Consider the following 113777-nt stretch of genomic DNA (forward strand, 5'->3'; position numbering starts at 1 on the left):
CTTCAACCGGCTCAAGCAGTGGCGCGGCATCGCGACCAGGTACGACAAGACCGCCCAGTCCTACCAAGCAGCCGTCACCCTCGCGTCGCTCCTGATGTGGGCGTGACACTTTGACGACAACTCCTAGGCTGGCCGGCGTAGGGATTCGGCCTGGGACGAATGTCGGGCGGAGCGTTCGGCGCGAGCGAGAGGGTGCGGTATGGGTTTGCACCATCGTTTCGGGCACGCCGACCTGCTGCGGTGCCGGTTCGCGCTGTCGCCGGCCTGGGAGACGCAGGAGGCGATCCGCACCCTGAGCCGCCCGGACCGGCAGGGCTACCACCTGCCGTGGCTCCGGCGGATCCGGGCCGCCGCCGACGGGCTGGACCTGCGGCCGCTGTGGCTCCTGATGCCGCGCCGGGGGCACAGCACCGACTTCATCAGCCCGCCGCCGAGCGGGCCGGGCGTCTCCTTCGAGGAGGAGCTCGCGCTGATCCGCGCGGCCGATCCGGCCGCGGCGCGCGAGGACATGCGCAGGTCGCTGGCCTGCACGCCGGGCGCGCTCGACAGCGACCTCGGCCGGACCCTCCTCGCGGATCCGGCGCGGTCGGTGCGGGAGCTGGCCGATCTGCTGGAGCGCGCCTGGGGCGTGCTCGTCGAGCCGCACTGGCCTCGGCTGCGGGCGCTGCTGGAGGCGGACATCCTCTTCCACACGCGCCGTCTGGCCGCCGGCGGGCTGGAGTCGCTCTTCGACGGTCTGCACCCCGATCTCTCCTGGGACGCGGCGTCGCTCACCCTCACCATCGAGCGGCCCAGCCATCACGACCGCGTCCTGGGCGGCCAGGGGCTGCTGCTCATGCCGAGCGCCTTCGTCTGGCCGCAGATCGCGGGGGGCTTCGACCCGCCCTGGCAGCCGACCGTCGTCTACCCGGCCCGCGGCATCGGCGCCCTGTGGACCCCGGCGGGCGAGGACACCCCGACCGCGCTGGCCCGACTGCTGGGCCGGGCCCGGGCGGACGTGCTGTGCGCGCTGGACGAACCGGCGTCCACCACGGCCCTGGCCCACCGCCTGGGCCTGGCCCCCTCCACCGTCTCGGCGCACCTGGGGGTCCTGCACGCGGCGGGGCTGCTCATCTCCGCGCGCCGGGGCCACCAGGTGCTCTACGAACGCACCCCCCTGGCCATCGCCCTCACCACGGGGGACGCCGCCGGCTGACCGGCACGGCCGGTGTCGCACGGCCGGGCCGACGGTCCGTCATGTCACCATATTCCGGTCGTACATCCTTACCGCCTCACCGCCTCACGGTCTGCCGCCCGACCCTTCGTCGCGAGGAATCCGGATGCCACCCGTCGCTCCCAGGCCGCGCCGCCCCAGGACCGCCGCCGTCCTCGGCCTCCTCCTGCTGATCGCGGCGGCCCCCGCCTGCTCCACCGCACCGGAGTCGGGGTCGCGCGGTCCCGCCGCCGGCCCCGGGCCTGCCGCCCCTGCCGCCACCGAGGGCGCCGCCGAGGGCGAGTCCGCGTTCTGGGTGGACCCGAACAGCGAGGCCGCCCGCCAGGTCGCGGCCTGGGAGGCGACGGGCCGCTACGCCGACGCCCAGGCGCTGCGCCGGATCGCGGACCGGCCGGTCGCACTGTGGGGCCGGCCCGGCGATCCCCGCCCCGGTATCCGCCGGGCCCGCGCGGCCGCGGAGGCCTCCGGGCGGACCCTGGTGCTGGCCGCGCACAACATCCCGCACCGCGACTGCGGGCAGCTGCCCGCCGGGGGCGCCGCGGACGCCCGCGCCTACCGCGGCTGGATCGGCGCCTTCGCCGATGCCATCGGCGACGCAAGGGCCCTCGTCGTGCTGGAGCCGCACGCCGTCGCGCACACCGTCGACGGCTGCGTGCGCGCCGAGCACCGCGCCGACCGCCTGCGGATGCTCGCCGAGGCCGTCGACCGGCTCAAGAAGAACCGGAACACGAAGGTCTATCTGGACGCCGGCGATCCGGGGTGGATCCGCGACCCGGCCGATCTCGCCGGCCCCCTCCGCGAGGCCGGCCTCGACCGCGCCGACGGCTTCGCCCTCAACGTCTCCGGGTTCCAGCCGGATTCCGCCGTCCGGGCCTACGGCGCGGAGCTCTCCCGGGCGGTGGGCGGCCGGCACTTCGTCGTCGACACCGGCCGCAACGGTGCGGGGCCCCTGCCGGGCGAACGCGAGCGGGCCTCCTGCAACCCTCCGGGCCGCGCCCTCGGCGCTCCGCCGACCGACCGGACCGGCGACCCGCTCGTCGACGCGTACCTCTGGGTGAAGCGGCCGGGCGAGTCCGACGGGACCTGCCGCGGCGGCCCGGCGGCCGGCACCTGGTGGCCCGAACAGGCCCTCGGCCTGGCCCGCCGCGCGCGGGACGTTCCGTAGGGAGCGTCAGCTCCGGGTGCCGCGGCGCAGGCCGTGGCGCACCGCGCGCTGGCTCAGGGGGCCCAGGCCCTCCAGCACCGCGGCGAGTCCGGCGAGCTGCTCCAGGGCGTCGAACGCCCGGCCGGCGCCCTGCGGGTCCACCGCCTCGTACAGCTCGATGCCGACGAAGGAGGCGGCGGTGGCCCGGGCGAGCCCCGCGGGGTCGGCGAACCCGTCCAGCGGGGTGGCCGCGAGCAGCCGGGTGAGCACCGCCTCCAGCTCCTCGATCCACAGGCCGAGTCCGGCGGCGGTGGCGGCCGCGAGGGCGGGCGAGTTCTGACCGGCGGCCAGCAGCTGCCCGAGTACGGCGACGTGCCCGGCCTCCCGCTCCTCGGCGTGCATCGCACGGGCGAACTCCAGCAGTTCCGTGAGGCTGCCCAGGGCCGCGAGCCGGTCGCGGTAGCGGGCCACCCGCTGCTCGGCCCCGTACCGGCAGGCGGCGGCGAGCAGTTCGTCGACGGAGCCGAAGTGGTAGAAGATCAGCCCCTGGCCGACCCCGGCGGTGGCCGCGATGGTCCGGGCCGAGGCCTTGGCGATGCCCTGTTCGACGAGCGTGCGCAGGGCCCCTTCGAGGAGCTTCTCCTTGGTGGCCGCGCTCACGCCCGGACCTCCTCGCGGACCGGCCGCAGGTCGCCGCAGAGCCCGGTCGCCCAGCGTTCGCGGGCGTCGACGTAACGCGCGGTGAAGGAGCCCTCGTACCCGAAGAGCGGCCCGAAGCGGCGGTTGACGACGCGCACCCGGATCCGGAACCGGCCGGTGGCGTCGTCGAAGGACTCGCGCACCTCGGCGTCGGCGCCGATGAAGTCGGGGACGCGGACGTCGACGGGCCCCTCGCGGAAGCGGTGCTCACCGGAGCGGATGAGCAGCGAACCGTCGGGCTCGGCGCTCATGTGCAGGTCGCTCGCGAGGTGCTGGTGGGTGCCCAGGTAGTCGAGGACGCAGTCGCGTTCGGGGCTGTGCACCATCGTGGCGTCGAACCGGTGCGGCCCGTCGGGCAGGTGGAAGGTCCGCACGAAGGTGACGGTCTCCCGGCCGAAGGAGTCGAGGTAGGGGAGGTTCTCGATGACGAAGGGGACGTCGCGGCCCTCGCGCGGCACCAGGATGTTGCGCGTCCCGCCGAGCCGGAGGAAGGGCTTCACGAAGCTGCCGCCGTGCCATATCCGCTCCATGGTGCCGCGGCCGACGCAGCCCTCCCCGCTCTCCAGCCCGACCGAGAACCGGCGTTGGATCTGCGGGTGCAGACGGTCGAAGTCGGCGCCCATGTGGGCCCGGAAGATGGAGGTCATGATGGCTCCAGGGTGCTGAGCAGACGGGGTGCGGCGACGGGGGTGCGGCCCGGCGGGGTGCGCAGGCAGCGGCGGGCGGCCGGGGTGCCGGGCAGCGGCGGCAGTACAACTGCGGCGGCCACGACGAGCAGGGCCGGGGCCACGGGGGCGTACAGCAGGGCGGCCGCGCACAGCAGGACGCGCAGGACGCTCTCGCCGGCGGCCCGGGCGAGGGCGAGGCCCGGCGGGGTTCCGCGTTCGCACCACAGCCGCAGCCTGTCGAAGGACCAGGCGGTGGCCCAGCCCATGAGCGGCCGGAAGACGAACCGGTCGGCCAGGGCCCCGAAGCGGCCCCAGCGGGGCCGGTAGTCGTAGCCGGTGAGGAAGCGGATGCCGTCGCCGTCGGGGACGTAGCGCCAGTACCCGCTGCCCTGCGCGAGCAGGGACAGCGGATGGTCCGAGGCGAACCGCAGGGCCGACACCCTGGTCCCGTCGGGCCGGCGGCGCTCCCCCGCGGAGACGCCGGTCCCGTGGACGGAGACGAAGGGCAGTACGCGGGTCGCGTACCGGAACCGCTGGGGCTCGTCCTCGGACCGCGGGAGGTAGTGGATGGAGGTGAACCTCAGGTCCCACCGCTGGTGCTGGGCCGGATCCTGGCTGCGTTCCCACAGCTCGTCCATCCCGACCCGGACGAACGTCTCGACGTACAGGCTCACGCCCACCCCCCGTTCCCGCGTTTTGAGCGATCGCTCAACCCGGACAGTAGGCCAGTTTGAGCGATCGCTCAACAGTGAGCCCGGTCACACGGATTGGGGTCGGGCATGCGAAAGCGCCCCCGGCCGGCTGGGCCAGGGGCGCTTCGGGCGTACGGGGGGGGCGGGCTGTTCAGCCCTGCGCGAGGTGGCGTTCCACCGTCTCGACCTTCGAGGTGATGCCGTCGGTGACGCCGGGGCGGATGTCGGCCTTGAGGATGAAGGAGACGCGGGGCGCGCGCTCCTCGACGGCGGCGACCGCGCGCCGGATCACGTCCATGACCTCCGACCACTCGCCCTCGATGGTGGTGAACATCGCGTCGGTGCGGTTCGGCAGCCCGGACTCGCGGACCACCCGGACCGCGTCGGCGACGTATTCGCCGACCTCGTCACCGACCCCGAGAGGGGTCACCGAGAACGCGACGATCACGCCTGGGCCGCCTCACGCGCACGGGCCGCGACCACACTGTCGGCCTCTTCGCGCTTGAGCCGCTTGTCGCCGTAGAGGCCTCCGAAGGGCAGGACCGCGAGGACGAAGAACAACGCGACCTTCTTGACGGGCCACTTCGCCTTGAGCCACACGTCCAGCAGCAGGACCGCGTAGACGGTGAACAGGATCCCGTGCAGGATTCCCAGCGGCATCATCAGGTAGTCGATGTCCGAGACCCGGCTCAGCAGGGAACCGAAGATCAGCAGGGCCGGGAACGACAGCGCCTCCGGGACGGAGACGAGGCGCAGGCGGTGCAGGGCGGAGGCGGTCTTGATGTCCACGTGGAACCTTCGGGTGTGGAGGCCAGGGTCGCCTCCAGTGTCTCAGCCGCTTTACGGGATCTTGACCCGGCCCCTCCCGGCCGGGCCGGGCCGGACCGTACCGGGATCGCTCCCAAACGCCCGGGTGTGTCATATATCCGGCCGCGGGACCCTGTTCGGGTCCGCCCGCTGCCGATAACGTCTTCCCGTGGCTCAGTTCCGACTCCAAGGCAGCAAGGTGCTGGCCGTCGACCTGACCGGGGACGCCGTGAAAGCGAAGAACGGCTCCATGGTCGCGTACGACGGGCAGATGGCCTTCAAGAAGATGTCCGGCGGTGGCGAAGGCCTCCGCGGGATGGTGACCCGCCGGCTGACCGGCGAACAGATGACGGTGATGGAGGTGCAGGGGCACGGCACCTGCTTCTTCGCCGACCGTGCAAGTGAGATCAATCTGGTCAATCTGCACGGCGAGAAGCTCTACGTCGAGTCCAGCAACCTGCTGTGCACCGACGCCGGCCTGCGCACCGGCACCACCTTCACCGGCCTGCGCGGCGCCTCGACGGGCAACGGTCTGTTCACCACGACGGTCGAGGGCTCGGGCCAGGCGGCGATCGTCTCCGACGGTCCGGCCGTGGTGCTGCGCGTGAGCGCCCAGTACCCGCTGTCCGTCGACCCGGGGGCGTACATCGCGCACACCGGCAACCTCCAGCAGTCCTTCCAGTCCGGTGTGACCTTCCGCACTCTGATCGGCGAGGGCTCCGGCGAGGCGTTCCAGATCCGCTTCGAGGGCGAGGGCCTGGTCTACGTGCAGCCGAGCGAGCGCAACACCGTCGGGGGCGACATCTGATGCCGTTCCGCGAGATCAATTCGAAGATGGTCGAGGCCCAGGTCGTCCCGGGCCAGAGGATGTTCAGCCAGCGCGGCGCGATGCTCGCGTACCGCGGCGACGTCTCCTTCACCCCGAGCCTGACGGGCGGTCAGGGCGGCGTCATGGGCATGATCGGGCGCCGCGTGGCGAACGAGCAGACCCCGCTGATGGCGGTCGAGGGCAGCGGCACCGTGATGTTCGGCCACGGCGGCCACCACATCCAGGTGATCAACCTGACCGGCGAGACCCTCTACGTGGAGGCCGACCGGCTGCTCGCCTTCGACGGCACCCTCCAGCAGGGCACGATGTTCATGGGCTCGCAGGGCGGGGTCATGGGCATGGTCCGCGGCCAGGTGAGCGGCCAGGGCCTGTTCACCACCACCCTCAAGGGCCACGGCTCGGTCGCCGTGATGGCCCATGGCGGAGTGATCGAGCTCCCCATCACCCCGAACCGTCCGGTCCACGTGGACCCGCAGGCCTACGTGGCCCACCACGGGGACGTCCGGAACAAGCTCTCCACCGCCCTCGGCTGGCGGGACATGGTGGGGCGCGGCTCGGGCGAGGCGTTCCAGCTGGAACTGTCCGGCCAGGGCGCGGTGTACGTACAGGCCTCCGAGGAGAAGCTGTGAACTTTGGCCCCGTGATGGGCGGGCCCGGCGGCCCGACGGTCTTCGACCCGTACACGCTGCCCTCCGACGACAACGTGAACGCGTACACCTTCTGCGTGGAGCTCAAGGGGAGCCAGTGGTTCCTGCAGAAGGGCAAGATGATCTCGTACTACGGGCGCATCGAGTTCAACGGCATCGGCAACGGGCGCTTCGACCGCCTGCTGCGCACGAGCTTCCACTCCCCGCTGCACGCCAGCGACTGGGTGGTCGCCGAGGGCCAGGGCAAGATGCTGCTGGCCGACCGGGCCTTCGACGTGAACTCGTACGACCTGGACAACGGCAACCTGACGATCCGCTCGGGCAACCTGCTCGCCTACCAGCCCTCGCTCGCCCTGAAGCAGTCGATCGTCCCGGGCTTCCTGACGCTGATCGGGACCGGGAAGTTCGTGGCGGCCTCGAACGGGCCGGTGGTGTTCATGGAGCCGCCGCTGCGCGTGGACCCCCAGGCGCTCGTCGGCTGGGCGGACTGCCCGTCTCCCTGTCACCATTACGATCACGGCTACATGTCCGGCGTGATGGGCGGACTGCGCTCGCTGACCGGCATCGGCGGCACGTCGGGCGAGGAGCACCAGTTCGAGTTCGTCGGAGCGGGGACGGTGCTGCTGCAGTCCTCGGAGATGCTGATGGCCGAGCAGTCGATCGGCGCGGTGGGCGCCGGGGCGGCCACGGGCAACGCGCAGGGCGTGCCGGGTGCCGGCCAGGGACCCATGGGGCAGATGGGCGTGCCGCGGATGCCGGGACAGCTGGGTGATCTGCAGCGCCGCCTGGGACTGTGACGACCGGGACCTTCGACCTTTGTACGCAATTCAACTTTTTAGGTAGAGTTCATTCATGGAGACCATGGAGACCGAGACGGCCACGCGCTGGCTCACCGACGCGGAACAGTGCGCCTGGCGCACCCATCTGGACGTCAGCAGGCTGCTCATGCACCAGCTGGAAAAGGATCTCCAGCCCTTCGGACTCACCAACAACGACTACGAGATCCTCGTGAACCTCTCGGAGTCGCAGGACCACCGGATGCGCATGAGCGATCTCGCGACGGCCACCCTGCAGTCCAAGAGCCGGCTGTCGCACCAGATCACGCGCATGGAGGCGGCGGGCCTGGTCCGCCGGGTCAACTGCGAGTCCGACCGCCGCGGCCTGTACGCGGTGCTCACGGACGAGGGCATGGAGACGATGCGGAAGGTCGCCCCGCACCACGTGGCGTCCGTCCGCCAGCACTTCATCGACCTGCTGCCGCCGGAGGCCCTGGCGGCGCTGCGCGCCTCGCTGACCCCGGTCGCGGAGCACCTGCGCGGCACCCGCGGCAAGGTCTGAGCGGGGCGCCTCGGCGCGCCCCGCGGGGCGGCCGGCCGGACAATGGGCGGTGTCCGCCCGCTGCCGGCCGCCGCGGGGCAACCGTGAGCGCCATGGCCGGCCTGAGGAGGTACAGCCATGAAGCGCACCAGGTACGTCTCCGCGGCCACGGCCGTCGTCCTGATGACCGGAGGTCCGGTGGCGGCCGCGACTGCGGCCGCCGCCGACCCTGCGAGAACCGTCACCGCCGCCCCCGCGGCCGTGCCCGCCGCCACGACGGCGGAGAGCGCCGCCGCGGCCGCGCTGAAGCACTATCCGGGCGTGATCGAGTCCCTCGACGAGGACGGCTCCGTCTGGCACGTCGACGTGATCAGCAAGGACGGCAAGGGCCACGCCGAACTCGAAGTGTCCGCGAGCGGCTCGGTCACCGAGCAGAACCGGGACACCGACGGGAACGCCGCCGAGAACAAGGCCCTGGTATCCGCCAAGGTGACCGCCCAGCAGGCGATGAAGGCGGCCCTGGCCGCCCACCCCGGCCAGGTCACGACCGTCGAATGGGACGACGACGACGGCACCGCCTCCTGGCACGTCGAGGTCAGGGGCAAGGACGGGAAGACCTGGGACGCCCAGGTGAACCCCACCACGGGCAAGGTCACCCAGTCCGGCTCCGACTCGGACGACGACGGGGACGACAACAACTGACGCAGCACGCCCGCTGAGGCAGCACGCCCCGCCCCACTTCCGCCACACCTGCGGGCCACGGGCCGGGAGCGGAGCCCCGCTCACGCCGCCTCACCGCGTTCCGGGCGGCCCGACGCACCGATCGCCCGGGGCCCGGCCGGCAGCGGCCCGCGGCGCGGGTCCCGTCGGCCGGGTCCGCCCGCCGCCCCGGACCCCGCGCCGCACGGCGGAAGGGCGCCCGGCCGCGCCGGGCGGCCTCCGGGGCTGCGCGGAGGGTGCCCGGAGCAGCCGGCACACCGTGCCCCTCGGGCCCGAGGGGCACGTCGCGCACCCCCGGCACCCCGGCCGACCTCGCCGGAGGCGGCAGGTCAGGCCTCCGTGAGGGTCGCCAGGAGGGCGTCGGCCGCCGCGTACGGGTCCAGCTCGCCCTCGGCGACCCTGGCGGCCAGGGCGCCCAGGTGCGCGTCCCCGTGGACGTCCGCCATCCGCGCCCGCAGCGCGGTGACGGCGATCGTCTCGACCTCCCGGGCGGCCCGTGCCGCCCGCCGCTCGGCGAGCACCCCGCGCTCGTCCATCCACGCCCGGTGCTTCTCCAGCGCCTCGACGACCTCGTCGATGCCCTGGCCGCGGGCCGCGACCGTCTTCACGATCGGCGGCCGCCAGTCGTCCCGGCCGCGCGCCTCCCCCAGCCCCAGCATGTGGTTCAGCTCCCGGGCGGTCGCGTCCGCGCCGTCCCGGTCCGCCTTGTTGACCACGTACACGTCGCCGATCTCCAGGATCCCCGCCTTCGCGGCCTGGATCCCGTCGCCCATGCCGGGAGCCAGCAGCACCACCGAGGTGTCCGCCTGCGAGGCGATCTCCACCTCCGACTGCCCGACCCCGACCGTCTCGACCAGGATCACGTCGCAGCCGGCCGCGTCCAGCACCCGGATCGCCTGCGGGGCGGCCCAGGCGAGCCCGCCCAGGTGGCCGCGCGTGGCCATGGAGCGGATGTAGACCCCCGGGTCCGAGGCGTGGTCCGACATCCGCACCCGGTCACCGAGCAGCGCCCCGCCCGAGAAGGGCGAGGACGGGTCGACGGCGAGGACGCCCACGCGCTTGCCGGCCCGGCGGTACGCGGACACGAGCGCCGAGGTCGAGGTCGACTTGCCCACGCCCGGCGACCCCGTCAGACCCACCACGTACGCCCCGCCCGTCAGCGGGGCCAGCGCGGCCATCACCTCGCGCAGCTGCGGGGACGCCCCCTCGACCAGCGAGATCAGCCGGGCCACCGCTCTCGGCCGGCCCTCCCGCGCCTGGGCCACCAGCTGGGGGACGTCCACCGCCGTCATACGTGCTGCGCTCCTCGGTTCTCGTACGGGATACGTGCGGGCCGCCGGGCCGGTGCGGGCCCGGCGGCCGGGCCGCCTACTTGGCGACGCGGACGATCAGCGCGTCGCCCTGGCCGCCGCCACCGCACAGCGCGGCCGCGCCGACCCCGCCGCCGCGGCGCTTCAGCTCCAGCGCCAGGTGCAGCACGACGCGGGCGCCGGACATGCCGATCGGGTGGCCCAGGGCGATGGCGCCACCGTTGACGTTCACCTTTTCCGGGGTCACGCCCAGGTCCTTCATTGACTGCACGGCGACCGCGGCGAAGGCCTCGTTGATCTCGATGAGGTCCAGGTCGGAGACCTCCAGGCCCTCCTTCTTCAGGGCGTGCAGGATCGCGTTCGACGGCTGCGACTGGAGCGAGTTGTCCGGGCCGGCCACGTTGCCGTGGGCGCCGATCTCCGCGATCCACTCCAGGCCGAGCTCCTCGGCCTTCGCCCTGCTCATCACGACCACGGCGGCCGCGCCGTCACTGATCTGCGAGGAGGTGCCGGCGGTGATCGTGCCGTCCTTGGCGAAGGCGGGACGCAGCTTGCCGAGCGACTCCGCCGTGGTCTCGGGGCGGATGCCCTCGTCCGTGGAGAAGATCACCGGGTCGCCCTTGCGCTGCGGGATCTCGACCGGGGTGATCTCGGCCTCGAAGACGCCGTTCTTCTGGGCGGCGGCGGCACGCTGGTGCGAGGCCGCGGCGAACTCGTCCTGCGGGCCGCGCTCGATGCCCAGGCGGGTGTTGTGCTTCTCGGTGGACTCGCCCATCGCGATGTTCTCGAAGGCGTCGGTGAGGCCGTCGTAGGCCATCGCGTCCAGCATCTCGACCGCGCCGTACTTGTAGCCGTCGCGGGACTTCGGCAGCAGGTGCGGGGCGTTCGTCATCGACTCCTGGCCGCCCGCGACCACGATGTCGAACTCGCCGGCGCGGATCAGCTGGTCGGCCAGCGCGATCGCGTCCAGACCCGAGAGGCACACCTTGTTGATGGTCAGGGCCGGCACGTTCATCGGGATGCCGGCCTTGACCGCCGCCTGGCGGGCGGGGATCTGGCCCGCGCCGGCCTGGAGCACCTGGCCCATGATCACGTACTGGACCTGGTCGCCGGAGATCCCGGCCCGCTCCAGCGCGGACTTGATGGCGAAGCCGCCGAGGTCGGCACCCGAGAAGGACTTCAGCGAGCCGAGCAGCCGCCCCATGGGCGTGCGGGCCCCGGCGACGATCACGGAAGTGGTGTTGTTCGATCCGGACATGAGGCACAGCCCCTTGGATGAGGAGTGAACGAGGGTTTACGTGAATGTACTGGGCGGTACCGCGGCGGTCACCGGGCTGCCGGTGTGATCGCGCGCACGTTGCGTGACGACCCCCTTCGGCGGTGCACTGTCCCCATGCTGACAAGAATCGACCACATCGGGATCGCCTGCTTCGACCTGGACAAGACTGTCGAGTTCTACCGTGCCACGTACGGCTTCGAGGTGTTCCACACCGAGGTCAACGAGGAGCAGGGCGTCCGCGAGGCCATGTTGAAGATCAACGAAACCTCCGACGGCGGCGCCTCCTACATCCAGCTCCTGGAGCCCACCCGCGAGGACTCCGCCGTGGGCAAGTGGCTGGCCAAGAACGGCGAGGGCGTGCACCACATCGCCTTCGGCACCGAGGACGTCCACGGCGACTCGGAGGCCATCCGCGGCAAGGGCGTCCGCGTCCTCTACGACCAGCCCCGCACCGGTTCCATGGGCTCCTCGATCACCTTCCTGCACCCCAAGGACTGCCACGGAGTCCTCACCGAACTGGTCACCTCGAACCCCGACCATTGATGGACCACTGATGGCCCGATTCCCCGGCCGGTAGAGTGGCCATGGCTCGGCCGGGGTTCGGTGCGGAGAGGGTCGGGGCCTGTGACCCCTGCCCCGGTATCTGACACCATTCCCCCGGGGGCGTCGTTCAGCGGGCGAGCGATGCTCATTGGGAGTGAGCTTGCGACCAGGGGACGGATGGGACCGCGCTGTGCGGGGCTACGAAAGCCAGGAGAGCCATCAGGCCGAGGCCGACCATCTCTCGCGCTTCGAGGCCGAGATGGAGCGGCTGAAGAAGGAGCGCGGGAAGGCCGTCCAGCACGCTGAGGACCTGGGATACCAGGTCGAGGTGCTGCGTGCCAAGCTCCACGAGGTACGCCGGGCCCTCGCGTCCCGTCCTGCCTACGACGGTGCGGACATGGGGTACCAGGCGGAGCAGCTGCTCCGCAATGCCCAGATCCAGGCCGACCAGATGCGCTCCGACGCCGAGCGCGAGCTGCGCGACGCCCGGGCGCAGACCCAGCGCATCCTCCAGGAGCACGCCGAGCACCAGGCGCGCCTGCAGGCCGAGCTGCACAGCGAGGCCGTCAACCGCCGCCAGCGGCTGGACCAAGAGCTCAATGAGCGCCGCCAGACCGTCGAGGCGCACGTCAACGAGAACGTGGCCTGGGCGGAGCAGCTGCGCGCCCGTACCGAGGCCCAGGCGCGCCGCCTCATGGAGGAGTCCCGCGCCGAGGCCGAGCAGTCCCTGAACGCGGCCCGCGCCGAGGCCGCCCGGGTCGCCGAGGAGACCCGGCGCCGGCTCGCCGAAGCCTCCGAGGCCGGCCGCGCCGAGGCGGAGTCCACGCTGCTGCGCGCCCGCAAGGAGGCCGAGCGGCTGCTGACGGCCGCCTCCTCGCAGGCGCAGGAGGCCACCCAGCATGCCGAGCGGCTGCGTTCCAGCAGCTCCGCCGAGGCCGAGCAGACCCGGCAGCAGACCCTGGACCTCGGCCGGATCGCCGAATCCCGTGTGCAGGAGGCCGACTCCGCGCTGCGCGAGGCCCGCGCCGAGGCCGAGAAGGTCCTCGCGGAGGCCAAGGAGAGTGCCGCGCGCCAGCTCGCGTCGGCGGAGTCCGTCAACGAGCAGCGCACCCGCACGGCCAAGGAGCAGGTCGCCCGGCTGGTCGGCGAGGCCACCAAGGAGGCCGAACTCCTCAAGGCCGAGGCCGAGCAGGCCCTGGCCGACGCCCGCGCGGACGCCGAGCGGCAGCGCACCGAGGCCGGCGAGCAGGCCCGTACGGCCGCGGCCGAGGACATGGCCGCGCAGCTGGCGAAGGCCGCCCGCACGGCGGAAGACGTCCTGAACAAGGCCTCGGAGGACGCCCGGGCCACCACCCGCGCCGCGTCCGAGGAGGCCGAGCGGATCCGCCGCGAGGCCGAGGCCGAGGCCGACCGGCTGCGCCTGCAGGCCGCGACGACGGCGGACGAGCTCAAGGGCGCCGCGAAGGACGACACCGAGGAGTACCGGGCCCGCACGGTCGAGCTCCAGGAGGAGGCCCGCCGCCTGCGCGGCGAGGCCGAGCAGCTGCGCGCGGAGGCCGTCGCCGAGGGCGAGCGGATCCGCGGCGAGGCCCGCCGCGAGGCGGTCCAGCAGATCGAGGAGGCGGCCAAGACCGCCGAGGAACTGCTCGGCAAGGCCAAGTCGGACGCGGACGAGCTGCGCGCCGGGGCGACCACCGAGAGCGAGCGGGTCCGCGCCGAGGCCGTCGAGCGGGCCGGCACCCTGCGCAAGCAGGCCGAGGAGACCCTGGAGCGCACCCGCGCCGAGGCCGAGCGGCTGCGCGGCGAGGCCGAGGAGCAGGCCGAGGCCGTCCGCGCCGAGGCGGCCGCGGCGGCCCTCGCGCGGCGTGAGGAGACCGAGCAGGCCCTGGCCGCGAAGCGGGCGGAGGCCGACGAGGAGCTCGTACGGCTGCACACGGAGGCCGAGAGCCGGCTGACCACGGCCGAGCAGACGCTGCGCGACGCCCGTACGGCGGCGGAGAACATCCGCCGCGAGACGACCGAGGAGAACGACCGGCTGCGCGCCGAGTCGGCGGAACGCATCCGCACGCTCCAGACGCAGTCCGAGGCGGAGGCCGACCAGCTGCGCACGGACGCGGCGCAGGACGCCGGCCGGGTGCGGGCGGAGGCCGAGCAGGTCGCCGTACGGCTGCGCGGCGAGGCCGAGGCCGAGGCCGAGCGCGTGCGCTCCGAGGCCCAGGAGACCGCGGACCGGCTGCGCGCGGAGGCGAAGGCGGCGGCCGAGCGGGTCGCCGCCGAGGCCGCCGAGGCGCTGGCCGCCGCACAGGAGGAGGCCGCCCGGCGCCGCCGGGAGTCCGAGGAGACCCTGGCCTCGGCCCGCACCGACGCCGACCAGGAGCGGGCGCAGGCCCGCGAACAGAGCGAGGAGCTGCTGGCCGCGGCCCGCCGCCGCTCGGAGGAGGCGCAGGCCGAGGCCGCCCGCCTGACCGAGGAGGCCGAGCGCCGCGCGTCCGAGCTGGTGTCGGCGGCCGAGGCCACCGCCCAGCAGGTGCGCGACTCCGTCGCCGGACTGCACGAGCAGGCCGAGGAGGAGATCTCCGGGCTGCGCAGCGCCGCCGAGCACGTGGCGGAGCGCACGAAGACGGAGGCCGAGGAAGAGGCCGCCCGGGTCCGCGCCGACGCCCACGAGGAGCGGGAGCGGGCCGCCCAGGACGCGGGCCGCATCCGGACCGAGGCGCGCGCGGAGACGGACGCGGCGAAGGCCCTGGCGGAGCGGACCGTCGGCGAGGCGATCGCCGAGGCGGAGCAGCTGCGCGCCGACACCGCCGAGTACGCGCAGCGGGTCCGTACCGAGGCCACGGACGCGCTGGCCGCGTCCGAGCGGGACGCCGCCCGTACCCGGGCCGACGCCCGTGACGACGCCAACCGCATCCGCGGCGAGGCGGCGGAGTCCCTGGAGGCCTCGCGCACCGAGGGCGCGCTGATCACGGCCGAGGCCGCGGCCGAGGCCGCCCGGATCACCGAGGAGACCCGCGCGGCGAACGCGGCCACGGTCGCCGACGCCGAGGCGGAGGCCGCCCGGGTCACCACCGAGGCGGCGGAGGCCGCCGAGGCCGTCCGCACCGAGGCCGCGGCGGCGCTGGACGAGGCCCGGGCCGAGGGCAACCGGCTGCGTACCGAGGCCGCCGAGCAGGTCGACCGGCTCATCACCGAGGCCTCGGCGGAGGCGGACCGCCTCATCGAGGAGACCCGCACCGCGAACGCGGCCACCGTGGGCGAGGCGGCGGAGGAGGCCGAGCGCCTCATCACCCAGGCGGCACGGCTGAAGTCGCAGGCGGCCGAGACGCTGGCGAGCGCCGAGCGGGACGCTGCGAAGATCATGGTCGACTCGCGTGCCGAGGGCGACCGGCTCATCGACGAGACCCGGGTGGCCAACGAGGCCACGGTCGGCGAGGCCGCGGCGGAGGCCGAGCGGCTGCGTGCCGACGCGGCCCGGGTCCTGGAGGACGCCCGCGCGGAGGGCGGCCGGATCATCGGCGAGGCCACCGCGGAGGCGGACCGCGTCACGGTCGCGGCCAACGAGACCCTGGCCGGCGCCGAACGCGACGCCGAGCAGACGCTGGACGAGGCGCGCGCCGAGGCGAACCGGCTGCGCAGCGAGGCGGCCGAGCAGGCGGACCGGCTCATCACCGAGGCGGCGTCCGAGGCGGACAAGCTCACCGAGCAGACCCGCAAGGACAACGAGCGCACGGTCGGCGAGGCGGCGTCCGAGGCGGAGCGGCTGCGCGCCGACGCGTCGGAGGCGCTGTCCTCGGCCCAGGAGCACGCCACCCGCACCCGGTCGGAGGCCGAGCGGGTCAAGGCGGAGGCCGCCGCCGCTGCGGAGCGCACCCGCGCGGAGGCCCGTACGGAGTCCGAGCGGCTGCTGGACGAGGCCCGCGAGGAGGCGAACAAGCGCCGCAGCGAGGCCGCGGAGCAGGTCGACCGCCTCATCACCGAGGCGGCCACCGAAGCCGACAACCTCACCGTCGACGCGCAGAAGCAGGCCCTGGCCGCCACGACGGCGGCCGAGGAGCAGGCCGACGCCATGGTCGACGCGGCCCGCAAGGAGGCGGCGCGGATCACCTCGGAGGCGACCGTCGAGGGCAACTCCCTGGTGGAGAAGGCCCGTACGGACGCGAACGAGCTGCTGGTCGGCGCGCGCACGGACGCCGCTGCCATAAGGGAGCGGGCGGAGGAGCTGCGGGGCCGCGTCGAGGGCGAGGTCGAGGAGCTCCACGAGCGGGCCCGCCGGGAGTCGGCCGAGCAGATGAAGTCGGCCGGAGAGCGTGTGGACAAGCTGGTGCGTGCGGCGACCGAGCAGAGCGTCGAGGCCGAGGCGAAGGCCAAGGAGCTGCTGTCGGACGCGAGCAGCGAGGCGAGCAAGGTGCGCATCGCGGCGGTCCGCAAGGCGGAGGCGCTGCTCAAGGAGGCCGAGCAGAAGAAGGCCGAGCTGGCCCGGGAGGCCGAGAAGGCCCTGGCGGAGGCCAAGGCGGAGGCCGAACGACTCGTCGAGGAGGGCCGCCGTGAGCTGGAGGTCCTGGTCCGTCGGCGGCAGGACATTCAGGGGGAGATCTCCCGTGTCCAGGACGTTCTTGAGGCGTTGGAATCATTCGAGGCGCCTTCGGGTGGCGGGAAGCCCACGGTCGGCGGCCAGGGCTCGGGGGGTGCCAAAGCCGGAGTGTCCGCGGGTTCCACTCGTTCGGGTGGCAAGTCGTCGGAGGGGTAGCCAAGCGGTCCGGGATGTGCGCACCTGATGAAGGTTCAGGCGAACGGGTGACAAGCATTCCGCCGCCTTGCCACTCAAAAGGGGTGTCATTGTCCAGATCAAACGCGGATTGACTCGATGACACGCCGTCTGGGCGCCTAGGATTCCCCTTAACACCTCACGTAGCACCTCATCGGTCTCATTCGACAGGAACCCCATGAGCGACACTTCCTCCCCCTTCGGCTTCGAGCTCGTGCGGCGTGGTTATGACCGCGGTCAGGTGGACGACCGCATTACCAAGCTGGTCTCCGACCGCGACAGCGCCCTTGGACGTATCAACTCTCTGGAAAAGCGGATCGAGGAGCTGCACCTCGAGACGCAGAACGCCCAGGCCCAGGTGAACGACGCCGAGCCGTCGTACGCGGGTCTCGGCGCCCGGGTCGAGAAGATCCTCCGGCTGGCCGAGGAGGAGGCGAAGGACCTGCGCGAGGAGGCCCGTCGCGCGGCCGAGCAGCACCGCGAGCTCGCCGAGTCGGCTGCCCAGCAGGTGCGCAACGACGCCGAGTCGTTCGCGGCCGACCGCAAGTCGAAGGCGGAGGACGAGGGCGTCCGCATCGTCGAGAAGGCCAAGGGCGACGCCTCCACCCTGCGCGCCGAGGCCCAGAAGGACGCGGCCTCCAAGCGCGAGGAGGCCGACGCCCTGTTCGAGGAGACCCGCGCCAAGGCCGCCCAGGCCGCCGCGGACTTCGAGACCAACCTGGCCAAGCGCCGCGAGCAGTCGGAGCGCGACCTGGCCTCCCGCCAGGCCAAGGCCGAGAAGCGCCTCGCGGAGATCGAGCACCGCGCCGAGCAGCTGCGCCTGGAGGCCGAGAAGCTGCGTACGGACGCCGAGCGCCGCGCCCGCCAGACCGTGGAGACCGCACAGCGCCAGGCCGAGGACATCGTGGCCGACGCGAACGCCAAGGCCGACCGGATCCGCAGCGAGTCCGAGCGCGAGCTGGCGGCGCTCACCAACCGTCGCGACTCGATCAACGCGCAGCTGACCAACGTCCGCGAGATGCTGGCGACGCTCACGGGCGCGGCCGTCGCCGCGGCCAACCCGATCGTGGACGACGAGCCGGTCACCCGCGGCGTGCCGGCGCAGCAGAGCCGCTGACCACGGGACATGACCCGCAGGTAGCCATTGAGCCTGATCGAGGGCCCTATGTCACCCATTTGAGGTGGCGTAGGGCCCTCGGGCGTTCTAGCGTGGCGGCATGATCGAGCTCGATGGCCTCACAAAACGATTCGGTGCGAAGACAGCGGTCGACAACCTCAGCTTCCAGGTCAAACCGGGGGTGGTGACCGGCTTCCTCGGCCCCAACGGGGCCGGCAAGTCCACGACGATGCGCATGATGCTCGACCTCGACAACCCGACCAGCGGTGCGGTCCGTATCTACGGCAAGCGCTATCGGGAGCTCCGGGAACCGCTGAAGCACGTCGGGGCGCTGCTGGACGCGAAGGCCATGCACGGTGGCCGCAGCGCGTACAACAACCTTCTCTGCCTGGCCCAGTCGAACGGCATCCCGCAGGGCCGGGTCTCCGAGGTGCTGGACCTGGTCGGGCTGACGGCTGTGGCGAAGAAGAAGTCCAAAGGGTTTTCGCTGGGCATGGGCCAACGGCTCGGAATCGCCTCCGCATTGCTCGGTGATCCGCAGATCCTCATGTTCGACGAGCCTGTCAATGGTCTGGATCCCGAAGGAATTCTCTGGATCCGCAATCTGATGAAGGGCCTGGCGGGAGAGGGGCGCACGATCTTCGTGTCCTCCCACCTGATGAGCGAAATGGCCCTCACCGCAGACCATTTGATCGTCATCGGACAGGGACGCCTGCTGGCCGATACCTCTATGGCTGATTTCATTCACCAGAACTCCCGCAGTTACGTCCGGATGCGCTCGCCGCAGCAGGAGCGGCTCAAGGACGTCCTGCACGAGGCCGGGATCGACGCCGTGAGCGTCCCCGCCACCGGCACGCTGGAGATCGACGGCGTGGGCGCGGAACAGCTCGGCGAGCTGGCCGCCCGGCACCAGATCGTGCTGCACGAACTCAGCCCGCAACGGGCTTCACTGGAGGAAGCGTTCATGCGCATGACGGCGGACTCCGTCGAGTACCACGCCCACGCACCGGGCGAGCCCGGTGCGGCCACCGACAACCCGGCCCGGCCGGCGGACGTCCCCGCCTGGGGCGCCGGCTTCGGCGCCGCCGACTCCACGCGCAAGGGCGGTCAGTGACCATGGCCTTCTCCGCCGTCCTCACGTCCGAGTGGACCAAGATCCGCACCGTCGCCTCCACCAGCTGGACGCTCGCCCTGGCCCTGATCGTCACCGCCGGCTTCGGCGCCCTGATCTCCACCGCGGTCGCGGCGAGCTTCGACGACATGAGCCAGCTCGAACAGGCAACCTTCGACCCCACCCTGGTGAGCTTCGCCGGGATGCAGTTCGGCCAGCTGGCGCTGATCGTCTTCGGCGTCCTGGTGGTCAGCACCGAATACAGCACCGGCATGATCCGTACCTCGCTGGCCGCCGTGCCGGCCCGCGGGAGCTTCCTGTTCGGCAAGCTCACCGTGGCCACGGTGCTGGCCCTGCTGGTCGGGCTGCTGACCAGCTTCGTGTCGTTCTTCCTCAGCCAGGCGATCCTGGGTGACCACGGCACCGGCCTCGACGGGGACAACGTCCTGCGCGCGGTCGTCGGCGCGGGCGTGTACATGGCACTCCTCGCCCTGTTCTCCATGGGCGTCGCCACCATGATGCGCAGCTCGGTCGCCTCGATCAGCATCCTGATCCCGTTCTTCCTGATCGTCACGAACCTCCTCAACGCCTTCGAGGCGACCCGTGACTACGCCCAGTACCTGCCGACCGCGGCCGGGTCGAAGATCATGCAGGTCGTGCCGAACGCCATGGGCAGCGCGGAGTCCCCCTACGGGCCGTGGGGCGGGCTCGGGATCATGCTCCTGTGGGTGGCCGCCGCGGTACTGGGGGGCTACGTCGTCCTCAGGAAGAGGGACGCCTGACGGCCGGCCCCCTCCGGAAGGACTACGGGGGATGCCAGGGTCGGCCTCGGGGACGGGTCAGGGATCCGGCCCGGGGCGGAACCGTAGGATCCTCGCTATCCTCTTAACCCTTACACGGGCGAGAGTCGTCCCGGCCTGGTAAGGGGCAGCAAGATGATCGAGGCAGTCGGCCTGACGAAGCGCTATGGCGCCAAGACCGCCGTCGACCAGTTGTCCTTCCAGGTCAAGCCGGGTCACGTGACGGGTTTCCTGGGGCCGAACGGCTCCGGGAAGTCCACGACCATGCGCATGATCCTCGGCCTGGACCGGCCCACCTCCGGTCATGTCACGATCAACGGCTTCCCCTTCCGGGAGCTGCCGAACGCCCAGCGGCACGTCGGGGCCCTCCTCGACGCCAAGGCCGTGCACGGCGGCCGCCGGGCCCGCACCCACCTGCTGTCCATCGCCCAGCTCTCCGGGATCCCGGAGAAGCGGGTGGACGAGGTGCTGGCCGTCGTCGGGCTCCAGGACGCCGCCCGGCAGCGTACGAAGGGCTTCTCGCTCGGCATGGGCCAGCGCCTCGGGATCGCCACGGCGCTGCTCGGCGACCCGCAGGTGCTCCTGTTCGACGAGCCGGTCAACGGGCTCGACCCCGAGGGCATCCTCTGGGTCCGCAACCTCATGCGCCGGCTGGCCGCCGAGGGCCGCACCGTCTTCGTCTCCTCGCACCTGATGAGCGAGATGGCACTGACCGCCGACCATCTGATCGTCATCGGCCGCGGACGACTGCTGGCCGACATGGGCACGCAGGAGTTCATCGCGCACAACTCGGCCGGATTCGCTCGGGTGCGTGCGGCCGACACCGATCCCGATGGCCGGGACGCGTTGGGTAGGGCCCTCACGAAAGCGGGCGGCCGGGTCCTCCAGGAGCCCGACGGAGCACTGCGCGTGACCGGGCTGGAGCTGCCCCGCATCTGCGACCTCGCGCACGCGGCCGGCGTCCGGCTGTGGGAGCTGTCCCCGCACCATGCCTCGCTGGAGGAGGCGTACATGCGGATGACGCAGTCCGCCGTCGAGTACACCTCCACCGACGACCCGCGGGCCGAGCTGTGGGAACAGGACCCACTGGCCCTCCCGGCCTGGGAGGACGAGCAGGCGGCCCCCGAAGTCCCGCAGGCGGGCTTCTTCGCCCCGCCGCCCCCCGGCGCGGGCGGGAGGCCCTTCCTGATGCCCAGCAATCCCGGCGAGCTCGCGAGCGCCGCCAAGGAAGCCCCAGAGGACACCCGATGACCCGGACGACCACGACGCCGGACCGGCCGCAGAGCTACAGCTCTCCACTGCCTTCGCCGCGGCCGCACCTGGGGCACGCCCTCGCCTCGGAGTGGACCAAGCTGATCTCGATCCGCTCCACCCTGTGGACGCTGGGCGCGCTCGTGCTGACCGTCGTCGGCATCGGGCTGCTCTTCGTCGCGCAGACCTCGGACCGGGACTACGAGTCGATCTCCTTCACCACGCCCGCCCTCTTCGGCCTGATGGTCGGCCAGGTCGCTGTGATGGTCCTCGGCGTGCTGACCATCTCCTCGGAGCACGCCACCGGACTGGTGCGCACGACGTTCACCGCCGCCCCGGACCGCTTCCGGGTGCTCACCGCGAAGTATCTCGTCTTCAGCATCACGGCCTTCGTCGCCACGACGCTGTCCGTCTTCGTGGTCGGGATCGCCGCCTCGCTCACCCACGGCGGGGCCGCCGCCGGCCCGCACACGACCGACGAGTGGCTGGGCGCCGCGGCCGGCTGCCTCTACGTCACCCTGCTCGGCGTGCTCGCCCTCGCGATCGGCGCGCTGGTGCGGCACTCGGCGGGGGCCATCGCCGTCATGCTCGGCGTGGTCACGCTTCCGCCGGTGCTGGGCGCCATGCTCATCGTCTGGGAGGCCGTGGCCCCCATCGGGCGGGAGATCCTCCAGCGCAACGTGCCGGTGGCGCTGAGCCAGCTGTTCGGCATGGAGGAGGGCGGCGACATGGGCGTGGCGCCCAGCAACCTCTCCAACGTGCTGATCATCGTGCTGATCACGGGCGCGACGGTGGCCGCCTCGTACGTGATGGTCGGCCGCCGGGACGTCTAGGGCGTGTCTTGCGGAGCTCCGGCCGGGGTCAGTACTTCGGCGCGTTGCGGGACCGCTGCACCTTCGTGGTGCGGCGGTCCTTCGCGTTCCAGCAGGCCTTGTGCCAGTGCCGCCGGTCGTCCACGCCGCCGTACTCGGGCCAGGCCACCAGGTGCGGGGTGCCGGAGGGGATCTCCTGGTCGCAGCCGGGGCAGCGGTAGCGCTTGCCCGCCGCGCTCGCGCCCGCGACGTGTCTGACCTTCCAGTCCTCGCCCTGGTACTCCTCGGTGCGCTCCAGCCCGAAGCGGTCCAGGCCGATACCGGGGCGGTCGTCCGGGTTCTCGCCGCCCCTCGGGCGGTTGTTGCGCGGTGACACGTATACCTCACGGATGAGCCGACGGCAGTGACTTTCTTCCAGACTACGCGCAGCGAGGCCGGGTACCCGCAGGGTGTCCACGGGGGGACGGGCCGATGGCCGGTACTGGCCCGACAATCCCAATAACTTTCCTGTCAGCCCGTGCCTTTGGCACGTGTCAGACGTTGTTGCCATAGGAAGAACCGGTCCACCTGGGGGAGGCCGCGTCAGCCGCGAGGAGGATAAAGGCGATGCGCGTAGGAGCGTTTGTACTGGCGGCCCAGTTCCCGGGCCAGGGACAGGGCGAGGCACTGCACCGGGCGGTGCGCACCGCGGAGGTGGCGGAGGAGGCCGGGCTCGACTCGGTCTGGCTCGCCGAGCACCACTTCGTCCCGTACGGGGTCTGCCCGTCGGCGGTGACCCTGGCGGGCCTGCTGCTGGGCCGGACCCGCCGGCTGCGGGTGGGCACGGCGGTCAGCGTGCTGCCGAGCACGCACCCGGTCGCCCTCGGGGAGCAGGCGGCGCTGCTGCACGTGGCGTCGGGCGGCCGTTTCACCCTGGGGGTGGGGCGCGGCGGGCCGTGGGTGGACCTGGAGGTCTTCGGAGGCGGCCTGGACGCCTACGAGAACGGCTTCCCGGAGTCCCTGGACCTGCTGCGCCGGTGGCTCACCGGGGCGCGGGTGGGCGCCGCCGGGAAGCGGTACGCCTTCCGCGAGGTGGCCGTCGTACCGCGGACGTCGGAGGCCCTGGACGGGGACGGATCGGGCCCTGAGGTCATCGTGGCCTGCACCTCGCCGTCATCGGTGCGGATGGCCGCGCAGCGGGGGCTGCCGATGCTGCTGGGCATGCACTGCGGTGACGAGAACAAGGCCGAGATGGTCGCCCTGTGGCGCAGCACGGCACTGGCGGCGGGCCACTCCCCCGAGCACGTCGCCGGGGCCGGGCACGTCTCCGCCGGGGTGTGCCAGATCGCGGACAGCACCGCCGACGCGCGCGAGACCCTGCTGAAGTCCATGCCGGGCTGGCTCAGGCTGGGCCTGGACGCGCACGTGACCGTGGACGGCCGCGTGCGCGCGATGCGGGATCCCGTCGCCTACACGGAACTGCTGTGCGACCTGCACCCGGTGGGCACCCCGGAGCTGGCGGCCGATCGTCTGGCGGCCACCTCCGCGCGCACGGGCATCACGCGTTTCGCCCTCCTGACGGAGGGCTCCGGAGATCTCGCCGCGACGGAGGAGAACGTACGACGACTCGGCGCCGAAGTCCTGCCCCGTCTCGGCTGAGATCTACCGGCTCGGGCCCTGGCTCAGCAGTCCCGCATTTCCGGCGACTGGTTGAGCAGCTGACCGCGTATCGAAGTGAACTTGGCCAGCCGGTCGTCCACCGAGGGATCCAGCGGGAAGACCGCCACCCGGTGACAGTTCTGGAATGCCAGGCGCACTCCGAAGTGCCGCTGCAGCGCACCGCGTATCGCGTCACTCGCGAGTGCGCGCAACAGCTGCCCACGCGCCTGCTCGTCGGGCGGCGGCGTCTGGTTGTCGGCGAACTGTCCGCCGTCCACCTTCAGCTGGGCCACCAGCGAGCTGATCATCTCCCATGCATAGGGCAGGGAGGTCCGGACGCAGTCGACGAAAGCGGCTTCATCGACCTCGCCTCGCTCGGCCTGTTCGAGTAGGGCCGGTGAGACGTCGAGCGACATGGGTTCTCCTCTCGCGACCCCGGCTGACTGGTTGCCGGAGTCTTACGGGCAGGGAAGGAGATCGCGACGCAGAGTGCACGCTCGACAACCTCCCGCTCACCACGGTAGGCGCCCACTGGGTGACGCACCAGGAGAATGCGCATACAACGCGCCATCGGCGAACGGGGCTTTCAGGGGCGAATCGCGTGGAGGGCCGTAGGTCGAGTAGCGTTGCCGACCATGCGTCTCGTGATTGCCCGCTGCTCCGTCGACTATGCGGGCCGGCTCACCGCCCACCTGCCCTCGGCACCCCGTCTGATCCTCGTGAAGGCCGACGGCAGTGTCTCGATCCACGCGGACGACCGGGCGTACAAACCGCTCAACTGGATGTCGCCGCCGTGCACCCTCAAAGAGGGGAGCGGGGACGACGCCGGTGTGTGGACGGTCGTCAACAAGGCGGGCGAGAAGCTCATCATCACCATGGAAGAAGTCCTCCACGACTCCTCCCACGAGCTCGGCACCGACCCCGGGCTCATCAAGGACGGCGTCGAGGCGCACCTCCAGGAGCTGCTCGCCGACCGCATCGAGACCCTCGGCGAGGGGTACACGCTGATCCGGCGCGAATACATGACGGCGATCGGCCCGGTCGACATCCTGTGCCGGGACGCCTCGGGCGCGACGGTGGCCGTGGAGATCAAGCGCCGCGGCGAGATCGACGGCGTGGAGCAGCTGACCCGCTACCTGGAGCTGCTCAACCGCGATCCGCACCTGGCCCCGGTCCGCGGCGTCTTCGCCGCGCAGGAGATCAAGCCGCAGGCGAAGGTGCTGGCGACGGACCGCGGGATGGACTGCGTGGTCCTGGACTACAACGCCCTGCGCGGTATCGAGGACGACAAGCTCCGCCTGTTCTGACCCCTGTTGAAACGAAACGGCTCCGTCCTCACGGACGGAGCCGTCGGTGTTTCAGGGGGTGGTGACCGGTGAGGTGGCGGTGGCCGTACCCGTTACCGTGCCGGTTTCCGTGGGAGTCGGCGCGGCGGTCTCCGTCGGCTCCTGGGTCGGCGTCTGGGAGGTCGTCGGGGTCGAAGTGGACGTTGGCGCCTGGGAGTTCCGGGGTGTCGCGGACGGGCGCTTGGACGGGGTACGGCCGGGTGTGCGGCCGGGGGCCGGGGCGCCGCTCGTACCCGCGGCCGGGACCGTGGCGTCCTCCGAGGGGGCCGTGGCGGGCGCCTCCGGCGCAGGAACGTTCCCTCCGGTCTCCTGGGCCGTAGAGGGCGTCCTGGAGGCCTCCGGGGTCGAGGAGACGGCGGGCCCCTGCGCGGGCGGCTCGCTGTCCGAGGAGCCCATCGCGAAGCTCACGACGGTTCCCAGCGCGACCGCCGTCAGCGCTCCCGCCGCGGCCAGCAGCACGAGCTTGCGGCGGCCTGCGTCCCGGCCGGCCGGCGCGGCCGGAACCGGTGCCGCGGGGGCGGGCGAGTCCTGCTTCGGCGACAGCGGGAAGGCGTCCTCGAACACCGCCGACAGCGTCGTGGGCGGCTCGGAGCTCCGGCTCACGGGCACCACCGGGGTCATCCGCGTGACGGCCTCGGAGGAGACCGGGACCGGAGCAACGGCCGGGGCCGCGGGGGCCCCGGCGGTCAGCGGCGAGGCGGGGAGGGCCGGTGCCGGGCGGGCGGCCGGTGCCGGGCGGGCGGCCGGCGAGTTCCGGGGGGCCGCTGCCGGGCGGGCGGCCGCAGCGGGCCGGACGGCCGGGGTCCTCCGGGTGTCGGGGATCTTGGCGGCGGCGGGGGTCGCCGCCTCGGTGGCCGGGGTCGCCACCGTCACGGCCTCCGAGGCCTCCGAGGCCGCCGAGGCCGCCGAGGCCGCCGAGGCCGCCGCGGGCGCTTCCAGGCGCAGCGGCGGCGATGCCGCCGCCCCCGCGGTCTCACGGTCCACGACCAGCGCCAGCGCCCGCCGGCCCGCGACGGTGCCCCGCTTGTCGGCGAGCGCGCCCCGCAGCCCGATCGAGGTCTCCAGCTCGGCGCGGGCCCGGTCGAGCCGCCCCTCGCACAGCGCGAGCACCCCGAGCTCGTGGTGGAAGTACGCCTGCTCGGCGACCTCTCCCGCCTTGCGCGCGGCCTCGGCCCCCGAGCGCAGCACCCGCTCCCAGGCCTCCCAGTGCAGCGAGGCCGCGAAGGCGGGGGCGGCCGTGCGCGCCAGCACCGCCGCTGCCACCACGTCCGCGCCGGCCAGCGCCGCGAGCACCGCGTCCGCCTCCGCCGCCACCCGCTCCGGGACCACCGAGGCGTGGCCGGTCCACCAGGCGTAGTGCCGGGCGGCCGTACGGGCCTCCTCCGACGCGGTGTCCCCGTAGCCGACGTCCTCCAGCTGGCGGGCGACGCCGGCGGCCAGCCGGTAGCGCGTCCCGACGGGCGTCAGCAGCCCGCAGGCCAGCAGCTCGGCCACCGCGGTGTCGGCGTGGGTGTCCCCCACGAGCGCCGGCAGGTGGGCGTGGTGCGGCAGTTCGCCGCCCAGCGCGCAGGCGATCCGCAGGGCCGCCCGAGCGGACTCGCTGACGCGCGACGCCAGCAGCTCCGCCGGGGCCGCGCCCTCGGCGAGCGTCGGCAGCGGGACCAGTCCGCTGTCGCGCGGGCGCTCCTCGAAGACGCCCGGCTCCTCCTCGTCGTCGTCCTCATCGCTGTGGTTGAGCTCGTCGCGCTGGCGCAGCATCGCGGCGGCCTGCACGAAGCGCAGCGGCAGCCCCTCGGAGGCGAACCCGAGGTCGCCCGCCCAGGCGGCCTCCTCGTCCGTCAGCGGGCGTCCCAGGCCCGCCTCCAGCAGGGCCGCGCAGTCGGCCTTGGCGAGGCCGGTGAGGAAGACCTCTTCGATGTGGGAGTCGTCGGAGGGGGCCTTGGTGTCGGGGGTGGCCGCCAGCAGGTAGGCGCATTCGGGGGTGGCGCGCAGCAGCTCGTCGAGAGCGCTCCCGCCCATCTCCAGGTCGTCGAGGAGGACGACGGCCCCGATGTCGCGCACGCGGGCCAGGAGCTCGTCGCGTTCGGGGCGGTCCCGCGGGGCGTCGTACACGGTCGCGTAGAGCGCGTGGAGCAGTTCCCCGGGCTGCTGGTGCCCGTGGCCGCTGAGCCGTACGACACCGTCGGGGGCGACGCCCGCGCACTGGGCGGCGACCGCGTCGAGCAGCGCGCTGCGGCCGGACCCGGACGGCCCGGTCAGGCGGACGGAGCGGCCGCGGCCCAGCAGCCGGACGAGCCGTTCCAGCTCCTCGCCCCGGGCGAGCAGGGGCCGGGCGGATATCGGGGGTCCCGGGAGTACGGGCGGTCTGGCGGCGGCGTCCCGGGCCGCACGGGCGGCGGCGTCGCGCTTGGCGGGGCGGGCGCGCTCGGTACCCGGTCGCAGCGGTTCGATCTCGCTGCCGTCCACGGGGTTGACGGTGAGGGTGAAGTCGCCGGCGGTCAGGGTGACGACCCGCCCGGGCCCGGCGGCCCCGGGAGACGCCGGCCCGGGGGACGCGGGCGCGGAGGCGGGGGGCGCGGTGCCGCCTGCGGCCTGTTCGTCCCGCTCGCTCTGCCCTTGTGTACGGTCCATGACCCAGTCCCCCGATCGCGGGCCGCGCGCCTCGCCGTCGTACCGCCCGGCCGTCGCGCACCCGCTGTCGCCACTTGGTCCGGTTTCCGCCCGAACCCTAGACCGTGGCCGGGTGTGCGGGAAACCGCAGGGGCTCGATCACCACCGGACCGTTACTTTCCGCAGGAAATGCAAAGGTCAGCGGCTTGCGGTTCAGACCCTGGGCAGGGACTCGGCTTCCAGGCCGCCCTCGATCGCGAGGATCCGGTGCAGCCGGGTCGCCACGAGCAGCCGCTGCATCTGCGGCGGCACCCCGCGCAGGACGAGCCGGCGTCCGGTCCGGCCGGCCCTGCGGTGCGCGCCCATGATCACGCCGAGGCCGGTGGCGTCCCAGGAGTCGAGCCCGGTGAGGTCGAGCACGAGGTCGCCCTGGCCGTCGTCGAGGGCGGTGTGGAGGGCCGTACGGGCGTCCGCCGCGCTGCGCACGTCGAGGCGGCCCCCGACAGCGAGTTCGGCGTGGTCGCCCCTGATGTGCATGTGTACTCCCGGCAGTACTGCGTACGTATGGCAACTGGTCCGTGGTCGGCAACTCTCACTGCAACTGACTGCCGCGCGGGCAGGGAAGTTGCCGACCGTGAGCGAACCGATACCTAATTCACCCTGACGGGTGAAGGCATTCGAACGATGGCGCTCAGTGGCTGGACCGTTCTCAGTGCTTGTAGAAACCCTGGCCGCTCTTGCGGCCGATGTCCCCGGCGTCCACCATGCGGCGCATGAGCTCCGGCGGCGCGAACTTCTCGTCCTGGGACTCGGTGTAGATGTTGCTGGTGGCGTGCAGCAGGATGTCGACGCCCGTGAGGTCGGCGGTGGCCAGCGGGCCCATCGCGTGGCCGAAGCCCAGCTTGCAGGCGATGTCGATGTCCTCGGCGGAGGCGACGCCCGATTCGTACAGCTTGGCGGCCTCGACGACCAGCGCGGAGATCAGACGGGTCGTCACGAAGCCGGCGACGTCGCGGTTGACGACGATGCAGGTCTTGCCGACGGACTCGGCGAACGCCCTGGTGGTGGCGAGGGTTTCGTCGCTCGTCTTGTAGCCGCGGACCAGCTCGCACAGCTGCATCATCGGGACGGGCGAGAAGAAGTGCGCGCCGACGACCCGCTCCGGACGCTCCGTCACGGCCGCGATCTTGGTGATCGGGATGGCGGAGGTGTTGGAGGCGAGGATGGCGTCCTCGCGCACGATCTTGTCGAGGGCGCGGAAGATCTCGTGCTTGATCTCGATCTTCTCGAAGGCCGCTTCCACCACGATGTCGACGTCGGCGACCGCGTCCAGGTCGGTGGTCGTCGTGATGCGGGCGAGCGCAGCCTCGGCGTCCTCGGCGGTCAGCTTGCCCTTGGAGACGAACTTGTCGTACGAGGCCTTGATCCCGTCCGTGCCCCGGGTCAGCGCGGCGTCGGTGACATCGCGCAGCACGACGTCCCATCCCGCCTGAGCGGAGACCTGAGCGATCCCGGAACCCATGAGTCCCGCACCGATGACGGCGAGCTTCCCAGCCACTGCACACCCCTCGTTGTTCTCAAATACGGCACGGCTTCACAGCCACTCCGGCGGAGACTAGCGCCCGGGGGGTGCGGTGTGACCGCGAAGTAACACGCGTCACGTCTCAGATGACGGACATCACACCGGTACAGCCCAGCAGCCGTGCTCCGTCGTCCAGTTCATGTGACGTGGGTCCCGGCGCACCGCTCGGCCAGTACGCGCAGCCGTCGCAGCTCCCTGCGCGCGACGCCCGGGCGGCCGAGTTCGACGGCCGCGCCGCGGCCCGCGAGGTAGTGCGCGTCCGCCCTGGCCTGCGCGTCCGCCTCCGGCAGCGCACAGATCTCCCGTTGCAGGAAGCGGAGCTGCTGGAGGAGGTCGCGGGCCGTGGGCATGTGCGCCGCCGTGGGCCCGTACTCCGCCCGCAGTGCGTCCTTCGCGTAGTCCCAGACCCGCGCGTCGTGCTCGGCGGCACCCGGCTCGCCCGGGTGGTGCGGGTGCCCGGCCCACCGGGCGGCGTGCTCGCGCAGGTCGTCGACATGCCGGAGGGCCTCCCCCAGTCGCCCGGCGGCCACGGCGGCCCGACCGGCCGCGGCGCACTCGGCCGGTTCGGCGAGGTGGTCCGGACCCGGCGCGTGGCGGGTGCCGAGGAAGCCCGCCAGGAGGTCGATCTGCTGGGCGGCCTCGGCCAGCCGCCACAGGTAGTACGTCTCGGTCACGCGGCTCCTCCCCCGGCTCCCGGGACTCCGGCGGCCCCACCGGACCGTACGGGAGCGGCGGCGACCGCGCCCGGAATTTCCCCGGCAGGCCCGTCTACCCTGGCCGCATGGTGAACCTCACGCGCATCTACACCCGTACCGGCGACAAGGGCACGACCGCCCTGGGCGACATGAGCCGCACGGCCAAGACCGACCTGCGGATCTCCGCGTACGCCGACGCCAACGAGGCCAACGCGGCCATCGGGACGGCCATCGCGCTGGGCGCCCTGCCCGCCGAGGTCGTGAAGGTCCTGGTGCGGGTGCAGAACGACCTGTTCGACGTGGGCGCGGACCTGTGCACCCCGGTCGTCGAGAACCCGGAGTACCCGCCGCTGCGCGTGGAGCAGTTCTACGTCGACAAGCTGGAGGCCGACTGCGACCTCTTCCTGGAGCAGGTGGAGAAGCTGCGCAGCTTCATCCTGCCCGGCGGCACCCCCGGCGCGGCCCTGCTGCACCAGGCCTGCACGGTGGTCCGGCGCGCCGAGCGGTCGACGTGGTCGGCGCTGGAGGTGCACGGGGAGTCGATGAACCCGCTCACCGCCACCTACCTCAACCGCCTCTCCGACCTCCTGTTCATCCTGGCTCGGGTGGCCAACAAGGAGGTCGGGGACGTGCTGTGGGTGCCGGGCGGCGAGCGGTAGTCCGCGGGGCGCCCTACCGGGTCTTCGCGAGCGGGGGCCGGTCCTCCGCGTCGGCGCCCGCGGGCGCCTTCGGCGGCCACACCGTGTAGCCGACCGCGACGAGCGCGTGGATGGCGACCGCCCGCAGGGCGCCGGACTGCCACGCCCGCAGCGAGCTGATGTCGCCCGCGTCGCCCACGTACCAGATCGCCGCCTGGAGCAGGCCGACACCGACGGCGGCGGCGAGGACGGTCCGGGTCCACAGCTTCCACTCGTGCACGGCCCGGGCCTTCCCGTAGCCGGCACCGGCCGGCTTGGGCCCTCCGGCCAGCCGGTGGGCGGCGTGCCCGTCGAGCCACTTGATCGTGTAGTGGCCGTAGGCGACGGTGTAGCCGATGTAGAGGGCGGCCACGCCGTGCTTCCAGTCCGGCTCGGCGCCGTTCTTCAGGTCGATCGTGGTGACGACGAGCAGCACCAGCTCCATCAGGGGCTCACACAGCAGGACCGCGGCCCCCAGCCGCGGCATCTTCGCGAGGTACCGCAGGGCGAGCCCTGCCGCCAGCAGGACCCAGAAGCCGATCTCACAGGCGATGATCAGCGCGACGATCACGGGGCTCTCCGTCCCTCGGGTTGGTCGTTCCCCTCAAGCCTCCCGTCCGCCACCGCCCGATTCGTCGTCGCGAATGACCATGTGCGCCTGCACCCTTCGATGTACCCGCACCTCGCCCGCTCCGCCGAGGTGCGGGGCACGTACACCCTGTTGGATGGAACCGTGACCGAGAAGAGCCTGCGCCCCCACCGTGACGACGTCCTCCTCGCGGTGGTCAGCGTCGCCGCGGGCCTCGTGTTCTGGTCGCTCGGTGTCTACAGCAGCCCCGGGCGCGGCTCCCTGCCGGCCTGGGCCGCCCTGGTGCCCCTCGTGGTGCTCGGCGCGATGGAGCTGCTGCGCCGCACCGCACCGCAGGTGACCCTGACCGTCGGCACCGTGGGGGTGATCGCCGACCAGTTCACCGTCGGCAGCCTCGCCACCGTCGTGATCTTCACCGACCTGATGTACGCCGCCGTCGTGTACGGAAAACCGGCCATGGCCCGCCGGCTCCCGGTGACGACCGGCCTGATCACCGTCGTCATCACCATCGCCTCGCTGGCCTGGCTGCGCACCCCGCAGGCCCTGCTGATCGGTGCGGTCACCGGCATCGTGAGCTTCGCCCCGGCGCTGACCGGAGCCACCCTGCGCAACCACCGCGAGGCCGCCGAGGCCGCCCGGCTGCGCGCCGAGCAGACGGCGCTGCTGGCCGAAATGGACCGCAGTCAGGCCGTGGCCGCCGAGCGCGCCCGGATGGCCCGGGAGCTGCACGACATGGTGGCCAACCACCTCTCGGCGATCGCCATCCACTCCACCGCCGCGCTCTCCATCGACACGGCGGCGACCAGCCGGGACGCGCTCGGCGTGATCCGCGAGAACAGCGTGCAGGGGCTGGCCGAGATGCGCCGTCTGATCGGGCTGCTGCGGGACGCCGGGGGCGAGCAGGAGGCGGTCGCGGTGCCCACGCTGGACGGCCTCGACGCGCTGATCGGGCAGGCCGGGACGAACGGCGCGGCGAGCGGGCTCACCTTCGTCCTGCACGACGACCGGCCGTCCGGGGAGCCCGCGGCGGCCCCCGTGGAGCTGGCCGCGTACCGGATCGTCCAGGAGTCCCTGACCAACGCCCTCAAGCACGCGGCCCCCGGCAGGGTGACGGTCCGCGTGGCGCACGAGGACGGGCTGTTGAGCGTGGTGGTGGATTCGCCCTACGGGGACCGCCCCGGACCCCGCGCGCCGGGTTCCGGCGCGGGGCTGATCGGCATGAGGGAGCGGACGGAACTGCTGGGTGGGAAGTTCACTGCGGGCCGGGCCGGCAGCGTGTGGCACGTGCGGGCGATCCTGCCCGCCGAGGAGAAGGCGGTGGAGATGTGACCATCCGGGTGGTGGTGGCCGAGGACCAGGCCGCGGTGCGGGCCGGGCTGGTGCTCATCCTGCGCAGCGCGGGCGACATCGAGGTGGCGGGCGAGGCGGCCGACGGGGAGGAGGCGGTGCGCCTGGCCCGGGAGCTGCGGCCGGATCTCGTCCTCATGGACGTGCAGATGCCCCGGCTGGACGGGGTGTCGGCGACCCGCCAGGTGGTCGAGGAGGGGCTGGCGGACGTGCTGGTGCTGACCACCTTCGACCTCGACGAGTACGTCTTCGGGGCGCTGCGGGCGGGCGCCTCCGGCTTCCTGCTGAAGAACGCGGACGCGGCGGAGCTGATGGCGGCCGTACGGACCGTCGCGCGCGGGGAGGGGCTGATCGCCCCGGCGGTCACCAGGCGGCTGATCGCCGAGTTCGCGGCGCCGCGTCCGGCGCGCAGCGGTCCGTCACCGGAGCGGGCGGCGGCGGTCGCCTCCCTCACTCCGCGCGAGCGGGAGGTGCTGGCAGCGCTGGGCGAGGGACTGTCGAACGCCGAGATCGCCGAACGCCTGGGCATGGCGGAGGCGACGGCGAAGACGCACGTCAGCCGCCTGCTCGGCAAGCTGGAGCTGCGCAGCCGACTCCAAGCGGCGGTCCTGGCACAGGAGTTGGGCATCTAGCGGACGGCGGTCGGCACCGGTCTGGACCTCTTGACGGTTGGTCCAGACCTTTCTACTCTCACGGCAACACTGTGGTGAGCGTGCCATGACAAAGCGTGCTCACGGGCGGCGCAGGTCCCACCCCCATGTCGAAGTCGGCCCCACGACCGCGACGGACCTACGGAGGATCACCCTTGAGCACAGCATCCCCACCCCCCACCAGGCGCACCCGGTTCTTCACCAGAGTCGCGGCGGTCGTCGCCGTGCTCGCCCTGCCCGTCACCGGGCTCGTGGCCCTGGCCGGACCGGCCCAGGCCGCCGCGTCCGCGACCGCGACGTACACCAAGGCCTCCGACTGGGGTTCCGGCTTCGAGGGCAAGTGGGTGGTGAAGAACACCGGCACCACCACGCTCAGCAGCTGGACCGTGGAGTGGGACTACCCGGCGGGCACCTCGGTCACCTCGGCCTGGGACGCCACCGTGACGGGCTCGGGTACCCACTGGACGGCCAAGAACGTCGGCTGGAACGGCACCCTCGCCCCCGGGGCGACCGCCAGCTTCGGCTTCAACGGCGCCGGCTCGGGCGCGCCCAGCGGCTGCAAGATCAACGGAGCCTCCTGCGACGGCGGCACCCAGCCCGGCGACAGTCCCCCCACCGCTCCCGGCGCCCCCGCCGCGAGCAACGTCGCCGACACCTCGCTGAGCCTGACCTGGACCCCGGCCACCGACGACAAGGGCGTCAAGAACTACGACGTCTACCGGGGCTCCGCCAAGATCGCCACCGTCACCGGGACCAGCTACGCGGACTCCGGCCTGACCAAGGGCACGACGTACACCTACAGCGTCACCGCCCGCGACACCATCGACCAGACCGGCCCCTCCTCCGGCTCCACCACGGTCACCACGACCGGCGGGGTCATTCCCCCGGACCCGGGCGACAAGGTCAAGCTCGGCTACTTCACCAACTGGGGCGTCTACGGACGCAACTACCACGTGAAGAACCTGGTCAGCTCGGGCACGGCGGGCAAGATCACGCACATCAACTACGCCTTCGGCAACGTCCAGAACGGCCAGTGCACGATCGGTGACGCCTACGCCGACTACGACAAGGCCTACACCGCCGACCAGAGCGTCGACGGCGTCGCCGACACCTGGGACCAGCCGCTGCGCGGCAACTTCAACCAGCTGCGCAAGCTGAAGAAGCAGTACCCGAACATCAAGGTGCTGTGGTCCTTCGGCGGCTGGACCTGGTCCGGCGGCTTCCCGCAGGCCGCCGCCAACCCGACCGCCTTCGCCCAGTCCTGCTACAACCTGGTCGAGGACCCGCGCTGGGCCGACGTCTTCGACGGCATCGACCTGGACTGGGAGTACCCGAACGCCTGCGGCCTGTCCTGCGACACCAGCGGCCCGGCCGCCTTCAAGAACCTGATGCAGGCCGTGAAGGCCCGGTTCGGCGCGAACAACCTGGTCACCGCGGCCATCACGGCCGACGCCTCGGACGGCGGCAAGATCGACAAGGCCGACTACGCGGGCGCCGCGCAGTACACCGACTTCTACAACGTCATGACGTACGACTTCTTCGGCGCCTGGGCGGCCCAGGGCCCGACCGCCCCGCACTCCCCGCTGACCTCGTACGCGGGCATCCCGCAGGCCGGGTTCAACTCGGCCGACGCCATCGCCAAGCTCAAGGCCAAGGGCGTGCCCGGCTCCAAGCTCAACCTCGGCATCGGCTTCTACGGCCGCGGCTGGACCGGCGTCACCCAGGCCGCACCCGGCGGCACCGCCACCGGACCGGCCCCGGGCACGTACGAGCAGGGCATCGAGGACTACAAGGTGCTCAAGAACAGCTGCCCGGCCACCGGCACCGTCGCCGGCACGGCCTACGCCAAGTGCGGCAGCAACTGGTGGAGCTACGACACCCCCGCCACCATCGCCGGCAAGATGACCTGGGCCAAGCAGCAGGGCCTCAGAGGAGCCTTCTACTGGGAGTTCAGCGGCGACACCGCGGGCGGTGAGCTAGCGAACGCGGTCCACACCGGGCTCCAGTAGGAAGACGGAAGCCGGGGAGACGGGTCCGCCCCCGTCTCCCCGGCTTCTCCATGCCGTCCCGCCGTCTTCAGGCCCTACCCCGCCGGGGTGGCGCCCGTTCTAGGCGACGTTGACCCGCTGGCCGGGCGGAGCCGCCTCCAGCCACGCCAGGAAGCCCGTCAGTGCGTCCTCGCTCATCGCCAGCTCCAGGCGGGTCCCCCGGTGGAGACAGCCGAGCACGACGGCGTCGGACAGCAGGGCCAGCTCCTCCTCGCCCTCCGGGGCGCGGCGGGCCAGGACCTCGATGGAGGACCGCTCCAGCAGCCGGCGCGGGCGCGGGGAGTACGAGAACACCCGGAACCACTCGATCCGGTCACCGCTGTAGCGGGCGACCCCGTAGACCCAGCCCTTGCCGGAGATGTCGGGTTCTTCGGACACGCCCCAGCGCATGCTGCAGTCGAAGGTGCCGCCGGACCGCTGGATCAGTCTGCGGCGCAGTCCGAAGACGAACAGCCCGATCACCACCAGGGCTACGACCAGGCCGCTCACAAGCAGAGCGAGGAGCATCTTCACCGACCTCCTCGCTCATCGAATACGCATGAGAAACGGGGGCCCCTCCCAGACGGAGTCCGGGGGAGGACCTGCATCGCCTCAGCCGCGACCCGGTCTGGAAAATTCCAGAACGGACCGCGGCTGAGGTCTGCCGAGTCCCGAAGGTCTCCCCACGGGACCCGGCGGGTGAAACTCCGACGGGCGGTCAGCCCGTTACGGCGCGCAGCCGGACATCCGCGCGACGCTCGGCGGCCGCGTCGGCCTCCGACTTCGCGCGCTCCAGTGCCCGCTCCGCACGCTGGACATCGATCTCGTCCGCGAGCTCGGCGATCTCGGCCAGCAGGGACAGCTTGTTGTCCGCGAACGAGATGAATCCGCCGTGCACCGCGGCGATGACAGTGTTGCCCTCGCTGGTGCGGATGGTCACCGGGCCCGATTCCAGCACACCGAGAAGCGGCTGGTGACCGGGCATGACGCCGATGTCGCCGGACGTGGTGCGGGCGACAACAAGGGTGGCCTCGCCGGACCAGACATTGCGGTCCGCCGCGACCAGCTCGACGTGCAGCTCAGCAGCCAAGGTGGCTCCTCGGGTCACCACCCGGCGGGTCGGCCGGGTGTTGGGTCAAATTCTAATGGGCGTGGGGAGAGGGACGGGACACACCCGCCCCTCTCCTGCGAAACCTGCGAACCGAATGCGCTCCTCGCGGAGCGCGCCGGATCAGGAGACGCCCAGCTCCTTGGCGTTGGCCTTCAGGTCCTCGATGCCACCGCACAGGAAGAACGCCTGCTCGGGGAAGTGGTCGTAGTCACCGTCGCAGATCGCGTTGAACGCGGTGATCGACTCGTCGAGCGGAACGTCCGAACCGTCCACACCGGTGAACTGCTTCGCCACGTGGGTGTTCTGCGACAGGAAGCGCTCGACACGACGGGCACGGTGGACAACGAGCTTGTCCTCCTCGCCCAGCTCGTCGATACCGAGGATCGCGATGATGTCCTGGAGGTCCTTGTACTTCTGCAGGATCCCCTTGACGCGCATCGCCGTGGCGTAGTGGTCCGCCGCGATGTACCGCGGGTCGAGGATGCGGGACGTGGAGTCCAGCGGGTCCACGGCCGGGTAGATGCCCTTCTCGGAGATCGGACGGGAGAGAACCGTCGTCGCGTCGAGGTGGGCGAAGGTGGTCGCCGGCGCCGGGTCGGTCAGGTCGTCCGCGGGGACGTAGATCGCCTGCATCGAGGTGATCGAGTGACCACGGGTCGAGGTGATGCGCTCCTGGAGGAGACCCATCTCGTCAGCCAGGTTCGGCTGGTAACCCACCGCGGAGGGCATACGGCCGAGCAGGGTCGACACCTCGGAACCCGCCTGGGTGTACCGGAAGATGTTGTCGATGAAGAAGAGCACGTCCTGCTTCTGCACATCGCGGAAGTACTCCGCCATGGTCAGACCGGCCAGGGCGACGCGCAGACGGGTGCCCGGGGGCTCGTCCATCTGGCCGAAGACGAGCGCCGTCTTGTCGATGACGCCGGAGTCGGCCATCTCCTCGATGAGGTCGTTGCCCTCACGGGTACGCTCACCGACGCCCGCGAAGACCGACACACCGTCGTGGTTGTTGGCGACGCGGTAGATCATTTCCTGGATCAGAACGGTCTTGCCGACACCGGCACCACCGAACAGACCGATCTTTCCACCCTTGACGTACGGGGTGAGAAGGTCGATGACCTTGACGCCGGTCTCGAACATCTCGGTCTTCGACTCGAGCTCGTCGAAGCGGGGCGCCTTGCGGTGGATCGGCCAGCGCTCGGTGACGTTGGCGTTCTCCTCCGGGTAGTTCAGCACCTCACCCAGGGTGTTGAAGACCTTGCCCTTGGTGAAGTCGCCGACGGGGACGGTGATGCCCTCGCCCGTGTCGGTCACCGGGGCCTGGCGGACCAGACCGTCGGTCGGCTGCATCGAGATGGTACGGACGAGGCCGTCACCCAGGTGCTGCGCGACCTCAAGGGTCAGGGTCTTCAGCGCGCCGTCCTCGGCCGGGTCGGTGACCTGGACCTTCAGCGCGTTGTAGATGTCGGGCATGGCGTCGACGGGGAACTCCACGTCGACGACCGGGCCGATGACCCGGGCGACGCGGCCCGTGGCGGCGGCCGTCTCAACAGAGGTCGTCATTACTTGTCACTCCCCGCGGTCGCGTCAGCCATGGCGCTCGCGCCACCGACGATCTCGCTGATTTCCTGGGTGATTTCGGCCTGGCGGGCCGCGTTGGCAAGCCGGGAGAGGCTCTTGATGAGGTCTCCGGCGTTGTCGGTCGCCGCCTTCATCGCGCGGCGGCGGGCGGCGTGCTCGGAAGCGGCCGACTGCAGCAGTGCGTTGTAGATGCGGCTTTCGACGTAGCGCGGCAGAAGGGCGTCGAGGACGTCCTCCGCCGACGGCTCGAAGTCGAACAGCGGAAGGATCTCGCCCTTCGCGCCGGTCTCCTCCTGAGCCTGGTCAAGGCTGAGCGGCAGCATCCGGCCGTCGACCGGGTTCTGCGTCATCATCGACACGAATTCCGTGTAGACGATGTGCAGCTCGTCGACGCCACCCTCGGCCGTCTCGGTCTGGATGGCTTCGATCAGCGGCCCGGCGACGCGCTTGGCGTCGGCGTAGGCCGGGCTGTCGGTGAAGCCGGTCCACGAATCCGCGACCTTGCGCTCGCGGAAGCCGTAGTAGGCCAGGCCCTTGCGGCCGACGATGTAGGTGTCGACGTCCTTGCCCTCAGCACGCAGCCGCTCGGTGAGCCGCTCCGCCTGCTTGATGGCGTTCGAGGAGTAGCCGCCGGCCAGACCGCGGTCGCTCGTGATGAGCAGGATCGCGGCACGGGTCGGCGTCTCGACCTCGGTGGTCAGGGCGTGCTTGGTGTTCGAACCGGTCGCCACCGCGGTCACCGCACGGGTGAGCTCGGTCGCGTACGGCATCGACGCCGCCACCTTGCGCTGCGCCTTGACGATGCGCGAGGCGGCGATCATCTCCATCGCCTTGGTGATCTTCTTGGTCGCCGTGATGGCACGGATGCGACGCTTGTAGACCCGGAGCTGCGCTCCCATGAGTCAGGTCCCTTCCGTCGTCACTTGGAGACGTTGACGGCCGGTGCGTCCTCGCCCAGGAGCTTGCCGTCCGAGGTCTCGAACTGGCGCTTGAAGGCCGCAATGGCGTCAGCGATCGAGCCCAGGGTGTCGTCCGACATCTTGCCGCCGTCGGCGATGGAGGTGAGGAGGTCCTTGCGCTCGCGGCGCAGGTGCTCCAGCAGCTCCGACTCGAAGCGACGGATGTCGTTGACCGGGACGTCGTCCATCTTGCCGGTGGTGCCGGCCCAGACGGAGATGACCTGCTCCTCGACGGGCATCGGCTGGTACTGGCCCTGCTTCAGCAGCTCGACCAGACGCTTGCCGCGCTCCAGCGAAGCCTTCGACGCGGCGTCCAGGTCGGAACCGAAGGCGGCGAACGCCTCCAGCTCGCGGTACTGGGCCAGGTCCAGGCGCAGACGGCCGGAAACCTGCTTCATGGCCTTGTGCTGGGCGGAGCCACCGACGCGGGAGACCGAGATACCGACGTTCAGCGCCGGGCGCTGGCCCGCGTTGAACAGGTCGGACTCCAGGAAGCACTGGCCGTCGGTGATGGAGATGACGTTGGTCGGGATGAACGCCGACACGTCGTTCGCCTTGGTCTCGACGATCGGCAGACCGGTCATCGAACCGGCACCCATGTCGTCGGACAGCTTCGCGCAGCGCTCCAGCAGACGGGAGTGCAGGTAGAAGACGTCACCCGGGTAGGCCTCACGGCCCGGCGGGCGGCGCAGCAGCAGCGACACGGCGCGGTAGGCGTCGGCCTGCTTCGACAGGTCGTCGAAGATGATCAGGACGTGCTTGCCGGCGTACATCCAGTGCTGGCCGATGGCGGAACCGGTGTACGGCGCCAGGTACTTGAAGCCGGCCGGGTCGGACGCCGGGGCGGCGACGATCGTCGTGTACTCGAGCGCGCCGGCGTCTTCCAGGGCGCCGCGAACGGACGCGATGGTCGAGCCCTTCTGGCCGATGGCGACGTAGATGCAGCGAACCTGCTTGTTCACGTCGCCAGAGCGCCAGTTGTCGCGCTGGTTGATGATCGTGTCGACGGCCAGGGCGGTCTTACCCGTCTGGCGGTCACCGATGATCAGCTGACGCTGACCGCGGCCGACCGGCACCATGGCGTCGATGGCCTTGTAGCCGGTCTGCATCGGCTCGTGGACGGACTTACGGACCATGACGCCGGGAGCCTGGAGCTCCAGGGCGCGACGGCCTTCGGTCGCGATCTCGCCGAGACCGTCGATCGGGTTGCCGAGCGGGTCGACGACGCGGCCGAGGTAGCCCTCGCCGACGCCGACCGAGAGCACCTCACCGGTGCGCTGCACCGGCTGGCCCTCCTCGATACCGCTGAACTCGCCGAGGACGACCGCACCGATCTCGCGCTCCTCGAGGTTGAGGGCGAGACCGAGGGTGCCGTCCTCGAACTTCAGCAGCTCGTTCGCCATGGCGGAGGGCAGGCCCTCCACCTTCGCGATGCCGTCGCCGGCAACGCTGACCGTTCCGACCTCCTCGCGCGAGGCCGCGTCCGGCTGGTACGACTGGACAAAGTTCTCCAGTGCGTCCCGGATCTCCTCCGGCCGGATCGTGAGCTCCGCCATCTGGGTTCCCTGCTCTCCTTGTTGGGCCTGAAGCTTCTTAGGGGTCTGGGGGTGACCCCCAGGAATCTTCTGCAAGTTCTGCACGGCCCAACCGGGCCGCTAGGAATGCTTCTGTTCTTTTGGTGGCCGGTCAGCCGGCCATGCGGCGCGACGCCTCGTCGAGGCGGTCCGCGATGGTGCCGTCGATGACCTCGTCGCCGACACGCACCGAGATCCCGCCGAGGACCTCGGGGTCCACGTCGAGGTTCAGGTGCATCTGCCGGCCGTACAGCTTGGCCAGCACCGCGCCGAGACGCTGCTTCTGCACGTCGCTGAGCGGAACCGCGCTGGTCACGGTGGCGACCATGCGGTTGCGGCGCTCGGCGGCGAGCGTGGAAAGGGACTCGAGTCCCGCTTCCAGGCTACGTCCACGCGGGTGCGTGACAAGACGGATCACCAGGCGCTCGGTGACGGCGTTCACCTTGCCGCCGAGCAGGCTGCGCAGCAGCTGGCTCTTGGCGGAGGCGGTCGCCGCGCGGTCGGTCAGCGCGGCACGCAGCTCGGTGTTCGAGGACACGATCCGGCCGAAGCGGAAGACCTCGTCCTCGACGTTGTCGAGTGCGCCACCCTGCTGGGCGGCCGTGAGGTCGGCGGTGGCCGCCAGCTCCTCCAGCGCGTCCACCAGGTCGCGGGACTGCGACCAGCGGGACCGGGCCATGCCGGACACCAGGTCGAGGGTCTCCCCGCCGACCTGACCTCCGAGCAGCCGGGCAACCAGCTCGGCCTTGGCCTCGCCGGACTGCGCCGGGTCCGTGATGACCCGACGCAGCGAGACCTCACGGTCGAGCAGCGCGGTGACAGCGGCCAGCTCACCGGCGAGCTTCGCCGCGTCGACGGACGTGTTGTCCGTCAGCGCGTCGAGACGCTCGCGCGCGGAGGCCAGCGCCTCGCGGCTCGCTCCGTTCATCGGGCCGCCTCGGCCTTCTCCTCAAGCTCGCTGAGGAAGCGGTCGATGGTGCGGCTCTGCCGGGCGTGGTCCTCGAGGGACTCACCGACGAGCTTGCCGGCCAGGTCGGTGGCAAGCTTGCCGACGTCCTGACGCAGCGCCTGCGAGGCTGCCTTGCGGTCTGCCGCGATCTGGGCGTGGCCGGCAGCGATGATCTCCTCACGCTGCCGCTGGCCCTCTGCGCGCAGTTCTTCCTTCAGCGCAGTGCCCTGCTCCAGCGCTTCCTGGCGCAGGCGCGCGGCCTCGTGCCGGGCCTCGGCGAGCTGGGCCTTGTACTGCTCCAGGACGCTCTGAGCCTCGGTCTGAGCGGCTTCCGCCTTCTCGATACCGCCCTCGATGGCCTCGCGGCGCTCTTCCAGAACCTTGTTGATGTTCGGGAGGAGCTTCTTCGCAAGGAATCCGAAGACGATGACGAAGGCGATCAGACCGATGACGAGCTCGGGGAGCGGCGGGATGAGAGGACTCTGAACTTCCTCGGCCGCGAGAACCATGAGGTTCACATCAGTGCCTTTCGTCTAGTGGTTGGTCGTGAATCCGAAGATCACGTGCCGTAGACGAACGGCATGACCAGACCGATGAGGGCGAGCGCCTCACAGAAGGCGAAGCCGAGGATCTGGTTGGCGCGGATCAGACCGGCAGCCTCGGGCTGACGGGCGAGGGCCTGGGTGCCGTTACCGAAGATGATGCCGACGCCGACGCCCGGGCCGATGGCAGCGAGGCCGTAACCGATGGAGCCGAGGGAGCCGCTGACGGCAGCAAGGGTCTGGGACATGCCAGTTCTTCCTTCTCTTTCACGGACCGGTGGGGGTTGGCCACCGGACGAATAAGGGACTCAGGGGTTGGCGGTCAGTGGTGCTCGGCGAGCGCGCCCTGAATGAAGCTGCAGGCCAGGAGGACGAAGACGTACGCCTGGACGGCCTGGATGAAGAGCTCGAAGGCGGTCATCACCAGGACCATGATGAACGAGACGCCGGCGTAGGCGATGCCGATGCCGTTCAGCAGGTACCAGCTGGCGATCGTGAAGAGCAGCAGCAGGGTGTGACCGGCGAACATGTTCGCGAACAGTCGGACCGCGTGGGTGAAGGGGCGGACCAGGACGTTCGAGAAGAACTCGATGACCATGACCATCGGGAGGACCGGGCCGAGCGACTTGTCGTAGCCGGTCAGGTTCTTGAAGCCCCCGACGAAGCCGTGACGCTTGAAGGTCACGCTCATCCAGATCACGTACACGATGGCCGCAAGGGCCACGGGGTACGCGATGATCGCGGTCACCGGGAACTGGGCCAGCGGAATGATGGACCAGAGGTTCATCATCCAGACGAAGAAGAAGATCGAGACCATCAGGGGGACGTACTTCTCGCCCTCCTTCTTGCCCAGCGTCTCGTAGACGATGCCGCGGCGCACGAAGTCGTAGCCGGCCTCGGCGACCATCTGCAGCTTGCCCGGGACGACCTTCGGCTTCCGGAACGCGGCCCAGAAGAAGCCGACGATGATGACCGAGCCCAGCAGGGCCAGGAGCATCGTCTTGTTGAAGTACAGGCTGCTGTCCGCGTCACCGAAGATCGGCTCGAACAGGAACGAGTGCAGGCCGGGAGCCGGGAAGCCACAACCGTCGAAAATGTGGCAATCGGTCTCGAAGGCGAGCACCGTCGTCGGGTCAGCACTCACCGCGGGCTCCTTCAGCGTGGCGCATAGGTACGGCAACCTCGTTGTGTCGGCGCGGCGCACAGCCGCTGTTCGGCACTGGACTGGTGTTACGGATGATGGGGCGGCGATCAGGCATCGAGCCTCGCGATGGGACAGGCGTCAGCTCAGATGCCCGCGCCCGCAGTGCCGCAGTTGGCACCGGACGATAGCAGGATCTCGAACGCCCACTTATCCCGGCCCTACCCTTCACGACTTCGATCCCGGATTTTCGGGCTTGTCGCCCTTCACCGAGTCGGGTTCGACGTAAAGGATCTTGGCCTTCATGTGGGCACGCGTCTGCGCGGCGATCCACACCAGGGTGGTGGCGACGAGCGTGATGGCGAAGGCCTTGGGGTTGAACAGCGTCGTGTTCTTGAACGCCGCGACAAAGACGAAAAGCAGCAGGATCTGGGCCGTGTAGAGCATGAGCCCCATGGCCTGGAAGAGGTGCGGAAGCGATTTCGCCGTGCGCTGCAGAACGACGAATCCGATGCCCATGAACAGGATCACGACCAGCGTCGCGACGATCGCACCGACCGCACCCTTGCTGCCGACGACAAACCCACTGATCAACGCGGCGAGTGCGCCGGCGACGGCCGTGGGCACGGCGGCTTGCAGAAGGGATCGGACGTCATCTGACCGCATGGCGGTTTGCTCCGCGTGGTGGTGGGGGCACTGGACTCGTACGGGACGAGCGTAAGCCCGGTCCGAGAGTGAACCTCGGGCCGAGTGACCGTCGCACTACGGTCCTTCGGCTCTGTCGCCGGGTTTAGTGAACGGTATCACAAACTATTTGATGAGAGCTTTACCTGCTGGGTGTGCCGACTGTCACACATGAGAGTGAACGCGCCCGTGTGTGCGCGACGGTGGGGCACCTTGTCTGCTATTGGCACCCCACGTCCGGAATGCGCGCTCGGGTATGCCTGCTCGATCGGGGACGCCGAAAGCGCGGGCTTGACCGCGCGCACGCCCGTGGGCCCCGCATCGCACGGGGACCACGGCACGTCATCGGTAGATCGGATCAGTCGGCTCGGCCGGGTCAGCACCCGTTGTGCCCGCGTCAGCGCGTGGATTCGGCCTTGCGGCGCTCGGGGAAGCGTGAGCGGGGGCCCACGGCGGTCGCGCCGTTGACGCCCGAGACGCCTGCGGCGATCGGCCGGGCGGGCTGCGGCTCGGCGCCCGAGGCGTCCCGTGCCGCCGCCTCCGCGGCCGCCTCGGCCGCGCGTGCGGAGTGCCGGTAGCGCGGCGGGACCAGGCGCTCGGCCCAGGCCGGGGTGCGCGGCGTGAAGCGCGGCAGGAGCAGCAGGAACAGGCCCACCGCGCTGAGCACGGCGATCACGAGCACGATCCACATCGCGGCGGAGTGCACGGAGTAGGCCACGGTGCCGAAGGCGATCAGGCCCGACCAGAAGTACATGATCAGGACCGCGCGGCTGTGCGAGTGGCCGAGTTCCAGCAGCCGGTGGTGCAGGTGGCCGCGGTCGGCCGCGAACGGCGACTGGCCGTTCCACGTACGCCGCACGATGGCCAGGATGAGGTCGGCCATCGGGATCGCGATGACCGTCAGGGGCAGGATCAGCGGGATGTAGGCGGGCAGCATCGCGTGCGTCGCGTTGCGCTCACCACCGGCGAACAGGGCCAGCGCGTCCGGGTCGACCTGACCCGTCAGGGAGATCGCCGCGGCGGCCAGGACCAGGCCGATGAGCATCGAGCCGGAGTCACCCATGAAGATCCGCGCAGGGTGCATGTTGTGCGGCAGGAAGCCCAGGCACATGCCCATCAGGATCGCGGCGAAGAGGGTCGCGGGGGCCGCGGACTCGATCCCGTAGCCGAACCAGATCCGGTAGGCGTACAGGAAGAGCGCGGCGGCGGCGATGCAGACCATGCCCGCGGCGAGGCCGTCGAGGCCGTCCACGAAGTTCACCGCGTTGATGGTGATGACGACGAGCGCCACCGTGAGCAGGTTGCCCTGCCACTGGGTGAGCGGGACCGTGCCGATGAAGGGGACCGGGATCCACAGGATCGTAAGACCCTGCATGACCATCACGCCGGCGGAGATCATCTGCGCGCCGAGCTTGATCAGGGCGTCGATCTCGAACTTGTCGTCCAGCACGCCGATCAGCCAGATCAGGGCGGCGCCGGAGAGCAGTGCGCGCGGTTCGTTCGACTTCTCGAAGACCGCGTTGAGGTTCTGCAGGTGGTCGGCGACCAGCAGGCCCGCGCACAGGCCGCCGAACATCGCGATCCCGCCGAGGCGCGGCGTCGGCTCGCGGTGCACGTCGCGGGCGCGGATCTCCGGCATGGCCCCGGCCGCGATCGCGAACTTCCGCACGGGCCCGGTCAGCAGGTAGGTCACCGCGACCGTGACGCAAAGCGTCAGCAGATATTCACGCACTGGCTGCCCCAGATGTATCGCCGGCCATCTCAGCCCCACACATTAGCTGCGATGTCCCCTCCACCGAGGACGCGAGGGGTCCGTATACCGGTTCCACTACACCCCTCTTGTCCCGTTTACTCCCCGTAAGGGGGAAATCCTGCTGTGAGCTCGCCGACCTCCGTACGTGTCTGCGCGGCTTCCCCGTGCAGCGCGGTGGCGAACAGCTCCGCGATCCGGAGCATCTGCTGCTCCCCCATCCCCTGGGTGGTCACGGCGGCCGTGCCCAGCCTCACACCCCGCTGGTCCCCGTACGGCAGCACGCACGTGTCCAGCACGATCCCGGCGGCCGCCAGCCGGCCGCGGGCGGTCGGTCCGTCCACACCCAGCGGCGCCGGGTCGGCGGTGATCATGTGCGTGTCGGTGCCGCCCGTGGTGACCGTGAACCCGCGCTCCTCCAGCGCCCCCGCCAGCACCCGGGCGTTGGAGACCACCCGGTGGGCGTAGGTGGTGAAGGCCGGCCGGGCCGCCTCGCCGAAGGCCACCGCCTTGGCGGCGATGGTGTGCATCTGGGCCCCGCCCTGGGTGAAGGGGAACACCGCCCGGTCGATGCGCTCGGCGAACTCGGCGCCGCACAGGACCATCCCGCCGCGCGGCCCGCGCAGCACCTTGTGCGTGGTCGCGCAGACGACGTCGGCGTAGGGCACCGGACTCGGCGCGGCCCCGCCGGCCACCAGCCCGATGGGGTGCGCGGCGTCGGCGATCAGATAGGCCCCGACCTCGTCGGCGATCTCCCGGAAGGCCGAGTACTCGGGGTGGCGGGGGTAGGAGATGGACCCGCACACGATGGCCCTGGGCCGGTGCGCCCGGGCGAGGTCCTGCACCTGCCGGTAGTCGATGAGGCCCGTCCCGGCGTCGACCCCGTACCCGACGAAGGTGAACCACTGGCCCGAGAAGTTGGCGGGCGAGCCGTGCGTGAGGTGTCCCCCGTACGGGAGCCCCATCGCCAGCACGGTGTCCCCCGGCCGCAGCAGCGCTGCGTAGGCGGCTAGGACGGCCGAGGAGCCGGAGTGCGGCTGCACGTTCGCGTGCTCGGTCCCGAAGAGGGCCTTGGCCCGCTCGACGGCGATCTGCTCGGCCAGGTCGGCGTACTCGCATCCGCCGTGGTAGCGGGCGCCCGGGTAGCCCTCGGCGTACTTGTTGGCGAGCGGGGAGCCCAGCGCCGCCAGGACGGCCGTCGAGGTGAAGTTCTCCGCGGCGCTCAGCTGCAGCGTGCCGGCCTGCCTGCGGCCCTCCCCGGCGAGCACGTCGGCCATCTGCGGGTCCTGCCGGCGCAGCAGGTCCGTGGGCTGGGTGATGACGCTCATGGCGCGACTCCAGGGGGGTACCGGGTACCAGCCACTGTAGGCCCGGCCCGCCCGTCACGCCTCGCGGCACCGCCGCCCCGCCGGGGCGGTGCCCCGCCGGGGTCAGCGGCGGGCCGTCACGCCCGTCAGGGCCGTCACCACGGGGTCCAGCGCCTGGTCGAGCACCTCCCCGACGCGCTCCTCGCACCGCTCGGCCCCGGAGGGCCTCCCCGGCATCGGCCCGCTGCGCCGGCCTCCGGCCGCCGGGGTCAGCGGCGGGCCGTCACGCCCGTCAGGGCCGTCACCACGGGGTCCAGCGCCTGGTTGATCTCGTCTCCGATGGAGCGGAAGAAGGTGATGGGCGCGCCGTACGGGTCGTAGACCTCGTCCGCGTCGGGCGACGGCGCCAGCAGCCACCCGCGCAGCGCCGCGGCGGCCCGTACGAGCGCCCGCGCCCGCTCCGCCATGCCGTCGTCCAGCGGCGGCAGCGTGGCCGGGTCTATCGCCCGGACCAGCCGGGTGAACTCCTTGAGCGTGAAAGTGCGCAGCCCCGCCGAGTGCCCCATCGAGATGACCTGCGCACGGTGGTCGCGCGTGGCGGTCAGCACCAGGTCGGCGCGTATGACGTGCTCGTCCAGCAGCTCGCGGCCGGTGAACCCGGACGCGTCGGCCCCGAAGTCCTCCAGCACGGCGGCGGCGTTCGCCTCCATCGGGGCGCCCTCGTGGCCCCACGTCCCGGCGCTCTCCACGATGAGGTCGCCGCCGACGGGGCCGCCGAGGCGGTGCGAGAGGGCGTGCCGGGTCAGCCGCTCGGTGATCGGCGAGCGGCACACATTGCCCGTGCTGACGTGGAGTATGCGGAAAGTGCTTCCCCCTGCTATGCCACGCCCCTCAGGGCTCACGGGGCCACCTCGAGGTCGGGTACGACCTCCCGCAGCTGGTCGGCGCTCAGCGCACCCTCCCGCAGCAGCACGGGCACCTTCCCCGTGACGTCGACGATCGACGACGGCTCGATGCCGGGCGTCGGACCGCCGTCGAGGTAGACGGACACCGAGTCGCCGAGCATCTCGCGCGCCGCGTCGCAGTCCTCGGGGGCCGGCTGCCCGGAGAGGTTGGCCGAGGACACCGCCATCGGGCCGACCTCGGTCAGCAGCTCGATGGCGACGGGGTGCAGCGGCATGCGCACGGCCACGGTGCCGTGGGTGTCGCCCAGGTCCCAGGCCAGCGAGGGCTGGTGCTTGGCGACCAGCGTCAGCGCGCCGGGCCAGAAGGCGTCGACGAGTTCCCAGGCCTGCTCGGAGAAGTCCGTGACGAGGCCGTGCAGGGTGTTCGGGGAACCGATGAGCACCGGGGTGGGCATGCCGCGGCCGCGCCCCTTGGCAGCGAGCAGGTCGTGCACGGCCTCCGGGCTGAAGGCGTCCGCGCCGATCCCGTACAGGGTGTCGGTGGGCAGCACGACGAGCTCGCCGCGGCGCACGGCGGATGCGGCTTCGCGCAGACCCGTCTTGCGGTCCGTCGCGTCGTTGCAGTCGTATCGCCGGGCCATCAGCGGGCCTCCTCGTGCAGCAGGGTGGGGGCGGGGGTCGTCGCGCCGGTCACGGCAGTGCCTTGCGGGCGGTGGCGAAGCGCGGGCGGTTGTTGAGGTCGGGGTGGTCGGCGGCGTCGGCCCAGCCCCGTTCCTCGGCGAAGATCCACGGGACCTGGCCGCCCTGGGTGTCGGCGTGCTCGACGACGACGATGCCGCCGGGCCGCAGCAGCCGGTGGGCGGTGCGTTCGAGACCCCGGATGGTGTCGAGGCCGTCCTCGCCGGAGAAGAGCGCCATCTCCGGGTCGTGGTCGCGGGCCTCGGGCGCCACGTACTCCCACTCGGTGAGCGGGATGTACGGCGGGTTGGAGATGACCAGGTCGACCTGGCCGTCCAGCTCGGGCAGCGCGCTCAGGGCGTCGCCCTGGTGGACGGTGACCCGGGAGCCCTCGGCGTTCTTGCGGGTCCACCGCAGGGCGTCCTCGGACAGCTCGACCGCGTGCACGCGCGAGCGCGGCACCTCCTGGGCCATGGCCAGCGCGATCGCACCGGATCCGGTGCACAGGTCGACGATCAGCGGCTCGACGACGTCCATCGCCCGGACGGCCTGTATGGCCCAGTCCACGACCGACTCGGTCTCGGGCCGGGGCACGAAGACCCCGGGCCCGACCTGGAGCTCCAGGTACCGGAAGAAGGCGCGCCCGGTGATGTGCTGGAGCGGCTCGCGCGCCTCGCGGCGGGCGACGGCCTCCCAGTAGCGGGCGTCGAAGTCCGCGTCCTTGACGTGGTGCAGTTCCCCCCGTTTGACGCCGTGCACGAAGGCGGCGAGCTCCTCCGCGTCGAAGCGCGGTGAGGGCACGCCGGCGGCGGCCAGCCGCTGGGTGGCCTGGGCCACCTCGGCAAGCAGCAAGTTCACGCTGGTCCTCCGGGCTGCTGTCGTACGGGGGGTGAAGCGGTTGCGGTCAGTTCGCGGCGGCGAGCTTGGCCGCGGAGTCGGTGTCCACGCAGGCCTGGATGACCGAGTCGAGGTCGCCGTCGAGCACCTGGTCCAAGTTGTACGCCTTGAAGCCGGTGCGGTGGTCCGAGATCCGGTTCTCCGGGAAGTTGTACGTACGGATCTTCTCGGACCGGTCCACGGAGCGGACCTGGCTGCGGCGCACGTCGGAGGCCTCCTGCTCGGCGGCCTCCTGGGCGGCGGCCAGCAGGCGGGAGCGCAGGATGCGCATGGCCTGCTCCTTGTTCTGGAGCTGGCTCTTCTCGTTCTGGCAGGAGGCGACCACACCGGTCGGGATGTGCGTGATGCGCACGGCCGAGTCGGTGGTGTTGACGGACTGGCCGCCGGGGCCGGAGGAGCGGTACACGTCGATGCGGAGGTCGTTCATGTTGATCTCGACCTCGACCTCCTCGGCCTCCGGGGTGACGAGCACGCCGGCGGCGGAGGTGTGGATGCGGCCCTGGGACTCGGTGGCCGGAACGCGCTGGACGCGGTGCACGCCGCCCTCGTACTTCAGGCGGGCCCACACGCCCTGGCCGGGCTCGGTGGCGCCGTTGCCGCCCTTGGTGCGGACGGAGACCTGGACGTCCTTGTAGCCGCCGAGCTCGGACTCGGTGGCGTCGATGATCTCGGTCTTCCAGCCCACACGCTCGGCGTAGCGCAGGTACATGCGCAGCAGGTCGCCGGCGAACAGGGCCGACTCGTCGCCGCCCGCGCCCGCCTTGACCTCCAGGAGCACGTCCTTGTCGTCGCTGGGGTCGCGCGGGACGAGCAGGAGGCGGAGCTTCTCGGTGAGCTCCTCGCGCGCCTGCGTCAGCTCCTTGACCTCGGCGGCGAAGTCCGGGTCGTCCGCCGCGAACTCCTTCGCCGTCTCGATGTCGTCGCCCGTCTGCTTCCAGGCACGGAAGGTAGCGATGATCGGGGTCAGCTCCGCGTAGCGCTTGTTCAGCTTGCGCGCGTTGGCCTGATCGGAGTGGACCGAAGGGTCGGCGAGCTGCTTTTCGAGGTCGGCGTGTTCGCCAACCAGTTCCTCGACCGCCTCGAACATCGGGGGACTCCTGTGGTGAAAGTGCGGGGGACTGCACGGGGTGACGGGCTTGAACGACGACAAAGGCGCCGGTCCGGCCGCCCCCGAGTGGACAGGGGGCGGCCGGAGACCGGCGCCTGGGTCGCGCTACTTCTTGGCCGCGCCCTTGCCGAAGCGCGCCTCGAAGCGGGCCACACGGCCACCGGTGTCGAGGATCTTCTGCTTGCCCGTGTAGAACGGGTGGCACTCGGAGCAGACCTCGGCACGGATGGTGCCCTCGGTCAGGGTGCTACGGGTCGTGAACGACGCGCCGCAGGTGCAGCTGACCGCGGTCTCGACGTACTCGGGGTGAACATCGCGCTTCAAGGTGTCTCCTAGATTCGGGAGGGCGCCGGGTCGCAGGAGCCGAATTGCGCACTGCGTGAACCGGGGCCGACAGACCAGTCTGCCAGGACCGGGCTGCCTGTCAAAATTCTGAGGACATCACCCTCAACGGGAGGGGGTCCCGGTCTATTCCGCCGCCCGTTCGGCGGTCCGTTCCGCGGTCTTTCCGGCAGCCTTCCGGGAGGCTCCCGAGCCCCTTGTCACTGGACGACGGTCCCGGCCGCGCTCTTGTCCCCGGCGGAGTTCGCGGTGGCCTCGGCGGGGATCGGCCGGTCGGCCAGCAGGGCGTCCCAGACCATCTTGGACTCCTTCTGCAGGGGTGCGACGCGGTTCGCGTCGAGCGCGTCCGCGGCCACGGGCAGGGTGATCATCTGCATGTCGCCGGCGTCGATGCCCTGGAGGCTCTGGGCGAAGCCGGCGAGGGACTTCACGTCGCCGAGCGCCTTGTCGGTGGTGAGCGCCTTGGTCCCGGCGTCGGCGAGGTCGAGCAGCTTCTTGGGGTTGTCGAACACGCCGACGCCCTTGACCTGCTTGATCAGCGCCTTGATGAAGGCCTGCTGCAGCTGTATTCGGCCGAGGTCGCCGCCGTCCCCGACGCCGTGGCGGGTGCGGACCAGGCCGAGGGCCTGCTCGCCGTTCAGCTTGTTGGGGCCGGCCGGGAGGTTCAGGTGGCTGAAGTCGTCCTTGATCGGCTTGGTGGTGGTGACCTCGACCCCGCCGAGGGTGTCGATGATCTTCTTGAAGCCGGTGAAGTCGACCTCGATGTAGTGGTCCATGCGGATCCCCGACATCTTCTCGACGGTCTTGACCGCGCAGGCGGCGCCGCCGACGGTGTAGGCCTCGTTGAACTGCTTGCGCCGGCCGCCGGGGTCGGTCTTCCCCTTGCCGCCGGCGGCGCATTCGGGGCGTCCGGTCATGGTGTCGCGGGGTATGGACACGACGCTGGCCTTCTGGCGGCCCTCGTACAGGTGGACGACCATCGCGGTGTCGGAGCGGGCGGAGCCGCCGTCGTCCCGGCCGTACTCGCCGTTGGCTCCGCCCCGGGAGTCGGAGCCGAGGACGAGTATGTCCATCGAGCCGTTGTCGACGTTCGCCGGCCGGTCGGTGCCCAGCGCCTGGTCGATGTCGACGGTTTTCAGGTTGCCGTTGAGCTTGAAGTAGAACCAGCCCAGGCCCGCCCCGCCCAGCAGGACCACCGCGGCGGCGCTCCACGCGGCTATGACGAGGGCCCTGCGGCGCGTCGCCGGTTTGCGTCGGCGCCGGCCTGCGGCGCGCCGGCCGCGGCCCTTGGTGTCCTCGGTCATGGTCTCCTCAGTCCTGAGTCCGGTTCCCGGGTCCGTACCGGCCCGCCTTCCCCCCGCGGGCCCTCTGACACAGACGGGCGAATGCCTTGAAGGGTTCCACGGCCGCCGCAACCCCCCGTACGACCGCTACTTGCGTATGAACCGGGACAAAACTCTGGGTAGCCCGTTCCTCACCTGCGGTTTCGAGCCATACGGCGAAAGCCGCACATCGGTGGTGATGTGGCGAAGCTCGCAACACCGTCGGACGCCTTCCCCAGGCGCTCCGGGCGCCGGGGGAAAGCACGGCAGCCCCCGCCGCGGCGTGCGGCGGGGGCTGCTGTGGCGATGCCTCACGGCCGGCGTGGGACGCCGGTCGACGGCCCTCAGTCGTCGTTCTTGCCCGACGGGGTCGTCTTCGCGATCTGCATCAGGAACTCGGCGTTCGACTTCGTCTGCTTCATCTTGTCGAGGAGCAGTTCGATCGCCTGCTGCGAGTCCAGCGCGTGCAGCACCCGGCGCAGCTTCCACACGATGGCGAGCTCTTCCGCGTTGAGGAGGATCTCCTCCTTGCGGGTGCCCGACGGGTCGACGTCGACGGCCGGGAAGATGCGCTTGTCGGCGAGCTTCCGGTCGAGCTTGAGCTCCATGTTGCCGGTGCCCTTGAACTCCTCGAAGATCACCTCGTCCATGCGCGAGCCGGTGTCGACCAGCGCGGTGGCCAGGATGGTCAGCGAGCCGCCGTCCTCGATGTTGCGCGCGGCACCGAAGAAGCGCTTCGGCGGGTACAGCGCGGTCGAGTCGACACCACCGGACAGGATGCGGCCGGAGGCGGGCGCCGCGAGGTTGTACGCGCGGCCCAGACGGGTGATGGAGTCCAGCAGGACGACCACGTCGTGACCCAGCTCGACGAGACGCTTGGCGCGCTCGATGGCCAGCTCGGCGACGGTGGTGTGGTCCTCGGCCGGGCGGTCGAAGGTCGAGGAGATGACCTCGCCCTTGACCGACCGCTGCATGTCGGTGACCTCTTCCGGACGCTCGTCGACCAGGACGACCATCAGGTGGCACTCGGGGTTGTTCGTGGTGATCGCGTTGGCGATCGCCTGCATGATCATGGTCTTGCCGGTCTTCGGCGGGGCCACGATCAGGCCGCGCTGGCCCTTTCCGATCGGCGACACGAGGTCGATGATGCGGGTGGTCAGCACGCCCGGGTCGGTCTCCAGGCGCAGCCGGTCCTGCGGGTACAGGGGCGTCAGCTTCTGGAACTCCGGTCGGCCGCGGCCGGATTCGGGCGCCATGCCGTTCACCGAGTCGAGGCGCACCAGGGCGTTGAACTTCTCGCGGCGCTCACCGTCCTTGGGCTGGCGCACGGCACCCGTGGTGTGGTCGCCCTTGCGCAGACCCGCCTTGCGGACCTGGGCGAGGGAGACGTACACGTCGTTGGGGCCGGGCAGGTAGCCCGAGGTCCGGATGAACGCGTAGTTGTCCAGGATGTCGAGGATGCCCGCGACGGGGATCAGCACGTCGTCGTCGGCGACCTGCGGCTCGTTCGGCGCGAACTCGTCGCGGCCGCGGCGGCCCCGGCGGTCGCGGTAGCGGCCGCGACGGCCACGGCGGCCGCCCTCGTCGTCGAAGTCGTCCTGCGGGCCCGCGTCCTGGCGGCCCTGCTGGCCCTGGCCCTGACCCTGGCCGCGGCCGCCCTGCTGCTGGCGGTCCTGGCGGTCCGCGCGGTCCTGGCGGTCGGCACGGTCCTGACGGCCGCCGCCCTGGCCGCCCTGCGCGGGCTGGCCCTGGGCCTGGCCGCCCTGGCCCTGCTCGTCGGCCTTGGCGCCACGGTCGCGGCGGTCGCGCTGGCGGTCGCCGCGCTCCCGGCGGTCGCGGCGGCCGCGGCCCTCGCCGTCCTGGCCCTGGGCCTGGCCGGCGGAGACCGCGGTGGCGGCCTCGGCCTTCGGCTCGGCGGGCGCGGCGGCGGTGGCCGTGTCGGCCTTCTGCTCGACCTGTACGGAGACGGGGGCCGAGCCCTCCGGGCTGCCGGAGGGGGCCGTGGCGCGGCGGCGGCGGCGCTCGCCGGCCGGGGCGTCCTCTCCCCCGCTCTCGGCTGCGCTCGAGCGGGAGGGGCCCCCTGCCGGCTGACCCGGGATCTCGATCTGCGCCTGCGCGGCGGCGGGCTTCTCGGCGGGGGCCGCGGGGGCCTCCGCCGGCGCGGCGTCCGCGGCAGCCGTACGGGCCTTGCTGGTGGCGCGGCGCTTCGGCTTGGCCTCGGCGGTGTCCGCGGTGGCGGAGGCGGCGGCCTTGGGGGCACCGCTGCCCGCCTGCGCCTCCTTGATGACCTCGATCAGCTGGCTCTTGCGCATCCGCGCGGTGCCCCTGATGCCGAGGCCCGACGCGACCTGCTGCAGCTCGGCGAGGACCATGCCGTCAAGGCCGGTGCCGGTGCGTCGACGCTTGGGCGCGGCGCCCGCGGCGGGGGCACTGGTGTCGACAGAGGTGTCGGCAGCGCCCATCAGATCGGTGGTGTCGCTCACGAAGGGTCCTTCCCTGGAGCGGACGTCGGCCTGTCTGGCTCGGCGACCGGTTGTGCTGTCCGACGACGGCCCTAGGTGTGGACCGTGCCGGGGCGGTGGTCCGCCGATAGAGATACGGCGGAAAGAAACGTGCGTGGGTTCCGGCGAGAAGCCCCCGAGCTGAAAGCGTGGGAAAATCACGCCGATTCCGGAGCGTGCTCGAAACTGCTGGAAGCGATCAAAGCAGTCGGGGAGGCTCCCGGAAGAAATGTGGTCCCGGATGGGGACACTGAGCACCGAGCCATGGCGGCTTCCGATGCGCACTTGAGACTAACACTACCGGATCCAATAGATATTCCCCCTCTCAATCACCGGCAATCGCGCGCTTCCGCGCGGGCGGCCTGCCCCGGCCGCCCGCCCCTGGCCGACTGGTCCTGCTCGAAGAGCAGGACCTAGCCGACCTGGGTTCCCAGCGGAAGTACGCTCGCGCCCGCGGCGTCGAGGGCGAGCCGGTTGGCCGCCCACCCCTCGCCCGCGAGCTGCGCGACCTTGTCGGCCGCGTCGTTGTCGACCAGCGCGAGGACCGTGGGGCCCGCGCCGGAGATGACCGCGGGGATGCCGTCCGCCCGCAGTCGGTTGACGAGTGCCACGCTCTCGGGCATCGCCGGGGACCGGTACTCCTGGTGGAGCCGGTCTTCGGTGGCCGGCAGCAGCAGCTCGGGGCGCCTGGTCAGGGCTTCCACGAGCAGGCCCGCGCGGCCCGCGTTGACGGCCGCGTCCACGTGCGGGACGGTGCGCGGCAGCAGGCCGCGCGCCGTCTCCGTGAGGACCGGCCGGGAAGGTACGAAGACCACCGGAACGATGGACTCGGCGGGCTCCATCCGGATCGCCCGGGCACTGCCCCCGTCCATCCACGCCAGCGTGAACCCGCCGAGCAGGCAGGCCGCGACGTTGTCGGGGTGGCCCTCGATCTCGGTGGCGAGCTCCAGGAGCGCCGCGTCGTCGAGCTTCGCCTCGCCGCCTATGGTGACGGCGCGGGCGGCCACGATGCCGGCGCAGATGGCGGCGGACGAGGAGCCGAGGCCCCGGCCGTGCGGGATCCGGTTGGCACAGACGACCTCGAGGCCGCGCGGCTGGCCGCCCAGCAGGTCGAAGGCGGTGCGCATGGAGCGTACGAGCAGGTGGCTCTCGTCCCGCGGGAGGGTGTCGGCGCCCTCGCCCGCGATGTCGATGTTCAGGCCGGAGTCGGCCACCCGTACGACGACGTCGTCGTAGAGGCCCAGGGCCAGGCCCAGGGCGTCGAAGCCGGGGCCGAGGTTGGCACTGCTGGCGGGGACGCGCACCCGTACGGCGGCGGCGCGGAACGCTGGACCGGCCATCGTCCGATGACACTCCTTGTGACTGTGCGAGAACTTCGCTCTTCGCTGGCTCGCTGTGAATGTACTGGAGAACGTACGACACCCGAAGGCCCTCGGGGCAGCACCGCAGTCATATGCGCGGTGGCGGATGTAAGTACAGCGTATCGAAGGAAGGTTCTCTCGCGACATAGGGCGCACAGGAGGCGCACGATGCGTGTCGCGGGCTTCGACCGGGTTGGACCCGCTTCGGCCGCACTTTTGTCGTCGTACGGGGTGAGTTGCCGGGTTCCGGAGGGCCCCGGGAGTGCCGTCACGGCACTCGGGGAACCTCCGGAACCCGGCTCACACGGTCGTGCGCTCAGACCAGGCCGAGGCGCACGGCGGCCGCTTCGGCGTCCACCGGAACGGTGACCGGCTGCGGAGCGCCGGCGACCGCCCAGTCGGGGTCCTTGAGGCCGTTGCCGGTGACGGTGCACACGATCCGCTGACCCGGGTCCACCAGGCCCAGCTCGGCGGCCTTGAGCAGACCGGCCACGGACGCGGCCGAGGCGGGCTCGACGAAGACGCCCTCCTGAGCGGCCAACAGGCGGTAGGCGGCGAGGATCTGGCGGTCCGTCACCTCGTCGATGAAGCCGCCAGACTCGTCCCGCGCCTGCAGTGCGTAGTCCCAGGAGGCCGGGTTGCCGATGCGGATCGCGGTGGCGACGGTGTGCGGCTCCTTGACGACCTCGCCGCGCACGATGGGCGCGGAGCCGGAGGCCTGGAAACCCCACACGCGGGGCGTACGGGAGGCCAGGCCGTCGGCCTTGTACTCCTTGAACCCCTTCCAGTACGCGGTGATGTTGCCCGCGTTGCCCACCGGCAGCACGTGCACGTCCGGGGCGTCGCCGAGCGCGTCGACGATCTCGAACGCGGCCGTCTTCTGCCCCTCGATCCGCACCGGATTGACGGAATTGACCAGCGCCACCGGATAGTTGTCGGACAGCGCGCGGGCGAGGTCCAGGCAGTCGTCGAAGTTGCCGTCCACCTGGAGGATCTTGGCGCCGTGCACGAGGGCCTGGCCCATCTTGCCCAGGGCGATCTTGCCGCGGGGCACGAGCACCGCGCAGACCATTCCGGCACGCACCGCGTAGGCGGCGGCGGAGGCCGAAGTGTTGCCGGTGGAGGCGCAGATGACGGCCTTCGCGCCCTCCTCCTTGGCCCGGGTGATCGCCATGGTCATGCCGCGGTCCTTGAAGGACCCGGTGGGGTTCGCCCCCTCGACCTTCAGGTGCACCTCGCAGCCGGTGCGCTCGGACAGCACCTGCGCGGGAACGAGGGGAGTGCCACCCTCGCGGAGCGTGACCACCGGAGTCGTGTCCGTCACCGGCAGGCGGTCCCGGTACTCCTCGATGATCCCGCGCCACTGGTGGGTGCGATTGCTGCTCATGGGTCCTTACTCCCCTTCAACACGCATGATGCTGGCGACACCGCGGACGGTGTCCAGCTTCCGCAGCGCCTCGACGGTCCCCGAGAGGGCGGCGTCGGCGGCGCGGTGGGTGACGACGACGAGGGAGGCCTCCTTGCCGACCCCGTCTGGACGACCCTGCTGCCGGACGGTGTCGATGGACACACCGTGCTCCGCGAACGTCGTCGCCACCTGGGCGAGGACGCCCGGCTTGTCGGCCACATCGAGGCTGATGTGGTAGCGGGTGACGACGTCGCCCATGGGGCTGACCGGCAGCTGGGTGTACGCCGACTCGCCGGGCCCCGTTGCCTCGGCGAGCTTGTTGCGGGCGACGGCGACGAGGTCGCCGAGGACCGCGGACGCGGTCGGGGCGCCGCCCGCACCGGGCCCGTAGAACATCAGCCTCCCGGCGGCGTCCGCCTCGACGAAGACGGCGTTGTACGCCTCGCGGACGGAGGCGAGCGGGTGGCTCAGCGGGATCATCGCCGGGTGGACGCGGGCGGTGACGGACTCGCCGTCCGCGGCGCGCTCCAGGATGGCGAGGAGCTTGATGGTGCAGCCCATCCGCTTGGCGGAGGCGAAGTCCGCGGCGCTGACCTCGGTCATCCCCTCGCGGTACACGTCGTCCAGGCGGACGCGGGTGTGGAAGGCGATGCCGGCCAGGATCGCGGCCTTGGCGGCGGCATCGTAGCCGTCGACGTCGGCGGTCGGGTCGGCCTCGGCGTACCCGAGGGCGGTGGCCTCGTCCAGCGCCTCCTGGTAGCCGGCGCCGGTCGAGTCCATCTTGTCGAGGATGAAGTTCGTCGTGCCGTTGACGATGCCCATCACGCGGTTGATCTTGTCGCCGGCGAGGGACTCGCGCAGCGGGCGGATCAGCGGGATGGCGCCGGCGACGGCGGCCTCGTAGTAGAGGTCGAGCCCGGCCTGCTCGGCGGCGGCGTGCAGCGCGGCGCCGTCCTGGGCGAGCAGCGCCTTGTTCGCGGAGACCACCGAGATGCCGTGCTCGAAGGCGGTGGTGATCAGGGTGCGGGCCGGCTCGATACCGCCGATGACCTCGATGGCGATGTCGATGTCACCGCGTTTGAGGAGGGCGGTCGCGTCGGTGGTGATCAGCGCGGGATCGATGCCCTCGCGCACCTTGGAGGGGCGGCGCACGGCCACGCCGGCGAGCTCGACGGGTGCGCCGATCCTCTGCGTGAGGTCGTCGGCGTGCGTCGTCATGATGCGAGCCACCTCTGAGCCGACCACTCCACAGCCCAGCAGCGCCACCTTCAGCGGACGCGTACGCATCATTCGACCTACGCCTTTCGATCTTCCATCATTACCCCGCGCACGGTTTGCGCGCGGGGTGTGAACCAGTCTCACTCAATGGACAGCACTTTCCATCTTCGGTCCATTGAGTGAGACACCTATTTCATTATCCGACGTCGAGTCGCAGGAGATCTTCCTCCGTCTCGCGGCGAACGATCACTCGCGCCCGTCCGTCACGCACGGCGACCACGGGCGGGCGGAGCGCGTGGTTGTAGTTGCTGGCCATGGAACGGCAGTACGCGCCGGTCGCGGGCACCGCGAGGAGGTCGCCGGGCGCCAGGTCGGCCGGCAGGAACGCGTCCTTCACGACGATGTCACCGCTCTCGCAGTGCTTGCCGACGACGCGCACGAGCATCGGCTCGGCATCGGAAGTACGGGAGACGAGCGCGATGGAGTATTCGGCGTCGTAGAGGGCCGTACGGATGTTGTCGGACATCCCGCCGTCGACGCTGACGTAGGTACGCAGCCCTTCGAGCGGCTTGATCGTCCCCACCTCGTACAGCGTGAACGCGGTCGGGCCGACGATGGCGCGGCCGGGCTCGACGGAGATGCGCGGGGCGCGCAGCCCGGCGCTCTCGCACTCGCGGGCCACGATCTCGGTGAGCGCCTTGGCGATCTCGTGCGGCTCGCGGGGGTCGTCGTTGGAGGTGTACGCGATACCGAGGCCGCCGCCGAGGTCGATCTCGGGCAGTTCGACGCCGTGCTCGTCGCGGACGGCGGCGAGCAGCCGCACGACGCGCTTGGCGGAGACCTCGAAGCCGGCCATGTCGAAGATCTGCGAGCCGATGTGGGAGTGGACGCCCAGCAGCTCCAGCGAGTCGTGCCCGAGGGCGCGGCGCACGGCCTCGGCGGCGGAACCGTCCGCGACGGCGATGCCGAACTTCTGGTCCTCGTGGGCGGTGGCGATGAACTCGTGCGTGTGCGCCTCGACGCCGACGGTCACGCGGATCTGCACGGGCTGGCGCACGCCGAGCTCGCGGGCGATGTGCGCGACGCGGGCGATCTCCTGGAAGGAGTCGAGCACGATCCGCCCGACCCCCGCCTCGACGGCCCGGCGGATCTCGCTCTCGGACTTGTTGTTGCCGTGGAAGGCGATCCGGTCGGCCGGCATCCCGGCGGCGAGGGCGGTCGACAGCTCCCCGCCCGAGCACACGTCCACGTTGAGCCCCTCTTCCTTCAGCCACTTCACGACGGCCTTGGAGAGGAACGCCTTACCGGCGTAGAAGACGTCGGCGTCCTTGCCGAAGGCGGTCGCCCAGGCCCGGCAGCGGGCCCGGAAGTCGTCCTCGTCCAGGAAGTACGCGGGCGTCCCGAACTCCTCGGCGAGCTTGGTGACTTCGATGCCGCCGACGGAGACGACGCCGTCGTCCTCGCGCCGTACGGTACGGGCCCAGACCTTCTCGTCGAGCGCGTTCAGGTCGGCGGGCGGCGGGGAGTAGTGCCCTTCGGGCAGGACGTCGGCGTGGCGGGGCCCGGCGGGGTGCGCGGAACGGCTCATCGGATTCTCTCTTCGCGGTTCATAGGCGTTCGGGTGCGTCCATGCCGAGCAGGGCCAGGCCGCCGGCCAGCACCGTCCCGGCGGCTTCGGCGAGTGCCAGCCGGGCGCGGTGGGCGGCCGAGGGTTTCTCGTCGCCCTGGGGCAGTACGCGGTACTGGAAGTCGAGCAGCGCGTCGGCCAGCTCGACGAGGTGCCGGGTGAGCCGCTCGGGCGCGCGGTGGTGCGCGGCGGCCTCCAGTACGAGGGGGTGGTCGGCGAGGAGGCGCAGCAGGGCGGGGGCCTCGTCGACCTCGCCCGCTTCCGGGTGGAAGCCGAGCTGCTCGGCGTTCCGCACGAGGGCCCGGCTGCGCGCGTGGGCGTACCGCACCCGGAAGGACTCGCTCGCCTCGCCCTGTACGAGCAGCTGCGCGCCGGAGAAGGAAGGGGTCTCGCGGGCGGGCGTGGCGAGCATCGCCCAGCAGGCGGCGTCGGCCCCGTAGCGGGCGACGACGTCGCCGTCGCGCTGGGCGACGGGGGCGACGGGGGCGGCGAGGGCGACGGCCTGATGCCCGGCCCCGGTGGTGAGGCCCTGAACGCCGAGAATCCGCAGAACGCTCCGGCGCACGACGCGCTCGCGCAGCCCGAGCCCACTGTCGTCGGCGGGGACGACACGGGCGGCTCGGCCGCGAACGTCCCGGTTGATCACGTCGGTGATGACCGCGGGCGCGGAGGGGGCGGGCAGCACGAAGTTGAGGAACCCGGCTCCGGTGACCTCGACGCGTTCGATGCCGGGCTCGGCGCCGAGCCGGCGGGCCAGTACGCCGGCCACGTCACGGGGCCGGCTTCCGGCGGCCTTGGCGACCTGGAAGGCGACGGGGGTGGCGTAGTCCCCCACCCCGCCGGGCCGCGTCCGCTCGACGACGACCCGCTCGGGCGCGACCGCACCCGCGGCGAGCTCCCCGTCGTCAACGGCGCAGCGCACGGCGCGTACGACGCAACGGGAGAGGTCTGCGGGGGTCACGGGACCAGCCTAGGCGAGACGCACGGTCATCCCGCGAAGGGTTTCGCCATGTGAACAGCAGGCCCGTCCGGGGCTTCAGCCCCGGCCCCTCCCGGCGGGAGCGCCCTTCCTCCCGTCGCGCCGGTCCTTGCGCTCGACGAGCCGACGTACGACGCGTACGAGTTCGGTGGGCTCGAAGGGCTTGGCGAGGAAGGCGTCGACCCCGGCCGCGATCCCGGCCTCGACCTCCTGCTGCGAACAGGCGCTGACGATGGCGACGGGCACGTCCTGGGTCCGCGGATCGGCCCGCAACTGCGCGGCGGCCCCGAACCCGTCCAGCCGCGGCATGACCACATCAAGAGTGATCACATCGGGACACACCCGGTGCACCACGTCCAGACACTCGGCACCATCGTTCGCGGTCACGACCTCGAAGCCCTCCAGCTCGAGATTGACCTTGATCAGCTGCCGGATGACCTTGTTGTCGTCGACGACGAGGACCCGGCCAGAGACGCCTGGCACAACTCGAGAGTAGGTCGACGCGGGCCCCCGCGTCCGGGTTTTTGCCACTTCCACCCCGTGCGGGGGACGCACTCCCCCGTCCCCCACAAAACGGTTCCTGATCACCCCGCGGAAGCTGGTAGTGTTCAACCCGTCGCCGCACCACAAGCGACACGCCCCCGTAGCTCAGGGGATAGAGCAACGGCCTCCGGAGCCGTGTGCGCAGGTTCGAATCCTGCCGGGGGCACTTCGCAGGAAGTGCCCAAAGACCCCGCCATCAGCGGCAACGCTGAGACGGGGTCTTCGCGTATGCGCAGCCAACTGGAGTGCTGTGTATCTGGTTCTGGCTTCTGCGGACCGGAACCGTTCTGGTCAGGCCTTGCGTTGGGCGTTCCAGATCGCGTGGTCCAGCTCCCAGGGGGTGCAACCCACCTGCGTCGCCGCCTCCTTGACCAGGCGGGTTGCCTCCGATGCAGTCACCGGGCGGTGCAGTACGCCTTGCAGCCAGCGGAGGATCATGCGGTCCGGCTTGATGCGGTCGTCGGCGCCCACCAGCATCCACAGGTAGGCGAGGCGGGCGCCTGAGCCGTGGCCGGGGATTCCGGCGAGGTGGCGTTCGACGCGTACCAGGCGGTCCGTGTCGGCGAGGAGCGCGTCTGCGTCGGCGAGGGTGTTCACGCCGTGGGACGTCAGGATCTCGGCGTAGCCGAGGGCGGCCTCCGTCTTTCGTGGGGCGCCGCGGTGTGCCCGCGTGCGCTGGCGGTTCAGCAGGACCTCTGCCGAGAATGCCTCCACACCCGCGGTCCGGACCCGGGTCACGAAGTCACTGAGCGGCTGTTCGTCAGTGGCCGGTGGGTACGGGGTGAGTCCGGCCCATGTCGCGTAGCGGTGGCAGGTCGGGGCCGTGTGCCGGTCGTAGTCGGCATTGATGGAGAAAACGGCGTCGAGGACGCACAAGGACATGTGGGCCCACCGTCGGCCCCGCGGCTCGACCGCGAGGCCTATGGCGCCGACGACGACACGGGCTACTTCATCCATGGTCCCCCAATGGCACAGCTGCGGAGCAGTGTTGCACGTCGAGAGGCTGCGGACGGGTTTCCGGTGGTCCGTACGAGGGGTGGGCCGGGGATGCTGTGGGTTTGGGGGGTGGGGGCCGGGCAAGGGGCTGCCTAAGGTGGGTGGTGAGGCCGCATCGTGCTGCTGACCTGGCGCTTTGCGGGAGAGAGCTCGGACGGATGGGGCGGCACGATGCGTGAGTTGGTGGAGACGGCGCGGCAGTGGGTGGCCGAAGGGCGGACGGGATATCTGGCCCGGCCCGTCACCGAGCAGGGCTTCGGGCCGCGGGATCCCGCCGGGGCCGTGCTCGTCGACCCGCGGGGGGAGTGCGTCGGCAGCCTGTACCGAGGGGTCTTCGACGCCGAGCTCGTCGCCGAGGCGGTGGCCATGGCGCCCGGGGCCACCGCGCGGGTGTGTGAGGTGTCCGTGTCCGGGGACGAGGCCGTGGCGGCGAAGCTGACCTGCGGCGGGCAGGCCGAGGTGCTGCTCCAGCCGCTGGCGGCGATTCCCGCCGAGTGGTGGGAGCTGCTCGGTGAGGGCGTCGGGGTGGCGTTGGTGACCCGGTTGAACGAGGCGGCGGACCGGGCGTCCAGTGAGGTCGTACGAGCCACCGCGGTGCCGGGCGACGATGCCGGTCGGCGGGCCGGGGAGCTGCTGGCCACGCGGCGGGCCGGGCGCGACGCCCTGTACGGGGAGTCCGGCCTCGTGCTGGTCGAGGCCCACCCGTCGGCCCCCTGCGTGGTGATCGGGGGCGGGGGTGAGCTGGCCGCCGTCATCGAGCGGCAGGCGCTGCTGCTGGGCTGGGAGGCCGTACGGGTCGAGGCCGCCGGGCCTGCGGTCGAGGTGATCGAAGCGCGCCGGGACGCCGCGTGCGTGGTCGTGCTGAGCCACGACGAGCAGTTCGACGTGCCGACGCTGCGGGCGGCGCTGGCCGCCGGGGTGCCGTACATCGGGGCGCTCGGGTCGCGGCGTACGACGGCCCGCCGGCGGGAGGGGCTGCTCGCGGCCGGGGTCACCGACGCGGAGCTGGCCCGGGTGCACGGGCCGATCGGTCTCGACCTCGGCGCCCGCACGCCGGCGGAGACCGCGCTGGCGATCTGCGCCGAGATCCTCGGAGTACTGGGGGCGCGCAAGGCGGGTGCGCTGCGGGACACCGACGGGCCCATCAATACCTGAATACCTGAGCCCCCTCCCGGTCCCCGTGACGCCTGAGATGCGCGTAATGGTGGGATGTGGGGGAAAATGCTCCGTATGGACATGATCCTGAGCGTGGACTCGATCCTCACGGATGTGGCGTGGTTCCCGGTCATCGGACTGGCCGTCGTCGCCCTGCTGCTCGGCGGCTTCAAGCTGGGCCAGCTGGTCCGGGCCAAGGAGCCGCCACCCCCCGCCGCCGAGGAGCAGCCGCACCTGCCCAACGGCGGAGCCGTCTACGAGGTCCGCGAGGAGCGGGACCAGGTGGAGATCCCCGAGGGCGGTCTGAGACCGCACGAGATGCAGGGCTACGGGAACTTCGGCTCCACCACCTCCAGCCACCCCGACGAGGTCCGCAAGGAGCGCGAGTCCGGCTACAAGCTGCCCGAGGGGCCGGGGCCGCACCCGCAGCCCGGGGCTCCCCCGGACGCCGGGCGCGGGGCGCACGCCTGACCCGCCACGATCCAGGTCCACGACGCCCCCTCTGACCCGCGCACTCCCGCGCGGGTCAGACGTCTGTCCGCAGCCGCAGCACCTCGGGGGGCGGGTGCCGGGCCGAGGTGTGCCGGACCTCCGCCGTGAGCGGCGGGTCCAGGACGCGGTACGGGACCTCCCCGAGTCCGATGGCGGTGACGGTGGCACTGACAGGGGCGGTGGCGCTCGCGGTGTCCGGCGGCTCGGCGGTGCCGCGCGCGGCGGCGGCCTCGGCCACCTCCCGCCGCAGCGCCGCCGTCAGCGGGCTCGAAACCAGCGGGGTCTCGTCCCCGACCGGCAGGACGAGCACCAGGGCGAGCGGCCGGCGCGGGGTGCCGGTGTAGCCGACCACCGCCGCGTCCCGGACGTCGGTGTGCCGCAGCTTCTGCCAGCCGCGCCGCCCGGCCGGGTAGGCCTGGTCCAGGCGTTTGACGACGAGGCCCTCGATGCCGCTGGCGGGGAGCGTCTCGTACCAGGTGGCGGCCAGTTCCGGGTCGGTCGTCATCGGGACCGGCTGGAGCGGCGGCCCGAGGGGCAGGAGCAGGTCGACGAGGAGGGCCCGGCGGCGTTCGTACGGGCGGGCGCGCACGTCCAGCCCGGCCAGTTCCAGCACGTCGAAGGCGGCGTACGAGGCCGGCAGGCTCTGCGCGAGCACGGCGGCCCGGGCGGCGGTGGCCGCCGCCCGCCGCTGGACGAGGGCGAAGTCCGTGCGGCCCGCGTGCCAGACCACCACCTCGCCGTCGAGGACGGTCCCGGCGGGCAGCTGCAGTGCGGCCGCGGCCAGGTCCGGGAACGCGCTGGTGACGATCCGCCCGGAGCGGGCCTGGAGCGCCACGTCGGCCGCCGAGCGTGCGATGACCAGCCGGTGCCCGTCGAACTTCGGTTCGTAAGCCAACCCCGGACCGCGCGGCAGGGTGCGTACGGCGGCGGCCAGCGCGACGCGGATCACGGCCGGGCCCTCGGGAGCGGGCGGCCCCGCGCGGGGTCGGCCAGCGGGGCGAAGAGGTCGCCGTCGCGGACGAGTCGCGGCCCGATGTCGTCGGCGAGGAAGACCAGGTCGGCGGGGGTGCGGCAGGCGACGACCTCCGCCCAGGAGACGGGGGCGGAGACGGCGGGGCGGGCCCGCGCGCGCAGGGTGTAGGCGGCGGCGGTGGTCTTGGCGGCGGCGTTCTGGCTGTGGTCGACGAAGACCTTGCCGGGGCGCAGGGCCTTGGCCATGCGGTGGACGACGAGGTCGGGGAGCTCGCGCTCGGCCTCCTGGGCGAGCTGCTTCGCGTACGCGGACACCTGCGCGGACGGGGTCGGCTCCAGGGGCACGGCGAGGTGCAGGCCCTTGGAGCCGGAGGTCTTGGCGTAGGCGTCGAGGCCGTCGGCGGCGAGGCGGTCGCGCAGCCACAGGGCGGCGGCGCTGCACTCGACGACGGACGCGGGCGCGCCGGGGTCGAGGTCGAGGACCATGCGGTCGGCCACGGCCGGGCTGCCGGCCGGCCACTGGTGGATGTGGAACTCGACGACGAGGTTGGCGGACCACATGAGGGTGGCCATGTCGGCGACGACCACCTGTTCGGCGGAGGGGTCCTCGGAACGGGGCACGGGGGTGGTCCTCACCCAGTCGGGTGCGCCGGGCGGCGGGTTCTTGGTGAAGAACAGCTGGCCCTCCGGTCCGTCCGGATAGCGCAGGAAGGACACGGCCCGGTCGTGGATCTGGGCGAGCAGGGGCTCCGCGACGGTGGCGTAGTAGTGCAGCACCTCGCCCTTCGTGAAACCGGTCTCCGGGTAGAGGACCTTGTCGAGGTTGCTGAGCGCGATGCGACGGCCCTCCACCAATGTGATCGGCGTCATACGATGAGACTGCCACGAAACAGGAGGAACCGTGCGATCCATCTGGAACGGAGCGATCTCCTTCGGCCTCGTCAGCATTCCGATCAAGCTCGTGAACGCCACCGAGAGCCACTCGATCTCCTTCCGTCAGATCCACCTCGCCGACGGCGGCCGTGTCCGCTACCGCAAGGTGTGCGAGCTGGACGGCGAGGAGGTGTCGGGCGCAGAGATCGGCAAGGGGTACGAGGAGGCGGACGGGTCCGTCATCCCGATCACGGACGAGGACCTGGCGCAGCTGCCGCTGGCCACGGCGAAGACGATCGAGATCATGTCGTTCGTACCCGCCGAGGAGATCGATCCGCTGCAGATGGACGCGGCGTACTACCTGGCGGCGAACGGGGCGACGGCGGCGAAGCCGTACACGCTGCTGCGGGAGGCGCTGAAGCGGAGCCGGAAGGTCGCGATCGCCAAGTTCGCGCTGCGGGGGCGGGAGCGGCTGGGCATGCTGCGGGTCGTCGACGACGTGATCGCGATGCACGGCCTGCTGTGGCCGGACGAGATCCGAGTGCCGGAGGGGGTCGCTCCGGACGCGGACGTGACGGTGCGGGACGCCGAACTCGACCTGGCGGACGCGCTGATGGCGACGCTGGGCGAGGTGGAGCTGGCGTCGCTGCACGACGAATACCGGGATGCCGTGGAGGCGATGATCGCGGCGAAGGCGGGTGGGGCGTTCGAGCCGGCGGAGGCGACGGTGGAGCCGGCCGGCGGGCAGGTGATCGACCTGATGGCGGCGCTGGAGAAGAGCGTGCGGGCCGCGAAGGCCTCGCGGGGCGAGGGCGGGGGGCCCGGCGAAGCGGCGGCGGAGAGCGGGACGGAGGCCGAGGTCACGCCGATGCGGCGACGGGGCGGGGCGGGCCGGAGGACGACGGCTGCGCCGAAGGCCGTCGGCGGGAAGAAGTCGACGGCGGCTTCGGCGAAGAAGACCGCGGCGGCCGCGAAGACCACGTCGAAGAAGAAGTCCACCACCGCCACGTCGGGAACGACCAAGCCGACCACGGCGAAGGCGACCACGGCGAAGTCGGGAACGACCAAGTCCACGGCGAGCAGGTCGACGGCGCGCAAGTCGACTGCGAACAAGTCGGCTTCGGCGGCGAGTGCGAAGAAGGCCGGTACGGCAGCCGGGGCGAAGAAGGCCGCGACGCCGCGGAAGCGCGCCTCTGCCTGAGGGCCGCTCCCGTGGCCCAGGCCTCTCCGGCGGATCCGGGGACTCCGGGGACTCCGGCGGATCCGGGGACTCCTGCCGCTCCCGCGGCTCCGGGGAGCGGTGCTCCGCCCCGCTCCCCGCGCCTCAACCGCCGGCGGAGCCGGATCGCGGGCGGCCCGGCGGGGCCGGAGTGGGACGGGAACGGGGTGGCCGGGCCGGCGGCAGCCAGGTTCGGGTGTCGCGGGCCTGGCCGAACAGGGCTTCGACGTCAGGGGGTTTGAGGGCCGTCGGGGAGGCGGCGAGGTCCGGGGTCGCGGTCGGCGGCTGGAGGATGCGGATGTCGCGGACCGTCGGGGCCGCCTCCAGGCGGGAGGCGTCGACCACGGCCAGGGCCGGCGTGACCTTCGCGTCCAGGACCGCGGTCGCGCGGGCCGCCGCACCGCGGATCCAGCGCGGATCCGGGCGGGGTTCGGCGCGGCCGACGGTGAGCAGCAGGTCGCCGACGACCGCGCGCTGCCGCCGCCCCGGGACCGTACGCACGCAGAAGATCCCGGCGGGGCCGATGACCAGGTGGTCGATGCGGCCGAAGCCCGGGAGCGGGACGCAGTGCAGGATCCGCCAACCGTCCGGCTCCAGGGCGTCGAAGGCGTCGCCCATCCGCTGCTGAGCCGTCAGGTCCTGGCGCAGCCGGTGCCGGGACCGGGTGCCCGCGGTGCCGTGGTCCAGCTCGGCCAGCAGGGTCTCGCCGGGGCGGTTCGGAGCCAGGTCCGCGTCCGGCGGCATGGCGAGGCGGCGCATCTCGGCCGCGGTGGGGACCGGTGGCGGCCCGATGGACACCGTGCCGCTCAGGTAGGGCCGGAGCGCGACCAGGACGGCCTCGCGGTGGTCGTCCGCGAGGACGCTGATCCGGTTGGCCTGGCGGTCGTACCAGGCGACCGCCTGCCCGTCGGGCAAGTTGACGTAGAGTCGGCCGCGGCCGGGCCGTCCGCTGGGCAGTACCTTGAGTCCGCGCATTCACCCTCACCCCCGCCGTCCATGTGAGCAGCCGGGGCGCCGCACGGCAATCCCTCGGTTGTGTAACGACTCCGACGGAACCTTGCGGCTTCGCTGTTACACGAACGGGGTGTCGCCGCAACGGCAGCCGCCTAGGTTTGTCGCACCTGGAGCCACCAGACCCCGACCAGGACACCGACACACCAGCCAGAAGGACTTCCCGTGAGCACCGTCCGCCGCCGCACTCTCGTTCGCGCCGCCGCCGTGACCGCCTGTGCCGGCAGCCTGCTGGCGCTGCCCGCGGCCGCGGCTCTCGCGGAAGGGGTGCCGGCGGCCTCGTCCGCGCACTCCTCGACCCCGCAGCGGACCCTGGTCAAGAGCCTCTCGCTGGCCGACGGGGTGTCCACGGCCAAGATCTACCGGACCGCCCAGGGCGCCTACCAGGCCGACATCCTGGCCGCCGACGGAGCCAAGGCGGCCACCCTGACCAGCAGTGACGGGGTCACCGACGTCGACGTCTCCGGCGACCTGCACGCCGCCCTGGACCCCGCGGGCCGCCTGACCTCCTGGGTGGGCGACGCCCCCGCGCAGGGCGGCGGCCACGCCGCCCTGGGAGACGGGCACAAGACCGGAACCCGCAACGGGCAGATCGTCCCGGTCTCGGCCGAGCAGCGCGCCGCCGCCGGCGACACCCGCGCCCTGGAGGCCGCGTCCGCCGAGGGCCGGCGGCTGAGTACTCTGGCCGACGGGCCGGGCGACGGCATGCTGCTGCTCGCCGCGGGCGGCGGCATCGCCGCCGTGGGCGCGGCCGGGCTCGGCTTCGCCATGCTGCGCCGGGGACGCACGGACGGCTGACCGGCGTCCGCACACCCCTTCGCACGGGCGGCCCGCTCGCCCGTGCTCCGGCCACCGGAGGTCGGCCCGGGCAAAAGGGGCGCATCTCCGCATATGGTGGATTCGATCGACCGTCGTCATAACGCGCGCAGAAGGGCACGGGGGGCTGTGAACAGGGGGGCCGTGAAGAGGTTCGTTTTCGGCGGTTCCACGCGCCGCCGCACCCACACCCGCACTTCCGCCTTCGCCGCGTTGCTGCTCCTCGCCGTACTCCCGCTGCTGGCGGGCTGCGGCGACACCGGCGGGCTCGTCGGCGCCGGGGCGACCGCGACCGCGAGCGGGCCCGTGCACCTGTGGCCCGACCGCCTGGGGGCGACCGTACCGCCGGCCGATCCGGCCGGCGCCCCGCCCGAGTACGTGAAGGGGATCCCGCCCGTCCACGACGAGGACGTGCACGCGGTCGATCCGGTGGCCCTCGTCCAGGCGGAACTGCGGGCCCACCCGAAGACCGGTGTCGGGGCCGACGGGATGCCGGCCGAGACCGCAGAGGCGATCAAGGCCTGCAAGAAGGGGGCAGCGGAACCCGAGTCGTGCCCGGTACTGGCGCCGTACTACCGGGACCTCACGGGCAACGGCAAGGACGAGCTGATCATGGGCATCGAGTTCCCGGACAAGATGATGTCCGTACGGGTCTACACGGCCGACGGGGACGGGCGGCTCAACCGGATCATGGCGACCACGCAGACCGTCGTCTCGGTGGAGCTGGCGGGGCGGGACGTGGTGCTGCGGGTGCCCAGCGGGAACCGCGGCTACGAGCTGATCACCGCCTGGTCCTGGGAGGAGAAGCAGCGCACCATGCTGCCGACGCGGGAGCAGATCGTACGGGTGTCCGCGAACCCGCAGGGTCCGGAGGACCGCGGTCCCGGACCCGGTCCCGGCACCGGTGGCGGCCCGGGGCCCGGGACCGGCGCCGGACCCGGGGGCGGTCGTCCCGGTGGCGGTCCCGGACCCGGTGGCGGTCCCGGACCGGACCGGCCGTGACCGTGCGCGAGAGCCGGGGCAGGGGCAGGGGCAGGAACAAGAGCGAAAACGAGGGCGGGGGCGAGGAGCGGGCCCGGGCCGGGCAGCGGTCACGGCTGCTGCGCCTGCGGCCGCGGCTGCCCGCCTGGACGGCCACGCTGACCTGGAAGTCGGCGTGCTTCATCGCGGTGATGTGCTGCTCGCTTGCAGCCGTGCTCGGCGCGCTCGTGCACGTGGAGGTGACCCGTCAGACGGTGGCCACGGCGCGGGAGAAGGCGCTGGGCAAGCTGAGCGAGGTCACGGACCGGTACGAGGCGGGCGAGCCCCTGCCGCCCGGTTCCGGACTGGATCCGGTGGGGCTGCCCCCGGAGCTGCGGGCGCTCGCGGCGGGCGGGCACCGGGGGACGGTGGTGGCGGAGTACCGCGGCCGTCCGACGATGTGGGCGGCCGGCCCGGCGGACGGCCGGGCCCTGGCGACCGCCATCGACTACGGGCAGAGCGCCCGCACCATCAGCGGACTGGACAACGCGATCATCGGGTCGTCGGTGCTGGCGATCGGCGGGACGCTGCTCGTGGGCGCCTTCGCGGTGACGCGGGTGACGCGGCGGCTGCACCAGACAGCGACCGTGGCGCGGCGGATCACGCAGGGCGACCTCGATGCCCGGGTGGACGACCCGCGGACGAAGGACCCGTCGCGACGCCAGGACGAGGTGGCGACGGTGGCCGGGGCCCTGGACACGATGGCGGGGAGCCTGCAGTCGAAGCTGGAGAGCGAGCGGCGGTTCACGGCGGACGTGGCGCATGAGCTGCGCACACCGCTGACCGGACTGCAGGCGGCGTCGGAGCTGCTGCCGGAGGGACGGCCGACGGAGCTGGTGCGCGAACGGGTCCGGACGATGCGGCAGCTGACGGAGGACCTGCTGGAGATCTCCCGGCTGGACTCGGGCAGCGAGGCGGTGGAAACGGACCTGCACCAGCTGGGACGGCTGGCCCGGCGCGTGGTGCGGGCCTCGGGGACGGACACCGAGGTGGTCGTCCTGCGGGACGCCCACGTGGAGACGGACCGCCGCCGGCTGGAGCGGGTCCTGGGGAACCTGGTGGCCAACGCCCATCAGCACGGGCGGCAGCCGGTGGTGATGACGGTGGACGGGCAGGTGGTGACCGTACGGGACCACGGGGACGGCTTCCCGGACTACCTGCTGGCGCACGGCCCGCAGCGCTTCCGCAGCGGTGGGAAGGGGCACGGGCTGGGCCTGACCATCGCCGCGGGCCAGGCGCAGGCGATCGGCGCGACGCTGCGCTTCCGCTCCGCGGAGGGCGGCGGAGGCCTGGCGGTCCTCACCCTCCCGGGCTCCTAGGGGATACCGCGGGACACACGCACTGCCGACGCACCGCCCCGCAAGCCAACGCCGACGGCGCGCCCCCGCCCAACACCGGGCCCGACCCCGCGCAGACCTGGCTCCCGGGACCGGCGCCGGACCGGGGCCGGGGCCGGACCGGGGCCGGGGCCGCAGGGCCGGAGCCGCAGGCCGGAGGGTGGGCACGTGCGGGCGTAGGCGTCCGCCGGCTTCGCCGCGCTCGGCCGGGAGCAGGAGGCGGGCCCGCAGACCGGGCCCGAGGTCGGGACCGCAGGACTGGGCCGCAGGGCAGAACCACAGGCCGGGGCCGGGGCAGCTCGGCGATCTCGCTGAGCAGCGCCACGAAGTCGGCCGGGGCGCGGAACGCAGCCCGGGGCCGGGATTGGGGGCGTGCGGGCGTGGGCGTGCGTCGGCTTCGGCCCGGGTCGGGGCCGGGCATCGGGCGTCTGGTTGCGGGGGTCAGGCCTGGGGGCGGGGGGTCTTGGTCCAGGGCCAACGGGGGCGCGGCTTGGTGCCCGAGGGGCGGAACGCGTACTTCCAACCCTTCTGCAGGCCCAGCCGCTTCGAGTAGCCCGACGGGACGCGTTCGTACAGCAGCACCGTCGGCGGGCCGTCCGGCGTCGGGACGGGGATCTCGTACCACTTCGGCGGGTGTCCGGTCGGGCCGGTCAGGATCGGGAGGACCCGGCCGTCCATCGGGCCGCCCTCGAACGGGGTCGGTTCGCTTCTCACCCCACCAGTGTCACAGCAGGTGGGCAGCCTCGGAGACCACCGGCATCACACGCCGGGCCAGGTCCCCCACCGGGCCGTCCGCCGATTCCATGGCCAGGGCGGCCCGGGCGGCGGCCGCGGTCTCCGGATCCGTGGCGGCGGTGGCCGTCAGCAGGGCGATGAACTGGTCGAGCAGCCAGTCGCGGAGGGTGTCGACCTCGGGCTGCTTGCCCTCGTCGATCCATATGAGGGAGGCGGCCTCGACCGCCGTGATCCAGGTGCGGACCATCATGCGCAGCCGGGGTCCGGGTGTGGGGACACCCAGGTGGAGGAGGATCTGCTCGGCCGCGGAACGCCGGATGCCGTCGACGGTCGCCGTCGTGCGGGAGGTCTCCACGACGCTGCCGCCCTGGAGGAGGGCCGCGAAACCGGTGTCGTGTTCGTCGACGAACGCGAGGTAGCGGTCGAGGGCCCGGGACAGCCGCCGGGTCAGGGGGCCCTGCTGGGGTTCGGCGAAGCAGAGTTCGAGGAGGTCGGCCGCCGAGCGCAGGGCCGCCTCGTAGAGCTGCTGCTTGCCGCCGGGGAAGTAGCGGTAGACGAGCGGGCGCGAGACCCCGGCTGCCTCCGCGACATCGTCGAGCGAGACCTCCTCCGGAGCCCGGTGCGCGAACAGCGAGAGGGCCGCGTCGAGGAGTTGGGCCCGCCGCTCCTCGACGCTCAGCCTGCGGTACGCGCGTACGGTCATGACCGCAGGGTAGCCCGCGGGCGGCCGCCCGCGGTCGGCACCGGCGAAGTCCCGGCCCGATCCCTCGGCCATGTCGGCCATGTCGGCCATGTCCCGCGCCGCCCGATCCCTCCGCCAGGCCTTCTGTCAGGCCTTCTGTCCGGTCTTCCGCCGAGCCCCCGTCGAACCGTCCGTCGAGCCGCCCGTCGAACCCTGCGCCCGAGCCCGCTGCCGCGCCCGAGCCCGCGGCCGCCGCCGATCCTTCCGCCCGGGCTCCGGCGTCGGCCCTCCCCGCCGCTGCCTACGCCAGCAGCCCCGAGCTCTGCCACAGCTTCCGGCCGACGCCCCGCAGTACCCCGATGTCGTCGAGGAAGTCGGTGAGCCGCTTGGCCCCGGTCTGCATGACCTCGCGGCGGTGGCCGCTGGCCCGGACCTGGGCGACCGCTTCGCGGCGGTCCAGTCCGACGTTGTCGTAGACGGCCGGGTTCACGAAGGCGAGGGAGAAGACGCGCGCGGCCTCGCCACAGCTGATCCGGGTCAGCTCCTGCTCCCAGCGCGGGGCCGTCAGCATCTGGCGGCGCAGTTCCTCACGCGCGTACCGGACGTGCCGGGCCTCCTCGATGACGTGGATCCGGGTGACGCCGCGGACCAGCGGCTGGATGCGCTCGTCCGGGAAGGTCAGGCGCTGCATCCAGTCGAGGATCTCCTCGCCGAGCAGGGTGCAGGCGAAGGAACCGGGGGTGGTGGAGACGGTCTTCAGGATCCGCGCGAGGTTGTGGTTGAGGCGGGACACCGGGTACGCGGGGCTGCCGCTCTTCTGGATCATGCGGGCGAACATCATCGAGTGGCGGCACTCGTCGGCGATCTCGGTGAGCGCGTAGCGCACGTGCTTGCTGGTCAGCGACTTGTCGTAGATGTGGCGGACCATCAGCTGCATGAGGATGATCTCGAACCAGATGCCGAGCGAGCCGAGCGCGGCCGCCTCGTGGCGGGAGAGGTCGATGCGCTGCTCCTCGCCCATCGTCTTCCAGAGCGGGGTGTCGTAGAGGGAGAGCAGCTCGGGCGGCCAGTAGTACTTCCCCTCGATCATGGGTGCGTCCCAGTCGAGTTCCTTGTCGGGGTCGAAGGAGTGCTTGGCCGAGGATTCGAGCAGGCGCTCGGCTATCTGCTCCCGGTCCTTGAGGAGGCCGAGGGCGTCCCTGAGCGCGGCTCGTTCGGTCACGGTCGTCATGGCTTCGGACACCTCGTCGTCGAGTTACCGGCGGTCACTGCTTATGAGACTGCTTGTCAGCAAGGTCGTCAATCCCCCGCGCACGACTTGTTGACCCCGCGTCTACCAACGTGTGACTCTGCCAACTGTCCGGTCCTGCACCGCAGTACGTGAGACGAGGGGGCGTCAGTGTCGACGCACGAGCTCTACACCGAGGACCCGGGCGAGGCCGTCTGGCAGATCCCCGCCTCCGGCTCCGCCCGCTTCAGCTGGGAATACGACGACGGCCGCGAACGGCTCCTCGCCCTCTACCAGAAGGGCAAGGACAAGCAGTGGGACGGCGCCAAGCGCATCGACTGGGACATCGAGGTGGACCCGTACGATCCGCTGGGCACCCCCGACGAGGCCCTGCCGCTGTACGGGACGCGGCACTGGGCCAAGCTCACCGAGAAGGACCGGGGCGAGCTGCGGCGGCACTACACCGCCTGGAACTTCAGCCAGTTCCTCCACGGCGAGCAGGGCGCGATGGTGTGCGCGGCGCGCATCGTCGAATCCGTTCCGGACCTCGACGCGAAGTTCTACTCGGCCACGCAGACCATGGACGAGGCCCGGCACGCCGAGATCTTCGGGCGCTTCCTGCACGAGAAGGTCGGGATGCTGTACCCGGTCAACGACAGCCTCCAGGGGCTGCTCGGCGACACCCTGCGCGACTCCCGCTGGGACATGCCGTACCTGGGCATGCAGGTGCTCATCGAGGGACTGGCGCTGGCTTCCTTCGGGATGATCCGGGACACGACCACCAAGCCGCTGCCCAAGCAGCTGCTGGCGTACGTGATGCAGGACGAGGCCCGGCACGTGGCCTTCGGGCGGATGGCGCTGCGCGACTACTACCGGCAGCTGACGGACGCGGAGCGGCGCGAGCGCGAGGAGTTCGTGATCGAGGGCTGCTACCTGATGCGGGACCGGCTGCTCGGCGTGGAGGTGCTGGAGAACTTCGGCATCCCGGCGAAGGAGGCGGAGCTGCTCAGCGAGCAGTCCGAGTTCCTGCACCTGTTCCGCAAGCTGCTGTTCAGCCGGATCGTGCCGTGCGTGAAGGACATCGGGCTGTGGGGCGAGCGGCTCCAGCGGGCGTACGTGGACCTGGGCGTCTTCCACATGGGCGACTCCAACCTCGACCTGCTGATGAGCCAGGACGAGGAGATCGCCGAGGCCCTCGACCGCGAGCGCTTCGCGGCCGAGGAGTCGGAGCGGGTGGCGGAGGTCGAGGCCGCCATCCGGGAGGGCACTGACGCTCCCCGCTGAATCCGCCTCCGCCCGGCGGCCCGGCCCATCGGCCGCCCGGCCCAGCCGCCCGCCCGGCCGGCCGTCAGCCAGTCCGTCCGTCCGTCGGTCCGTCCGTCCGTCCGGGACGGCCTAGTCCGAGGGCTTCGCGCGCAGCGCGGCTTCCATCACCGCCCGCGCGATGGGGGCCGCGGCGCCGTTGCCGCTGATGTCGCCCCGGTTCGCCGACGCGTCCTCCACCACCACCGCGACGGCGACCGCCGACAGGGCCGCGCCCTCGGTGCGGGCCCAGGAGATGAACCAGGCGTACGGGGTCCCCGCGTTGCCCACACCGTGCTGGGCGGTGCCGGTCTTGCCGCCGACCACCGCGCCCGGGATCGCCGCGTTCTTGCCGGTGCCGTTCTCCACCACCTTCACCATCAGCTCCTGCATCCGCAGCGCGGTGGCCGGGTTCATCGCCCGCCCGAGGCTGCGCCGGTCGCCGCGCCGGACCGGGGAACCGTCGTCCTGGGTCGTGCGTTCCACCAGGTACGGGGAGGCGAGCTCGCCGCCGTTCGCGACGGCCGCGGCCACCATCGCCATCTGGAGCGGTGTCGCCGTGGTGTTGAACTGCCCGATCGAGGAGAGGGCCAGCTGGTCCAGGCTCATGTCGGTGTCGAAGTTCGACCGGGACACCCACGAGGGCACCCGCAGCCCCTCCGTGTTGAAGCCGAAGCGGCGCGCCGCGTCCACCATGCCGCGGAGCCCGACCTGCACCCCGATCTTCGCCATCACCGTGTTGCACGACCACTGCACGGCCTCGGCCATGGAGGCGTCCTCGCAGCCCGTGGCCGCGTTCGGCAGCAGGGTGCTGGTCCCGGGCAGCGGGTAAGGGTCCGGGGTGCGCGTGGGGGCGTCCACATCCGTGACCACGCCCGCGTCGAGGGCCGCCGCCGCCGTCACGATCTTGAAGGTGGAGCCGGGCGGGTACGTCTCGCGCAGTGCCCGGTTGAGCATCGGCCTGGCGGGGTCCTCGTTCAGCGCCGTCCAGGCCGCCTTCGCCCTCGTACCCGTCCCCGAGAGCACGGAGGGGTCGTACGAGGGGCTGCTGACCAGCGCGAGGATCCTCCCGGTGGCCGGTTCGAGGGCGGCCACCGCCCCGCGCTTGCCGCCGAGTCCGGCGTACGCGGCCCGCTGCACGGCGGCGCGGACCGTGGTGGCGGCGTTGCCGCCGGCCGGGCGGCCGCGAGCCAGGTCGTACCAGAGCGGGAACACCGACAGTCCGGGGTCCGTGCCCGACAGGACGGCGTCCTCGGCGCGCTCGACGAAGCTGGTCCCGTAGGTCTGGGAGGAGAAACCGGTGACCGGGGCGTAGAGCGGGCCGTGGGTGTAGGTCCGCTCGTAGCGCAGCAGTTGGCCGCTGTCGCGGGAGCCAGTGACGGGTCGTCCGTCGACGAGGATGTCCCCGCGCGGCTCGGCGTATCGCTCGATGGCGGTGCGCTTGTTGGCCGGATTCGCGCCGTACGCCGCGGACTCCCAGACCTGTACGCGGGCGATGTTGACCAGCAGGGCGAGGAGCAGCAGCGCGCAGAAGTACGCGCACCAGCGGATGTAGCGGATCACTCGGCCGCCTCCTGCGCGGGACGGGGTCTGCGCGCGCAGTCGCTGAGCCGGACCAGGAGGGCGACGATGATCCAGTTGGTGACGACGGAGGAGCCGCCCTGGGCCAGGAAGGGCATGGCCATGCCGGTGAGCGGGATCAGCCCCGTCACGCCGCCCGCGATGACGAACACCTGGAGCGCGATGATCGAGGCGAGGCCGGTGGCGAGCAGCCGGCCGAAGGGGTCGCGCAGGGCGAGGCCGGCGCGGAAACCGCGGGCGACGAGGAGCCCGTAGAGCAGCAGGATCGCGGTGAGTCCGACGAGTCCGAGCTCCTCGCCGGCGGTGGCGAGGATGAAGTCCGACTTGGCGGCGAACCCGATGAGGAAGGACTGGCCGTGGCCGAGGCCGGATCCGAGGAGGCCGCCGGCGCCGAAGGCGAAGAGGGACTGGGCGAGCTGGCCGGGGCCCTCACCGCGCTCGATGGAGGCAAAAGGATTCAGCCAGTCGTCCACGCGGCTGTTCACGTGCGGTTCGAAGGTCCCCACGGCGTACGCGCCGAGGGCGGCGAGCAGTAGTCCGATCGCGATCCAGCCGATCCGCCCGGTGGCGGTGAACAGCATGATCACGAAGAGGCCGAAGAACAGCAGCGAGGTGCCGAGGTCCCGTTCCAGGACCAGCAGGCCGACGCTGAGCAGCCAGATCGCGAGGATCGGACCGAGGACGCGGCCGGGCAGGAGGCGCAGCTTCCAGAAGAGCCGGCGGCCGGTCAGGGCCAGGGCCGTGCGGTTGGCGGCGAGGTAGGCGGCGAAGAACACGGCGAGCAGGATCTTGGCGAACTCCCCCGGCTGGAAGGACAGTCCGGCGAACCGGATCCAGATGTGCGCGCCGTTGACCGCCGGGAAGAAGACGGGTACCAGCATCAGCACCAGGGCGGTGGCGACGGACAGGTACGCGTAGCGCTGGAGCACGCGGTGGTCGCGGAGCAGCGTGACGACGAGGACGAAGAGCACCACGCCGAGGGCGGACCACAGGAGCTGGTCGTCGGCGGTGGGGTGGCCGGGGGTGGTCGCGTCGAGGCGCTGGATGAGGACCAGGCCGAGTCCGTTGAGCAGCACGGCGATGGGGAGCACGAGGGGGTCGGCGTACGGGGCCCGGAGCCGGACGGCGAGGTGCGCGAGCAGCGCGGCCGCGGCGAGGCCGATGGCGTAGCGGTCGGCGGGGTCGGGGATGCGGCCGGTGGTCGCCAGGCCGACGTGGAGGTGACCGAGTACGGAGATCAGGACGGCGCCCGCGAGGAGCGCCAGCTCGACCCCCCTGCGTTTGGGCGCGCCGGCTTGGGGTGGCGGGGGCGGGGAGGGCTCCGCCACCTTCGCCGTCAGAGCGGTCATACCCCGAAACGTAGCAAGCTGACGGATGGTATGTCCGCTTATGTCATAGTGTGCCGAAGAGTCGTCACAAACGGTCGAAAGTGTCGAAAGTGAGGAGCCGAGGCGCATGGGGCCTGTGGAATTCATCGTCCTCGCCTTCCCGGAGGAGCAGCTGCGGGTACCGGCCGTCGAAGCCGTGATGGGGCTGCGCAAGACGGGGGTGGTCCGGCTGATCGACGGGCTCGTCGCGACGAAGACGGCGTCGGGCGAGGTCCTCGCGGCCGAGTTCGACGAGTTCGTGGAACTGCACGGCCTGCTGACGGGGCGGGACGCGGCCCGGCTGATCGGACCGGAGGACGTGCACGAGGCGGCGGACCTGCTGGAACGCGGCAGCTGCGCGCTGCTGCTGGTCGTCGAGCACGTCTGGGCCGAGGACGCGGCGATCGCCGTACGGGCGGCGGGCGGGCGGATCGTGGGCTCGGTCCGCATCCCGCCGGACCGGGTCCCGGCGGACCCCCGGGCAGGGGTGGCCTGATGTTCATCCGCCCGATGGGAGTGACGGTCCGCGCCGCGAACCGCCCGGCCGGATCCCCCCTGCTGCGGGGGCTGCTGGCACGGGCGTCGGGCGCGGCGCAGGAGACGGCGGGCGCGGTGCGCCCGGAGGAGCCCCCGCACCGGGGCCTGCTCGCCCGGGGCGTCCGGGCGGCGGAGCCGGAACTCGTGGAGGAGGAACCGGAGCCGGAACCGGAACCGAACCCGCTGGACGAGCCCGATCCGGAATCGGAACCCGAGCCGGAACCGGAACCGGAGCCGGATACCGACTACGAACCGGAGCCCGAACCGGAACCGGAACCGATGGACGGGGTGTACTGGGACACCCACCCGGAGCCCGGCCCGGCGGCCCCCGTCGGCCTTGCCGCGGAACTGCGCCAACTGGCCGACCTGGCCCGCGAGGGCCTGCTGACCCCTCAGGAGTTCACGACGGCGAAGGCCCGGCTGCTGAACGACTGACAGCCGCACGACGCCCCGCGGCCGCGGCAGCGACACCGGCCAGCCCGAAGCCCAGCACGGCCGGGTTGACGTACCCCGAGACAGAACCGGAGTCGTAGCCCCCGCCGCCCGTGGTCTCGCAGACGAAGCCGAGCGGAACGTAGCTCACCGTGTAGTCGACGACCTGCGCCACCCGCTCCCCCGCGGCGGCCGTCCGACAGGGCGGCAGCGGCGACGACCATGCCCCGCCGTCCTCCGCGTCCAGCACCGCACCGGCCACGTGGAGCAGCCCCCAGGTGTAGAAGCCGGCTGCGCAGGCACCCAGCAGACCGGCGAGGGCCGTGAGCCACCCGCGCCGGCCGGACCGGATGAGGGCGGCGAGCCCGGAGCCGAGGAGGGCCGGGGTCGCGAGCAGCCCGGCCGGGATGAGCAGCAGGAGGAGGAGCGCCATCGGACGAGTCCATCAGCCCTGCTGCACGCCGGCCGTGATGGAACCCACACTTCCGGCAACGGGACCGTCACAGCGGGGACGGGTCACCCCTGGGGCGCGGCGAAGGTCTCGACGGGACCGAACTCACTGAAGTCGATCTTGTTGGCGGCCTGCAGGCCGCGCAACTCCATGCGCTGCTCGAAGCGGACCGTCCGGCCCTGGCTGTCGATCCACTGGTCGATGTCGAAGCCGGTGACTCCCTTGGCCTTCATCGAACGGTGGGTGCGCGGGTCGATCGCGGCCACCTGGTCGAGGTCGAGGTGCCCGGCGAGGTGGTACGTGGGGACCCCGCCCCGGTTCTCCATGCCCTTCTTGGCGGACGGGCCGGCGGCGAGGAGCAGCTTGGCGTAGCCGGCGTAGTTCGCCTCGTTGTCCGGGGAGCGCGGCGCCTTCGCCCAGCCGCTGCCCTCCTGGGCGCGGTTGCGGACGTAGGCGGCGTCCGCGGTGGTGACGGTCTCCATCCACAGGCCGGTGGAACGGATCTCGGACCGGCCGGTGAACACGGTGCCGAGGTTGGATCGGCCGGTCATGGTCGACATCTCACGCCCGGCGGCCTCGGTGACGCCCTTCAGGGAGGCCGCGTACGGCGTCTTCTCGGCCTCGGCGAGAGCCTGCTCGGGTTCGAACGCACCGGCGACGGGCGCGGCGGAGGCGGGTGCGGAGGCGGAGGACGCGGGCGCCGGGGCGCCCGCCCCACTCGAGCCGCTCTTGCAGCCCGACAGTACGGAGAGGCAGACCGCGACAACGACGGCGGTGGCGGTGGCGGAAACGGTGGTGCGACGTGCAGAGAAGGTCATCATCGCCAGGCAGCATCGCACGAATCCCGAACGGCAACCGAACGGATTTCCGAGGGCGAACCGGGGCGCGGGCGGGAGCCGCGGGGAGCGGGGCGGCGACGGGAGCCGCGGGGCGGCGACGCGGGAGCAGGGCGGTGACGCGGGGCGGGGATGTAGGAGCAGGGCGGTGACGCGGGGCGGGGGTGTGGGAGCAGAGCGGTGACGCGGGGCGGGGGTGTGGGAGCAGAGCGGGGACGCGGGGCGGGGGTGTGGGCGGGAGCCGCGGGGACGCGGGGCGGGGGTGTGGGAGCAGAGCGGGGATGTGGGGCGGTGACGCGGGAGCAGGGCGGTGACGCGGGGCCGGGGTGTGGGGGCAGGGCGGGGATGTGGGAGCAGGGCGGTGACGCGGGGCGGGGGTGTGGGAGCAGAGCGGGGACGCGGGGCGGGGGTGTGGGCGGGAGCCGCGGGGCGGGGCGCGGAGCGGGCCCGGGAGCAGAGCGGGAGCCCGGGAGCGGTGTTTCGGTGGGGCGGCATCAGAGTTGTGCTGGGGGTTTCCCGTCCGTCCTATCGTCTTCCGGTTCGTGCCGGTCCCTCAAGGGCGCTCGTTCCTCGCGTCGCTTCGCGATGTCGCTGCGCTCCACCCTTGACCGCCCGTCCCGCCCCGGAAAATCGAGGACAGCCGGGAAGCCCCCAGAAGAACGGGCCGGGGGAGAAGACACCATCGGGGCGTCGGAGAGGCCCGGGCAGAGCCCGCGCGCTCCAGATCGCTACGCGGTCCTGCCGGACGGCGTCCGCAGGCCTCTGTGGCTGGGCATAAGCCGCCATCGATCGCTACACGCGTCTCCGAGACGGCGTCTGCAGGCCTCTTGGGCTGGACATAAGCTGCCATCGATCGTCACGTGCTTCTCCGAGACGGCGTCCGCCCCTTGTTCGGGGCTGGGAAGGGCGGATTCGAGGGACGGGAGGGCCCGTCCATCGGCCCAGCCGATGCCAACCCCCATCAAGACCAAGGCAAGGTCACAACCGCACGCCCAAACAAGGGCAATTGGTGCAAATGGAAGCCCCTTTGGGGTCCCTGCCCGCCCAGACCTGGATGGGCATCGCCTCAGCCGTCATCTGACGCCTTTCCTCCCCCCCAAAAAAACTGCCCGCAGACGCCGTCCGAGGCGGGCGCATCAGAGCGTCTGCGGCTTATGACCAGCCCCAGACGGTCTGCAGTCGCGCGATCGAGAAGCACGTACCGATCTGAGGCGGCTTACTGAGGTTTTTGGCGTCATGTCGTCAGGGTCTGAGTCCGGTCGCGGCGAGGCAGCCGTCGATGATGTGGCTGCGGTATTGGATCTTCTTGAGGCCGGTTCTGAGGGATCGGACGAGGTCTTCAGGGGTGGTGAAGGCTGTGTTGGCGTGAGCGGTGCGCCGGAGTGCTGACCAGATGCCCTCGACGGGGTTGAGTTCGGGTGTGTAGGCGGGCAGGTGGTAGACGGTGAGCCAGTCGGTGGCCTCGATGAAGTCGCGCATGCCTTTGGTTCGGTGGGTGTTGAGGTTGTCCCAGATCAGGATGATGGGGGCACCGAGCCGGCCGTGGGCGTAAACCAGGAGCCAGCGGAAGTCTCTCCAGTCGTAGCTGCGGCGCTCGCCCTTGGCGGGTCGCCGGCTATGGACGTGGAGCTTGTAGAACAGCCGCGAGCGTGCGCCTGGTTTGTAGCAGCACATCCCGGCGAGGGTGACGCGGCAGCGGGTCCAGCCACGCATCTGGACCGTGGGTGTGCGGGCGCGAGGGGCCCACGTTCCGCGGGAAGGCGGCGTCATCGAGAAGCCTGCCTCGTCCTCGAAGACGATCCAGGCCCCGAGCGCCGCCGCAGTCATTCCACGTGCGGCCACACGTCTTTCACCCATCCGGCGACCGCCGTGTCGTCCCGTTCCAGAGCGCGTCTGGCCGGGATCTGCCGACTCCAGCCGTTGCGTCGCATCGTCTGGTAGACCGCCGCGATGCTCAGGACCTTGTGGAGACGGCGGCCGATGACCTTCTGGATCCTGGCCAGCGTCCAGGTCTGGTCCGTCCAGCCATGGGCGACCGGCCCTTTGAGCAGCTCGGCCTCCAGCACCTTGAACTGTCGGGGGCTGATCTGCGGCCGGCACATCGGCCCTTTTGAACGGAGGGCTCTTCGGCCGCCGTCGCGCCAGGCCTTGCGCCAGCGCTGCACCGACCGCTCGCTGACCCGTAATCGCTTCGCGACTACAGCACTGGACACACCTTCGGCGAAAAGATCAGCCGCCTCCAAACGAAGGCCCTCCCGGAACGTCTGACGTTCCAACGTCAGGCCCCCACCCTGGGCATACCTCATACAACCGGCATACCGCGACGATCAGCGACTGTCAGCCCCCGACACCACGTCGAAATCCTCAGTATGTCCAGCCACAGAGGCCTGCGGACGCCGTCGGGCGGGACCGTGTAGCGATCTGAGGCGTCCCCCGACCACCCCGCGCCTCGCTGATGTGCCCGTCCCTCTATCTCTCCCCCGGCCCGTTCTTCTGGGGGCTTCCCGGCTGTCCTCGATTTTCCGGGGCGGGACGGGCGGTCAAGGGTGGAGCGCAGCGACATCGCGAAGCGACGCGAGGAACGAGCGCCCTTGAGGGACCGGCCCGACACGGAAGACGATAGGACGGACGGGAAACCCCCAGCACAACTGTGATGCCGCCCCGCTCAGACACCGATTTCGCACCACCACCGCCGCACCTCCCACCCCCGCCCCGCGCCCATCCGCCGCGCCTCCACCCCGCCGCACTCCAACCCCGCCCCGCCCCGGCCCCGCCGCACCTCCCACCCCGCCTCGTCTCCCACCCCGCCGCACTCCCACTCCGCCCCGCCCCGACCCCGCCTCGTCTCCCACCCCGACCCGCCGCCAACCCCGCCCCGCCCCGGCCCCGCCGTGTCTCCCACCCCGCCCCGGCCCAGCCGCGCCTCCCGCCCCGACCCGCCGCCAACCGGGTGGGGAGTTTCGACCGGCCGACTCCGCTGGGCGATTTGTCATACCGGGCGTGGCAGCATCGGCGGTCTCGGAGGTGATCCCATGTCATATCGGGGGCTTCGCGCTGCCTGTGTCGCCGTAGCGCTCCTCGTCGCCGGACCGGTCCAGGACGCCGGTGCCGAGCCCGGTCTGCCCGAAGGGGAGAACGTCGGCGCGCTGCTCACCCGCCTGCAGGGGCTCTACCAGAAGGCGGAGGAGGCCTCCGAGGCGTACAAGACCACGGAGGACGCCCTGGAGGCGGGCCGGCGGGAGGAGCGGTCGCGGGCCGCCGAGCTCGGCAGGGCCCGTACGGCCCTCGACTCCGAGCGCGCCCTCGCCGGGCGGCTCGCCCGCGAGCAGTACCAGGGCAGCCAGGGCCTGTCCCCCTACGCCCGGATGCTGCTGGCCGGGAACCCGCAGGCGGCCCTGGAGCAGCGTCGGCTCGCCGCCCGCGAGGGCGCCCGCCGGGCGGCGGCGCTGGGGCGCCTGGCGAAGGGTGAGAAGGAGGCCGACGCGCTCGCCGTACGGGCCCGCAAGGCCCTGGACACCCGGCAGACGCTCGCCGCGCAGCAGAAGGTCCACAAGGACCAGGTCGCCACGCAGCTCAAGCAGGTCGAGCGGCTGCTGGCCTCGCTGACCCCGGAGCAGCTCACCCGGCTGGGGGCGCGCGAGGCGGAGAAGACCGCGTCGGCGCAACGGGACCTGGTGACCTCGGGGGCCCTCCCCACCCGCACGGGCACCCCCACGGCCGCTGGCGGCGCGGCCCTCACGTACGCGGCGGCCCAGATCGGGAAGCCGTACGTATGGGGAGCGGAGGGGCCCGGGTCCTTCGACTGTTCGGGCCTCACCTCTCAGGCCTGGGCCCACGCCGGCCGGAGCATTCCGCGGACCAGTCAGGAGCAGTGGGCGCAGCTGCCGAGGGTGCCGCTGGACCAGCTGCGGCCCGGGGACCTGGTGGTCTACTTCCCCAAGGCCACGCATGTGGGCCTGTACGTCGGCGACGGCAAGGTGATCCAGGCGCCGCGGCCGGGCTCCGTCGTGAAGGTCTCGCCGATCGCGGCGAACCCGTTGCTCGGGGCGGTGCGGCCGGACCCGGAGGGGAAGCCGCTGGCGGAGTTCACCCCGCCGCCGCTGCCCGAAGCCTCGGGTGCGGCGGCGGGGGACGACGCCGGCTACTCCGCCGAGGAGGCTCCCACGGCCGAGGACTCGGAGGCGGAGGCGGAGACCGAGGCGGCCACCTCGGCCAGGTAGTCCGCCGCGTCCTCGGGGTCGTAGAAGTACGTGTCGAAGTCGGCCGGGTTGTCGAAGCCATTGGCGAATCGATTCGCCACCGGCTGGAGCTGCCCGGCCGCGCCGATCAGGTTGAGCACGTGCTCCGGCGGCACGCCCAGCATCGCGTTCGTCCACTGGGTCACCGGCTTGCCCGTGGTGAACCAGTACTTGTCGAAGGTCGCCTTCATCCACGACTCGTCGAACGGGTTGTCCCCGTGCATGAGGATCGAGGAGAGGTAGGAGGCCGCGCACTTGGACGCCGAGTTCGAGCCCTGGCCCGTGATCGGGTCGTTGGCGACGACGACGTCGGCCACGCCGAGCACGAGCCCGCCGCCGGGAAGGCGGCCGATCGGGTTGCGGACGACCGGCGCGTAGCGGCCCGCAAGCGTGCCGCCCGCGTCCGTCAGCTCCACCTTCGTCGCCCGGGCGTACTCCCACGGCGTGTACTTCTCCATCAGCCCCAGCGTGAGCGCCAGGTGCTCCGCCGGGTCCTTGACGCCGTTGAAGACGTCGACCGGACCGCCGGGGACGCCCTCCCAGAACAGGATGTCCGCCCGGCCCGAGGTCGTCAGGGTCGGCATGACGAACAGCTCGCCGACACCCGGGACGAGGTTGCAGCGGACCGCTTCCGTCTCGGGGTGTTCGGAACGCGGGCCGAGGCCGTGCACGTAGGAGACGGCCAGCGCGCGCTGCGGGGCGTCGTACGGGGAACGGGCCGCGTCCCGCCCGAACATCGACACCAGCTCGCCCTTGCCGGCGGCGATCAGCACCAGGTCGTAGGTGCGGGAGAAGTAGTCGAGGTCGGCGACGGACGCCCCGTGGATGACGAGCTGCCCGCCGCGCTGCGCGAAGGTGTCCAGCCAGCCGGACATCTTCACGCGCTGGTCCACGGACTGCGCGTGGCCCTTGAGCCGGCCGAGCCAGTCGATGGGGCGGCTGCCGTCGGGCGCGGCGACCGAGACGCCGAGGCCCTCGATCTTCGGGGCCTGCTGCTCCCAGAAGTTGATCCCGAGGTCGCGCTCGTGCTGGAGCGCGGTGTCGAACATGCACTGGGTGGACATGACCCGACCGGTGCGGATCTCGTCCGCCGTCCGGTTGGACATGAGGGTGACCTCGTACCCCTTGGACTGGAGTCCGAGGGCGAGCTGGAGGCCGGACTGGCCGGCTCCGACGACAAGTATCCTGCGCATCTCTCAAGTCCTCTATTCGGGAGTGCTGTCGAGGGCGTGGCCCACCAGCGCCAGCAGGGATTCGATCACCGTCCGGCGCTCTCTCGCGTCCATGATCACCACGGGTATGTGCGGCGGAACGCTGAGCGCCTCGCGCACGTCCTCGGGCTCGTACGACGGCGAGCCCTCGAAGTGGTTGACGGCGACGGCGTACGGCAGCCCGGAGCTCTCGAAGTAGTCGAGGGCGGGGAAGCAGTCGCGCAGGCGGCGGGTGTCGGCCATGACGAGCCCGCCGATGGCTCCGCGGACCAGGTCGTCCCACATGAACCAGAACCGTTCCTGGCCCGGGGTCCCGTACACGTAGAGGACGAGGTCGTCGTCGAGGGTGACGCGGCCGAAGTCCATGGCGACGGTGGTGGTGTGCTTGTCCGGCGTTCCGGTCAGGTCGTCGGTCGGGACGCTGGCTTGGGTCATCACCGCCTCGGTGCGCAGCGGGGTGATCTCGGAGACGGAGGAGACGAAGGTGGTCTTTCCGACCCCGAAGCCACCCGCGACCAGCACCTTGACGGCGACGGGTGCGCGGGAGCGGTCGTACTGCCAGGGCTGGACCGGTTCGTCGTCCACCCCCGTTCTGTCAGAGACGGCGAAGACCACCGAGCACCCTTTCCAGCAGCGCGCGTTCGGGCCGGCCGGAGCCGTTGCCCGTTCCGTAGACACGGATCCTGCCCTGGTCGGCGAGGTCGCTGACCAAGACGCGGACCACACCGAGGGGCAGCTTCAGCAGCGCGGCGATCTCGGCGATCGTGCGCATGCGACGGCAGACCTCGACGATGGCGGGCATCTCGGGCATGCGGTCGGGCTTCTGCGGCTCGGACGCCTTGGTGTCCAGGGCGGCGACGAACGTCTCGACGTTCAGGACCTGGGTGAACCGTGTCCGGCCGCCCGTCAGGGAGTACGGGCGGACGCGGGCGGGACGGCGGTCGGCTCCGCGTATCGGGAGTCGATCGGCGGCCGGTCTCCTCACGGGGTGTTCTCCATCGACTGGCGCAGCTCACTGCGGACTTCGGGGGTCAGGACGTGTCCGGCGCGGCCGACGAACAGGGCCATGTGGTAGGCGACGACGCTCATGTCGCAGTCGGGCGTGGCGTGCACGCCCAGCAGTGAGCCGTCGCTGATGGCCATGACGAAGACCGAGCCGTTCTCCATCGCCACCATGGTCTGCTTGACGGTGCCGAACTCCATGAGGGCGGCCGCCCCCGTGGTGAGGCTGCCGAGTCCGGAGACGATGGTGGCGAGGTCGGCGGACGCTCCCCGTGGCCCCTTGGGCCTCGGCGTCGCCGGTGGTTCGCCCGCGCCGCCCACGCCGCCCACGCCGCCCGCTGCGGGGTCGGAGGACAGGAGCAGAAGCCCGTCCGAGGAGACGACGGCGACGGAGTTGACGCCGGGCACCTCCTCGACCAGGTCGGTCAGCAGCCACTGCAGGTTGCGGGCCTGGGTGCTCAGTCCGTACGTACTGGGCGCGGTCATGTGCGTGCCTCCTGTGCGCTGTCCCCCTGGTCGGTATTGCTCTGTCCCTGCCCCCGGTCCTGCCACCGGTCCTGCTCCAGGTCCTGCGCGAGCTCGGCGGCGACGACGCGCCGGCCATCCTGGGCTCCCTGGTAGAAGCCCCCGAGCCGGCGCCGCAGTTCTTCGGCGTCGACCCGGCGCGGCGGCTGGGGCCGTACGTCCTCCCTGCGCGGGGCGGCGACGGTGCGCGGGGTGCGCTTCGGCAGGCCCTTGTCGGTGACGGGGCCGCCGCCGTCGGCGGGGTCGGCGGGGTGGCTGCCCTGGCGGGGGAGCCAGTCGGCCTCGGCGGGGGCGTGTGCGTGGTCCCCTGCGGGGGGCTCGGCAGTGAACGTCGGGTCGGCCGGGTCCCCAGCGGGGGGCTCGGCGGGGTCGGCCTCGGCGGGATCCGGCAGCGTGAAGTCGGCCGGGTCCGTGTCGTGGACGATGCGGGCGAGGAGCTGCTCCCCTGCGGGGGGCTCGGCGGTGAACACCTGCTCGACCGGGGCCGCGGTGAACACCTGCTCGGCCGGAGGCGCGTCCGCGGCCGGAGCGGCCGTGAAGACTTGCTCGGCCGGAGGGGCGTCCGCAGCCGGGGCCGCGGTGAGCACCTGCTCGGCCGGAGGCGCATCCGCGGCCGGAGCAGCCGCGGAGACCTGGTCGGCCGGGGGCGCGTCCGCGGGCGGGGCGGGCTCGGGGGGCGACGGGAGGTCGGCGTCGGCCGGGGGCGCGAGGGCCTCGGCCAGGGTGACCGGCGTGACCGTCTCGGCCGGGAGAACCGGCTCGGCGGCATCGGTGAGGGCCGGGGCCGGGGCCGGAGCCGCAGGCTCCTGGCTCGCTTCGGCCGCGGCGGCCTCCGGCGCGGCGTGCGTACCGCGCCGGCGCGCCGGGAGGGTGTTCTCGTTCGCCTCCGCTATCACGCCCGGCAGGTGCAGCGAGGGCGCGCCCGGTGTGGCCAGGGTGTGGACGGGCGACGCCAGCGGGGTGGCGGGCAGCAGCGCCGCGGGGACGACCACCAGGGCCTCCGTGCCCCCGTGGCGCGCGCCGCGCAGCTCCGCGGTGACGCCGTGCCGGGCCGCGAGCCGCCCCGCCACGTACAGGCCGAGGCCCAGGCCGTGCTCCTCCTCGGGCTCCTCGTCGTACGCCTCGGGCGTGGACAGCCGGGCGTTCAGCGCCTCCAGGCGGTCCCCGGTGACGCCGATGCCCTCGTCGACGACGGAGAGCACCACGTCGCCGTTGTCGAGCGTCCAGCCCGACACCTTCACCTTGACGTCCGGCGGGGAGAACGTCGTGGCGTTCTCGAGCAGTTCGGCGAGCACGTGCGAGATGTCGTCGGCAGCGTGCCCGGCGACCTGCGTGTACGAGGGCAGCGCCGCGAGGTCGACGCGCTCGTAGCGCTCGATCTCGCTGACGGCGGCCCGCATCACGTCGACCAGCGCCACGGGCAGGCCCTGCCCGTGGCCGTGTTCCTGCCCGGCGAGGACCAGCAGGTTCTCGTTGTGGCGGCGCATCACGGTCGCCAGGTGGTCCAGCTTGAAGAGGGTCGCGAGCCGGTCCGGGTCCTGTTCCTTGGACTCCAGCTCCTCGATGACGGCCAGCTGGCGTTCCACCAGGCCCAGCGTGCGCAGCGACAGCGAGACGGAGGTCGTCGACATGATGCGGCGGTGCTCCTCCAGCCCCGCGCGCAGCTTGGTCAGCTCCTCCTCGAGGACCTCGCGGCCGGAGGCGAGCGCCTCGTTGCGGCCGATGATGCGGCGCCGGTCGGCGTCGAGCCCGGCGATCCGGGTGTGCAGGGAGACCGTCTGGTCGCGTACGGCGTTCAGGTGCCGGACGACCTCGGCGAACTCGTCGTTGCGGCCGGTGAACCGCACCGGTTCCACCGAGCCCTCGGGAGTCGCCAGCCGCTCCGCGCCGCGCCGCAGGACCGACAGCGGGCGGGTCAGCGAGCGCGCGACGGCGGTGGCGAAGCCGATGGCGACCAGGAACAGCAGGCCGAGGAGGGCGACGAGGATCTCCAGCCGGGTCACGTCGTCGTCGCGCAGGGAGGCGAGGGCGGAGGCCCGTTCGCCGGCGAGGGTGGCCTCGACGGTGCGCATCCGGTCGATGCGGGAGGTGAGCGCGGCGCCGACGGCGGCGCCGTCGGTCCTGCGGTCGGGCGCGGCCAGGGTGGGCCGGTCCAGGAGCCGCTTGAGGTGGTCGTCGGCGGCCTTGACCTCGGGGCCGGTGACGGTGGCGGTCAGGGTCTGGCGTACGTCGGGCCGGGCGACCCGCGTGAAGTCGTCGAGGGCGGCCTGTTCCCGTACGCGCGAGCGCTGGGCGGCGGCGGTGAGTTCGTCGACCGTGGCCGAGCCGGGGGGCTGCTCGCCGCGGGGGACGGCCAGCGCGCCGAGCAGCAGTCCGCGGGTGGCCGAGGCCTGGTCCACGGCCTGGCCGAGGGGGGCCAGGGGGCGGGTGGTGGCGAGGGCATCCTCGGCGCGCGGCGGGGTCAGCTCGGCGAGCCGGGTGCCCGGGGCGAGGAGTTCGCTGATGACGCCGGTGTAGGCCTGGTGGACGGCGAGGGCGGTGCCCTTGCCGTCGATGGCCTCGGTGCGGACGGAGGCGACGCGGGCGAGGGCCATGGCGAGGGGTTCCTCGACCTCGGCGGCGGCCTCGGAGATCTGCCGGTCGGTGCGCAGGATGCGTTCCTGGAGTCCGCCCTTGGCGGCGCCGGGGCGGCCCTTGGCGGCGTACTCGACGACGGCGTCGCGCTCGTCGGCGAGGACGTGCGTGAGGGTGAGGATCTGGCCGGTCTGCTCCGCGAGGGTGACCAGCCGCTGGGAGTCGTTCAGCTCCCTCGCGGCGGTGACGACGGCGGGGGTGCCGGCCGCGAGGACGGTGAGTCCCGCGACGGCGACGCCGACGACCAGCCGGCTGCGCACGCGGACGCGGCGTCCTGCGGGGGCCGGGCCTTCGGCGGCGGTGCCTCCCCCAGCTACCGCTGGGAGGTGCTCCTTGTTCCGAGACCGCTTCTTCTGCACCGGTGCTCGCAATCCTGTACGTGTGCTGTTGCTCGTCTACTCGTGTGGCCGAGGTAACGGCCGGTCAACAAGTAAACGCCCCCTGCCCCCTCGTACCGCCTCAGACCTTTGCAGCGTGTTGGGGAGAGAGCCGCACATCGCCCAACCGGCCACTCGAACGAGTGAACATCACGGATGAGTTGGCGACCAACTCGGGCACCCGGCCCCAGAGCGGTTCCGTGGACAGGCGGTTGAAAGATCGATGGGGCCTTTGGCAGTATGCCCCGCCCACATCGGCCGTCCCGGGCCGGGGCCTTGCCGGCCCGCCCCCCGGACACTTCGCGTGCAGAGGGCACCCATCTCTCCCCCTTGGTCTGCACCAACCCGGCCTCCAGGGTCCCCGCCGGGCAGAATGTCCGTATGCGCATCGACCTCGCCACCGCCCCCGGCAGTCAGGAACGCCCCAATGAGGACTGGGTGTCGGCGTCGGCGCCCGCTTCGGGAGGCGGCGTCCTCGTGGCCCTCGACGGGGTCACCCCGCCGGCGGGCGACGACGGGTGCGTGCACGGAGTGCCGTGGTTCACGACCCGGCTCGGCGGCCGATTGACCGAACTGTCCGGATCGCGGCGCGACATGCCGCTGGATCGGGTCCTGGCCGAAGCCGTCCGCGCCACGGCCGAGGCCCATCGCGACACCTGTGACCTTTCTCACGTCCGCACCCCGCAGGCGACGGTGGTCGTGGTCCGCTGGGACGCGGCGCAGGTGGAGCACCTCGTGCTCTCGGATTCCGTACTCCTCCTCCAGGCGCCCGGCGGCGAGGTGGCGGCGGTGCTCGACGACCGGCTGGATCGGGTGCCGCGCGAGGTGCTGCGCTCGGTGGCGGCGACGGACGCCCTGCGCAACGCCGAAGGCGGCTTCTTCACGGCGGCCGCGGATCCGGCGGTGGCGGCCCGGGCGGTCACGGGGCGCACCCCGCGGGGGCGGGTGCGGGCGGTGGCCGCGCTCACGGACGGGGCGAGCCGGTGGACGGACCCGAGTGCCTGGCGGTGCTGCGGAAGGAGGGCGCGCAGGGCCTGATCGGCCGGGTCCGCGCCGTCGAGTCCGACCCGGCCCGCCCGCCGGCCCGGGGCAAGCGGCACGACGACGCCTCGGCGGTCTACGCGGAACTGTGACGCACCGCCGGAGCGGCTCCGGCGCGGCTCCGGGGCGGCGCCGACCGGGCCCTGGGACGCCGTTACTCGGCGCCGGCGTTCAACTGGTGCAGCAGGCGGGCCAGTTCCGCCACCTCTCCGCGGTCCCAGCCGGCGAGCTTGCGCATGTACTGCTCGCGCCGCGCGCCCCGCACCCGCAGGAAGCGCTCGCGTCCCTCCTCGGTGAGCCCGACGAGGAAGGCCCGTCCGTCGGCGGGGTCCTGTTCGCGGGCGACCAGGCCCAGGACCTCCAGAGCCCGCAGCTGCCGGCTCATGGTGGCCTTGCCGACGCCGAAGTAGGCGGCGAGCTCGGTGGCCCGCTGCCGGCCGGCCGCCTCCAGCCGTACGAGGAGCCCGTACGCGGCGGGCTCCAGCTCGGGGTGGAGCTCGCGGGCCATCTCGCCGGAGGAGGCGCGGGCCCGCCGGAGGAAGACGGACAGCTCCCGCTCCAGGGCAAGGAACTCCTGGTCTTCACTCCCGTGCACGTCCCGCTCCTTCTTCGCTGTGTGGCACCACGGTGGGTGGGGCCCCGTGGGTGGGGGCCCAGTATTTCGCAGCGGGTGCACGGACGGCCCGGGGCCCCGCCGCAGCCGGGCCCCGGGCCGTCCGGAAGCAGTCCGGCTGGCGGCGGCAGCCGTCAGGCGACGGCGGTGACCGGCACCTGCGCCCCGTCCAGGGCGAGCTCCAGCACCTGGCGGACGTCGGTCACGGGGTGCACCTCCAGCCCCTCCAGCACCTCGGCCGGGACGTCGTCCAGATCGGCCTCGTTGCGCTTCGGGATGATCACGGTGGTCAGGCCCGCCCGGTGGGCGGCGAGCAGCTTCTGCTTGACCCCGCCGATCGGCAGGACCCGCCCGGTCAGCGAGACCTCGCCGGTCATGGCCACGTCCGTGCGCACCTGCCGTCCGGAGAGCAGCGAGGCGAGGGCGGTGGTCATGGTGATGCCCGCGCTCGGGCCGTCCTTGGGCACGGCGCCCGCCGGGAAGTGGATGTGCACGCCCCGGTCCTTCAGGTCGGCGACGGGGAGTTCCAGTTCGGCGCCGTGCGAGCGCAGGAAGCTCAGCGCGATCTGCGCCGATTCCTTCATCACGTCGCCGAGCTGGCCGGTGAGGGTCAGTCCGGCCGCGCCCGTCTCCGGGTCGGCCAGCGAGGCCTCGACGAACAGCACGTCGCCGCCCGCGCCGGTGACCGCGAGGCCGGTGGCCACGCCGGGGACGGCGGTGCGCCGCTCGGCCGGGTCCTGGGCGGACTCGGGCACGTGGTGCGGGCGTCCGATCAGGCCCCGCAACTCGTCGGCGCCGATGCGGTACGGGAGCTCGCGCTCGCCCAGCTCGTGCTGGGCGGCGACCTTGCGCAGCAGGCGCGCGATCGCCCGCTCCAGGGTGCGTACGCCCGCCTCGCGCGTGTACTCCCCGGCCAGCTTGCGCAGGGCGTCCTCCTCCAGGACCACCTCGTCGGCGGCGAGCCCGGCGCGTTCCAGCTGGCGGGGCAGCAGGTGGTCGCGCGCGATGACGACCTTCTCGTCCTCGGTGTAGCCGTCGAGGCGGACGAGTTCCATGCGGTCGGCGAGGGCCTCCGGGATGGCCTCCAGCACGTTGGCGGTGGCCAGGAAGACGACGTCGCTCAGGTCCAGCTCGACCTCCAGGTAGTGGTCCCGGAAGGTGTGGTTCTGGGCGGGGTCGAGGACCTCCAGGAGGGCGGCCGCGGGGTCGCCGCGGAAGTCGGAGCCGACCTTGTCGATCTCGTCGAGCAGGACCACGGGGTTCATGGACCCGGCTTCCTTGATGGCCCGGACGATGCGGCCGGGCAGGGCGCCGACGTAGGTCCGGCGGTGGCCGCGGACCTCGGCCTCGTCCCGGACGCCGCCGAGGGCGACGCGGACGAACTTGCGGCCCATGGCGTGGGCCACGCTCTCGCCGAGCGAGGTCTTGCCGACGCCGGGCGGGCCGACGAGCGCGAGCACGGCGCCGCCGCGGCGGCCCCCGATGACTCCCATGCCGCGCTCGCCGCGCCGCTTGCGGACGGCGAGGTACTCGGTGATGCGGTCCTTGACGTCGCTCAGGCCGGCGTGTTCGGCGTCGAGCACGGCCCGGGCGCCCTGGATGTCGTACTGGTCCTCGGTGCGCTCGTTCCACGGCAGTTCGAGCACGGTGTCCAGCCAGGTGCGGATCCAGGAGCCCTCGGGGCTCTGGTCACTGGAGCGCTCCAGCTTGTCGACCTCCTTGAGCGCGGCCTCGCGGACCTTCTCGGGGAGGTCGGCGGCCTCGACGCGGGCCCGGTAGTCGTCGGACTCCTCGCCGTCCTTCTCGCCGTTCAGCTCGCGCAGTTCCTTGCGCACGGCCTCCAGCTGGCGGCGCAGCAGGAACTCGCGCTGCTGCTTGTCGACGCCGTCCTGGACGTCCTTGGCGATGGACTCTGCCACGTCCTGCTCGGCGAGGTGGTCGCTGAGCGCCTTGATCGCGAGCTTGAGGCGGGCGACCGGGTCGGCCGTCTCCAGCAGTTCGACCTTCTGCTCGACCGTCAGGAACGGCGAGTACCCGGAGTTGTCGGCGAGGGCGGAGACCCCTTCGATCTGCTGGACGCGGTCCACGACCTGCCAGGCGCCGCGCTTCTTGAGCCAGCTGGTGGCGAGGGCCTTGTACTCCTTGACGAGCTCGGCGACGGCGCCCGGCAGCGGATCGGGGACCGTCTCGTCCACGGTCTCGCCCTCGACCCAGAGCGCCGCTCCGGGCCCGGTGGTGCCGGCGCCGATACGGACGCGGCCGAGGCCGCGGATGAGCGCGCCGGGGTCCCCGCCGGAGAGGCGGCCGACCTGCTCGACGGTTCCGAGCACACCGGTCGCGGCGTACTTGCCGTCGATCCGCGGCACGAGCAGTACCCGGGGCTTGCCGCTGGTCCCCGCCGCGGCCTGGGCGGCCTCGACGGCTCCGCGCACCTCGGCGTCGGACAGGTCCAGCGGGACGACCATTCCGGGCAGCACGACCTCGTCGTCGAGCGGCAGCACGGGCAGGGTGAGCGTTACGGACGTCGAAGCCATGATCTTCCCTCCGGCAGTGAAGTTGAGCTATGCCGACTCAATGCATCTGCGCCCGCTGATGTTCCCCAACCCCCGTTCGCCGGGGGCGAACGCACTTCGGCGGCTGCCCTGCCGGGATCGGTCAGCCGTTCGGGCCGGGATCGGTCAGCCCTTCAGGGGGGAGATGCGGACGTCGCCCGAGGTGGTTTTCGCCGAAAGCCGGGAGGGGGCCGAGGAGTCGTCGGGGAGGGTGACGTCGCGGGCGCCGGAGGTGGTGGAGACCGAGAGGCGGTAGGGGGCTTCGGGCACCCTCAGGCTGACGTCGCCGGAGGTGGTCTCGGCGAGCACCGAGGAGGGGGCCTTCGCGAAGTCCAGGCGCGTGTCGCCCGACTCCGAGTGCACCGACGCGCTCGGGCCGGACAGGCCGGTGGCGGTGATCTCGCCCGAGGCGGTGCTGATCCTCAGGGGTCCGGCGATGCCCTCGGCCCGGACGTCGCCGGAGTCGGCCTCCACCTCTGCGGCGGCGACGCCCGTCACCGTGATGTCGCCGCTGTCGCTCTCCAGCGCGACCTTCGCGGAGGCGGGGACCTCCAGGCGGTAGTCGATGGAGCAGTCTCCGGAGCAGCCGTCGGTGAAGGTGAGGACTCCCCCGCTGACCTGCTGGCCGGGTGTGGGAGCGGTGTCGCCGCGGTAGTGGACGGTACGGCGGACCGTGACGCCGGGACCGGTGCCGGGGGTGACTTCGATCGACCCCGACCGGGTACCGGTCAGCTCGACGGCGGTGACCGCCTCGGTGACCGCCGCGTCGGCGCGGGCGGTCCTGCGCGGGCCGTCGACGAAGGAGCATCCGGCCAGGACGAGGCCGGCCGCGAGGGTGACGGCCGCGGCGCGGGCTGTGCGGGCCGCGATGGTGTGGGAAGTCATGCACCGATCCTCCGGCGCCGGCGCCGCACGGCCGATGGTGCCGGTACCCGGATCGGATGTCGGGTTATCCCCCGGGCCCGCACCGGCGCGCCGGGCGGGCTTCGGCCGTTCGGGCCGAGCAGGGTCGTTTCCTCCTCATCCGTACGCGTGATGCGTGGATGCGGACCCGCCGTCCGGGCAGGGGTGGCTGCGGCAACGTTCCCACCCGTAGAAAGACCAGCTGATGCGTCTCCGCTCCGCATTCACCGCCGTCCTCGGCGCCGCCCTGCTCCTCGTCGCCGTCCCGGCCTCCGCCTCCGCCGCCTCGGGGCGGTTCGTCTACGAGTACGTGACCGTCGAGGGCTACGAGGCCACCGGCTTCCTCAACGACCCGGCGAACGACCAGTGCTTCAACCTCCCCGGTGTCGGCCAGGAGAACCCCGAGCCCGGGCACTCGCCGCGGAACCGCACCGACGCCTGGGCGACGGTCTTCGCCGGCACCAACTGCGAGGGGCCCTCCTTCCGGCTGCGGCCGTACACCGGCGGGGCGTCAGAGCGCCTGAAGGTGCGCTCCGTCGTCTTCGGCTGACGGACGGTCTGCTGGGGCGGGCTCCGGGGCGCCGCCTCCCGTGCCCGGCCCGGTGACGACCGGGCGCAGCGGGGAGGGCAGGCCCCACTCGCTCCAGGAGCCGTCGTACACCGCCAGGTCCCGGTAGCCGGCGAGGTCGGCGCCGAGGGCCAGTACGCAGGCGGTCACCCCGGAGCCGCAGCTGAAGCGGAGGCGTTCGCGCCCGCCCGCGGCCGCCTCGAAGGCGGCGCGGAGTTCCGGGGCCGGGCGCATCAGGCCGTCGGGGCGCTGGAGTTCGCCGAACGGGAGGCTGACGGCGCCCGGCATGTGGCCGCCGCGCAGGCCGGGGCGGGGTTCGGGGGCGGTGCCCTCGAAGCGTTCGCGGGTACGGGCGTCGAGGACGGCCGCCGCCGGGTCCGACAGGGCCGCGGCGACGGCCTCCGCATCGACGAGCAGCCCCGGGCGGGGCCGGGCGGTGAAGGAGCCGCGCGGACCCCCGTACGCCGGGGCGGCGTCCTCGACGGGCAGGCCGGCGGCCGTCCAGGCGGGCAGTCCCCCGTCGAGGACGGCGGCCCGGTCGAAGCCCATGGCGCGCAGCATCCACCAGGCGCGGGCGCTGGAGTAGACGCCGGCGCCGTCGTACACGACGACGGTGTCGGTGTCGTGGAGGCCGAGGGTGCGCAGCGCCTCGGTGAACCCGCCGGGCCCGGGCATGGTGTGCGGGGCGGAGGCGGCGTGGTCGGAGAGGACTCCGTCGAGGTCGAAGGGGCGGGCGCCCGGAATGCGCCGGCCGGCGGCACCGTGGGCGCCGACGGAGGCGTCGAAGGCGACCAGTCCGGGGGCGCCCAGCCGGGCGGCGAGCCAGTCGGCCCCGACCAGCGGTCCGGGGTTCGCGGGCCCGGGCTCGCGGGGCGCGGGGTTGTCGGATGCGGGGTTGTCGGATGCGGGCATGCGGCTGCACCTCCTGGGGGCTCACGGGCGGCGTCACGGCCCGCGAGCGGTACGACGCGGTCGCCCCCATCCTCCGGCGTGTCCGTGCCGGGCCCGCAACCACCCCTGCCCGGAGCCGGCTTGCCGCGTCGCGCCCCCGGTCGGGGAACCGGCGGAGCGGACGGTACGCGCACACGCGGAGCACGGGCGACGGCGGACGAGGCGGCGCCTGCCGGATGTGTTCCGGGACACGGCCCGCGCCGATTCCTCGAAGCGGCGCCGATGCCCGTGGGCGTGGGCCGCCCGCGTGTGCGGGGCCCAGTCGGGCGGGCCCGGGCGCAGCCCGGTGGGCGGCCTGCGCCCGCCGCACGTCGCGCCCTGGGCCTCGGGGTGACCGGAAAGGTCCGCCGGGTCGCGGTGTCCGGTGCGGTGGATCGCAAGGCGCAGGGCCACGGCCCCTACTGGACGTGCTTGCGTGCCCCGACAACCTGGGGCCCCCGGACGGAGCCTGGGCAGCACTAGGTGCCGGCGCAGCCGCCCGGGCGGGCGTAGACGGCGACCCGGGCGCCCCGTACGTCCGTGACCGAGCAGAGCTCGAAGCGGCCTGCCAGCACCTCGCGTTTGACCGCCTCGCGCGGGTACGGGTCCAGGGGCTGCCCCGGCGGGTCCTGCAGGGCGATCACCCGGGGCGAGGCGAGCAGGGCCGCGCGGATCCGCTCGGGGGGCAGCTCGGTGCCCTGGAGGCTGCGGGAGGCGGTCGGACCGGCGGCGAGGGCGACGTCGCGCAGGCCTGCGCGGGCATCCGGCGAGGACAGCAGCCACTCGCGCCTGCGGGAGGGCATGAACACCACCGCGTCCCCCGGGCGGGCCCGCTCCCGCACCGCGGCGGCCACCGCGAGGACGTCGTCCTTGCGGCTCTCCGGAGTGCGCAGCCACACCGACCAGATGCCGAACGGCACGAGGAGGGCGCCCGCCAGCACCCACGGCCACCATCCGCGGGCGGCGGCCAGCCGTGCGCCGGCCAGCAGGGCGGGCCCGGCCAGCGCGTAGAGCACGTACCGGTCGACGTACCAGGGGTTGAGCAGCGAGACCACCATGAGCAGTCCGGGCGGCAACAGTACGAGGGGCAGCGCCACCCGTACGAGGTCCTTCGGGGCGCCCCGCGCGAGCAGCAGGGAGGCTGCGCCCACCACGGCGTAGGCGGCCCAGTCCTGCCAGCTCGGCCGGCCCAGCCAGCCGAGCTGCTGGTGGGCCTGGCGCACGCTGACGGCGGCGAGCGGCAGCAGCAGGACGACGACGGTCGCGGCGCTCCACCGCCAGCCGCGCGCGCGGCGGGCGGTGAAGGCGTGGGCGAGCAGCGCCAGCGCGGCGAACTCGTGCAGCCAGCAGCCGATCAGCAGCACGACGGTGTAGGCGATCCACCGCTCGCGGAGCATCAGGTACGTCGCCCACACCACGGCGGCCGCGACCAGCGCGTACGAGCGGCCTTCCTGGGCGTACATCTGGACGGGCGGGAGTACGGCGTACACGCAGCCGGAGAGGAGCGCGGCCCGCTCCCCGACGAGCCGGTGCGCGACGGCGGCCACGCCCGCGGCGGCGAGGGCGGTGGCGGCGACGGAGGGCAGCCGCAGCGCCCACAGGCCGCCGTCCCAGGCCTGGAACACGCCGTGCATGAGGGCGTAGTAGAGGCCGTGCACGGCGTCGACGCGGCCGAGGAGGTCCAGGATCGCGCCGGGCGTGCGGTGCGCCACCTGCCAGGTGACGGACTCGTCGCGCCACATGCTGCCGCCGCGCTCCAGGCCCCACAGGCCGAGGACCGCGGCGAGCAGCGGCGGCACCGGGCGCCATGGCGCGATGCGTCTGATGGCGGCCTCCTGAAGCTGTCGGATCGGGGGTGCGGACTCCATACTCGGGGGTGGACCCGAGTGGCTGCGGAGGTGGGTGTGCGGGCGTTCCGGGCAGTGGCGGCGGTACTTCTGGGTGCGGTGGTCCTGGCGGGGTGCGGACCGTCCGGTTCCGGGGGCGGCGACGACGCGCCGCCGAAGGGCTCCGCGGGGCCGGGCGCGAGTACGAGTGCGAGTACGGGCGCAGGCGCGAGCCCGGACCCCGCCGCGAGCCGGAGCCCGGGCCAGAGCCCGGCCGCGAGCACGACCCCGGTGCCCGCCCCCGGCGAGACCCTGGTCCGGGTGACCCGCAGCGGGGGCTTCGCCGGCGAGACCCACACCCTCGTCGTGAAGGGCGACGGCTCCTGGTCCCGGCTGGACGCGAAGGCCGAGCCGGAGGGCACGGGGAAGCTGTCGGAACGGGAGCTGGCGGCCCTGCGCACCGCGCTCCGGGAGGCGGACTTCGCCCGTCAGCCCAGGATCGCGACGGGCGGCCCCAAGATCTACGACGGGTTCTTCTACGCCTTCGTGCACGGCGGGTACGAGGTCGCGGGCGAGCAGGGTTCCCTGCCGCCGGCCCTGGTGAAGGTGGCGGAGGCGCTGCCGCCGTTCACGCAGGGCTGAGGTCCCGCAGCAGCCGGTCCAGGAACCCGCTCAGCCGGGTCGGCATGTCCACGCCCGCGGGCTCCAGCACCCACTGGATCTGGAGGCCGTCCATGACGGCGAGGATCTCCCGGCCGGCGGCCTCGCAGTCGGTGCCGGGACGCAGTTCCCCGCGGGCGACGCCCACCCGGAGCAGTTCCACGGTGTGGTCGAGCACCCGGGCGTAGCGCTGCCCGAAGTACGCGTGCGCGGGGTGGCCGGGGTTGGCCGCCTCGCCGACGAGGGTGTGGAACATGCGGACGAGGCCGGGCCGGCGCTCGTTGTCCCCGGCGAGGGCGACGAGGGTGGCGAAGTGGGCGGCGACCGATTCCGGGCGCTCGGCGAACAGCCTCTCCACGTCGTGCTGCTCGCTCTGGGCCAGGACCGCCAGCAGCAGGTCCTCCTTGCTGCGGAAGTGGTGCAGCAGCCCGCCCTGGGTGATCCCGCAGGCGGCCGCGATCCGGGCCAGCGAGGAGGCGTGGAAGCCCCACAGCGCGAAGTGCTCGACCGCGGTGTCGAGGATCTTCTGCCGCCGGGCGTCGCCGACGGCGTAGGTCCCCCGCGCCGAGCCCTTCGTGGCCGTTCGCGGCCTGTCCTGTGCCATGCGGACACCCTAAGCACGGTTCACCCGCGGCCATCCAGACCTTGTGACCCGCGCCACTCTTGAAAACCTAGCAGTCACATGGTTTTCGGCTCTACGTTGACCCTGCCGATTCGCCGCCGATCCGCCGCCGGTCACGTCGTCCAGGAGCCGCCATGAACGCCAGACCCGACAGACCCGAGTACAAGGACGCCTCGCTGCCCGTCGCCCGGCGCGTGGAGGACCTGCTCTCCCGCATGACGCCCGAGGAGAAGGCCGGCCAGCTCTTCCACTCGATGCTGATGATGAACGCGGACGGCACCCCGGTCACCGAGACCGACGGCTCGATGCTCCCCCTCACCACGCCCGAGCTGGTCGAGGACCGCTTCCTCACCCACTTCAACCTGCTCGGCTCCCACGGAGCCCGCGACATGGCCCGCTGGCAGAACGCCGTCCAGGAGATGGCCGCCGGCACCCGCCTGGGCATCCCGGTCACCCTGTCCACGGACCCGCGCCACACCTTCACCGACAACCCCGGCGCCTCCTTCGACGCCGGCGCCTTCTCCGCCTGGCCGGAGGCCCTCGGACTGGCCGCCATCGGCGACCCCGAGCTCGTCCGCCGCTTCGCCGACACCGTCCGCCGCGAGTACCTCGCCGTCGGCTTCCGCGTCGCCCTGCACCCGCAGATCGACCTGGCCAGCGAGCCCCGCTGGGCCCGCCAGTCCGGCACCTTCGGCTCCGACGCCCGCCTGACCGCCGAGCTCGTACGCGCCTACGTACGCGGCCTGCAGGGCCCCGCCCTCGGGCCCGGCTCGGTCTCCGCGATGGTCAAGCACTTCCCCGGCGGCGGCCCCCAGAAGGACGGCGAGGACCCGCACTTCGCGCACGGCAAGGAGCAGGTCTATCCGGGCGGCATGCGCGAACACCACCTGGAGCCCTTCAAAGCCGCGATAGCCGCCGGATGCGCGCAGATGATGCCGTACTACGGCCAGCCCGTCGGTACCGACTGGGAGGAGGTCGGCTTCGGCTTCAACAAGGGCGTGGTCACCGGCCTGCTCCGGGAGGAGCTCGGCTTCGACGGCATCGTGTGCACCGACTGGGGCCTGCTCAACGACGCCGTGATCTTCGGGCAGAAGCACCCGGCCCGCGCATGGGGCCTGGAGCACCTGAGCCCGGCCGAACGGGCGGCCCGCGCCCTGGAGGCCGGCTGCGACCAGTTCGGCGGCGAGCAGTGCCCCGAGGTCGTCGTGGAGCTGGTCCGCTCGGGCCGCGTCCCGCAGTCCCGGATCGACGCGTCCGTGCGCCGCCTGCTGCGCGAGAAGTTCACGCTCGGCCTGTTCGAGAACCCGTACGTGGACCCGGACGCGGCCGAGGAGACCGTCGGCCGGGCCGACTTCACGGCGCTCGGCGCCGCCGCCCAGCGGCGCTCCCTGACCGTCCTCACCAATCCCCGGGGCCTGCTCCCCGTCGCGGCCGGGCCGAAGCTGTTCGTGCGGGGCGTGGACGCGGCCGTGGCCGCCGCGTACGGCGAGGTCGTCGCCGACCCGGCCGGTGCCGACCTGGCCGTCCTGCGGCTGCGGACCCCGTACGAGCCGCGGGAGAACCTCTTCGAGTCCTACTTCCACTCCGGCTCCCTGGCCTTCTCCGAGCCGGAGCTGGGGGCGATCCTGGACCTCCTGGACCGCGTCCCCACCGTGGTCTGCATCAACCTGGAGCGGGCCGCCGTCGTCCCGGAGATCGCCGAGCGCGCGGCGGCGCTGGTAGCCGACTACGGAGCGTCCGACTCCGCGCTACTCGACGTGGCCTTCGGCCGGGCCGCCGCCGAGGGGCGCCTGCCCTTCGAGCTCCCGCGTTCGATGGCGGCCGTCGCGGCATCCCGTCCCGATGTGCCGAACGACACTCACGACCCGGTCTTCCCCCACGGTCACGGACTGGCCTTGTAGGCCCCCTCCAAGAGGGATCCGACGAGGTCGAAGCCGGTGGGGCACCTGACCGCCCCACCCGCCGGGTGCCGGTCCCGTGGGGGGTCCGGCACCCGGTACAACCCATTCCATTTACTCAGGTCCAGCGCATATGCCGTGTCCGAACCCCACGTAGCCGCAGGCCGGAGCCTCCTCTACGCTGCACCCCATTCAGCGGGATCTTCAGGGGCGGACATGGAACAGACACACACCACCCACACCGGCGCCGCGGCAACACCCGGCGCCCAGCGGCGTGTGCTCGTCGTCGAGGACGACCGCACCATCGCGGAGGCCATCGCGGCCCGGCTGCGCGCCGAGGGCTTCCAGGTACAGACGGCCACCGACGGTCCCGCGGCCGTCGCGGCGGCGGAGAGCTGGCTGCCCGAGCTGCTGGTCCTCGACGTCATGCTGCCCGGCTTCGACGGGCTGGAGGTCTGCCGCCGGGTCCAGGCACAGCGCCCGGTCCCGGTGCTCATGCTCACGGCCCGGGACGACGAGACCGACATGCTGGTCGGGCTGGGCGTCGGCGCCGACGACTACATGACCAAGCCGTTCTCCATGCGCGAGCTGGCCGCACGCGTCCACGTCCTGCTGCGGCGGGTGGAGCGGGCCACGATCGCCGCCCACACCCCGCGCGGGGCCACCCTGCGCCTGGGCGACCTGGAGATCGACCACGCGCAGCGCCGGGTCCGGGTCCAGACCGAGGACGTCCACCTGACCCCGACCGAGTTCGACCTGCTGGTGTGCCTGGCCGGCACACCGCGGGCCGTGCTCTCCCGGGAGCAGCTGCTGGCGGAGGTCTGGGACTGGGCCGACGCGTCCGGGACCCGTACGGTCGACAGCCACATCAAGGCCCTGCGGCGGAAGATCGGCGCCGAGCGGATCCGTACGGTCCACGGCGTCGGGTACGCCCTGGAGACCCCGGCCCAGCCGTGAACGGCCGGGCGGAGGGGCCACGCCAGCGCCAGCGGCCCACCGGAGGGCTGCGGCCCTTCTCGCCGTTCTCGATCAAGACCAAGCTCGGCACGCTCGTGGTCGTCTCGGTCTTCATCACGACCGGCCTGCTGCTGGTGGCCCTGCGCACGGACACCGAGCTGCGGTTCATCACCGTCTTCTCGGTGATCGCCTCGATGCTGATCACCCAGTTCGTGGCGCACAGCCTGACGGCGCCGCTGGACGACATGACGACGGTGGCCCGGGCGATATCCCACGGCGACTTCACGCGGCGGGTGCGGGGCGCCGGACGCCGCGACGAGCTGGGCGACCTGGCCTCCACGATCAACCTCATGGCGGACGACCTGGAGGCCGTGGACCGGCACCGCAAGGAACTCGTCGCCAACGTCTCGCACGAGCTGCGCACGCCGATCGCCGCGCTGCGGGCGGTGCTGGAGAACGTCGTCGACGGGGTCTCGGCCGCCGACCCGGAGACCATGCGCACCATGCTGAAGCAGACCGAGCGCCTCGGCCGGCTCGTGGAGACCCTGCTGGACCTGTCCCGGGTGGACAACGGGGTGGTGCCGCTGAAGGCCCGCCGCTTCGAGGTGTGGCCGTACCTGTCCGGGGTGCTGAAGGAGTCGGGGCTGGCGGCCTCGGGCCGGCCGGGGCTGCTCTCCGGCTCCGGCGGGCACACCCGCAACGACGTCCACCTGCACCTGGACGTCTTCCCGCCCGACCTGTGCGCGCACGCCGACGCCGAGCGGCTGCACCAGGTGGTGGCCAACCTGATCGACAACGCGGTCAAGCACAGCCCGCCGCACGGCCGGGTCACGGTCCGCGCCCGGGCCGGCGAGACGCCCGGGGACCTGGTGTTGGAAGTCCGCGACGAGGGCCCCGGCATCCCGGAGGCCGAGCGCCACCGGGTCTTCGAGCGGTTCAACCGGGGCAGCGCCCGGGGCGGCGACGGCGGCACCGGACTGGGCCTGGCGATCGCCCGCTGGGCCGTGGAGCTGCACGGCGGCCGGATCGGAGTGGCCGAATCGTCACGCGGCTGCCGCATCCTCGTCACGCTTCCGGGCAGCTCGTAGGTCCCGTGTTGACGTAGGGTTCGACTGGGAAGGACATGATCTCGGCCACACGTACCCGGGGTCCGTCAGGGGTGCGAAGCCAAGGGGGCCGCAACCGCGGTGACCCCTACCCGAACCAGGCTGGTTTCCCGCCATTCCACGTCATGAAACCCGCCGTTCGATGTGACCTGCACGACGTAAGTCCCGCCCGGCCTGCATGCAGCGGTCCAGGAGGCGTAGCCTTTATTCCCGCTGTCCATACCTTGTGAAGCGGAAGAGGGCGGTTGCCGCCGTGTCGCCACAGTCCCCCAGTAACTCGAGCACCACGACCGAAGCAGCAGAGGGCGGGAAGAACCCTGCCTCAGGCTTCGGCGCAAATGAGTGGCTCGTCGACGAGATCTATCAGCAGTACCTCCAGGACCCGCAGTCGGTCGACCGCGCCTGGTGGGACTTCTTCGCCGACTACAAGCCGGGGGGCGCTGCCGCTCCGGTGACGTCGGCCGGTTCCGAGAAGTCCACGCCGACGGACGGCGCCTCCGCACAGGCCGCCACCGCCGTCACCCGGACCCCGCAGGTCGCCGACGCCGCCACGGGGGCGGCGGACGCCGCGCCCGCGCACACCGCGACGCCGACTCCTCCGCCTGTGTCAGCTCCTGCCCCTGCTCCTGCCATCCCCTCTGGTGCCCCTGCTGTGACTGTCACCTCCCAGGCCCCGGCCGCCGCACCGGCCGCGCCCGCCCCCGCCTCCGTAGCCCCGCAGAAGGCCGCGCCCCCCGTTGCGAGCACCGGCTCCACCGGAGCGGCTGGCGCCGCGCCCACCACTGGGGCCCCCGCGGGCCCCGAGCTGGTGACGCTCCGCGGCCCGGCGGCTGCCGTGGCCAAGAACATGAACGCCTCCCTCGACGTCCCGACGGCCACGTCCGTCCGCGCCGTCCCGGTGAAGCTGCTGTTCGACAACCGCATCGTCATCAACAACCACCTGAAGCGGGCCCGGGGCGGGAAGATCTCCTTCACGCACCTCATCGGCTACGCGATGGTCCAGGCCATCAAGGCCATGCCGTCGATGAACCACTCCTTCGCGGAGAAGGACGGCAAGCCGACCCTGGTCAAGCCCGACCACGTGAACTTCGGCCTCGCCATCGACCTGGTGAAGCCCAACGGCGACCGCCAGCTCGTCGTCGCCGGCATCAAGAAGGCCGAGACCCTCAACTTCTTCGAGTTCTGGCAGGCCTACGAGGACATCGTCCGCCGCGCCCGCGTCGGCAAGCTGACGATGGATGACTTCACCGGCGTGACCTGCTCCCTCACCAACCCCGGCGGCCTGGGCACCGTCCACTCCGTGCCCCGCCTGATGCCCGGACAGTCGGTCATCATGGGCGTCGGCTCCATGGACTACCCCGCCGAGTTCCAGGGCACCTCGCAGGACACCCTGAACAAGCTGGGCATCTCCAAGGTCATGACCCTGACCTCGACCTACGACCACCGGGTCATCCAGGGTGCGGCCTCCGGCGAGTTCCTGCGCATCGTCGCGAACCTGCTGCTCGGCGAGAACGACTTCTACGACTCCGTCTTCGAGTCGCTGCGCATCCCGTACGAGCCGGTCCGCTGGAACCGCGACATCGACGCCTCGCACGACGACGACGTCACGAAGGCCGCCCGCGTCTTCGAGCTGATCCACTCCTACCGGGTCCGCGGCCACGTCATGGCCGACACCGACCCGCTCGAGTACAAGCAGCGCAAGCACCCCGACCTCGACATCACCGAGCACGGCCTCACCCTGTGGGACCTGGAGCGCGAGTTCGCCGTCGGCGGCTTCTCCGGCAAGTCCATGATGAAGCTGCGCGACATCCTCGGCGTGCTGCGCGACTCGTACTGCCGCACCACCGGCGTCGAGTTCATGCACATCCAGGACCCGAAGCAGCGCCGCTGGATCCAGGACCGCATCGAGCGCCCGCACACCAAGCCGGAGCGCGAGGAGCAGCTGCGCATCCTGCGCCGCCTGAACGCCGCCGAGGCCTTCGAGACCTTCCTGCAGACGAAGTACGTCGGCCAGAAGCGCTTCTCCCTGGAGGGCGGCGAGTCCGTCATCCCGCTGCTCGACGCCGTCATCGACTCGGCCGCCGAGGCCCGCCTCGAAGAGGTCGTCATCGGCATGGCCCACCGCGGCCGCCTGAACGTGCTCGCGAACATCGTCGGCAAGTCGTACGCGCAGATCTTCCGCGAGTTCGAGGGCAACCTCGACCCGAAGTCCATGCACGGCTCCGGCGACGTCAAGTACCACCTGGGCGCCGAGGGCACCTTCACCGGCCTGGACGGCGAGCAGATCAAGGTCTCGCTCGTCGCGAACCCCTCCCACCTGGAGGCGGTCGACCCGGTCCTGGAGGGTGTCGCCCGCGCCAAGCAGGACGTCATCAACAAGGGCGGCACGGACTTCACGGTCCTCCCGCTCGCGCTCCACGGCGACGCGGCCTTCGCCGGCCAGGGCGTCGTCGCCGAGACGCTGAACATGTCGCAGCTGCGCGGCTACCGCACCGGCGGCACCGTGCACGTGGTCATCAACAACCAGGTCGGCTTCACCGCCGCCCCGGAGTCCTCGCGTTCCTCGATGTACGCGACCGACGTGGCCCGCATGATCGAGGCGCCGATCTTCCACGTGAACGGCGACGACCCGGAGGCCGTCGTCCGCATCGCGCGGCTCGCCTTCGAGTTCCGCCAGGCGTTCAACAAGGACGTGGTCATCGACCTCATCTGCTACCGCCGCCGCGGCCACAACGAGTCCGACAACCCGGCCTTCACCCAGCCGCTGATGTACGACCTGATCGACAAGAAGCGCTCGGTGCGCAAGCTCTACACCGAGTCCCTCATCGGTCGTGGCGACATCACCCTGGAAGAGGCCGAGCAGGCGCTCCAGGACTTCCAGGGCCAGCTGGAGAAGGTCTTCGCGGAGGTCCGCGAGGCCGCCACGGCCCCGGCCGTCGGCGCCCCGGTCGCGCCCGCGCAGACCGCGCAGGAGTTCCCGGTCGCGGTCAACACCGCGATCTCCCAGGACGTCGTCAAGCGGATCGCCGAGTCCCAGGTCACCATCCCCGAGGGCGTCACCGTCCACCCGCGCCTGCTGCCGCAGCTGCAGCGCCGCGCGGCGATGATCGACGAGGGCACCATCGACTGGGGCATGGGCGAGACCCTCGCCTTCGGCTCGCTGCTGATGGAGGGCACCCCGGTCCGGCTGTCCGGCCAGGACTCCCGCCGCGGCACCTTCGGCCAGCGCCACGCCGTCCTCATCGACCGGGAGACGGGCGAGGACTACACCCCGCTCCTCTACCTGTCCGAGGACCAGGCCCGCTACAACGTCTACGACTCGCTGCTCTCCGAGTACGCGGCCATGGGCTTCGAGTACGGCTACTCCCTGGCCCGCCCGGACGCGCTCGTCCTGTGGGAGGCCCAGTTCGGTGACTTCGTCAACGGCGCGCAGACCGTCGTCGACGAGTTCATCTCCTCGGCCGAGCAGAAGTGGGGCCAGACCTCCGGCGTCACCCTGCTCCTCCCGCACGGCTACGAGGGCCAGGGCCCGGACCACTCGTCCGCGCGTCCCGAGCGCTTCCTGCAGATGTGCGCGCAGGACAACATGACGGTGGCCATGCCCACCCTCCCGTCCAACTACTTCCACCTCCTGCGCTGGCAGGTCCACAACCCGCACCACAAGCCGCTCATCGTCTTCACCCCGAAGTCGATGCTGCGTCTGAAGGCCGCGGCGTCGAAGGCGGAGGAGTTCACGACCGGTTCGTTCCGTCCGGTCATCGGCGACAGCACGGTGGACGCCAACGCGGTCCGCAAGGTCGTCTTCTGCGCCGGCAAGGTCTACTACGACCTGGAGGCCGAGCGCGAGAAGCGCGGCATCACGGACACCGCGATCATCCGCATCGAGCGCCTGTACCCGCTTCCGGGTGCCGAGCTCCAGGCCGAGATCGCCAAGTTCCCGAACGCCGCGAAGTACATCTGGGCGCAGGAGGAGCCGGCGAACCAGGGCGCGTGGCCCTTCATCGCCCTCAACCTGATCGACCACCTCGACCTGGCGGTCGGCGCGGACGTCCCGGCGGGCGAGCGCCTGCGGCGCATCTCGCGCCCGCACGGCTCGTCCCCGGCGGTGGGCTCCGCGAAGCGCCACCAGGCGGAGCAGCAGCTCCTCCTGAACGAGGTCTTCGAGGCGTAACCCCGGCAGCACCAGGAAGGCCCGGCCCCCAAGGGGGCCGGGCCTTCCGGCTTCCCCGGCTCAACGGGGTCAATGCACGGCCGAAGCCGACGGGGACGGCCCAGAAGGCGACGTCGGGGCCTCACCTCGCTACGCGCTCCTCCGAGACCGCGTCCGTCCCCTGTTCAGGGCAGAGTTCCGTGGGTCCGTGCCAGCGGGGCTGTGTCACGGAAAAGGACTCGTCCGCACCCAATGGCTTCTCTAAGCTGAGGCGCAGCGGGGGTGCGCACTTCCGCAGGTTGAGGTGCCGTGGCAGAGCGGCCCATTGCGATCGACGTGGCGGAGGTCCTTGCCACGGCGACTGACGGGGACGGAGCGGGCCTGCTCCTACCTGTCCGCGGGTTCGAATCCCGTCGGCACCGCAACCGACCTGCCGGGCGGACATCGGCGCGACATGACCGCACTTCGCAAGCGTGTCCGCGTGAATCTGATGCTGTGACGTCAGACGTACGCTGGCCGCATGATTCGGACCGTGGTTCTGGACATCGGTGAGACCCTCACCCGAGACGATCGCTACTGGGCCGCATGGGCGGACTGGCTCAACGTTCGCCGGCACACCCTGTCCGCGCTGGTGGGCGCCGTGGTCGTGGACGGACGGGACAACGCGGACGCAATCCGCCTCCTGCGTCCGGGGGTCGACATCTCCGCCGAATACGCCGCCCGTGAAGCCGCGGGGCGCGGTGAGCGGCTCGACGAGAGCGACCTCTACGAGGACGTCCGCCCGGCACTGAAAGCCCTCCGTGCCTCGGGAGTACGCGTCGTCATCGCGGGCAACCAGAGCCGCCTGGCCGGTGACCTGCTGCGCGCGCTGAAGCTACCGGCAGATCTCGTCGTCACGTCGGGCGAGTGGGGCGTCTCCAAGCCCGCGCGCGCCTTCTTCGACCAAGTGCTGTCGGTGTCGGACAGCACCGCCGACGAAACCCTGTACGTGGGCGACCATCCGGCCAACGACATCCACCCCGCGCGAGCCGCAGGCCTGCGTACCGCTCACATCCGGCGTGGCCCCTGGGGCCACTGGTGGGCGGACGACCCCGAGGTCCGCGCCGCAGCAGACTGGTCCATCGATTCCCTCACCGAACTGCCCGACATCGTCCGGCAGTAGGAACGGGCACCCGATCGGCGCGGACGATCCGGGGCCGAACTCATCGGGCAGCGCGTCGCCGCTCGGCGGCGCGCCCGACGCAGACGCGACATTGAGGGCGAGCTGATGGCCGTGGTCAACGAGGACGTCTCGAACTCGGTCCACCCCCACTGGGTGGAGCCGGCCTGCATCCGGGGCCCGTCGGGCCGCGAGCTCTCCACCGCAGTCGACAACATCGAGTCAGCCGAACTCCACCCGGGTCAACGCACCTGACAGCCCCAGACGGTCCGCGGACGCGTGATCGAGAAGCGCCTCGCCATCGCTGGCGGCCCATGCCCAGCCCAAGAGGCCTGCAGACGCCGTCTCGGAGAAGCACGTAGCGATCTGAGGCGGCCTATGTCCAGCCACAGAGGCCCGCAGACGCCGTCCGGCAGGGCCGTGTAGCGATCTGAGGCGTCCCCCCGACCGGCCCCGCCCCTCACTGACGTGCCCGTCCCTCTACCGCTCCCCCGGCCCGTTCTTCTGGGGGCTTCCCGGCTGTCCTCGATTTTCCGGGGCGGGACGGGCGGTCAAGGGTGGCCGAAGGCCATCGCGAAGCGACGCGACAAAGGAGCGCCCTTGAGGGACCGGCCCGACACGGAAGACGATAGGACGGACGGGAAACCCCCAGCACAACCCTGATACCGCCCCACTCAGACACCGCCCCCACACCACCACCCCGACGCAGGGGGCGGGTGGGCAGCCACGGGCCGGGGGCGCGGGGGCCGCGGGGGGGAGGCCCCGAGTGCGCGTGGGCCCGTACACGCAGCCCCCGCCCGCCCCCGTCTACGGCTGGGGTTCGAAGTCCCAGTACGGGCGGGCTCGTTGCTTGGCCGAGACCGTGTGGACGTGCTGGGCTCCCAGGGTGCGGGTCAGGCCCTTGATGCCCGCCTCCTCGTGTTTGCCCGCCTCCGTGTCCTCGCGTACGGACCGCAGGTCCGAGGCCAGGGCGATCTGGGCGCTCAGCGTCATCGGGTGGTCGGGGCCCAGGACCCGTTCGGCCGTGCGCAGGGTTTCCCGGCTGAGGTCCAGGGCGTCCTCCAGCCGCCCGGTGATGTTGCGGTGTCCGGTGGCGTTGAGGGCGCAGCCCAGTGTCCAGGGGTGCCGGCTGCCGAGTGCGCCGCGCATGCCGACGAGGGCCTGTTCGGCGAGGGAGAGGCCCTCGGCGCGTTCGCCCTGGGCGCGCAGGACCAGGCCGAGGTTGCCGACGGTGCCGATGCTGTACGGGTGGGCGAGGCCGAGCTGTGACTGGTAGCCGCGGACGACGTCCTCGGAGATGCGGCGGGCCTCGCCGATGTCGCCGTACTCCCTGAGGTAGGTGGCGTAGTCGGAGGCGACCATCAGGGTCCACGGGTAGTCGACGCCGAAGACGCGCGTGGCCCGTTCCCAGACGGTGCGCAGGCGCAGGCCCGCGCCGGGGATGTCGCCGGAGCGGCGCAGGCACAGGCCGAGGTTGTGCTCGGCGCGCAGGGTCTGGGGGTGGCCGAGTCCCAGCACCTGGGTGTTGAGTTTGACGCCCTGTTCCTGACGGGTCTGGGCTTCCCGGTAGCGGCCCATGAGGCGCAGTCCCATGGCGCAGGCGATGCCGGAGGCGAGGGTGGAGATGTGCAGGGGCATCAGGACGCGTTCGCGGCGGCGCAGGGTGTCGAGGTCGAGGTCGTAGGCGTCCTGGTAGCGGCCCAGCAGCCGGTAGGTGGCGGCGAGGTTGTTCTGGGCGTCGAGGGTGATGGAGTCGTCCTCGCCGAGCAGTTCGCGGTAGGTGGCCAGGCAGTGTTCGAAGATCTCGCGGGCGGGTTCGAACTTGGCGATGCACAGCAGTACGCCGCCGTAGGCGCTGGTGGCGCGCAGGCTCTCCAGGTCCTGGTCGCCGCGTTCCCCGGTGAGCCGGTCGGCGACGGCCCTGGTGAGGATCTCGGCGCGGCGGAACAGGCCGAGGTTGCGCAGGGAGTTTCCGTACTGGTAGCTGAGCTCGCGGACCTTGGGGTGGTCGTCGCCGAGCCGGGAGCGCCAGATCTGGTCGGTCTCCTCGCAGAGCCGCAGGCAGGTGCGGTATTCGCCGGCGAGGATCAGGTAGCGCAGGCAGTGCAGCAGGAAGTTCTGGATCCGCGGGTTGCTGCTGGTGATGACCCCGGAGGGGGCGAGGTGGGGGACGAGTTCGGCGTAGCGGGGCCAGAGCCGGGAGTCGGAGGGCCGGCCGGGGTCGGCTGCGGCGAGGACCTGGCGGACGGCTCGGGCGAGGGGTTCGGCCTCTTCCTCGGAGAGGTTCTCGCGGACGATGCCGTGGACCATGCGGTGCAGTTGTACGGTCTCCAGTCCGCCTCCGCCCTCCTCCACGGGGAGGTCGGAGTACTCCAGCCGTACGACGGAGAACTGGACGAGCTTGTTGAGGGCGCCGTTCCACCGGATCTGGTCGTTGATGAGGCCGGCGAGCTGTTCGGGCACGTCGTCGGCGGGGAATTCGCGCAGGAGGCGGAGCGGGACGGGGCCGGGGGCGAAGAACACGAACAGCCGCAGCAGGGCGAGGGCGTCGGGGAAGTTCTCCCGGACGTTGTTGAGGAGTATGGCGAGGGCCGTGGGGAAGGGCAGCGGGTAGTCCTCGGAGACGGCGACGGCTACGCGGGAGTCCATCCGGCGCTGGAGCAGGGCGAGGTAGTCGCCGACGGGCAGGGGTGAGTCGGCGAGCCAGCCGGCGGTCTGGTCGAGGGCGAGGGGATAGTCCTCCAGGGCCTCGGCGAGCTGGTCGGCCTCGTCGGCGGTGAGGCGCACGGCGCGGCGGCGGATGAAGGTGATCGACTCGGGGCGGGCGTAGAGGGGTACCTCGACGAGGCTGGTGTGCCGGGCGGCCCATTCGCGGTTGCGGGAGGTGATGATGACGTCGCCGGCGCCGCCGGAGGGCAGCAGGTCGATCAGGTCGTCGGGGTTGTCGCAGCCGTCGAAGACCATCAGCCAGCGGCTGTACGGGGTTCCGCGGCGCAGTGCTTCGAGGACGGCCCGGATCTGCTCGCCGTAGCTGCCGGCGCCGCGTGGGAGGCCGAGGGCGGGGGCGAGGTCGGCGAGGCGTTCGCGGAGGGTGGGGCGGTCCTCGGCGGGGACCCACCACACGACGTCGTACTCGGAGGCGAAGCGGTAGGCGTATTCGGTGGCGACCTGTGTCTTGCCGACGCCGGAGAGGCCGAGGAGGGTGACGGTGGACGCGCCGGGCGGGGCTTCGGCGAGGGCCTGGCGCAGGGTGCCGATGACGTCGTTGCGGCCGGTGAAGCGGGGGTTGCGGCGGGGGACGCGGCCCCAGATCTCGGGCGGGTCGTTGGGGAAGCGGGGGCCGCGGCGGCCGGTTTCGGTGCCGATGCGGTCGGTGGGCAGTTCGAGGCGGCGCAGGACGCGGTATTCGGCCTCGTACGCGTCGAGGCCCCACAGGTCGGTCTTCTCCAGTACGGCGACGGCGCTGGGCAGGGGTGCGTCGGTGAGGCAGACGGCGGCGAACCGGTCCGGGTGGTCGTCGGTGACGGCGCGCAGGGCGGTGTTCCACTCGTCGTCGGTGTGGGTGCCGGCGGAGAAGTAGCGTTCGCTGAGGACGAGGAGGACGCGGCTGCCGGAGCGGGCGAGGTCGTCGAGGGCCTGGGTGAGGCCGGGGCTGCTCTGCGGGTCCCAGCGTTGGAGGGCGACGCGGTGGCCGTGTTCTTCCAGGCGGTGGGCGATCCACACGGCCCAGGGGCGGTTGAAGCCCGCGAAGCTGATGACGAAGCGCTGCGGCCGCTGGGGCTGGGGTGGCTGCTGGGGCTGTTGCGCCGATTCGCGGTCCTGCCGGCTACCGGTGGTCATGCGGCCGTCTCCCTGGGCTGCGGGCAGTGGACGGGACTGAAAAGGTACCGCAGCGGACGGTGCGTCAGACCTGTGCGAACGGGGCGAGTTCGGGGTGTGCCTCGCACCAGGCGCGGCGCTCGCGGTCGACGGCGCGGCGGGCCGCGGCGTGCTGGTCGCCGGGGGGCGGGAGCTCGTCCATGGCCCGCTCGGCGGCGGCCATCGCGTCGGTGAACTCCCGGCCCGCCGCGGTCAGTCGGTCGTGCCCGTGCAGGGCGGGCAGGACGGCGGCGACCTGGGCGCGGATCCGGGCGTGCTGGGCCCAGGCGCCGCGGGCCCCGTAGAGCGCGGCGCGCTGCCAGTACCCGGCCAGGGCCAGGTGGGCGTAGGCGCCGTGCAGGAGTCCCTCCAGGGGGCGGGGGTCGCTGCGCCAGGGGGCCCAGTGGCGGGGCACGGCGTCGGCGGTGTGCAGGGTCAGGACGTCGGCGAGGGCGGTCAGTTTGCCGTGCTGGACCTCGTGGACGAGGGTCGCTGCGAGGGCGGGCGGGGCCTGGGCGCGGGCGAGTACGGAA

Annotated in this window: 103 protein-coding genes, 2 tRNA genes and 2 pseudogenes (1 of these 107 running past the window's edge); 42 read left to right on the forward strand and 65 right to left on the reverse strand. The window is 72.2% G+C overall.

From position 1 onward, the window contains the following. The 3 genes and pseudogenes from E6U81_RS25955 to E6U81_RS25965 form a co-directional block, all read left to right on the forward strand. Window positions 1-106, forward strand: a pseudogene (locus tag E6U81_RS25955) (IS5/IS1182 family transposase); the annotation flags it as partial. 93 nt (window positions 107-199) lie between these two features. Further along, window positions 200-1195: a DUF5937 family protein gene (locus tag E6U81_RS25960; protein ID WP_136232514.1), complete on the forward strand. Its 996-nt coding sequence runs from the start codon at window positions 200-202 to the stop codon at window positions 1193-1195. Between the two features lie 124 nt (window positions 1196-1319). Then, a complete protein-coding gene (locus E6U81_RS25965) occupies window positions 1320-2378 on the forward strand; it encodes a glycoside hydrolase family 6 protein (RefSeq protein ID WP_136232515.1) in 1059 nt (352 codons plus the stop codon). A 6-nt stretch (window positions 2379-2384) separates the two neighbouring features. On the opposite strand, the gene E6U81_RS25970 is transcribed toward E6U81_RS25965, so the two are convergent. The 5 genes from E6U81_RS25970 to E6U81_RS25990 form a co-directional block, all read right to left on the reverse strand. Further along, window positions 2385-3017, reverse strand: a complete 633-nt coding sequence (locus E6U81_RS25970) for a TetR/AcrR family transcriptional regulator (protein WP_136232516.1) — start codon at window positions 3015-3017, stop codon at window positions 2385-2387. Continuing rightward, complete coding sequence (locus tag E6U81_RS25975) at window positions 3014-3703, reverse strand: DUF4166 domain-containing protein (RefSeq protein ID WP_136232517.1); 690 nt, start codon at window positions 3701-3703, stop codon at window positions 3014-3016. The genes E6U81_RS25970 and E6U81_RS25975 overlap by 4 nt, the downstream gene beginning before the upstream one ends. Beyond that, a complete protein-coding gene (locus E6U81_RS25980) occupies window positions 3700-4398 on the reverse strand; it encodes a hypothetical protein (RefSeq protein WP_136232518.1) in 699 nt (232 codons plus the stop codon). Before E6U81_RS25980 ends, E6U81_RS25975 begins: the two co-directional genes overlap by 4 nt. 169 nt (window positions 4399-4567) lie before the next feature. Next, the gene (locus E6U81_RS25985) at window positions 4568-4864 is read right to left on the reverse strand and encodes an MTH1187 family thiamine-binding protein (RefSeq protein ID WP_136232519.1); all 297 of its coding nucleotides are present in this window, start codon (window positions 4862-4864) and stop codon (window positions 4568-4570) included. Next, window positions 4861-5205 carry a DUF3817 domain-containing protein gene (locus tag E6U81_RS25990; protein WP_136232520.1) on the reverse strand — a complete coding sequence of 115 codons (345 nt, stop codon included), beginning with the start codon at window positions 5203-5205 and terminating at the stop codon, window positions 4861-4863. The genes E6U81_RS25985 and E6U81_RS25990 overlap by 4 nt, the downstream gene beginning before the upstream one ends. A 187-nt stretch (window positions 5206-5392) precedes the next feature. On the opposite strand from E6U81_RS25990, the gene E6U81_RS25995 reads away from it, so the two are divergent. The 5 genes from E6U81_RS25995 to E6U81_RS26015 all read left to right on the forward strand — a co-directional run bounded on the left by E6U81_RS25995 (window position 5393) and on the right by E6U81_RS26015 (window position 8718). After that, on the forward strand, window positions 5393-6031 hold the full coding sequence (locus E6U81_RS25995) for an AIM24 family protein (RefSeq protein WP_136232521.1): 639 nt from the start codon (window positions 5393-5395) through the stop codon (window positions 6029-6031). Beyond that, window positions 6031-6681 carry an AIM24 family protein gene (locus tag E6U81_RS26000; protein WP_136232522.1) on the forward strand — a complete coding sequence of 217 codons (651 nt, stop codon included), beginning with the start codon at window positions 6031-6033 and terminating at the stop codon, window positions 6679-6681. Before E6U81_RS25995 ends, E6U81_RS26000 begins: the two co-directional genes overlap by 1 nt. A gap of 14 nt (window positions 6682-6695) precedes the next feature. Continuing rightward, complete coding sequence (locus E6U81_RS26005; protein WP_136232591.1) at window positions 6696-7496, forward strand: AIM24 family protein; 801 nt, start codon at window positions 6696-6698, stop codon at window positions 7494-7496. 64 nt (window positions 7497-7560) lie between these two features. Beyond that, window positions 7561-8037, forward strand: a complete 477-nt coding sequence (locus E6U81_RS26010; protein ID WP_031148319.1) for a MarR family transcriptional regulator — start codon at window positions 7561-7563, stop codon at window positions 8035-8037. Window positions 8038-8154: 117 nt separating this feature from the next. Further along, window positions 8155-8718, forward strand: coding sequence for a PepSY domain-containing protein (locus tag E6U81_RS26015; protein WP_136232523.1), 564 nt, complete (start codon window positions 8155-8157; stop codon window positions 8716-8718). A gap of 347 nt (window positions 8719-9065) precedes the next feature. Here E6U81_RS26015 and meaB read toward each other — a convergent pair whose 3' ends face one another. Both meaB and E6U81_RS26025 read right to left on the reverse strand, forming a co-directional pair. Continuing rightward, on the reverse strand, window positions 9066-10028 hold the full coding sequence (gene meaB / locus E6U81_RS26020) for a methylmalonyl Co-A mutase-associated GTPase MeaB (RefSeq protein ID WP_136232524.1): 963 nt from the start codon (window positions 10026-10028) through the stop codon (window positions 9066-9068). Window positions 10029-10104: 76 nt separating this feature from the next. Continuing rightward, a complete protein-coding gene (locus E6U81_RS26025; protein ID WP_136232525.1) occupies window positions 10105-11304 on the reverse strand; it encodes an acetyl-CoA C-acetyltransferase in 1200 nt (399 codons plus the stop codon). Between the two features lie 135 nt (window positions 11305-11439). Between E6U81_RS26025 and mce the strand changes: the two genes are divergently transcribed. The 7 genes from mce to E6U81_RS26060 all read left to right on the forward strand — a co-directional run bounded on the left by mce (window position 11440) and on the right by E6U81_RS26060 (window position 21745). After that, on the forward strand, window positions 11440-11868 hold the full coding sequence (mce, locus tag E6U81_RS26030; protein ID WP_030030807.1) for a methylmalonyl-CoA epimerase: 429 nt from the start codon (window positions 11440-11442) through the stop codon (window positions 11866-11868). Window positions 11869-12058: 190 nt separating this feature from the next. Then, the gene (scy, locus tag E6U81_RS26035) at window positions 12059-16615 is read left to right on the forward strand and encodes a polarized growth protein Scy (protein WP_206310015.1); all 4557 of its coding nucleotides are present in this window, start codon (window positions 12059-12061) and stop codon (window positions 16613-16615) included. 196 nt (window positions 16616-16811) lie between these two features. Next, window positions 16812-17750 carry a cellulose-binding protein gene (locus E6U81_RS26040; RefSeq protein ID WP_030386920.1) on the forward strand — a complete coding sequence of 313 codons (939 nt, stop codon included), beginning with the start codon at window positions 16812-16814 and terminating at the stop codon, window positions 17748-17750. 100 nt (window positions 17751-17850) lie between these two features. Then, window positions 17851-18864 (forward strand): ATP-binding cassette domain-containing protein, encoded by a 1014-nt coding sequence (locus tag E6U81_RS26045; RefSeq protein WP_136232526.1) that lies wholly within the window; start codon window positions 17851-17853, stop codon window positions 18862-18864. Between the two features lie 2 nt (window positions 18865-18866). Beyond that, window positions 18867-19643, forward strand: a complete 777-nt coding sequence (locus E6U81_RS26050) for an ABC transporter permease subunit (RefSeq protein WP_136232527.1) — start codon at window positions 18867-18869, stop codon at window positions 19641-19643. Window positions 19644-19796: 153 nt separating this feature from the next. Further along, complete coding sequence (locus E6U81_RS26055; protein ID WP_136232528.1) at window positions 19797-20912, forward strand: ABC transporter ATP-binding protein; 1116 nt, start codon at window positions 19797-19799, stop codon at window positions 20910-20912. Next, window positions 20909-21745, forward strand: a complete 837-nt coding sequence (locus E6U81_RS26060; RefSeq protein WP_136232529.1) for an ABC transporter permease — start codon at window positions 20909-20911, stop codon at window positions 21743-21745. Before E6U81_RS26055 ends, E6U81_RS26060 begins: the two co-directional genes overlap by 4 nt. 28 nt (window positions 21746-21773) lie before the next feature. Here E6U81_RS26060 and E6U81_RS26065 read toward each other — a convergent pair whose 3' ends face one another. Further along, the gene (locus E6U81_RS26065) at window positions 21774-22100 is read right to left on the reverse strand and encodes a hypothetical protein (protein WP_031148297.1); all 327 of its coding nucleotides are present in this window, start codon (window positions 22098-22100) and stop codon (window positions 21774-21776) included. 230 nt (window positions 22101-22330) lie between these two features. On the opposite strand from E6U81_RS26065, the gene E6U81_RS26070 reads away from it, so the two are divergent. Next, complete coding sequence (locus tag E6U81_RS26070; RefSeq protein WP_136232530.1) at window positions 22331-23362, forward strand: LLM class flavin-dependent oxidoreductase; 1032 nt, start codon at window positions 22331-22333, stop codon at window positions 23360-23362. 23 nt (window positions 23363-23385) lie between these two features. Here the strand turns inward: E6U81_RS26070 and E6U81_RS26075 are convergent, their stop codons facing one another. Continuing rightward, window positions 23386-23778 (reverse strand): SCO5389 family protein, encoded by a 393-nt coding sequence (locus tag E6U81_RS26075; protein WP_052873715.1) that lies wholly within the window; start codon window positions 23776-23778, stop codon window positions 23386-23388. Window positions 23779-23997: 219 nt separating this feature from the next. Between E6U81_RS26075 and nucS the strand changes: the two genes are divergently transcribed. Then, window positions 23998-24669, forward strand: a complete 672-nt coding sequence (gene nucS, locus E6U81_RS26080; RefSeq protein ID WP_031148292.1) for an endonuclease NucS — start codon at window positions 23998-24000, stop codon at window positions 24667-24669. Window positions 24670-24720: 51 nt separating this feature from the next. Here the strand turns inward: nucS and E6U81_RS26085 are convergent, their stop codons facing one another. From E6U81_RS26085 to E6U81_RS26100, 4 genes are all read right to left on the reverse strand, one after another. Then, on the reverse strand, window positions 24721-27339 hold the full coding sequence (locus tag E6U81_RS26085; protein WP_136232531.1) for an ATP-binding protein: 2619 nt from the start codon (window positions 27337-27339) through the stop codon (window positions 24721-24723). A gap of 192 nt (window positions 27340-27531) precedes the next feature. Next, window positions 27532-27855, reverse strand: a complete 324-nt coding sequence (locus tag E6U81_RS26090) for an STAS domain-containing protein (protein WP_030386930.1) — start codon at window positions 27853-27855, stop codon at window positions 27532-27534. Window positions 27856-28027: 172 nt separating this feature from the next. Continuing rightward, window positions 28028-28876, reverse strand: coding sequence for a 3-hydroxyacyl-CoA dehydrogenase family protein (locus E6U81_RS26095; protein ID WP_030708166.1), 849 nt, complete (start codon window positions 28874-28876; stop codon window positions 28028-28030). A gap of 161 nt (window positions 28877-29037) precedes the next feature. Further along, window positions 29038-29574 (reverse strand): hypothetical protein, encoded by a 537-nt coding sequence (locus tag E6U81_RS26100; RefSeq protein ID WP_136232532.1) that lies wholly within the window; start codon window positions 29572-29574, stop codon window positions 29038-29040. A gap of 107 nt (window positions 29575-29681) precedes the next feature. On the opposite strand from E6U81_RS26100, the gene E6U81_RS26105 reads away from it, so the two are divergent. After that, window positions 29682-30254, forward strand: coding sequence for a cob(I)yrinic acid a,c-diamide adenosyltransferase (locus E6U81_RS26105; RefSeq protein ID WP_136232533.1), 573 nt, complete (start codon window positions 29682-29684; stop codon window positions 30252-30254). Between the two features lie 13 nt (window positions 30255-30267). On the opposite strand, the gene E6U81_RS26110 is transcribed toward E6U81_RS26105, so the two are convergent. Continuing rightward, complete coding sequence (locus E6U81_RS26110; protein WP_136232534.1) at window positions 30268-30843, reverse strand: hypothetical protein; 576 nt, start codon at window positions 30841-30843, stop codon at window positions 30268-30270. Between the two features lie 150 nt (window positions 30844-30993). Here E6U81_RS26110 and E6U81_RS26115 point away from each other — a divergent pair, with 150 nt between their 5' ends. From E6U81_RS26115 to E6U81_RS26125, 3 genes are all read left to right on the forward strand, one after another. Further along, window positions 30994-32190, forward strand: coding sequence for a histidine kinase (locus E6U81_RS26115; protein WP_240804029.1), 1197 nt, complete (start codon window positions 30994-30996; stop codon window positions 32188-32190). Continuing rightward, entirely contained in the window at window positions 32187-32840 is a 654-nt protein-coding gene (locus tag E6U81_RS26120; RefSeq protein ID WP_136232535.1) for a response regulator transcription factor, read from the forward strand. Before E6U81_RS26115 ends, E6U81_RS26120 begins: the two co-directional genes overlap by 4 nt. 125 nt (window positions 32841-32965) lie before the next feature. Next, complete coding sequence (locus tag E6U81_RS26125) at window positions 32966-34867, forward strand: glycoside hydrolase family 18 chitinase (RefSeq protein ID WP_136232536.1); 1902 nt, start codon at window positions 32966-32968, stop codon at window positions 34865-34867. Window positions 34868-34966: 99 nt separating this feature from the next. Here the strand turns inward: E6U81_RS26125 and E6U81_RS26130 are convergent, their stop codons facing one another. The 25 genes from E6U81_RS26130 to E6U81_RS26250 form a co-directional block, all read right to left on the reverse strand. Continuing rightward, window positions 34967-35413 carry a DUF2550 domain-containing protein gene (locus E6U81_RS26130; RefSeq protein WP_030660312.1) on the reverse strand — a complete coding sequence of 149 codons (447 nt, stop codon included), beginning with the start codon at window positions 35411-35413 and terminating at the stop codon, window positions 34967-34969. A 190-nt stretch (window positions 35414-35603) separates the two neighbouring features. Next, entirely contained in the window at window positions 35604-35975 is a 372-nt protein-coding gene (locus E6U81_RS26135; RefSeq protein WP_030660309.1) for a F0F1 ATP synthase subunit epsilon, read from the reverse strand. Between the two features lie 141 nt (window positions 35976-36116). Next, window positions 36117-37559, reverse strand: coding sequence for a F0F1 ATP synthase subunit beta (atpD, locus tag E6U81_RS26140; protein WP_136232537.1), 1443 nt, complete (start codon window positions 37557-37559; stop codon window positions 36117-36119). Further along, window positions 37559-38476, reverse strand: a complete 918-nt coding sequence (locus E6U81_RS26145) for a F0F1 ATP synthase subunit gamma (protein WP_136232538.1) — start codon at window positions 38474-38476, stop codon at window positions 37559-37561. The genes atpD and E6U81_RS26145 overlap by 1 nt, the downstream gene beginning before the upstream one ends. Before the next feature lie 20 nt (window positions 38477-38496). Continuing rightward, complete coding sequence (gene atpA, locus E6U81_RS26150) at window positions 38497-40092, reverse strand: F0F1 ATP synthase subunit alpha (protein WP_136232539.1); 1596 nt, start codon at window positions 40090-40092, stop codon at window positions 38497-38499. A 130-nt stretch (window positions 40093-40222) separates the two neighbouring features. Next, entirely contained in the window at window positions 40223-41038 is an 816-nt protein-coding gene (locus E6U81_RS26155; protein ID WP_136232540.1) for a F0F1 ATP synthase subunit delta, read from the reverse strand. Beyond that, on the reverse strand, window positions 41035-41577 hold the full coding sequence (locus tag E6U81_RS26160; protein ID WP_051873099.1) for a F0F1 ATP synthase subunit B: 543 nt from the start codon (window positions 41575-41577) through the stop codon (window positions 41035-41037). The genes E6U81_RS26155 and E6U81_RS26160 overlap by 4 nt, the downstream gene beginning before the upstream one ends. Window positions 41578-41618: 41 nt before the next feature. Next, entirely contained in the window at window positions 41619-41849 is a 231-nt protein-coding gene (gene atpE / locus E6U81_RS26165) for an ATP synthase F0 subunit C (RefSeq protein ID WP_028804225.1), read from the reverse strand. Between the two features lie 74 nt (window positions 41850-41923). After that, entirely contained in the window at window positions 41924-42760 is an 837-nt protein-coding gene (atpB, locus tag E6U81_RS26170; RefSeq protein ID WP_168714746.1) for a F0F1 ATP synthase subunit A, read from the reverse strand. 210 nt (window positions 42761-42970) lie between these two features. Continuing rightward, window positions 42971-43408 (reverse strand): hypothetical protein, encoded by a 438-nt coding sequence (locus E6U81_RS26175; protein WP_136232542.1) that lies wholly within the window; start codon window positions 43406-43408, stop codon window positions 42971-42973. Between the two features lie 415 nt (window positions 43409-43823). After that, window positions 43824-45158: an undecaprenyl/decaprenyl-phosphate alpha-N-acetylglucosaminyl 1-phosphate transferase gene (locus E6U81_RS26180; protein ID WP_240804027.1), complete on the reverse strand. Its 1335-nt coding sequence runs from the start codon at window positions 45156-45158 to the stop codon at window positions 43824-43826. A gap of 116 nt (window positions 45159-45274) precedes the next feature. Next, window positions 45275-46504, reverse strand: a complete 1230-nt coding sequence (gene glyA / locus E6U81_RS26185) for a serine hydroxymethyltransferase (RefSeq protein WP_136232544.1) — start codon at window positions 46502-46504, stop codon at window positions 45275-45277. Window positions 46505-46752: 248 nt separating this feature from the next. Further along, window positions 46753-47385: a protein-tyrosine-phosphatase gene (locus E6U81_RS26190; protein WP_136232545.1), complete on the reverse strand. Its 633-nt coding sequence runs from the start codon at window positions 47383-47385 to the stop codon at window positions 46753-46755. Continuing rightward, entirely contained in the window at window positions 47382-48029 is a 648-nt protein-coding gene (locus E6U81_RS26195) for an L-threonylcarbamoyladenylate synthase (RefSeq protein WP_030660276.1), read from the reverse strand. Before E6U81_RS26195 ends, E6U81_RS26190 begins: the two co-directional genes overlap by 4 nt. A gap of 49 nt (window positions 48030-48078) precedes the next feature. Then, entirely contained in the window at window positions 48079-48924 is an 846-nt protein-coding gene (gene prmC, locus E6U81_RS26200; RefSeq protein WP_030853584.1) for a peptide chain release factor N(5)-glutamine methyltransferase, read from the reverse strand. A gap of 46 nt (window positions 48925-48970) precedes the next feature. Then, window positions 48971-50050 (reverse strand): peptide chain release factor 1, encoded by a 1080-nt coding sequence (gene prfA / locus E6U81_RS26205; protein ID WP_136232546.1) that lies wholly within the window; start codon window positions 50048-50050, stop codon window positions 48971-48973. A gap of 126 nt (window positions 50051-50176) precedes the next feature. Beyond that, window positions 50177-50395, reverse strand: coding sequence for a 50S ribosomal protein L31 (gene rpmE / locus E6U81_RS26210; protein ID WP_030008686.1), 219 nt, complete (start codon window positions 50393-50395; stop codon window positions 50177-50179). Between the two features lie 218 nt (window positions 50396-50613). Further along, window positions 50614-51717: an LCP family protein gene (locus E6U81_RS26215; protein ID WP_136232547.1), complete on the reverse strand. Its 1104-nt coding sequence runs from the start codon at window positions 51715-51717 to the stop codon at window positions 50614-50616. 362 nt (window positions 51718-52079) lie between these two features. Beyond that, window positions 52080-54218, reverse strand: coding sequence for a transcription termination factor Rho (gene rho / locus E6U81_RS26220; protein WP_136232548.1), 2139 nt, complete (start codon window positions 54216-54218; stop codon window positions 52080-52082). A gap of 431 nt (window positions 54219-54649) precedes the next feature. Next, window positions 54650-55576 carry a homoserine kinase gene (thrB, locus tag E6U81_RS26225; protein ID WP_136232549.1) on the reverse strand — a complete coding sequence of 309 codons (927 nt, stop codon included), beginning with the start codon at window positions 55574-55576 and terminating at the stop codon, window positions 54650-54652. Between the two features lie 337 nt (window positions 55577-55913). Then, entirely contained in the window at window positions 55914-56984 is a 1071-nt protein-coding gene (gene thrC, locus E6U81_RS26230; protein WP_031148238.1) for a threonine synthase, read from the reverse strand. 6 nt (window positions 56985-56990) lie between these two features. Next, window positions 56991-58292, reverse strand: coding sequence for a homoserine dehydrogenase (locus E6U81_RS26235; RefSeq protein WP_136232594.1), 1302 nt, complete (start codon window positions 58290-58292; stop codon window positions 56991-56993). Window positions 58293-58419: 127 nt separating this feature from the next. Further along, entirely contained in the window at window positions 58420-59811 is a 1392-nt protein-coding gene (lysA, locus tag E6U81_RS26240) for a diaminopimelate decarboxylase (RefSeq protein WP_136232550.1), read from the reverse strand. A 19-nt stretch (window positions 59812-59830) separates the two neighbouring features. Beyond that, window positions 59831-60811, reverse strand: coding sequence for an ArgS-related anticodon-binding protein NrtL (nrtL, locus tag E6U81_RS26245; protein ID WP_136232551.1), 981 nt, complete (start codon window positions 60809-60811; stop codon window positions 59831-59833). A gap of 75 nt (window positions 60812-60886) precedes the next feature. Then, window positions 60887-61384: a response regulator gene (locus E6U81_RS26250; protein WP_136232552.1), complete on the reverse strand. Its 498-nt coding sequence runs from the start codon at window positions 61382-61384 to the stop codon at window positions 60887-60889. Window positions 61385-61466: 82 nt separating this feature from the next. Between E6U81_RS26250 and E6U81_RS26255 the strand changes: the two genes are divergently transcribed. Next, a tRNA-Arg gene (locus tag E6U81_RS26255) sits at window positions 61467-61538 on the forward strand. Window positions 61539-61663: 125 nt separating this feature from the next. Here the strand turns inward: E6U81_RS26255 and E6U81_RS26260 are convergent. Further along, complete coding sequence (locus tag E6U81_RS26260) at window positions 61664-62329, reverse strand: hypothetical protein (protein ID WP_136232553.1); 666 nt, start codon at window positions 62327-62329, stop codon at window positions 61664-61666. A gap of 210 nt (window positions 62330-62539) precedes the next feature. Between E6U81_RS26260 and E6U81_RS26265 the strand changes: the two genes are divergently transcribed. Beyond that, window positions 62540-63523, forward strand: a complete 984-nt coding sequence (locus E6U81_RS26265; RefSeq protein ID WP_136232554.1) for an XdhC/CoxI family protein — start codon at window positions 62540-62542, stop codon at window positions 63521-63523. 75 nt (window positions 63524-63598) lie between these two features. Then, window positions 63599-63994: a DUF6479 family protein gene (locus E6U81_RS26270; RefSeq protein ID WP_053630143.1), complete on the forward strand. Its 396-nt coding sequence runs from the start codon at window positions 63599-63601 to the stop codon at window positions 63992-63994. A 55-nt stretch (window positions 63995-64049) separates the two neighbouring features. Here the strand turns inward: E6U81_RS26270 and E6U81_RS26275 are convergent, their stop codons facing one another. Continuing rightward, window positions 64050-64961 carry an ATP-dependent DNA ligase gene (locus E6U81_RS26275; protein ID WP_136232595.1) on the reverse strand — a complete coding sequence of 304 codons (912 nt, stop codon included), beginning with the start codon at window positions 64959-64961 and terminating at the stop codon, window positions 64050-64052. Beyond that, entirely contained in the window at window positions 64961-65857 is an 897-nt protein-coding gene (gene ligD, locus E6U81_RS26280; RefSeq protein ID WP_136232555.1) for a non-homologous end-joining DNA ligase, read from the reverse strand. Before ligD ends, E6U81_RS26275 begins: the two co-directional genes overlap by 1 nt. A gap of 31 nt (window positions 65858-65888) precedes the next feature. On the opposite strand from ligD, the gene E6U81_RS26285 reads away from it, so the two are divergent. Then, window positions 65889-67061 (forward strand): Ku protein, encoded by a 1173-nt coding sequence (locus E6U81_RS26285; RefSeq protein ID WP_136232556.1) that lies wholly within the window; start codon window positions 65889-65891, stop codon window positions 67059-67061. A 123-nt stretch (window positions 67062-67184) separates the two neighbouring features. Here E6U81_RS26285 and E6U81_RS26290 read toward each other — a convergent pair whose 3' ends face one another. Beyond that, the gene (locus E6U81_RS26290; RefSeq protein WP_136232557.1) at window positions 67185-68054 is read right to left on the reverse strand and encodes a nuclease-related domain-containing protein; all 870 of its coding nucleotides are present in this window, start codon (window positions 68052-68054) and stop codon (window positions 67185-67187) included. A 201-nt stretch (window positions 68055-68255) separates the two neighbouring features. Here E6U81_RS26290 and E6U81_RS26295 point away from each other — a divergent pair, with 201 nt between their 5' ends. The 3 genes from E6U81_RS26295 to E6U81_RS26305 all read left to right on the forward strand — a co-directional run bounded on the left by E6U81_RS26295 (window position 68256) and on the right by E6U81_RS26305 (window position 71245). Continuing rightward, entirely contained in the window at window positions 68256-68888 is a 633-nt protein-coding gene (locus tag E6U81_RS26295; RefSeq protein ID WP_136232558.1) for a hypothetical protein, read from the forward strand. 162 nt (window positions 68889-69050) lie between these two features. Next, entirely contained in the window at window positions 69051-69908 is an 858-nt protein-coding gene (locus tag E6U81_RS26300) for a hypothetical protein (RefSeq protein WP_206310016.1), read from the forward strand. A gap of 104 nt (window positions 69909-70012) precedes the next feature. Next, complete coding sequence (locus E6U81_RS26305) at window positions 70013-71245, forward strand: HAMP domain-containing sensor histidine kinase (RefSeq protein WP_136232596.1); 1233 nt, start codon at window positions 70013-70015, stop codon at window positions 71243-71245. A 459-nt stretch (window positions 71246-71704) separates the two neighbouring features. On the opposite strand, the gene E6U81_RS26310 is transcribed toward E6U81_RS26305, so the two are convergent. From E6U81_RS26310 to E6U81_RS26320, 3 genes are all read right to left on the reverse strand, one after another. After that, a complete protein-coding gene (locus E6U81_RS26310) occupies window positions 71705-71977 on the reverse strand; it encodes a hypothetical protein (RefSeq protein ID WP_030854019.1) in 273 nt (90 codons plus the stop codon). 10 nt (window positions 71978-71987) lie between these two features. After that, entirely contained in the window at window positions 71988-72701 is a 714-nt protein-coding gene (locus tag E6U81_RS26315) for a TetR/AcrR family transcriptional regulator (RefSeq protein ID WP_031148208.1), read from the reverse strand. 280 nt (window positions 72702-72981) lie between these two features. Then, the gene (locus E6U81_RS26320; RefSeq protein WP_136232559.1) at window positions 72982-73911 is read right to left on the reverse strand and encodes a diiron oxygenase; all 930 of its coding nucleotides are present in this window, start codon (window positions 73909-73911) and stop codon (window positions 72982-72984) included. 168 nt (window positions 73912-74079) lie between these two features. Here E6U81_RS26320 and E6U81_RS26325 point away from each other — a divergent pair, with 168 nt between their 5' ends. Beyond that, window positions 74080-75192: a ferritin-like domain-containing protein gene (locus tag E6U81_RS26325; RefSeq protein WP_136232560.1), complete on the forward strand. Its 1113-nt coding sequence runs from the start codon at window positions 74080-74082 to the stop codon at window positions 75190-75192. Window positions 75193-75303: 111 nt separating this feature from the next. On the opposite strand, the gene E6U81_RS26330 is transcribed toward E6U81_RS26325, so the two are convergent. Both E6U81_RS26330 and E6U81_RS26335 read right to left on the reverse strand, forming a co-directional pair. Then, window positions 75304-76773, reverse strand: a complete 1470-nt coding sequence (locus tag E6U81_RS26330; RefSeq protein WP_136232561.1) for a penicillin-binding transpeptidase domain-containing protein — start codon at window positions 76771-76773, stop codon at window positions 75304-75306. Beyond that, on the reverse strand, window positions 76770-78140 hold the full coding sequence (locus E6U81_RS26335) for an FtsW/RodA/SpoVE family cell cycle protein (RefSeq protein ID WP_136232562.1): 1371 nt from the start codon (window positions 78138-78140) through the stop codon (window positions 76770-76772). Before E6U81_RS26335 ends, E6U81_RS26330 begins: the two co-directional genes overlap by 4 nt. Before the next feature lie 106 nt (window positions 78141-78246). Here E6U81_RS26335 and E6U81_RS26340 point away from each other — a divergent pair, with 106 nt between their 5' ends. Both E6U81_RS26340 and E6U81_RS26345 read left to right on the forward strand, forming a co-directional pair. Next, window positions 78247-78654, forward strand: a complete 408-nt coding sequence (locus E6U81_RS26340) for a DUF6325 family protein (protein ID WP_037631829.1) — start codon at window positions 78247-78249, stop codon at window positions 78652-78654. Continuing rightward, entirely contained in the window at window positions 78654-79130 is a 477-nt protein-coding gene (locus E6U81_RS26345) for an SHOCT domain-containing protein (RefSeq protein ID WP_136232563.1), read from the forward strand. The genes E6U81_RS26340 and E6U81_RS26345 overlap by 1 nt, the downstream gene beginning before the upstream one ends. On the opposite strand, the gene E6U81_RS26350 is transcribed toward E6U81_RS26345, so the two are convergent. From E6U81_RS26350 to E6U81_RS26365, 4 genes are all read right to left on the reverse strand, one after another. Further along, window positions 79096-79560, reverse strand: coding sequence for a hypothetical protein (locus tag E6U81_RS26350; RefSeq protein WP_136232564.1), 465 nt, complete (start codon window positions 79558-79560; stop codon window positions 79096-79098). The two genes, E6U81_RS26345 and E6U81_RS26350, sit on opposite strands and share 35 nt — an antisense overlap. A gap of 83 nt (window positions 79561-79643) precedes the next feature. After that, window positions 79644-80399, reverse strand: a complete 756-nt coding sequence (locus tag E6U81_RS26355) for an LppX_LprAFG lipoprotein (RefSeq protein ID WP_136232565.1) — start codon at window positions 80397-80399, stop codon at window positions 79644-79646. 1257 nt (window positions 80400-81656) lie between these two features. Further along, on the reverse strand, window positions 81657-82184 hold the full coding sequence (locus tag E6U81_RS26360; protein WP_240804030.1) for a transposase: 528 nt from the start codon (window positions 82182-82184) through the stop codon (window positions 81657-81659). A 53-nt stretch (window positions 82185-82237) separates the two neighbouring features. Then, entirely contained in the window at window positions 82238-82720 is a 483-nt protein-coding gene (locus E6U81_RS26365) for a winged helix-turn-helix domain-containing protein (protein WP_136232566.1), read from the reverse strand. Between the two features lie 726 nt (window positions 82721-83446). Here E6U81_RS26365 and E6U81_RS26370 point away from each other — a divergent pair. Beyond that, window positions 83447-84634 carry a C40 family peptidase gene (locus tag E6U81_RS26370; RefSeq protein ID WP_136232567.1) on the forward strand — a complete coding sequence of 396 codons (1188 nt, stop codon included), beginning with the start codon at window positions 83447-83449 and terminating at the stop codon, window positions 84632-84634. Here E6U81_RS26370 and E6U81_RS26375 read toward each other — a convergent pair. The 5 genes from E6U81_RS26375 to E6U81_RS26395 are packed head-to-tail and all read right to left on the reverse strand — an operon-like array spanning window position 84556 to window position 90284. Continuing rightward, window positions 84556-85845 carry an FAD-dependent oxidoreductase gene (locus E6U81_RS26375; protein ID WP_136232568.1) on the reverse strand — a complete coding sequence of 430 codons (1290 nt, stop codon included), beginning with the start codon at window positions 85843-85845 and terminating at the stop codon, window positions 84556-84558. The genes E6U81_RS26370 and E6U81_RS26375 overlap by 79 nt on opposite strands. A 12-nt stretch (window positions 85846-85857) precedes the next feature. Further along, the gene (locus E6U81_RS26380) at window positions 85858-86478 is read right to left on the reverse strand and encodes an ATP/GTP-binding protein (protein WP_136232569.1); all 621 of its coding nucleotides are present in this window, start codon (window positions 86476-86478) and stop codon (window positions 85858-85860) included. Continuing rightward, on the reverse strand, window positions 86459-86848 hold the full coding sequence (locus E6U81_RS26385; RefSeq protein ID WP_031151682.1) for a DUF742 domain-containing protein: 390 nt from the start codon (window positions 86846-86848) through the stop codon (window positions 86459-86461). Before E6U81_RS26385 ends, E6U81_RS26380 begins: the two co-directional genes overlap by 20 nt. Further along, on the reverse strand, window positions 86845-87351 hold the full coding sequence (locus E6U81_RS26390) for a roadblock/LC7 domain-containing protein (protein WP_136232570.1): 507 nt from the start codon (window positions 87349-87351) through the stop codon (window positions 86845-86847). Before E6U81_RS26390 ends, E6U81_RS26385 begins: the two co-directional genes overlap by 4 nt. Continuing rightward, the gene (locus E6U81_RS26395; protein WP_276615828.1) at window positions 87348-90284 is read right to left on the reverse strand and encodes a nitrate- and nitrite sensing domain-containing protein; all 2937 of its coding nucleotides are present in this window, start codon (window positions 90282-90284) and stop codon (window positions 87348-87350) included. Before E6U81_RS26395 ends, E6U81_RS26390 begins: the two co-directional genes overlap by 4 nt. Before the next feature lie 498 nt (window positions 90285-90782). On the opposite strand from E6U81_RS26395, the pseudogene E6U81_RS26400 reads away from it, so the two are divergent. Beyond that, window positions 90783-91534 (forward strand): annotated as a pseudogene (locus E6U81_RS26400) (hypothetical protein). A gap of 62 nt (window positions 91535-91596) precedes the next feature. Here the strand turns inward: E6U81_RS26400 and E6U81_RS26405 are convergent. The 3 genes from E6U81_RS26405 to E6U81_RS26415 all read right to left on the reverse strand — a co-directional run bounded on the left by E6U81_RS26405 (window position 91597) and on the right by E6U81_RS26415 (window position 95492). Continuing rightward, window positions 91597-92037, reverse strand: coding sequence for a MarR family transcriptional regulator (locus E6U81_RS26405; protein ID WP_031151678.1), 441 nt, complete (start codon window positions 92035-92037; stop codon window positions 91597-91599). 152 nt (window positions 92038-92189) lie between these two features. After that, window positions 92190-94589: an endopeptidase La gene (lon, locus tag E6U81_RS26410; RefSeq protein WP_136232572.1), complete on the reverse strand. Its 2400-nt coding sequence runs from the start codon at window positions 94587-94589 to the stop codon at window positions 92190-92192. A 144-nt stretch (window positions 94590-94733) separates the two neighbouring features. After that, entirely contained in the window at window positions 94734-95492 is a 759-nt protein-coding gene (locus tag E6U81_RS26415) for a DUF4097 family beta strand repeat-containing protein (RefSeq protein ID WP_136232573.1), read from the reverse strand. Window positions 95493-95715: 223 nt separating this feature from the next. On the opposite strand from E6U81_RS26415, the gene E6U81_RS26420 reads away from it, so the two are divergent. After that, window positions 95716-96060: a hypothetical protein gene (locus E6U81_RS26420; RefSeq protein ID WP_136232574.1), complete on the forward strand. Its 345-nt coding sequence runs from the start codon at window positions 95716-95718 to the stop codon at window positions 96058-96060. On the opposite strand, the gene E6U81_RS26425 is transcribed toward E6U81_RS26420, so the two are convergent. Continuing rightward, entirely contained in the window at window positions 96022-96990 is a 969-nt protein-coding gene (locus E6U81_RS26425; protein ID WP_136232575.1) for a sulfurtransferase, read from the reverse strand. The two genes, E6U81_RS26420 and E6U81_RS26425, sit on opposite strands and share 39 nt — an antisense overlap. 497 nt (window positions 96991-97487) lie before the next feature. Further along, the gene (locus tag E6U81_RS26430; RefSeq protein WP_168714745.1) at window positions 97488-98876 is read right to left on the reverse strand and encodes a glycosyltransferase family 39 protein; all 1389 of its coding nucleotides are present in this window, start codon (window positions 98874-98876) and stop codon (window positions 97488-97490) included. 279 nt (window positions 98877-99155) lie between these two features. Between E6U81_RS26430 and E6U81_RS26435 the strand changes: the two genes are divergently transcribed. Next, a complete protein-coding gene (locus tag E6U81_RS26435; protein ID WP_136232576.1) occupies window positions 99156-99476 on the forward strand; it encodes a hypothetical protein in 321 nt (106 codons plus the stop codon). Here E6U81_RS26435 and E6U81_RS26440 read toward each other — a convergent pair. Then, a complete protein-coding gene (locus tag E6U81_RS26440; protein WP_136232577.1) occupies window positions 99463-100098 on the reverse strand; it encodes a TetR/AcrR family transcriptional regulator in 636 nt (211 codons plus the stop codon). The two genes, E6U81_RS26435 and E6U81_RS26440, sit on opposite strands and share 14 nt — an antisense overlap. A gap of 152 nt (window positions 100099-100250) precedes the next feature. On the opposite strand from E6U81_RS26440, the gene E6U81_RS26445 reads away from it, so the two are divergent. From E6U81_RS26445 to E6U81_RS26470, 7 genes are all read left to right on the forward strand, one after another. After that, window positions 100251-102017, forward strand: coding sequence for a glycoside hydrolase family 3 N-terminal domain-containing protein (locus tag E6U81_RS26445; RefSeq protein ID WP_136232578.1), 1767 nt, complete (start codon window positions 100251-100253; stop codon window positions 102015-102017). A 213-nt stretch (window positions 102018-102230) separates the two neighbouring features. Then, complete coding sequence (locus tag E6U81_RS26450) at window positions 102231-102971, forward strand: response regulator transcription factor (RefSeq protein ID WP_030028984.1); 741 nt, start codon at window positions 102231-102233, stop codon at window positions 102969-102971. Window positions 102972-103018: 47 nt separating this feature from the next. Next, on the forward strand, window positions 103019-104059 hold the full coding sequence (locus tag E6U81_RS26455) for a HAMP domain-containing sensor histidine kinase (RefSeq protein ID WP_136232599.1): 1041 nt from the start codon (window positions 103019-103021) through the stop codon (window positions 104057-104059). A gap of 271 nt (window positions 104060-104330) precedes the next feature. Continuing rightward, window positions 104331-108248, forward strand: a complete 3918-nt coding sequence (locus E6U81_RS26460; RefSeq protein ID WP_136232579.1) for a multifunctional oxoglutarate decarboxylase/oxoglutarate dehydrogenase thiamine pyrophosphate-binding subunit/dihydrolipoyllysine-residue succinyltransferase subunit — start codon at window positions 104331-104333, stop codon at window positions 108246-108248. 282 nt (window positions 108249-108530) lie between these two features. Continuing rightward, window positions 108531-108649 (forward strand) — tRNA-Gly (locus E6U81_RS40025). Window positions 108650-108747: 98 nt separating this feature from the next. Further along, on the forward strand, window positions 108748-109389 hold the full coding sequence (locus tag E6U81_RS26465; RefSeq protein ID WP_136232580.1) for an HAD family hydrolase: 642 nt from the start codon (window positions 108748-108750) through the stop codon (window positions 109387-109389). A gap of 105 nt (window positions 109390-109494) precedes the next feature. Beyond that, window positions 109495-109641: a hypothetical protein gene (locus tag E6U81_RS26470; RefSeq protein ID WP_240804028.1), complete on the forward strand. Its 147-nt coding sequence runs from the start codon at window positions 109495-109497 to the stop codon at window positions 109639-109641. 552 nt (window positions 109642-110193) lie between these two features. Here the strand turns inward: E6U81_RS26470 and fxsT are convergent. Together fxsT and E6U81_RS26480 are read right to left on the reverse strand one after the other, a co-directional pair. Then, window positions 110194-113226 (reverse strand): FxSxx-COOH system tetratricopeptide repeat protein, encoded by a 3033-nt coding sequence (gene fxsT / locus E6U81_RS26475; RefSeq protein WP_136232582.1) that lies wholly within the window; start codon window positions 113224-113226, stop codon window positions 110194-110196. 64 nt (window positions 113227-113290) lie between these two features. After that, a protein-coding gene (locus E6U81_RS26480) for an HEXXH motif domain-containing protein (protein WP_136232583.1) crosses the window boundary here: on the reverse strand, window positions 113291-113777 show its end. 770 nt of this gene lie beyond the right edge of the window; 487 of the gene's 1257 nt are visible here — the last part of the coding sequence; its start codon lies off the right edge, out of view — the gene reads right to left on this strand; its stop codon occupies window positions 113291-113293.

The organism is Streptomyces sp. A0592 (genome assembly GCF_004795115.1).
Classification (GTDB): Bacteria; Actinomycetota; Actinomycetes; order Streptomycetales; family Streptomycetaceae; genus Streptomyces; species Streptomyces erythrochromogenes.

Excerpts from the sequence above, each read along its gene's own strand:
- E6U81_RS25960 (WP_136232514.1), top strand. The coding sequence starts at position 200 with ATGGGTTTGCACCATCGTTTCGGGCACGCCGACCTGCTGCGGTGCCGG.
- E6U81_RS25965 (WP_136232515.1), top strand. The coding sequence starts at position 1,320 with ATGCCACCCGTCGCTCCCAGGCCGCGCCGCCCCAGGACCGCCGCCGTC.
- E6U81_RS25975 (WP_136232517.1), bottom strand. The coding sequence starts at position 3,703 with ATGACCTCCATCTTCCGGGCCCACATGGGCGCCGACTTCGACCGTCTG.
- E6U81_RS26000 (WP_136232522.1), top strand. The coding sequence starts at position 6,031 with ATGCCGTTCCGCGAGATCAATTCGAAGATGGTCGAGGCCCAGGTCGTC.
- E6U81_RS26005 (WP_136232591.1), top strand. The coding sequence starts at position 6,696 with ATGGGCGGGCCCGGCGGCCCGACGGTCTTCGACCCGTACACGCTGCCC.
- E6U81_RS26010 (WP_031148319.1), top strand. The coding sequence starts at position 7,561 with ATGGAGACCGAGACGGCCACGCGCTGGCTCACCGACGCGGAACAGTGC.
- E6U81_RS26015 (WP_136232523.1), top strand. The coding sequence starts at position 8,155 with ATGAAGCGCACCAGGTACGTCTCCGCGGCCACGGCCGTCGTCCTGATG.
- meaB (WP_136232524.1), bottom strand. The coding sequence starts at position 10,028 with ATGACGGCGGTGGACGTCCCCCAGCTGGTGGCCCAGGCGCGGGAGGGC.
- E6U81_RS26025 (WP_136232525.1), bottom strand. The coding sequence starts at position 11,304 with ATGTCCGGATCGAACAACACCACTTCCGTGATCGTCGCCGGGGCCCGC.
- mce (WP_030030807.1), top strand. The coding sequence starts at position 11,440 with ATGCTGACAAGAATCGACCACATCGGGATCGCCTGCTTCGACCTGGAC.
- E6U81_RS26040 (WP_030386920.1), top strand. The coding sequence starts at position 16,812 with ATGAGCGACACTTCCTCCCCCTTCGGCTTCGAGCTCGTGCGGCGTGGT.
- E6U81_RS26045 (WP_136232526.1), top strand. The coding sequence starts at position 17,851 with ATGATCGAGCTCGATGGCCTCACAAAACGATTCGGTGCGAAGACAGCG.
- E6U81_RS26050 (WP_136232527.1), top strand. The coding sequence starts at position 18,867 with ATGGCCTTCTCCGCCGTCCTCACGTCCGAGTGGACCAAGATCCGCACC.
- E6U81_RS26055 (WP_136232528.1), top strand. The coding sequence starts at position 19,797 with ATGATCGAGGCAGTCGGCCTGACGAAGCGCTATGGCGCCAAGACCGCC.
- E6U81_RS26060 (WP_136232529.1), top strand. The coding sequence starts at position 20,909 with ATGACCCGGACGACCACGACGCCGGACCGGCCGCAGAGCTACAGCTCT.
- E6U81_RS26070 (WP_136232530.1), top strand. The coding sequence starts at position 22,331 with ATGCGCGTAGGAGCGTTTGTACTGGCGGCCCAGTTCCCGGGCCAGGGA.
- E6U81_RS26075 (WP_052873715.1), bottom strand. The coding sequence starts at position 23,778 with ATGTCGCTCGACGTCTCACCGGCCCTACTCGAACAGGCCGAGCGAGGC.
- nucS (WP_031148292.1), top strand. The coding sequence starts at position 23,998 with ATGCGTCTCGTGATTGCCCGCTGCTCCGTCGACTATGCGGGCCGGCTC.
- E6U81_RS26085 (WP_136232531.1), bottom strand. The coding sequence starts at position 27,339 with ATGGACCGTACACAAGGGCAGAGCGAGCGGGACGAACAGGCCGCAGGC.
- E6U81_RS26090 (WP_030386930.1), bottom strand. The coding sequence starts at position 27,855 with ATGCACATCAGGGGCGACCACGCCGAACTCGCTGTCGGGGGCCGCCTC.
- E6U81_RS26105 (WP_136232533.1), top strand. The coding sequence starts at position 29,682 with ATGGTGAACCTCACGCGCATCTACACCCGTACCGGCGACAAGGGCACG.
- E6U81_RS26125 (WP_136232536.1), top strand. The coding sequence starts at position 32,966 with ATGTCGAAGTCGGCCCCACGACCGCGACGGACCTACGGAGGATCACCC.
- E6U81_RS26130 (WP_030660312.1), bottom strand. The coding sequence starts at position 35,413 with ATGCTCCTCGCTCTGCTTGTGAGCGGCCTGGTCGTAGCCCTGGTGGTG.
- atpD (WP_136232537.1), bottom strand. The coding sequence starts at position 37,559 with ATGACGACCTCTGTTGAGACGGCCGCCGCCACGGGCCGCGTCGCCCGG.
- E6U81_RS26145 (WP_136232538.1), bottom strand. The coding sequence starts at position 38,476 with ATGGGAGCGCAGCTCCGGGTCTACAAGCGTCGCATCCGTGCCATCACG.
- atpA (WP_136232539.1), bottom strand. The coding sequence starts at position 40,092 with ATGGCGGAGCTCACGATCCGGCCGGAGGAGATCCGGGACGCACTGGAG.
- E6U81_RS26155 (WP_136232540.1), bottom strand. The coding sequence starts at position 41,038 with ATGAACGGAGCGAGCCGCGAGGCGCTGGCCTCCGCGCGCGAGCGTCTC.
- atpE (WP_028804225.1), bottom strand. The coding sequence starts at position 41,849 with ATGTCCCAGACCCTTGCTGCCGTCAGCGGCTCCCTCGGCTCCATCGGT.
- E6U81_RS26175 (WP_136232542.1), bottom strand. The coding sequence starts at position 43,408 with ATGCGGTCAGATGACGTCCGATCCCTTCTGCAAGCCGCCGTGCCCACG.
- glyA (WP_136232544.1), bottom strand. The coding sequence starts at position 46,504 with ATGAGCGTCATCACCCAGCCCACGGACCTGCTGCGCCGGCAGGACCCG.
- E6U81_RS26195 (WP_030660276.1), bottom strand. The coding sequence starts at position 48,029 with ATGGCCCGGCGATACGACTGCAACGACGCGACGGACCGCAAGACGGGT.
- prfA (WP_136232546.1), bottom strand. The coding sequence starts at position 50,050 with ATGTTCGAGGCGGTCGAGGAACTGGTTGGCGAACACGCCGACCTCGAA.
- E6U81_RS26215 (WP_136232547.1), bottom strand. The coding sequence starts at position 51,717 with ATGACCGAGGACACCAAGGGCCGCGGCCGGCGCGCCGCAGGCCGGCGC.
- thrB (WP_136232549.1), bottom strand. The coding sequence starts at position 55,576 with ATGGCCGGTCCAGCGTTCCGCGCCGCCGCCGTACGGGTGCGCGTCCCC.
- thrC (WP_031148238.1), bottom strand. The coding sequence starts at position 56,984 with ATGAGCAGCAATCGCACCCACCAGTGGCGCGGGATCATCGAGGAGTAC.
- E6U81_RS26235 (WP_136232594.1), bottom strand. The coding sequence starts at position 58,292 with ATGCGTACGCGTCCGCTGAAGGTGGCGCTGCTGGGCTGTGGAGTGGTC.
- lysA (WP_136232550.1), bottom strand. The coding sequence starts at position 59,811 with ATGAGCCGTTCCGCGCACCCCGCCGGGCCCCGCCACGCCGACGTCCTG.
- E6U81_RS26260 (WP_136232553.1), bottom strand. The coding sequence starts at position 62,329 with ATGGATGAAGTAGCCCGTGTCGTCGTCGGCGCCATAGGCCTCGCGGTC.
- E6U81_RS26265 (WP_136232554.1), top strand. The coding sequence starts at position 62,540 with ATGCGTGAGTTGGTGGAGACGGCGCGGCAGTGGGTGGCCGAAGGGCGG.
- E6U81_RS26270 (WP_053630143.1), top strand. The coding sequence starts at position 63,599 with ATGGACATGATCCTGAGCGTGGACTCGATCCTCACGGATGTGGCGTGG.
- ligD (WP_136232555.1), bottom strand. The coding sequence starts at position 65,857 with ATGACGCCGATCACATTGGTGGAGGGCCGTCGCATCGCGCTCAGCAAC.
- E6U81_RS26290 (WP_136232557.1), bottom strand. The coding sequence starts at position 68,054 with ATGCGCGGACTCAAGGTACTGCCCAGCGGACGGCCCGGCCGCGGCCGA.
- E6U81_RS26315 (WP_031148208.1), bottom strand. The coding sequence starts at position 72,701 with ATGACCGTACGCGCGTACCGCAGGCTGAGCGTCGAGGAGCGGCGGGCC.
- E6U81_RS26320 (WP_136232559.1), bottom strand. The coding sequence starts at position 73,911 with ATGACGACCGTGACCGAACGAGCCGCGCTCAGGGACGCCCTCGGCCTC.
- E6U81_RS26335 (WP_136232562.1), bottom strand. The coding sequence starts at position 78,140 with ATGACCGCTCTGACGGCGAAGGTGGCGGAGCCCTCCCCGCCCCCGCCA.
- E6U81_RS26340 (WP_037631829.1), top strand. The coding sequence starts at position 78,247 with ATGGGGCCTGTGGAATTCATCGTCCTCGCCTTCCCGGAGGAGCAGCTG.
- E6U81_RS26345 (WP_136232563.1), top strand. The coding sequence starts at position 78,654 with ATGTTCATCCGCCCGATGGGAGTGACGGTCCGCGCCGCGAACCGCCCG.
- E6U81_RS26350 (WP_136232564.1), bottom strand. The coding sequence starts at position 79,560 with ATGGCGCTCCTCCTCCTGCTGCTCATCCCGGCCGGGCTGCTCGCGACC.
- E6U81_RS26355 (WP_136232565.1), bottom strand. The coding sequence starts at position 80,399 with ATGATGACCTTCTCTGCACGTCGCACCACCGTTTCCGCCACCGCCACC.
- E6U81_RS26360 (WP_240804030.1), bottom strand. The coding sequence starts at position 82,184 with ATGACGCCGCCTTCCCGCGGAACGTGGGCCCCTCGCGCCCGCACACCC.
- E6U81_RS26365 (WP_136232566.1), bottom strand. The coding sequence starts at position 82,720 with ATGAGGTATGCCCAGGGTGGGGGCCTGACGTTGGAACGTCAGACGTTC.
- E6U81_RS26370 (WP_136232567.1), top strand. The coding sequence starts at position 83,447 with ATGTCATATCGGGGGCTTCGCGCTGCCTGTGTCGCCGTAGCGCTCCTC.
- E6U81_RS26375 (WP_136232568.1), bottom strand. The coding sequence starts at position 85,845 with ATGCGCAGGATACTTGTCGTCGGAGCCGGCCAGTCCGGCCTCCAGCTC.
- E6U81_RS26390 (WP_136232570.1), bottom strand. The coding sequence starts at position 87,351 with ATGACCGCGCCCAGTACGTACGGACTGAGCACCCAGGCCCGCAACCTG.
- lon (WP_136232572.1), bottom strand. The coding sequence starts at position 94,589 with ATGGCTTCGACGTCCGTAACGCTCACCCTGCCCGTGCTGCCGCTCGAC.
- E6U81_RS26415 (WP_136232573.1), bottom strand. The coding sequence starts at position 95,492 with ATGACTTCCCACACCATCGCGGCCCGCACAGCCCGCGCCGCGGCCGTC.
- E6U81_RS26420 (WP_136232574.1), top strand. The coding sequence starts at position 95,716 with ATGCGTCTCCGCTCCGCATTCACCGCCGTCCTCGGCGCCGCCCTGCTC.
- E6U81_RS26425 (WP_136232575.1), bottom strand. The coding sequence starts at position 96,990 with ATGCCCGCATCCGACAACCCCGCATCCGACAACCCCGCGCCCCGCGAG.
- E6U81_RS26430 (WP_168714745.1), bottom strand. The coding sequence starts at position 98,876 with ATGGAGTCCGCACCCCCGATCCGACAGCTTCAGGAGGCCGCCATCAGA.
- E6U81_RS26440 (WP_136232577.1), bottom strand. The coding sequence starts at position 100,098 with ATGGCACAGGACAGGCCGCGAACGGCCACGAAGGGCTCGGCGCGGGGG.
- E6U81_RS26445 (WP_136232578.1), top strand. The coding sequence starts at position 100,251 with ATGAACGCCAGACCCGACAGACCCGAGTACAAGGACGCCTCGCTGCCC.
- E6U81_RS26450 (WP_030028984.1), top strand. The coding sequence starts at position 102,231 with ATGGAACAGACACACACCACCCACACCGGCGCCGCGGCAACACCCGGC.
- E6U81_RS26465 (WP_136232580.1), top strand. The coding sequence starts at position 108,748 with ATGATTCGGACCGTGGTTCTGGACATCGGTGAGACCCTCACCCGAGAC.
- E6U81_RS26470 (WP_240804028.1), top strand. The coding sequence starts at position 109,495 with ATGGCCGTGGTCAACGAGGACGTCTCGAACTCGGTCCACCCCCACTGG.
- fxsT (WP_136232582.1), bottom strand. The coding sequence starts at position 113,226 with ATGACCACCGGTAGCCGGCAGGACCGCGAATCGGCGCAACAGCCCCAG.